This is a genomic window from Natrinema hispanicum (assembly GCF_900111485.1).
In the GTDB taxonomy this organism is placed as follows: domain Archaea; phylum Halobacteriota; class Halobacteria; order Halobacteriales; family Natrialbaceae; genus Natrinema; species Natrinema hispanicum_A.
Window position 1 is genome coordinate 1 of the sequence record NZ_FOIC01000003.1, and the last position, 112,203, is coordinate 112,203.

A 112,203-nucleotide genomic window follows, 5' to 3' on the forward strand; every position below is an offset into this window, starting at 1 on the left:
CACTCCCGATCTTTTGGTTTTGTCGATGGTGAACAGGAGTGGAGTCGCCCGCGTATATGATAGAACCGGTCAACTGGATTCTTGGACAGGCTCTCTAGCCGGAACTATTAAGTTGAAGTAATACATTTGGTAACAATGAACATGGCAGCCAGTGAACCCCGCCGCCGATCAGTACAACTCGAACGTGTCGACGTCCGACTCGAGCGTGTCGAATCGGTCGCGCCGGATGCAACCGTTCGCCACGTCGACCAACTCGATTCGGACACGCTGGAGGCCGTGTACGCGGCTCTGTCGGCGGATCGATCCGTTCCGGCTGCGGGGACTGCGCTCGAGCCCGGCGAGGTGATCGTTTTCACGGACTACTTCCGCGTCGAGCGCGCCTGATACTGCCGGACAGAACTATTTGAAGATCGCTCGTTCATATTCGGCCGTCACCGCCGGCAACAGGCGGTTTTCGCGAGCGCCTTCTCACTGACTGCTGTCCGACAGTATGAACGGCGCTGGGAGACCGTGCGATGAGAGCGCCAGCATCTCGGTGTGAGTGTGCGGTATCGAAGTCGTTTTCCCACGTGCGCGCGTTCGGTGGCACATGAACGGCGATAGCGACATGACGCTGGCGTTCGAACTCGAGGCGCTGAAGGCACTCGCCTCGCCCGAGCGCGTATTCGAAGACGCCAGAGGGTGGACCGAGTACATCGGCGTCGTCTCGGAGAAGCCGACCTACGTCGTGACGAACTTCACGCGGAAGAACCGCGTCCGACAGGACTTCTTCTCCGGCCCCCGCGGGAAAGAAGAGAGCCTCGAGGGTGTCAAAGACCAGTTCGACACCGATCGGTACGTCTACATCGGTGCCAGCGAGGAAGACGAGGCACTCGCCGATGCGGTCGACTGGGAGTATCTTGCCGTCGAGGACGCCGCCGAAGCAGCCGACTGGATCCTGGCGACCCACGCCGACGAGGAGGGAGACGAGGACGAGCAGGTTCGCGATGACTGGCCCTAAGTAGTCGACGAGCACGCAGGGCCGGCCATCGATCACGTTGTGGACTGTTATCTCGAGGTGTACTCACTGTTTGTCGCCGCAATAGACTTCCCCAGCTATGACTGCCGGAGACGAGATGCGCATCGATCAGGACGTCATTGACGGGATTAGTACACTCGGCAACCGAACGCGCCTCGATCCTCGTTCGTAAGCTGTTGTCAATATGTAATAATTACGACAATACTTATGCCGTTTGTGGAGTACGAGTGAGTATGCAGACCGTCTCATTGACAGTGTGTGACGCGACGCCGACTCGGAGGATCGAGCATGGCGGCGATTGAACTCGAGGGGCTGACCAAACGGTTCGGTGACGTCGTCGCTGTCGACGGGCTCGATCTCACCGTCGAAGAAGGTGAGATCTTCGGCTTTCTGGGGCCGAACGGGGCAGGGAAGTCGACGACGATCGACATCCTGCTCGATTTCATCCGACCGACCGGCGGGACCGCGACCGTCCTCGGCTACGACGCCCAGTCAGAGGGGCTGGCCGTTCGAAACCGGATCGGCGTACTTCCGGACGCCTACCACGTCTACGATCGGCTGACCGGTCGCCAACACGTCGAGTTCGCCATCGAGATGAAAGGCGTCGACGAGGATCCCGACGCGCTCCTCGAGCGGGTCCGGGTCGCCGACGCCGCCGACCGGAAAGCCGGCGGCTACTCGAAGGGGATGCGCCAGCGGCTGATACTCGCCATGGCGCTGGTCGGCGATCCGGAGCTGCTCATCTTAGACGAGCCCTCGACCGGCCTCGATCCCAACGGTGCCCGCGAGATGCGCGAGATCATCCGCGCAGAGAACGACCGCGGCACCACCGTCTTCTTCTCGAGTCACATCATGGAGCAAGTCGAGGCGGTCTGCGATCGCGTGGCGATCATCGACGACGGCCACCTCGTCGCCGTCGACACGATCGACGGGCTCCGCGATGCGACGGAAGTCGGCGAGACGCTGTACGTCTACGTGTCGGCACTCGACGACAGCGTCCTCGAGCGCGTTCGAACACTCGAGGGCGTCGGGACGGCGGCGATCGACGACGGACGGCTACGGGTGACTGTCGACGGCGTCTCGAAGTTCGCCGTTTTACACGCTATCGACGAGATAACCGCCGTCCAGGACTTCTCGGTCGTCGAATCGTCGCTCGAAGACCTGTTCGTCCGCTACACGAACGACAGGCAGGAGGTCGAGGCATGACCTGGACCGCCGTTGCGAAGAAGGACTTCCGCGACGCCGTTCAGTCGCGGGCGCTGTGGGCGCTCGTCGGCGTCTTCGTGGTGCTGTCAGTCCTCTCGACGTACGCGTACGTCGAGGCTCCCGCACTGCTGGGCGCTGCAACGGAGGCGACGTTCGGTGGACTGATCTTCTTCACCATCGGCTTGGTCGGACTGTTCGTCCCGCTGTCTGCGATCGTCGTCTGTTACAAATCACTCGCGGGCGAGCGCGAACTCGGGAGCATCAAGCTGTTGCTCTCCTTGCCGACCACGCGCGGACAGGTCTTCGTCGGCAAAGTCGTCGGGCGGGCTACCGTCCTCGCCTTTGGCCTCGGCGTTGGTCTCGTCGTCGGCCTCGGCGTGGGTGCCGCGTTGATCGGCGATCTCGAGGCCGTCGCGCTCGTCGTCTTCGTCCTCGCCACGCTTTCGTTCGTGGCCGTCTACGCGACGATCGTGGTGGGGCTCTCGGCGACGACAGGGTCGACATCGCGCGCGACGACGCTCGCGCTTGGCTTTTTCGTCGTCTTCGAACTGCTCTGGGACGCGATCCCGATGGGGATCCTCTACGTCCTCGAGGGATTTTCGATCCCGTCAACGATGCCCGACTGGCTGTACCCCCTGTTACAGCTGTCGCCCTCTGCGGCGTACTTCTCGTCCGTCGTTGCGCTCTTGCCCAACCTCGCGGACGCGGCCAATGCTGAGTCGGGCCAGTCAGGGGCCGGCGCGCAGGCGGCAGCCGACGCGGCCGACCCCTTCTATACGAGTCCCGAGATCGGCATCGCCATCTTGCTCCTGTGGCTGCTCGTGCCGCTGGCCGTCGGTTACTACCGGTTCGACGCGTCCGATCTCTGAGACCGGCTGCCGTTCACTGAGTCCCGGCGCACGCCGACGATATCGCGTCGTTCGACGCCCCGAGTCGTCGCCCTTATCCCCTGTCCATCCGAAAAACGAGCAATGACACCACCCCCCGTTCCGGGTTCCGACGGTAGCGACGACCTCGAGCTTCCCTGCGGGGAGACCGTCGACCCTCACGCGATCGACTTGGGCATGCGCGAGTACCACTGTTCCTGTGGTGACGTCCACGCCGTCGTGACCGACGTGCATCCGCCCTCGCGCTTTTTCCCGGAGTCACTCGTGGCTATCCTCCAGGAGACGATCGACACCGACGACGAGTTCGAGGAGTTCGGCACGCCACACCTGATGGGCGTCGTCCTCGAGGAGTTCCCCGAGGACATCGCGGTCCACGACGCGGCCGACGACGGGGCCGTCGGCTACACCCTGCTGTGGATCGCCGACTTCGAGGCCCGGCGACTCCACGAGATCATCGTCGAGCTCGTCGTCGAACTCATGGAACACGCGATCAGCCACGCCGACGACGACGCCGCGATCACCGACTTCGAGTCCCAGATGCTCGAGTTCGACGTTGCCGAGTTCGTCGACCAGTACCGAACGCAACGCGAGTTCGAAAGCGAGTACGACCAGCCGATCTGATCGGCTTGGAGCCACGACGCGACGAGCGAGAACGGATTGTGTGTCGCCGATGGTCCGTCACGACGAGCCTCGAGTAGCGCTCAATAGTGTGTATGTGGATTACACTCTATCGATAGAACCGGCCGCTGGTTGGACACTCGGTACGTTTCGGGATTGGCGTTCTCTCGAGTTCGAATTTCGAAAAGCCATTTCGAGATTCGTACTGTATCGTGGGGCTTATTACGATGTACGAACTTCGATTCGACAGGACAAATGAGTACGGACACCGCCGTAGACGGCGAGACGGGGGACGGACGCACGATCCTGTTGATTGGGAGTGGCCCGATCCAGATCGGACAGGCAGCCGAGTTCGACTACTCCGGTGCACAGGCCTGCCGGGCGCTTCAGGAAGAAGGTGCTCGCGTCGTGCTCGTCAACTCGAACCCTGCGACGATCATGACCGACCCGGAGATGGCCGACCGGGTCTATATCGAGCCGATCACGACCGACGCCATCGCGGAGATCATCCGCGAGGAAAACCCCGACGGCGTCATCGCCGGCCTCGGCGGCCAGACTGGGCTGAACGTCACCGCCGAGCTCGCTGAGGAAGGCGTTCTCGAGGAACACGACGTCGAGATCATGGGGACGCCCCTGGACACGATCTACGCGACGGAAGACCGCGACCTCTTCCGCCAGCGCATGGAGAAGATCGGCCAGCCGGTCCCGAAGTCGACGACGATCGCACTCGACGAGGGCGAGGAAGTCTCGGAACTGACCGAAGACGACCTCGAGGAGCGCGTCCAAGACGCCGTCGACGAAGTCGGCGGCCTGCCGGTCATCGCCCGCACCACGTACACGCTGGGTGGCTCCGGCTCGGGCGTCGTCCACGAGATGGACGAACTCCTTCGTCGCGTCCGCAAGGGGCTGCGCCTCTCGCGCAACAGCGAGGTCCTCATTACGGAATCGATCGCCGGCTGGGTCGAGTACGAGTACGAAGTGATGCGCGACGCCGACGACTCGTGTATCATCATCTGCAACATGGAGAACATCGACCCGATGGGGATCCACACCGGCGAGTCGACGGTCGTCACGCCGTCCCAGATCGTCCCCGACGAGGGTCACCAGGAGATGCGCACGGCCGCACTCGAGGTCATCCGCGAACTCGGCATTCAGGGCGGCTGTAACATCCAGTTCGCCTGGCACGACGACGGCACGCCTGGCGGCGAGTACCGCGTTGTCGAGGTCAACCCGCGTGTCTCGCGCTCGTCGGCGCTGGCCTCGAAGGCGACCGGCTACCCGATCGCCCGCGTGACCGCGAAGGTCGCACTCGGCAAGCGCCTCCACGAGATCGAAAACGAGATCACCGGCGAGACGACCGCGGCGTTCGAGCCCGCGATCGACTACGTCGTCACCAAGGTGCCACGCTGGCCCAAAGACAAGTTCGACGACGTCGACTTCGAGCTGACGACGGCGATGAAGTCGACCGGCGAGGCGATGGCCATCGGCCGCACCTTCGAGGAGTCGCTGTTGAAGGCGCTTCGCTCGAGCGAGTACGAACCCGACGTCGACTGGGACGAGGTAAGCGACGAGGACCTCGAGGAACGCTACCTCGAGCGTCCGTCGCCGGACCGTCCGTACGCCATGTTCGAGGCGTTCGACCGCGGCTACACGGTCGATGAAGTCGTCGACCTGACCGGGATCTTCGAGTGGTATACCGAGCGCTACGCGAATATCGCCGACTCGACGGTCGCCGCCCAGGAGGGCGACTTCACCGAAGCCGCGATCACCGGCCACACCAACGCCAGCATCGCCGCGGCCGCCGGCTCGGATGTCGAGACCGTCGAGACCGAAGTCCCCGGCCGCACCTACAAACAGGTCGACACCTGTGCGGGTGAGTTCAAAGCCGAGACGCCGTACTACTACTCCTCGCGCAAAAACGAGTTCGAGAAAGGCCCGCTCGTCGGAGAGGCGGCCTCGGGCGAACTCGAGGTCGACCGTGACATCGAGAGCGTGATCGTCGTCGGCGGTGGCCCGATCCGTATCGGACAGGGTGTCGAGTTCGACTACTGTTCGGTCCACGCGGTTCGCGCACTGCGCGAACTGGGCATCGACGCCTACGTCGTCAACAACAACCCCGAGACCGTCTCGACGGACTACGACACCTCCGACGGCCTGTTCTTCGAGCCGATTACGGCCGAAGAGGTCGCCGACGTCGCCGAAGCGACCGGTGCCGACGGCGTGATGGTCCAGTTCGGCGGCCAGACGTCGGTCAACATCGGCGAACCCCTCGAGGACGAGCTCCAGCGCCGTGACCTCGACTGTGAGGTCATGGGGACCTCGGTCGAAGCGATGGACTTAGCCGAGGACCGCGACCGTTTCAACCTCCTGATGGAGGAAATGGGTATTTCCCAGCCCGACGGTGGCACCGCCTTCTCGAAGGAGGAGGCCCTCGAGCTGGCCCACGACATCGGCTACCCCGTCCTCGTCCGCCCCTCCTACGTGCTGGGCGGCCGCGCGATGGACGTCGTCTACAACGACGAGGAACTCGAGACCTACATCGAGGAAGCCGTTCGCGTCAGCCCCGAGAAACCGATCCTCGTCGACGACTTCCTCGAGAACGCGGTCGAACTCGACGTGGACGCGGTCTCGGACGGCCGCAACATCATCATCGGCGGCATCATGGAACACGTCGAAACCGCCGGCGTCCACTCCGGCGACTCTGCGTGTATGATCCCGCCGCGCTCGCTCGACGAGGACACCCTGGAACGCGTCCGCGAGGTCACCGAGGACATCGCCGAGGCACTCAAAACGAAGGGCCTGCTGAACGTCCAGCTGGCCGTCCGCGACGGCGAGGTCTACGTCTTGGAGGCCAACCCGCGTTCCTCGCGTACCGTCCCGTTCGTCTCGAAGGCGACCGGTGTCCCGATCGCCAAACTCGCCGCGAAGGTCATGGCCGGCGAGACGCTCGAGAGTCTCGAGGTCGACGAACAGATCCCCGAGCACACCTCGATCAAGGAGGTCGTTCTGCCGTTCGACCGCCTGCCGGGTTCGGACCCACGTCTCGGCCCGGAGATGAAATCCACTGGCGAGGTCATGGGCACGGCGAGCGACTTCGGCACGGCCTACTGGAAGTCCCAGCAGGCGGCTGACAACGCCGTCAGCGAGGGCACCGCCGTGGTCGATCTCGACGTCGACGGCTTCGAGCAGTTCTTCGACGTCGCGGAGTTCGACGACGTGCCACAGGCGATCCGCGAAAACGAGGTCGACTTCATCGTCAGCCGCGACCGCGACAGCCTCGAGATGGCCGTCGAGGAGGAAATCCCCTACCTGTCGACGGTGGCCAGCGCTGAGGCCTACGTCGAAGCCCTCGAGAGCTTCGACGGTGACCTCGAGGTCGCCGCCGTGACGGACCGTCCGAAGAACGTCGCCGAGTGGGGCAGTTCGGAGTAAGCGCATCGAGCTGGCCGTCCGCCCGCTCGAGTCTCAGCAGTTCTTTCTTGCCCGTCACGGGGTCAGGGAGTCACTAGCATCTTAGCGACCAAACCGAATATCGACGGTCGTCCCGTCGGTTTCCGTTTCTTCGATCCGTACCGTCGGGAGGAGTGTGCGCACCTGCGTCGGCACGAGGTTGCCGAGTCCCGTGCTGATCGCCGCGAGCCGCTTCCGACACAGCGTGTAGAGTCCTGCGAGCGCGACCAGCCAGAACAGGGTGACATCGGCGGCTGCCGGTGTCACGGCCGACGAGACCGCGACGGTCGCAAACGCCAGACAAACGAGGAAATCCTCCGGCGCGCCCGAGTAGCGGACGTATCGCCGCGGTCGGTGCCAGCGGCCGAGAACGTGGTTATAGACGCCGGTGTCCATAGTGGGGTTCCAGGGCTCGCGCTCGGCGCTGCCACCGAGCACGTCGGAAACGGCGTGCAGTGCTGCGGCCCCTACGGCGACCGTCAGGAGCAAGAGCGCCGACCACCCGGTGAGGGAGAACGCGGCGAACAGCAAGAGTGCGACGGCCGAAAAGCCGACCGGATAGTGAAGCGTCTTCCGATGGCTCGCAAGCAGGTCTGCGTCCGGTGCGAGGCCGCCGAGAAACGCCGCGAGCAAAAGCGGGCCACCGACGTGGTCGCCGATGACCGGAAGGACGACCACAGCCACCGCGAGACTCGCAAAGCCGTGCGTAAGCGCCATCATAGCGATACTGATCAGTATGTAGTTCTCAATACTGATAAACTGACGGCTTGTCACACAGGTTCACTCTGGAACTCGCTCTGAGTCGTCGAGCAAGAACGGGTCGCGATTCGGTTTAGGAACGCCGGCCACGAGCGCGACCGGGTGCGAGCCAGCCGGTCCTGCCACGCAGGTCCCTTCGATGGCGGCTCAGAGCAACGACGGTGTCTTTCGTTTTGCGTTCCCGATAACTTTGGTCAGGTACTGCCAGGTCGTCGTGCGCCGTCCGACGGCTGCAGTCCGACCGGCGCGCATCGACTCGAGGATCGCGTCAGCCGTCGGGGTGGCGGCTGCGGGAAGCCGGACTTCGGTGACGGCACGACCGACGTTTCCGGGTCGGTGAGCGTCGCTGCCACCGAACTGGGGATAGTCATGGCCCGTCGCGAACCGCTCTGCCTGTCGGTTACGGACGTTCGTGACGGCGTGGGCGTTGTAGACTTCGACGCCGTCGACATCGTCGATCGCTGCCCCGCGGGCCCCGTGTCGAGACCGCTGGAAGGGGTGGGGGACGACCGCGACGCCGCCAGCTGCCCGGACGGTGCGTGCCGTCTCGGCGAGAGGGCGGCCGGGGGCTGGAGCAGCGTCGACACCTATCGCGAGCAGATGGCCGTCGGCTGTCGAGACTTCGCATCCGACGATGACAGTGAGATCACGATCGGCTGCGAGTTCCGCGACGCGGACGGCTCCGTCGACCGTATCGTGATCCGTGACGACGACGCCGTCGAGTCCGACGGCTCGTGCCTGTTCGAGCAGCTCTTCGGGGGCCGTCACGCCGTCGTAGGACGCCGACGTATGAACGTGTGGGTCAATGCGGAGCGTTAGCGGTTGTCGGTCGCCGACAGCGTGGCCCGTCATAGGTAGCCGAACTCGAGGGCGAGCGCGAGTCCGGCAGCGACGACCGCGGCGAGGCCGGCCAGTGCGTGGCTGACATCGGTCTTGTAGGCCTTGTAGTCCGAGACCATCAGCGGGCAGGCGGCACAGATCAGCAGGCCTGCCAGCCAGCCGTTCCAGCCACCGACGAAGGTCGCGACGAAGTAGTTCGCGACGACGACGAGGTTCGTGTGGACGACGGTCGTTCCGTGATAGTAGCTGGCACCATCGTCGGAGCCAAACCCGTCGTTATTGTGTCGAACCAGCCGGAGCCCCCCAAAGGCGAGGACGAGAAAGCCCACGATGAGGCTAGCGAACACGCTCGGTGCGAGGACGAAGTGATACAGCAGTACCGCAGGAACGAGATACGCGAAAATATCGATAAACGAATCCACCTGTCGACCGAACGGCGACGACGTTCCCGTCCGACGGGCATACCAGCCGTCAGCTTTGTCGAGACAGAACGCGCCGAACATAGCCAGTAACGCCCAGTTTGGCTCCCCGCGAACGAACAACAGCGCGCTCGCCCACCCGACGAACAGCGCGCCGAGACTGATGTAGTCCGCACCCGTGAGCTGTCTGAATACGTTCGTTCTGTCGGTGGTGTTGACGACCCGCCGATCGGCGAGTTTGACCCGGTCTCGAACCCCTCGGATTGCCTCGCGAAGTTCACTCGTCATCCGTTCGGCTGGAGACAGTGCAGCAATCAGTATAAATCTGCCCCGTGAACTATTTACTTAGAAGTATTCTATATAGCTATTGTCGGCTACGTTCTCCTTGGTAGCGGTCGGCAGGCAGTGGAAGACTGCGTCCCCAGCGCGTTCGATCAGCCGAAAACTACACCGCTCGAGCCGCTCGATGCGAGAGCGGGCCGACCCTGACGTAGCGCCGACGCCGCCGTGTTTCGAAGCCGTGGCGTTCGAATAGCGCACGCGATGGACTGTTATCGAGAGCGACGAGTGCGGTGGCACGGCTGGCACCCTCTGCCCGTGCGTGTCGGCAGGCCTCGGCGACGATCGCCGTCGCGATACCGCGATTTCGGTGGTTGGGGTCGACGAAGACGCGTCTGATGTAGGCCCCCTCAAACGCCAGCGTCCGCTCTAGCGGCTTGATCTCGTGGGCGGCATCGAGCGATACAAAACAGTACCCGAGAGGGCGGCCGTCCTCGAGCGCCGCGACGATCCGTTCGTCGGGGCCCAGTTCGTCGACAGGTGCGTCGAGCGACGCTACCTGCGCTGGCAGACAGGTTTCGACCGTATACGAGCCGTCGCTGGTCGCATCGAACGCGGTTTCCTCCTCGAGCCTTGTGACGTATTCGTCCATCACCGTCGCCGTAATCCCGGCCCGTACGAGCGCGTCGTAGGCGGCGCGGCCGTACCGGTTGCGTGTCAGCCGCCACAGTTGTGGCATCGGTCGGCGGGTTTCGCCGCTGACGAAATAAAGGATCGGGTCGGTAGAGTCGCGTGACTCGAGCGGGACGGCGTCCGGACGTCGCCTCATCTATATAGATTCTCCCTCGACTCCTGTTCGGTCGAGCATCCGACGGTGCGTGATCACGCTGCTGGAGCAGTGGACCAGGTATGCCCGACCTGACAGCCGATTCACTCGAAGTCGTACCAGTCGAATCGCTCGACGGCGTACAGATAGGAGACGATCGGCGCGATCAGGCCGCCGATCAGGACGGTCCAGGCACCGATCGTGATCGTGTGGGCGGAAATCGAGATTGACGGCAGTGGCGACCACGCAGACACCGATGCGATCAAGCCGGCGATCAACTCGGGGGCCTCGAGATAGAGGACGGCGGCGGCACCCGACGGCAGTGCGATTGCGAGCGTATAGATGAAAAAGGCGGTCTTGCTCGGCATCACCGCCTCGCGGTTGTTGGTGACGTTGACGCTCCCAAAGCGAGGAAACGCCGAGCCGATCCCGGTTGCGAGCGCCGGCGTCGCAATTGCTCCGGCGACGGTCGTGACGGTCAGGGCGGCGCTTTGCTCGAGCTCGAGCGGGCTCGCGATCCCAAAGCCAAGCGAGACGATGAACGCGAGCGGGACGCCGACGAGCGCGCCGGCAAGTATCCGGCCGCGAATCGCCTGCCTGCCAGTCAGCGTCGACGTGACGACGGCGGGCAGGGCCGGCCCGAGATCGCCCAGCGGATTGAGCGTAAAGAGGACGCCAGCAGCCCAGACGGCGTACAGACAGAAGAGGACGGCCAGAAACGCCGGTACCGTCCCGAGTTCGACGATCTGCTGGATGAACCCGAGCGCGCCCAACAGCGGGTAGCCGGCGTAGGCCAACCGGATCGGGGCGCGTTTCGTCCGGCGGATCGCCGTCACCGTCACGGTTCGAACCGGCCGCGAGACGCGCCCTGCGAGGAGCGCAGTGAGCCGATCGGACGACGATCCCTCGTCGACCGGGTCGTCGTCGGTACGAGCCGGATCCGCGAACCAGTGGCGGTCTGCGGCGGGGACGGCGGCCGCAAGGGCGACGCTCGTAAGACAGACAGTGCCGACGATGGCCCCAGCGATCGCGGGTAGTGAAGGCTCGAGGCCGGGGATTCCGATCACCAGCAGGTGACCGGGCCAGCCCAGCGGGCTTGCCTGTAACGCGGTAAACAGCGTCCCCATGACCGCGTTGAGGCCACCGGTCGCGATCGCACCGAAGTAGGCGAGCCAGAACGCGGCGAACAGCAGCGTTCGATAGCGGGCGATCGGCTCGTAGACGGTGATCAGGTGCCGTACCCAGATGCCAACGAGGAAGCCGACCGGAACGGCGGTGACGACGACGAGCGCAACCGAGAGCGTCGCGGTGACGACGGGAATCGGCGTTCCCGCACCGGCCGCGAACGCGCCGGCGAAGAGTGCAGTGAGCGGGAGCACGACGACAGCGTAGCGCGCGACTTCGGCGGCGACGATGCCGACGACAGCGTTGCGAACTGCCGTCGACAACAGGAGGAACGCGGGCTCGTCGACGGCAGCGACTGCCGTGACGGTTCGCATGACCGTCATCACGGCCAGGAGCACCCACAGCACCGCGATCCCGCCTGTCACGTACTCGAGTACCGTCGTGGCGGTGTCGGTCGTGAGCGAGGCGGTGACGGCCTGCTCGCCCAGCGTCGGCAAGAGGGACACACCGAGGACCGTGATCGGGCCGAGCGCGACCACTGCGACTACGGCCATCAGGAGTAACTTCGTCCGGTCACCGGCGATCGAGCGAACGGTCCGGCGGAAATCGAGATCAGCGACAGTCAGCACAGCGTGTGCCATCACGAAACACCTCGAGTCGGTCGGCAGGAGGAGAGCAATTCCGGGCTCATAGTCGTGTTCGGGGTGTGCTGGCAGTAAACCCTTTGGATATCTGTCATTCGACCGCCCAAACATGACACACTTTTAATTAGACACCGTCAAACGAACGCGTATGCGCCCTGCCGATGCCCCCGCAATCGAAACCGACGGACTGACGAAGCGGTACGGCGAGACGACCGCCGTCTCGGAGCTGACGATGACCGTCGAACGCGGTACCGTCTATGGGTTTCTCGGACCCAACGGGGCGGGGAAGACGACCACGATGCGGATACTGACGACGCTGACGAGACCGACCGCAGGGACGGCCCGCGTCGCCGGCCATTCGATCACGGATCGCGAGTCGATTACCCCACACATCGGTTATCTGCCAGAAGAGCCGCCAGTCTACGACGAACTCACTGGCCGGGAACAACTCGAGTACGCTGCCGGCCTCCGAGACATCCCCGAGACCGAGGCAAGCGAGCGCATCGACGCGTTGCTCGAGCGCTTCGACCTGCTCGAGGACGCCCACAAGCGCATCGAGGATTACTCGAAGGGAATGCGCCAGAAGGTCGGCGTCATCCAGGCAGTCCTGCACGAACCGGCCGTGGCCTTCCTCGACGAACCGACCAGCGGGCTCGATCCCCGCGCGGCCCGGACGATGCGCGAGACCATCGCCGACCTCGCCGACCACGAAATGACGATCTTCCTCTCGACGCACATCCTCCCAGTCGTCGACGAACTGGCCGACGAGATCGGCGTCCTCCACAACGGGACGCTCGTCGCTGAGGACGACCCCGAACGGCTCAAGACCCGCGCCGAGACCGGCGACGCACGCAGTCTCGAGGACGTATTCCTCGAGATCACTCGCGAGCCGACGGACGAAGGACACACACGGGAGCACACGTTGGACTGACTTCTCGGCGACAGAGAGCCACTTAAATGGCGTCTCGTCCCCTCTCGAGGAGTTATGTCCACTACGTTTTAGTGGCAAGACATCGTACAGTCGTACGGAGGTGAGAATCGATGGTGACGAGAGACATCACTGGTATCGTCGACCGCTCTCGAATCGATGATCAGCCGTTGACGATCGACCGGTACGATCTCCTGTTGGGACTGATCCCGACAGCGTTCGTGGTTGCGTTTCTCGCTAGTCGATTACTCAGTCTTCCCTTCGAAGCGGCCGTTCTCGGCGGCGCAGCTATCGCGGCGCTCGCGCTGTTCGATGGCGTTTTCTTCCGGCCGCCAACGGGGCTTCGAGGGACGTGACACCGTCGCCTGTGGCTCGACAGCCGACGTTTGTGATCGACGGGACACCGCCCCTTGTCCGGTCCGACAGTATCAAAAACGACCGGGCTCTCGGTCACTGTATGGAGTATTACGAGGCGGCGGATTTCTTATTCGATCTCCGACGGTTCCGCCCGAAGCCGGGCACCGAGTCGACGGCCCGGTTGCTGTCTCACCTTGAGCACCCTCATGCCGACGTCGATTTCGTGCAGATCGCCGGCTCCAACGGGAAAGGGAGCACGGCCCGCATGCTCGAGCGAACCTTGCGGGAGGCTGGCTACTCCGTCGGCCTTTACACCTCGCCACATCTCGAGGACCTCCGCGAGCGGGTCCGCGTCGACGGCCGGAAGATTCCCCGGTCGGCCGTCTGTGAGTACGTTGAAGCGATCCGCGAGTACGTTACAACGCAGGCCGCCGACGGCGAGTCGCCCACCTTCTTCGAGGCGATGACGGCGATGGCGCTGTGGCAGTTCGGCCGCGAGGACGTCGACGTCGCCATCCTCGAGGTCGGCATCGGCGGCAAATACGACGCGACGAGCGTCGTCGATCCCGTCGCCAGTGCAGTGACGAGTGTCACGTTAGAGCATACGGGCATCCTCGGCGACACCGAAGCGGAGATCGCCCGCGACAAGGCCCACGTCGCACCCGCCGACGCGCCGCTGGTCACGGGCGTGACCGGCGAGCCACTCGAGGCGGTTCGTGACGTCGCCGGTGACGTGGTGACTGTCGGAACGGACACACAGCCCGACGTCTGCGTCACCTACGAGGGGCGGGCAAACCACATCGAAGCAACCGTCTCGATCGACGGCGACGACTGGGACCTCGAGACGCGGATCCCGCTGCTGGGCGAACATCAGGCGGTCAACGCCGGAATCGCGACAGTTCTCGCTCGGCAGTTCGCAGACGTCTCAGCGTCGGCCCTCGCCCGCGGGCTGCGAAGTGCCCACTGGCCGGGTCGGTTCGAAGTGATCGACACCGAGCCGCTGACCGTCCTCGACGGGGCGCACAATCCCGGTGCCTGCGAGCGACTCGGCGAGACGCTCACGACCTACGACTACGACGACCTCCACATCGTCTTCGGTGCGATGCACGAGAAAGAACACCGTGCGATGGCCGCCGCGTTGCCGACGCCCGAGCGTGTCGTGACGACCGAGCCGACGCTCGATCGCGCCGAAGATCCTGCCGTCCTCGCCGAGGCGTTCGCCGACACTGGTGTTGACACGGTCCGGACTGAAGCCACCGTTCAAGACGGGCTCGCACGCGCACTCGAGGCGGCCGACGGCGACGACTGCGTGCTCGTCACTGGCTCGCTGTTCGTCGTCGCGGAGGCACGCTCTCGCTGGACCCGAACTGACGTTCCAAAGCGTGTCCGCGACCTCGCCGATGCCCGCGACACACTCGAGGGGGCAAACGTCGCCGCAGGCGACATCGAGCGGCTGGACGGCGACGCCGTCCACCGGGTCGTCAGGACGGCGCTGCGGGACCGACAGGCGAGCGTCCTGAAAGAAGAGTTGCTGCGAGTGGGCGGGGAATGTGCCCTGTCGGGCATCGAGCGCGACGACGAGGCCGTCGACGCCGTATTGATGGGCACGCTCACCCAGTTCGAGTCGCTCGTCGAGGCGCTCGAGAGCCGATCGCGTCCCCACGGAGTGGCAGATGTCGCCCGGGAACTGCGAGATACCCTCGCGCTCGGGGCCGGCGCTGACGCCGCGGATCGACCGACACCGGCAGCGGGTCACACCGCGGGACGGTCCCGGTCGGCGTCCCCTTCTGCAGACGAGCCGCCCAGATCGGACACTCCCTGGATGGATCAGACGGCCGTCATGGGCATCTTGAACGTCACGCCCGACAGCTTCCACGACGGCGGCCAATACAACGCACTCGAGGACGCGGTAGCCCGCGCCGAAGCGATGGTCGACGCCGGGGCCGACGTGATCGACGTCGGTGGCGAATCTACTCGGCCAGGCTCCGATCCTGTCTCAGTCGACGAAGAACTGGATCGGGTCCTGCCCGTGATCGAGGAGCTCGCCGATCTCGACGCCATGCTCTCGGTCGACACCCGCCGAGCCGCCGTCGCCGACGCGACGCTCGCGGCCGGCGCGGACATCATCAACGACGTCTCGGGGCTCGAGGATCCCGAGATGCGCTTTGTCGTCGCCGACCACGACGCGAACTTGGTTGTGATGCATAGCATCGACGCGCCGGTCGTCCCCGACCGCGACGTCGCGTACGACGATGTCGTCGCGGACGTCCTCGATCAGCTCTCCGAACGCGTGTTACTCGCAGAGAAGGCTGGCCTCGATCGCGAGCAGATCATCGTCGACCCCGGTATCGGCTTCGGCAAGACCGCAGCGGAGAACTTCGAACTCCTCGAGCGGATCGACGAGTTCCACGCACTCGGCTGTCCCGTCCTGTTTGGCCACTCCCACAAGTCCATGTTCGAACACGTCGGTCGCGAGCCGGGCGACCGCCTCGAGGCAACCGTCGCTGCGACGGCACTTGCGGCCGATCGCGGGGCCGACATCGTGCGTATCCACGACGTCGCAGAGAACGTCGCCGCGGTTCGGACGGCGCTTGCAGCGCGCGATCCAACGCGGTTTCACTGGCAGTCGTAATCCACCGCTTCCCTGTCCGGTTCCCCTCCGTTCGAACGGCCGTTCTCGTCAGTAATAGCCACTCGCAACACGTATTGGTTATCATATAGGTTTAGTGTCTCGGTTCCTTACCACGACACGAGGATGAGGAAGCTATCCGACAACTGTAGAGAACACCTCGAGCAAGCGTTACAAACCGACGATCCGAGCGAGAAGGATTTTCACATTCGGCAGGTGATGCAGGTGTGCGGTGTCGATCACCTTCCGGACGAGTCCGACGCGGAGTAACGAACCGTTCTCGATCCGTCGAGCCAAATCGATAGCTGCTGCTCAGTCGATCGTCTCCGCACGACCGGGAGCGTGCTCGTCCGGCCCGCAGCCAAGCGACCGATGCGGACAGCGTCGGCAGTGCTCGCCCGGTGTCGTCTCGTGAAACGACGGCTCGTCGACTGCCGCGAGCGTCTCGCGGACCGCGTCCCACGACGGGAGCGCGTCGCGCTCGAACAGGTCGACACGAGGGCCGTCGACGTCACCGACGTAGACGTAGCCGGCTGCCGAGATCGGGTCGTCGAACCGGTCCGCACAGGCACGTAGGTAGAGCGCAATCTGGACGGCGTCGTCGGGCGCGATCCGTTCTGTGGTCGCCTTGTAGTCGAGGAGCGCCAGCCCACCGTCGGGACGTCGCCGGATCGAGTCGACGTACCCGACCACGTCCCCCGTCACGCCGACGACATCCTCGAGCGAGAAAGGAAGCTCAGCAGCCAGTGGCTCCCAGTCGGCGACCGGGCGATCGATATCGGGTGCGCTCGCCTCGAAGTAGCGGTCGATACAGGCGAGGACGGCCTCGCGGTGAGTGAGCAAATCGCGTGCGGTGAGTTGTCGAATCGCGGCCTCGCGCCACGCCTCGCGAGTGTGGTACTCGCGATGGAAGGCCTCTTCGGCGACGTCGTGGAAGACGGTGCCGACGATTCGTGACGCTGGGTCGTCGGTCGCTGGGACCGGTCCGCCGTTCGTCTCGGTCACTTCGCTGCCGGCCGCCGATGTGGGATGTGGATCGTCGATCGCCCGAACGACGTGATCCAGGTAGTGTTTCCGCGGACAGGTCTCATGGGTGTCGATCGCGGAGTAGCTGTGGCGCATCGCGACCGGGAGTTCCGTCGTGGACGCGAGCGTCTCGACCGGGAAGCGGACGGTCTCGGTCGTCAACGCAGAGAGTTGCCGGCTGCCCGGAACCTGAATCTCGCCCCCCGGACCAGCACTGTCGCGGCCGTCCACGGGCCGACCGTAGCTCGCCGCGTCGGCCGCCGGCAACAACTGTCCGTCCCGGAGCAATCGTCCCAGCCGGTGGACGGTCTCGATCGCCTCGCGCGTCTCGAGGGGTTCGACGGGCCGGTCACCGTAGTCAGCATAGTAGGTGATCGTCCCCGGACTCTCACTGGCCGAGGCGGCGATCTCGTCGGTTCGATCGACGACCGTCTCGGGGTAGATCTCCCGCACTCGCTCGAAGCTCTCGGTCAGCGACGCCCACAGATCCATCCGCCGGCCGGCCACCGACCACTCGATGTCGCTTGCCAGACAGGCGTCGGCAGTCGACACCGCGAGTTCGGTCTCGTCGCCGTCGTAGGCATACTCCGAGCCGAACAGGAACAGGTGGTTCTCGGCGCGGGTAAGCGCGACGTGGAGCACCCGCCACTCCTCACCGACCGTCTCGGCTGCCAGATCCGCACAGAGCGGGGAGTCAACGTCGTCATCGAGCGCGGCGGTCAACAGCCGGTGGCGGGCCCGCTCGACGTAATCGCCGTCGACACACCACTCCTCATCCGAGAGGTACGGAACCAAGACCGTATCGAACTCGAGACCCTTGGCCTGATGGACCGTCATCACGTCGACGCTGTCGGCGGATTGCGTTCCGCGGGTTCGATCGCTGTCGCCGCCCTGAAGTGTCTCGGCAAGCGCGTCGACGAATTCAGTCGATAGCGACTGGATGACCCCGTCGGTGTCGTAGACCTCGACGAACCGCTCGATGCGATCGAACTCGGCTCGCTCCTCGCTCGTACAGAACCACTCGATTCGGGTCAGATCACGGAACCGGCGCAGAAAGCCCGCCAGCGGGTAGACGTCCCGAAATCGCTCGAGTTGCTCAAGATGATCGCGAACCCGCTCGAGCCGATCGGGCTGTGTGAGCCGCTCGGCGTCGATGGCCATCACGGCGTCGTGCAGCGATCCCGGCTGTCCGTGCAGCGTCGCAAGATCGTCTTCCGTGAACCGGTAGCGGGCGAGCAACACGCGCCGGAGGTGGGCATCGGCATCCAGGTCGACGAGGACCCGGAGATACGACAGCACCGTTTGCAGTCCGGGCGAAACGTCGCCACGGGGCGAGCCGGAGATTTCGTAGGGGAGCTGTTGGTCACGGAGGGCGTCCGCGATCGCCTGGGCGTGGCGATTCGTCCGGACGATAACCGCGATATCGCCCAGCTCGCGCTGTGGGACGTTCGCGGCCGCACCATTGAGCAGCCGCGAGACCGTCGTCGCGACCCCCGCAGCCGTCGATCCTGGGATCGCGTCGCTTTCGACCTTGACGACGCGGTCCGGCGGATCAGCTTCGGCGTAGGTGCCTCGCGTTCGGCCGTCCTCGCGCAGCGTCTTCGATGACTGCGGCCCATAGTCACAGGCGTTCGTCAGATCGAGTATCTCCTGTCGCGATCGGAAGTTACGCTCGAGCTCGATCGCCTCGTGGTCGTCGTAAGCGTCAGCCAGTCGATCGAGTCCCTCGCGGTCGGTGCCACGCCAGCCGTAGATCGCCTGGTCCTTGTCGCCGATCGCGAGCAGGTCCGGCCGATCGGGGCCGTCCGTGAGTGCAGTGAGCAGGGAAAACTGCGTCTCGTCGGTGTCCTGAAACTCGTCGCAGTAGACCTGCGTCCACTGGTCCGTGATCTCGTCCGTGATCGCCGTGTCATCGAGCAGGCAAGTTGCCGTCCGAACGAGCTCGTCGAAATCGAGCGCGTCCTCTGCGTCGAGAGCGTCGTGGTAGTCCGCATAGACATCGGTATAGTGACGAGCCAGCCGAAGGAACTCGACGTAGTGTTTCAGCCGCCCGAACGGCGTCTGTTCGATTCGACTCGTCGCTGTCCCCCAGATCTGGTTGCCGAACAACGCCCGCGGCAGGTGTTTCGTAGTGGGGTCGTCGAGCGAGAGCGTCTCGATCGCGTTCGTCACGCACTGCTGGAGCACCCGGAGATACCGATCGACATCACGAACCAGCTCGGCCTCGCGGAAGGCCGCCGGCGCTTCCGCGATCTTCTCGCGACAGTACGAGACGAGTTTCCCGTAGTCGATCAGCGACTCGCGGGCCTGCTCGACGTGTTCCTCCCGGTTGAAATACCGCAGCGCTTCGTTGTCGAACGACAGGGTCTCGTCGGCGCGCCGCTCGAGCCAAAGGACGAACTCGTGACAGAGCTCGAGGGTCCGCACCGGCGGCAGCGCCGCCTGCAGCGCATCGGGCGTGACGTTCTCCTGACTCATCGTCCCGATGAACTGGTCGACCGCAGCCGTGAGATCGGCCGGTGAACCGTCGTGTTTCGACGCAGCTGCGAAGCCGTAGTCGTTGTCCGCAAGCAGGCGGCCAACGAGCCGTCGCCGTTTGCGCTCGGTGACGACCTCGAACTCGGGCGAGTAGCCCAGATAGTAGGCGTACTCTCGGACGAGCCGATAACAGAACGAGTGGTAGGTGTAGACGTCGATCGCCGCCGCTGCGTCGGGGTCGAGCCGTTCGGCGACCGCCGCGCGGATGCTCGCAGCGGCCTCGTTCGCGAAGGTCAACACGAGCACGTCGTCGGGCTCGACGTCACCTCGCTCGATGGCGCGCTCGAGCCGAACGAGCATCGTCGTCGTCTTCCCGGTTCCGGCACCGGCGTCGACGGACGTACAGGCTGTGCGGCTCTCGATGACTGCGTTCTGGTTGCCCTTCGGCTCGATCTCGTCCGCGGGTGCGAGCGTGTCGCGCTCGCGGTCGGTTCGGCGCGGTCTCTCAGCCATCAAAGCTCACCTCCGTTGCGATGTGGTCCTGACAGCAGACCGTATACTCACAGTCAGGACAGGCGTGCTCTGCGATCCGATCCCAGCTGTCGGCTGGATCGAACGATCCCGAACACAGGTCCGCAACGACCGCCGCCAGCCGGCTATCGACCGTCTCGTTTCGGTGCTCGTGGGTCATGCCGAACGTGTGGTGGTCGACGTAGACCTCGGTCAGATCGGCGACCTCGAGACCCGTCTCGACCGCGTCCCGAACCCAGTTGACCGTCAGTCCCGACCTGTCGGCAAGCGGGATCTGGAGGTATCGACAGGTTCGATCCTCGAGTCCGAGCCGATCACGAAGCCCGCGAAGGCCGTCAAGGACGACGGCAGTCTCGAGGAGCGCACCGACGGGACCGGGCTCGAACACGTCCGACTCGTCGTCGAAGTGGTCGGTAAAGCGGTCGGCAACGTCGCCCTCCCAGTCGGATCGATAGCGAAGCCAGCCAAGCGACGCAAGCGTCGGGACGAACCGGACGCCGACGAGCGACGAGCCGTCGCCGGAGACGTAGTCGACCGTCGCATCGATCGTTACCGCGTCCGCATCGCCTGCAGCGTTCAGTTCCGGAAGCGAAACCGTCCTCGAGAGCGCCAATTCAGGCCCGATCAGTTCGTCGCGGGCCGCCGTGGCGTCGAGCTGTGAGATCCCCGCGGCGTGGTCCGTTCCAACCTTCGTGACGTAGGCAGCGAGCGTCGCCTCAAGGACCCGCCGTTCGTGGCGGCGCTGGGCGACAGAGTGAAAGCGCTCGTCGTACTCGTCCCAGCGCGTCGCAAGCCGGTCACGGGCGACCTGCTCGAGTGCGTCAGGGTCTGTCTCCCCATGTCGGAGCGCATCACAGATCGCGGCTCTGAGGAGCGCGATCCGGTCGCCGACCGTGTCATCGTCGCCCATCTCGAGGTCGTGGCGGTGGGCGAACTCGTACCGGCGCGGACAGTGAAGATAGGTTCGGAGACCGTCGACGGTGAGCGAATCGCCTCGGGTCGCCGTGTCAGTCATCGCGGACCACCTCACCCGCGGCGAACTCGAACTGCGACCGGACCGCATCAGCGAGGTCGGCGTCGACATCACCCTCCTCGAGGACGACCGCGATCTCCTCGAACAGCGCTTCTGTCTCGCCGAGATCGGCCTCGCCGCCGGTACTGGCCTTCCGGAGCACCCGCTCGAGTTCGCCCCGTGGCTGGGCGAGCAGTGCCTCGAGGGCGTTCGTCTCACCGTGGATCGCCACACCGGCGCTCGCGTCGACGTCCGCAAGCGTGAGTCCGGGCGTCGCGTCGATCAGTTGCAGATAGCGGGATTCGTCGTAGCTCCGGCGCAGACCACCGGCACCGCGTTCGTAGGAACAACAGTAGAGGGCCCGCTCGGCAGCGCGGGCACCGAGTGCAAGCTGGCGGCGGGAGCGCTGGGCATGGTACGTCTCGAAGGGGTCGCCGACATCGGCGGTGTCGACTGTCGCGAAGGTGTCGGTGATCGCCTCGAGGGAGGGATCGGTGACAGCCGGATAGGCAGTCATCTGCCGAAGCCACGCCTGCGGGAACAGTTGCGTAAGAAACTGCTCGCCAGGATAGGTCTCGTCGATCAGATCGAGCAGGAACACCGCGTTCCGTGAGTCGTATTTCAGGTCGTCGATGGCACAGACGGTGACGCCACCGGTCGGCGGCCGCGTCTCGACTGCGTGGACGTAGGGTGCGTCGTACCGGATCGTCCGTCGAAGCATCCGGCGCAATCCCTGCCAGTCCGGCCCGACGAGGTCGGTCTCCTCGACGAAGTCGGCGATTTCGAGTACCCGACGGATGCCCTCGTACTGCTCGCGGGCGTCGACCCATTCCTCCTCGCGGGCGATCCGGTCTTTCAGGTCGGTGCGGCGGATCCAGCGCTCGAGCGAGCGCCGAACGCTCGCGCCGGCAGTGTCCGCGAGCAGGGCGGGCGAAAAGTCGGGGACACGAGCCCGAAGGCGGTCGATCGACGCGGCTCGCGGATCGCTCGCGCCTTGCGTCGTGGCAGATGCGAGTCGCTCGAGGGAGTCTCCGTCACGGTCCCGTTCGCACTGGCACGTGACGACAGCGTAGAGTTCGTTTACAGCGGGGTCTTCGGCCAGTGAGGGGGTCCCGATCGTGGCGGTCGGAACGCCGGCGTCACGGAGTCGCCGTCTGATCTCGGGAACTCGTTCGATCCGCGGGGCGGCGACGGCGAACGCGTCGTAGGACCAGCCGTGGCGGTCGCGAAGCGACTGGATCTCGGTGGCGACCGCCCGGACCTGTTCGCGGGCGGTTTCGGTGCGGATGCGTCGTGCACATCCCCTTGGATCGCTGTCGGCGGTTGTGGGTTGCTCCGGCGGCTCACCGGTCGCCAGAAACCGCACGATCGACTGGTGTGGCGGCCTGGCATCCGTTGTGCGCACTGTCTCGGGCTCGAGCGACTCGACTGTAAGCCCCGCGGCAGCTGCGATTTCGTCGACCGAACCGGGTTCGACGCGCGTCCGCTCGACGCTGACGTGGCGTTCGCCGAGACAGACCAGCTCGGCGTCGCGCGTGAGCGCAGCGAGGTACCGGCGGTCGAGCTGACGGTATTCCTCGAACTCGACGGCGAGGATGGCATCGAAGGAGGCTGTCACGCGCGTCCGAAGGCCATCGGCGTCAGCCTCGAGCAAGTCGACTGCCTGCGGGATCACGTCTGCCCGCTCGACGTAGCCCCGATCGTCGAGTTCCGCGTGGAAGCGGTCGTTCATCGCGTACAGAAAGGCCAGGCAGTCGTGGGGATCGTCGAGGTCGTCGAGGCGGAGCCGTTGACGGGTCGCCGCGAGCAGCAGTTGCCCCACGTCGCGCGTAAAGCTCTCGTGGGCGGCCGCCCGCTCGAGATAGTCCGGAACCGAACGGCTCGCCCCGTCGATCACAAGCGAAATGAGTTCGATCCGTTCCTCGTACTCGAGGCGGTCCAGCGTTGGATCGTACTCCTCGATTGTCTTCGAGGCGTGTTCCGGCAGCGACTCGATACGGGGCGAGCGAGGCCCCCCGTCGGCCCGCGCGAGATCAGCGTCGGCCAGCGCCTCGGTCAGCGACTCGAGGCCCGTCGGGTGCCGTTTCAAGACTAACACGTTGCGCGGGCCATACTCGTCGGCGAGCGCAGCGTACTCGGAAGCGACGGCCGCGAAGACGTCGCTCCCGGGTGCAGGCGCGGGGAGGAGCTTGCAGGTACCTTCGAGCGTGGGCGGCATAGTCATCGATCGTACGTCACCGAGTATGACCGATTTCCTATTTAAATGTAGGCACACTCGAGTACTGGTGCTATAGTAGCCACTGAAAGTCAATGCACACCCGATCGCACGACTGCTGTGCGATCGGTGTAAATCGTTTCAGTTGTTACTATAGTCGCGCATCCAATCGCTCGCCTGTGGCTCGTGTGGGTCCGTCGGCACCGCGAGCACCACCGGTTCGTCGGCGTCGATCGCGGCTGCGAGCCGCGACTGAATCTCGGCGGGTGTTGCCGCACGTTCAGCGCGCAGCCCGAGGCTTTCGGCGAGCGCCACGAAATCGATCGGGGCGTCCGGCCAGCCATATTCGCCTGCTTCGAGGCCGTAATTCCGGTCGGCATCGTCGCTGATAATCGCATAATCCTCGTTGACGAAGACGACGACGGTTAGGGGCACGTCCTCGGCGACAGCAGTGTGAAGTTCGTGGACACACATCATGAGCCCACCATCGCCGGTGAGCACGACCACGTCGTCGTCGGGGTTGGCAAACTGCGCGCCGATGCCCGACGGCAGGCCGGTCCCCATCGTCGCCCACGACCCCGGATTGACGTAAGAGCGTGGCCCCGCCGCCTCGAAGACGGTGAGTCCCCAGACGCGAAAGCCGCCGGCGTCGACGGTGACGATCGCCTCTCGTGGCACTGCCTCGCGGACGGCCTCGAGCGCGCTGACTGAGGGAAGCGGCGGCGAGGACGTGCGCAACTCCGCGACCCGATCACTGGTTGCCTGCCGAACCGCGCTCGCGCGCTCCACGGCATCGTCACCGGCCGCGACCGCGCGGTCGTCGAGGGCTGTCTCGAGGGCAGACAGTGCCACGGTGGCGTCGGCGACGATCCCGACGGTCGGCTCGTAGCCGGTCCCGAGGTCGTCAGGCTCGAGTGTGACGTGGACCAGCGAGTCGGGAACATCGACCGACCAGTCGCGGGTGGCGACTGCGTCGAAATCCGTCCCGACGGCCAGCGCCGCATCGGCGTCCGCGAGGCACGCGAGCAACTCGGGGGCGGCACTGCCGGCAAGCGTTCCGGCGACGTAACCGTCGGGACCGTCCGGAAGCACTCCTTTGCCTTTGTAGGTGGTGACGGCGGGCGCACCGAGTCGGTCGGCGATGCGGCGCAGTTCGTCGCTCGCGGCGGCGGCGCGAACACCGCCACCGGCGACGATCACTGGCTGTTCGGCGGCAGCCAGAACCTCGGCGGCGGCCGTGACATCGGCGTCGGCAACGCCTACGACGGACTCGCGGCTGTACGTCGCCGGCGTCGCAAGGGGGACGTCCATCGTCAAGAAATTCTTCGGGATGCCGACTCTGACCGGCCCCTTCGGCGGCGTCTCGGCGGTCGCAATAGCTTCCTCGAGGACGACAGCCGTGCTTTCAGGACGCTCGACGAGGACGTTTGTTTTGACGACGGTGTCGTAGGTATCGGGTGGCGTCTCGTGGATACCGTCGCCGCCGCGGATCTCGGGCTCGGTCTCGACTGCGAGGTGGAGTAGCGGCGTGCAGTCGTTGAACGCGTTCTTCAGCCCGTTCATCGCGTTCATGTCGCCCGGACCGGGCACGACGACTGTCGCCGCAGGCCGCCCGCTGGTTTCCGCATATCCCCACGCCTGATGGGTGACAGCCGTCTCGTGGCGGGCCATGACGAACCGGATGTCGTCCCGCGTCTCGATGGCCTCGTTCAGCGGTAGCGTCTGTGTGCCAGGCACGCCGAAGACGGTATCGACCTCGTTTTCGACCAGCCGTTCGATGACTCCTCGGCTGACGTCCATACGGTCATCTCGTCGACCGGACACTTATCTCCACACCCGACCGGGGGCGCGGGCAGTCGATTCGATCAGGCTCGAGCGCCGCCACAGAGAGACGCTATCGATCTCGTCGCGAGCAGTGCGACAGCGACCCGAGACGTCCATATCCGTCTTCGAGAAGGACATTCACCAACAATCATTATAATGTGGGGCGTGTATCGGACAGTATGGAAGACATTTTCGTCGCCAGGGTGATGTCCACGTCGATACACACGGTCACGCCGGACACGCTCGTCGAAGACGCCGCACAGGAGATGCTCGAGAACGGAATCGGGTCGGTCATCGTCGTCGACGAGGAGAACCATCTCGAGGGTATCCTGACGACGACGGACTTCGTCGAGATCGTCGCCGAACAGAAGCCGAAAGACCAGACGCCGGTCTCGAAGTACATGACGACGGCTGTCGTCACGACCACGGCCCAGGAGAGCATCCGCGACGTGGCGGACGCCATGATCGAACACGGCTTCCACCACACCCCAGTCGTCGACGAGGACGAGGGTGTAATCGGGATGATCACGACCTCGGATCTGGCAGGCTACATCTCGCGCGTGCAATCGCCAAGCCCCGCCGAATAAGCACGAGCGATCGGATCGCCACGCCGTTTTGGGTGACGGGTCATCTATCTGCGCCCGCGTTAGTCAGCGGTCGGCGTCGTCGTCATCTTCGGTCATCCAGCGCACCGTTTCGTCGAGATACTCCCGAAGCATGCGGGCCTCTGCTGGCGTCAACGCGATATCGGCGTGGCCCGTCCCGTGATCACCGACCATCGCGTCGATGCTCACGATCACGCGGTGGTCCGTCTCCGACTCCGGTCGAACCGAGACGTCGGCCCGATCGGGATAGTCACGCGGCGGGCCGATCTCGAGGTCGGTTTCACCCCGTGTCACGCCGATCTCGACGCGCTCGGATAACTCGAGATCGAACGAATCCGTCCGTTTTTCCTCGATCGGCGTCGGCTCTTCGTCGCGAGTGTCATCATCTGCCATACATAGTGATTGGCCGGCAACGGCCTTGGCTGTACTGCCGATTGCGTGTTCAGAGGACTCGAGTGACGCCCACCAAGCATCACGGCCTCACTCGACGGCGAACATCGCATCGTCGAGGTGCCAGCCGCCGCGCCAGCACTCGAGGGCGAACCAGGCGAGATAGCCAAGCACGAACAGTGTCACGAAGCCAGTGAGCAGCCACATCGTGCTCCCGACGGCGAACTGGCCCAGTCTCGAGAGCCCGAACGCACTCGAGCCGATAGCGAGGACACTGATACCGATCGCGGCAACGCGGGGCCAGCCGAGGGTTCGGCCGCCGACGGTGAGGTGCTCCCGGCGGCCGGCCAGCAGCAACGACAGGCCGACGACGGCGAGCCAGCCAGCCAACAGCAGTGTCGTCGGCTCCGTTCCGCTACCGACAGCAAAGAGAGCGGCCAGCAGCAGCGTCGCGGCCCCGCCGCCGGCGAATCCACGGCGAACGACGGTCTTCAGTCCGGTCATCTGGCAGCGGGTTGGTCGGGTTCGCAGTTAGCCGTTCTGATACGGTCACCCGATCAATCGTCGTCCGTCGGTGCCGTCACGGGCTCGACCCGTTCGCCACGCGGCCCCTCGAGATCGACCTTCGGCAGCAGATCGCGCAGGTAGCGGCCGGTGTGAGAATCCTCGCGGCGCGCGACCGTCTCCGGCGTGCCGGTGGCAACGACCTCACCGCCGTGCTCGCCGCCCTCGGGGCCGAGGTCGATGATGTGGTCGGCGTTTTTCACGAGGTCGAGTTCGTGTTCGATGACGACGACGGTGTTGCCGTTGTCGGTCAGCCGGTGGAGCACGTCGATGAGTTTGCGCTCGTCGGCCGAGTGCAGGCCCGTGGTGGGCTCGTCGAGCAGGTAGAGCGTCTCGCCCGAATCCTTCTTGCCCAGTTCCTCGGCGAGTTTGATCCGCTGGGCCTCACCGCCCGAGAGCGTCGTCGAGGGCTGGCCGAGTTTCATGTAATCGAGGCCGACGTCTTTCAGCAACTGGAGTCGGCGACGGATCTGGCTCGAGGACTCGAAGAAGTCGTACGCCTCCTCGACGGACATCTCGAGGACATCGGCGATGGTCTTGCTCTTGTAGGTGACATCGAGCGTGGCGTCGTTGTAGCGAGCGCCGCCACACTCCTCACAGGGGACGTACACGTCGGAGAGGAAGTTCATGTCGATCTTGACGGTCCCCTGGCCACCGCACTCCTCACAGCGCCCGCCCTTGACGTTAAACGAGAAGCGCCCCTTCTCGTAGCCGCGCTGTTTCGCGAGTTTGGTCTCGGCGAACAGTTCGCGGACGTAGTCGAAGACGTTGGTGTAGGTCGCGGGGTTTGACCGGGGCGTGCGGCCGATCGGCGACTGGTCGATCAGGCGGACGGTTTCGATCTCCGCGAGTCCCTCGAGATCGTCGTGGTCGCCCGGGATCACGCTCGTGTTGTCGTTCATCTCACGAGCGAGGCCCTTGTAGAGCACTTCGTGCATGAGGGTGGATTTCCCGGAGCCCGAGACACCCGTAATGGCGGTAAAGCAGCCAAGCGGGATGTCCACGTTGAGATCAGCCAGGTTGTGCTGGCGCGCGCCGCGGATCGTCAGCGCGCCGTCGGGATCGCGCCGTTCGTCAGGGACGGGAATCTGCTTGCGCCCGGAGAGGTAGTCACCGGTGATCGACTCCTCGGTTGCCTTGACCTCCTCGACGGGGCCGTTGGCGACGACCTCGCCGCCGCGCTTGCCCGGACCGGGCCCCATGTCGATGACGTTGTCCGCGCGGCGCATCGTCTCCTCGTCGTGTTCGACGACCAGCAGGGTATTCCCGAGGTCGCGCAGTTCACAGAGCGTATCGAGCAGGCGGTCGTTATCCCGCTGGTGGAGCCCGATCGAGGGCTCGTCGAGCACATAGAGGACGCCGACCAGCCCGGAGCCGATCTGGGTCGCGAGCCGGATGCGCTGGCTCTCGCCACCAGAGAGCGTCGAGGCCTCGCGATCGAGCGTGAGGTACTCGAGGCCGACCTCGGTCATGAAACCGAGTCGCGCGCGGATCTCTTTCAGGATCTCCTCGGCGATCACCTTCTCGCGCTCGGTAAGGTCGGCTTCCATCGCTTCGAAGTGCGCCAAGGCGTCGCCGATGCTCATCGCGTTGATCTCCGTGATCGCCGTGTCGTCGACCAGCACCGCCCGACTCGCGGGTTTCAGGCGCGTGCCGTCACAGGCCGGACACTCCGTGACCGACATGTAGCCCTCGATGTGTTCGCGCGTCGAGTCCGAGTCAGTCTCGATGTACCGGCGCTCCAAGTTCGGAATAACGCCCTCGAAGCGCTTTTTCTTCCGGCGGGTCCCGTTTTTCGTCTGTCGCTTGAACAGCACCTGCTCGTCGGTGCCGTAGAGAAATGCCTGCTGAATCTCGTCGTCGAGTTCCGCAAAGGGCGTCTCGAGCGAGACATCGAAGTGTGCGGCGACGGCGTCAAGCCGAGTCCGATAGTACGACCGGTTGTAGCTCCACGGCTCGAAGACGTGTTTCAGGGGCTTGGACTCGTCTTGGATGACGAGGTCCTCGTCGACTTCCTTGGTCTCACCCAGTCCTTCACACTCGGGACAGGCACCGTGGGGCGAGTTAAAAGAGAACGAGCGGGTCTCGATCTCGGGTACGTCGATCCCGCAGTGGGTACAGGCGAGATCCTTCGAGAACTCGACGACGAAGCGGTCGTCTTCCTCGACCTCGTCCCCGAGCGCGCCCGTCCGGCGGGCTTCTGCGCCGAGATCTTCGGCGACTTCCTCGGAAGCATCAGGAAGAATGACCTTCAAGACGCCGTCGGCCTCGTCGAGTGCCGTCTCGACGCTGTCGATGATCCGCGGGCGATCCTCGACCGAGACCTTCACGCGGTCGACGATCACGTCGATCGTGTGATCGAAGTTCTCGTCCAAATCCGGGTCCTCGAGCGTCAGATCGTGTTCCTCGCCGTCGATCTCGACGCGGGCATATCCTTCTGAGACGAGTTCCGCGAACAGGTCCTCGAAGGCTCCTTTCTGGTCGCGGACCACGGGTGCCGCGAGTTTGGCCTTGGTTCCCTCGGGGAGCTCGAGGATGCGCTCGACCATGTTCTGGGCCGATTGCTCGCCGACCTCGCGACCACACTCGGGGCAGTGGGGTGTGCCGACGCGAGCGTAGAGCAAGCGCAGGTAGTCGTGCAGTTCGGTGACCGTCCCGACGGTCGAGCGGGGATTGTTCGCGGCGTTTTTCTGGTCGATCGAGATCGCCGGCGAGAGGCCCTCGACAGTCTCGACCTGCGGTTTGTCCATCTGTCCGAGGAAGTTCCGCGCATACGCCGAGAGGCTCTCGATGTACCGGCGCTGCCCTTCGGCATAGACCGTCTCGAACGCCAGCGAGGACTTGCCCGACCCCGAGAGGCCAGTGACGACAGTGAACTCCTCGCGTGGGATCGTCACGTCGATGTCCTTGAGGTTGTGTTCCTCCGCCCCGCGAACGTCGATGGTGTCCTTGCTCATCGTTCGCTCACGATCGTAGACTGTCTCTCGTGTCGATACGGGTCCAGATTCATTGTATCCGAATCAGTGGCCGGACGGACTTAACGAGTCTGAAAGGCAAATAGCGTGGCCCGTGTTGGCAACTAGCGCTCGAGTTCAGCCATCTAGCAGCTGCTCGTGTGGCTCCGACTCGGAGGGGTCGGCGGTTCGTCCCTGCCACCACTGACCGATGATCGCGCCGGTTGCGAGGGCGACGACGAAGACGGCGATGGCGAGATTGAGCAGCGGCACCAGATACAGGATCTGGACGGCGAGTGCCCCGACGACGAGCGCGAGCCACGGGTTCGGCTCCGGCTCGTCACGGAGTCGGCGGAGCACGATCAGGCCAGCCACGATCATCCCGATCGTGTTGATGACGGTCAGTCCGACGGAGATACCGATCCCCACGAGTGTGGGGACAGCCTCGAGGGCTGCAGGCGCGCCGGCGTCGACGAGCAGCGCCACGACGGCTCCCAGAGCGGCGAACACGACGAACCCACCAACGAGCACGCCCAGTCCGATCACACCCACACTCACCGGATCATCGCTGAGCCGCGCTTCGATCGACCGCACGTACGAGCGATCGATGGTCAGGACGATCGCACCGATGACGAGCGTGGCGGCGACGTAGACGCCGAACGCGAGCGCTATTTCCTCGGGAGTTGTGGGACTCGCGAGGGTGTCTCTGAAACCGCGCTGTGCGGCGGCCGGCATGGGAACGAACGCCAGGAGAGCGATCGCTGCTGCAAGCGCATGACGACGGATCATGGGGACATCTCGTGCGTGCCCATTCCTAATACTGCCGGACACCAGTCCGTGACCAGCCGCTCGCGGCCGGACCAAAGTGACTTCGGCCGGCAGTCCCAAGGGACCCTATGAGCGACGACGCCGCGGACACATTCGCGGTCGACGAGGTTATCGAGTACTGCCGGACACAGGCTGGCTTGCTTTCGGGCCGCGTCGAACAGATGGGTGCAGAGGCCGACGAGCTCTTAGACGAAATCGACCAGGAGATGGCCGAACTCCGATCACGCCTCGAGGCACTGCCCGACGAGGTACCCGGGACCGAAACCCCCTCGACTGCGGAGCTCCCGGCCACCAGCGAGAGCGACGTTGCGGCGATCGAGGAGCGACAAGAAACGCTCGAGGAGAAGCAACTCCTCGTCGAGGCGAAACAGGCCCGAATGCAGGCCTTTCAGGAGTTAGCCGCCGACTACACCGACCTCGCAGAAGACCTCGCGGCGGAGACAGAAGACGGACAGGAAGCATTGACTCAGGTCCTCGAGTTCGAGGCCGACGCCGACGCGCCGGCGTACTTCGACGAGCGCGAGACACTGCTCGAAACGGCAGTTGCGTCGACGGAGACCGAGTAAGCGGACTTCCCGACCGGCTGCAACAGGGGTGTATACTTATCCGGGCCCGGCGGCCACGCTCCACCTATGGTGCTCGCTCCGAGTTCGTCGATCACGTTCGATGCCAGTGATCCGGCCACGACGGTCGCGATCGGGCGGCTGTTCGCGTACCTCGCGATGGGCGTTGCAGCAGTCGTCTTGCTCTATTATGCGCTCATCTATCTCCGTGAGGTCCTCGCGATCGAGGCAACGACCGAGCAGTGGTACCTGCTGGCCGGGATCGGCGCGGCGATCGTCTACGCCGTCGCCGGCGTCGCCTCGATACTGCTCGAGCCAGCCTGGATCGGCCGGTTCGTCGACGGCGCGATCCTCTTTTTCATCCTCTTTCTCGCGCTGTCGATCCGCGCGGTGTACTACGACCAGCCGGCCGCGGGCGATCGCTCCCCGTTGCTGCCCGCGTGGGCCGACTTCGTCGTCATCGGCAGTTTCGTCGCCGCGTGGTGGGGTTCGTTCCTGATCGAGACCGCTGCGACGCGGCTGGTCGTCGCGGTCGGCTGGGTTGTCACCTCCGCGTGGGCGGTGCTCTACGGCGTTCGCGCCGTCCGCGTCCACGAGGGGACGACCTTCGCCGCGCTGACCCGCCACCTGCTACCGGCGATCGTCTGTGTTACTGCCGTCGTGTTCGTCGACCTGCTGACGAACGTCCTGCCCGGCTACGAGGCACTCGCCGACGCCATCTGGCTCGTCGGGACGACGCTCGTCGCCGCGTTCCTCTTTACTACCGCCGTGGCGATCCGCCAGCAGGGGGGCGAACTCGAGCGCCTCTACGACTGGACGACCTGGCGCGAACAGTCGTTCGAGGAGGGGTCGCTCGAGTAGCCGACCGCGTGCACGTGCCACCCGCCAACGGCTATGTGTGTGGCCCCCGTCTATTTGGCGACGGACACCGATACGTTGACCGACGCGGGTACACCGCGGCCGATAATCCATGACACAGACACTCGAGATCAGCGACGACCTGATGGATCGACTCGAAAGCCACTGTGAGGAGGGTGAGACACCCGAAGAACTCGTCGAGGAACTCGTCGCGATGTACGAGACCGAAGGTGCGTTCCTGCAAGAAGGCTACTCCGAATAGACGGATGGGGATCGCAGATCCCATCTTCCTCGTCAACTACAAGACCTACGCCGGGACGAGCGGCGACGCCGCGCTCGCGTTCGCGGAGACCATCGAGCGGGTCCGCGACGAAACCGGCAGTCGCTTCGCCGTCGCCCCTCAGTTGCCCGACCTCCGACTCGTCGCCGAGCGGACGGCCCTGCCGATCGTCGCACAGACAGGCGTCCCACGAGCCGAAAGCGGGATGGGCGATGTCACCCTCGAGGCGGTCGCAAACGCTGGTGCTGACGCAGTCTTCGTCTCGCATCCCGAACACGAAGCGGCACTGACTGCCGTCGATCGGGCCGTCGACCGGTGTGCTGAACTCGGCCTCGAGTCGATCGTCGCCGTCGAGAGCCTGACGACGGCCCGGATGGCGCTGGCCGCCGGCCCGGATTGGCTGCTCTTCGAGCGACCGGCCGATATCGCCACCGAGGAGGGGATGGTCCGAACGCATCCCGAGCGCATCGAGGCGTTCGTCGAAGCGGTTGCCAACGAGGCTCCGGAGACGCGGACGTTCGTCGGCGGTGGTGTCCGAACCGCCGACGACGTCACCCGCGCGTTCGACTGTGGCGTCGACGCGACGGGGGCGGCCTCCGCGGCCGTCGAGGCAGACGACCGCGAGGCGTGGCTCCGGTCGATCGCGACCGCCGTCCCGTCGGCCGACTCGAGTCGCTGCGGATCGGATGTGAATGGCTGACACTCAAGTAACTGGTCCTCGTACGAATCAGTATGCACTTACTAGTCGCCCTCGAGGACTCGGACCCGGGGTGGGCGGCACTCGAGTTCGCGTGTGCGGAACACGCCGACGACGACATGACGGCCCTCCACGCCATCGACCCGACGAACAGCAGCTACGGCGAAGTCGCACACCTCGGGCCGTCGGAACTGCTCGAGCACAGACGCGAGGATGCAGAAGAACTGCTCGCCGATGCCGAAGCCAGAGCAGCGGATGAGGGGTGTTCGATCGAGACGGCAGTGGCCGTCGGCCAGCCGGCGGACGCCATCGTCGACTACGCGACAGAAAACGCGATCGATCTAATCGTCGTGGGCAGCCACGGTCGATCGGGATTCTCGCGGGTCTTACTTGGCAGCGTCGCCGAACGGGTGGCTCGACAGGCACCCGTGCCAGTGACGATCGTACGGTAACGGGCCACACAGTCGGCCGGTCGGCGCAACAGGACAAACTCATTAGGGACCACCACAGTCCCGATTACATGAACGACCGCTACGACGTAGTCATCGCCGGTGCCGGTCCCGCCGGCGCGCAATGTGCCCGCGATCTCGCCGCCCGAGGGTACGACGTCGTCGTCCTCGAGACCGAGTCTGAATCGGAGTTCCCCCGCCAGAGCAACAAGTCGACTGCGGGGACGTTCCACTCCATGATGGCCGCGTTTGGCATCCCCGACGACGTGGTGATGCAGTATACCGACAGCGTCGTCCTCGAGTCCCCCAGAGAACACTACGTCCGCGATCAGACCGGCGCAGTGCTCGAATTTGCGGATTTCAAACGCTTCCTCGTCAGCGATAGCCACGAAAAGGGTGCCGAATACCGGTTCGACGCCCGCGTCACCGCCCCGATCATGGAGGGCGGCGAAATCGTCGGTGTCACGTACAACGGCGACGAGGAGGTCTACGGCGACATCGTCATCGATGCGACGGGACCGGCCGCACCGCTCGCAAAGAAACTCGGCATCGTCGACCTCAAACGCGAGAACCACGCCATCGGGATCGAATACGAGTTCGAAGGGATCGACATCGACCGCCCTGGCTTTGCGGACCTCCACGACGCCATGATGTTGCGACTCGACCACGAAATCGCACCCGGCGGCTACTCCTGGATCTTCCACACGGGAGAAGACACCGCAAAGGTCGGTCTCTGTTACATCCAGAACGACAGCCACGAGCGCTACAACCGGAGCAATTTCACTATCGACGACTACCTCGACCACTGGCTCGAGACGGACCCGCGATTCCGGGACGCCACGCGACTCGAGGGCAAACAGCACCGCGGCTCGGCCCACATTCAGTCACCAGGAACGATGCACACCGATCGGTTCATGGCGATCGGCGACACCGTTCCGAGCCTCGATCCGCTCTGGGGCGAAGGCATCAACAAGTGTATGCAGTCCGGTCGCGCGGCCGCCGCCACTGCCGACAGTTGTCTCAAACACGACGGCGTCGAGCCGACTGCCGAGAACCTCGAAGTCTACGAGACTCTCTGGCATCGCGACGTCGCGCCGAGCGCGAAAACGCGGTTGCTGATGACGCAACTCCTCTATCTCGCACCGAACGAGCGCTATGACAAGCTCATGCGGGACCTTCAGCGACTCGACAGCGATACGCTGGCCAAGGCAAACAGTGGCAGTCCCGTTGCCATCGCGCAATTGCTCGATGTCGATGACGCACCGTTGCTCGCCCGGTTCGCGAAACAGCAGTTGAATCTCGATCTCAGCTCCCTTCTGTAGGCCGTCGACGCTGTCGGTCTCGTTCACGCGAGAAACTGCGCTTCGAATGATCGAACGCTGTCATCCGTTCCCGCGAGGATCACCTCGTCGTCGGCGTCGAAGACGAACCCTGCCGGATCGAACTCGGTGATCGTTTCATCGTCTCTGCGTACGGCGAGGACGGTACAGCCCGTCCGGGTCCGAACAGCCGCGTCGACGAGCGTCTGCCCCGCTAGCCGGCCAACGGGAAGCTTCACAACATCGATCTGCCTGTCGACGGCCAGGACCTCCTCGTCTTCGAACACGGTCGAAGCGAGCATCCGGCCGCTGACCGTCGCCAGCGACTGGACGTAGTCGGCACCGGCACGGTACAACTTCTGGACGTTCTCCGTGTCGTTCGCTCGAACGACGATCGTGACCGACGGGTTCATGTCCCGCGCGACGAGCGTCGCGAAGATAGCGGTCGTATCGTCGTCGAGGGTCACGATTATCGTCGACGCGTTGTCGATCCCCGCCTCGCGGACCGTCGTCGGGTCGCGAGCGTCGCCAACCACGTCGACCCCCTCCATCTCGTCGATATCGAGGACGGTCACGTTCGTGTTCGTCGCCGCGAGTGCAGCACCCGCTGCCGCCCCGGACTCGCCATAGCCGGCGATGATGGCGCGTTTGACTGCGAACGGCAGCACCGTCGACGTCGCCTCCGCCCGGAGTTCGTCGATCCGCTCGGGTTCCCCCGCGACGAGCAATCGCGTCTCGGTGTCGAGTTCCCGGTCGTTCGGGATCGGACTCTCGAAGGTCCCGTCGAACCACGCTCCGATCCCGTCCACACCGAACTGTTCTCGAAGCCTGATCTCGCCAGCAGTCTGTCCAGCCAGCTCGCTCCCCTCGGCGATCGACAGCTCGACCAGTTCCAGATCGTTCCCGATCTCGACCCCATCGTCGACCGCAGTCGTCACCGCCGTCGGCACCCGATGGGCGAGACTCTCACCGAGCATCTGACGGGGCGAGAGCACTTCATCTGCGCCAGCAATCCGATGATACTCGCCGAGACGCTGCTCTTCGACCAGCGTCACGATCCGCACGTCGGGATTTGCCTCCCGTGCCGAGAGAACGATACTCGCGTTCGTGTCGTCGGCCGAATCGGCTACGACCGCCGTCGCTCGCTCGATACCCGCGTTCTCGAGCACCGCCGTCGACTCCGGGTCGCCGTGGACGACCCGGTGATCGCTCTCGTGGAGTTCCGTCGCCGTCTCCTCGTCGGGTTCGACGACGACGTACTCCCGCCCGCGTGACTCGAGCTCTTCGATGAACGCCTCACCGCGAGGCGTGTACTCACAGATGATGACGTGGTCCTCGACGTCGGGGGCAGTCGTCGGAGCCGTCGTCTCGAGCGCGCGTCGGAGCCACGGGACGGCAAAGATATCGACACCGGTGAGGATCAGCCCGATTCCGGTGAGCTGGAGCACGATCACCAGCAGGTTCATCTGGAGTGTCTCCCACCCTGCGTCCTCGCCGTAGCCGGTCGTCGTGTACGTCTGGAAGACGACCTCGAGCGACCGGTACAGCGGTTGTGGACGGTTCTCGAGCGTCGCCATCCCGTAGTTGTAGAGCAGCGTGGCGACGACGGTTGTCACGGCTACCAGCAGGATGTAGTAGCCGGTTCGACGTGAGCGCCACAGTGACATACACATCCATTCGACGGCTGGCTGTTGATGGTATCGGTCGCCGACGGGTTGGCTGGAGCCGATGGCTGGCACTCGCGGCCCCGTCGCTGGATTCGTTCAGCGAGCCCGACACGAACGCCGCGACCGCCGTCGATTTATACGTTGGCACTAATCGTTTGGCAGATGCCACTGCTGGAGAACCTCGTGTTCGTCTTCGTTGCCGGCTTCATCACGGCGTTGGCGACCGGGCTCGGCGCACTCCCGTTTTTCTTCTTCGACGACATCAGCGACCGATACAACGTGGTTCTCTGGGGTGTCTCCTCTGGGATCATGCTCTCGGCGTCGACGTTCGGGCTCATCGATGAGGGGCTGGCCGAAGGGACGCCCCTCGAGATCGGGATCGGCATGGTCGCCGGCGTCGCGCTGGTCGTCGTCGCCCACGACGTCCTGATGGACGCCGAGATCGACCCGCGACAGTACGAGGAGGCCGACTTCAAGAAGCTCGTGCTCATCCTCGGGGTGTTGACCGTCCACAGCTTCCCCGAAGGCATCGCCGTCGGCGTCTCCTTTGCCGACCTCGGACTCGAGGGCGGAGCCGAGGTCCTCGGGTTTACCGTGCCACTTTTGGCGGTGTTCATGACGATCGCGATTTCGATCCACAACATCCCGGAGGGAACGGCGATTTCGATCCCGCTCCAGTCGATGAACGTCTCCGAGTGGAAGATGGTCTGGTGGGCCGTCTTCTCGAGTCTCCCTCAGCCGCTCGGGGCCGTCATCGCGTTCGGCTTCGTCAGCTACGCTCGCGAGTTCCTTCCCTACGGGTTTGGTTTCGCCGCCGGCGCGATGATCTACCTCGTTCTCACGGAGTTCATCCCGGAGGCGCTCGATATCGGTGCGCGGCTTCCAAGCGGCGGCAAGCCGGAACTCGCCGGCGGCATCGTCGTCGGCGTTCTCGTTATGGTGCCGCTGGCGTTCATCTGAGCGCTCACGACTCGCCAGGCTCGTCAGTCGTGCTGAACGAATCGGTTCGTCCGATAGTCTCCCGTTCCGGCAGGAATTTTACGCGTCTCGCCGTATGGATGGGTAGTGTTCGAGACGATTCTGATTCCGACCGACGGCAGCGACCACGCCGAGGCCGCCGCCGAGACCGGTATCGAACTCGCGACCGTCCACGACGCGACGGTCCACGTTGCCTGCGTCGCCGACACCGGCCCGCTTGGTGACCTTCGGCTCCCCGGTGACGCCACAAGTGCCGAGGACGCGATGCGCAGCCGGGCCCAAGAGCACGTCGACGCGATCGTCGACCGCGCCGAGTCGGCCGGGCTCGCGGTCACTGGCACGGTCCTCGAGGGCCCGCCGGAGGACGAACTACTCGAGTACGCCCGGGAGATCGACGCCGACGTGATCGTCATGGGCACACGCGGTCGTGGCGGCGTCCACCGGCTGGCGATGGGCAGCGTCACCGATCACGTCGTTCGGTTCGGCGAGATCCCGGTGCTGGTGGCGAACTCGGGATCGGAAGGGCATCCCGACGAGGACGCGCCGTAAGCGGTGTGTCCGACCGGCCCTACCGGGCGATCTCGTTGATCGCTTCCGTTCGGCGGCCGATCGACCAGCCGATCAGCGCGAGGCCGACGTAGATGCCGAGCGCGGGCAGGGCGTAGACACTGACGAGTCCCTCGAGCGGGACGCCGACCGCGTCGAAGGCCAACAAGAGCAGCAGCGAGACGAGCAGGACCGCGATTCCGAGGTCCGCAAAGCGCATATTGGGAAACTCCTGTCCGGCGGGCACAGCGACCACCCGTCCGAGTGCGTAGAACACGAGCGTGTACGTTGCCCAGCCAGCGCCGAGCGTCAGCACGGTCAACAGCACGTCATCGGGCAGATAGCGCGGCACGAACGACAGGTGGAGAACACCCGTCACGAGCACCGCGCTGCCCAGCAACACGACCAACAGCGGCCTGCGATCGTTACTCATTATATAAAACGACAGTCTCCCGATCCATTACTATTGTGTCATACAGCCTGCTGTACCGGGTCTCCGGTGGGACCGCAGGCCGGTGGCGGTTGCACGGAACTGACTCCAGTAGTCCGTATCACAGACGGGACAGGCAGCGATTCCGACGGGACCTTACTCGAGTACCCGCCCGTGTTCGTCGATTTCGCCGTTGACGATCCGCGTCGAGGAAATCCGTTCACCGTCGTCGGCGTAGACGTAGGGCGCGACGATCCCCGACAGCGGCTCGAGGCCGTGCGCACGCCGCTGGTCGTTGATGTCCTCGAGTTCGGGGGCCGTCTCGGGGGAGACAACCAGCGCGTCGATCGCAGGATCGGTGGCCGCGATCCCGGGTTCGGTCTCGAGTCGTCGGATTTCGACGTCGCGATCCCACTTGTCGAGGTCGCTGATCGCGTCCGTCACGGCAGCCACTCGCTCGTCGAACGATGGGATCGGTCGTGGTTCGTGGCGCGTCTCGGTCGCGAGATCGTCGCTGGTCAGCGCGACGACGACACCGTCCGCGCCGAACCGAAGCGCGTGTTCGAACAGGAACCGGTGGCCGTCGTGGAGCGGCCCGAACGTGCCGGCGACGACGACTCGCATACAGGGTTCTGCCACGAGCAGATCCATAAGCGCACTGCGACCTGCGGATCGATAGCGGTGGATCGCGATCGACAGATCAGGACTCGAGGAGCGCGGCGGTCGTCGCGATCTCAGCGAACTCGCCTGCGAGCTGGGCGAGCGCGGTGCGGTGGACCGTCTCCGCATCGAAGGTTTCGCCGTCGAGTGAGCGCTCGAATGTCGCGGTCGCGTCGCGAACGACAACGGGATCGAACCCGAGGTTCTCGGCCATCCGGGTGCTCGTCGAGACGCAATGGTCCGTCGTGAGCCCGGCAATGACAACCGTCTCGAGGCCCTGCTCGCACAGCCAGGCTTCGAGGTCCGTCCCGATGAAGGCGCTGTTGACCGATTTCGCCATCGTCGGCTCGCCCTCGATGGGAGCCGTCTCGGGTTTGAACGCGAAGCCAGGCCGGTCGCCCCGAAGCGGCGAGTCGGGTTCCGTCGAGTCGTGGCGGACGTGGACGATTGGTCGGTCAGTCTCGCGCCAGTGCTCGAGGAGCCGCGCCGCGTTCGTTTCTGCGTCGGGGTTGTTGCGCTCCCCCCAGACGGGGTCGTCGAAGCCCTGCTGGAGGTCGATCAGGACGAGGGCGGCGTTTGCGAGTCCGTCGGCCCCGCCCTCATCGTCGGTCATGGTAACTTCGCACCGGGTTTCGGATGCGTGCGGGTAATCGTGATCGGACACGTCGACGGTGCTTGCTCCTCGTCCTCCGAGAGCATATACTGGGGCCACTCGCGGTCGCCTTCGACACCCCAGTCACCGAGATCGGCGTGAGGACAGACTCCATCGTAGCCCTCGAGGCGATCCTGAATCACGTCGCGAGCGTGCTGGCCGGCCTCGGTGTCGGCTGTCACGTCGAGGTTCTCGAACAGCGCGCGGGGCTGGAACGTGATCTCGAGGCCGATCGGACAGTACCGGCTCTTGCGTGTCTCATAGAATGGGGCCCGACAGGTCGGGAACATGGGCTCACCGCCGAGACAGAACTCCCAGTAGGGATCGTCGGGATCAGTTGGGATGTCCTCGGGCCACGGCTCAGGATCGTGGCAGTGCAGCGTCTGGAGGATGTGCCACAGCGTCTCGTGATACTCCGCCTCCGAGAGCGGTTCTTCGGGCGGTTTGAAGAAGGTAACCAGCGAGGCGCGCTCCGAGTGATCCTCGAAGATCTCGAGGTACTCGAGGATGCGATCGCGCAGGCCCAAGAGCGCATCCGCGTCGCTCATCGAGGGGACCGCAGTGTAGATCGGCTCGCCGTTCTGGACGGATTCAGCGCCGAAAAAGCAGGGGAACGGCGTCTCGTTTCGCTCGCCGAGCAGTCCGTCGCGAAACGAGTGCCAGTGATCAGCGACCCACTCCGGCGTTTCTCCGGCCTGCACGCGCTGATCGAGCGTTTCCTGGTCCATCAGCGACTGGATGCCCGGTTCGTTCATCGTGTCTCTCTCTTCGACCTCACGAAAATGTAGTTTCTGCTTCCGCCGGTCGGAGTAGCAACGAATACTTCTGATTTCCCGTTCTCGCAGCTCGGAACACGATGTCTTTTCTCCGATTAGACGCGGGGAAACGGGACAAATAGCGACCGTCATGGTGCTTGTTCGCTCGCGCGCGCTACGACGAGCTTGTGGTCGTCTCCTTCGACGCGCCGGTTGCAAGCGTGCTCCGTCGCGCCGCGGCCGGAACGCACCGGCGTCGGGAACCGTCGATTCGACGACGGGTATCAGCGCTGGGTCGTTCCACGCCGGGCGACACGCTCGATACTGTCGCCCTCCGTCACGACGCCGTCCTCGAGGAGCCGCGCTCGAAGCCCACCCCGATGAACCAGCGCCTCGCGGATCCCCTCTTTTTCGAGGTGGCGCTCGAGGTACGAACACGGCTCGCAGAGTTCGATCCCTTCGCAGACAACCTCGCCGACCCGAAACCGCTCGCCGACCAGATGGTTGAGAGCGATCCCCGCAGTTGTGAGATTCCGACGATGAACGCCGGACTCGAGGTCGATCCCGTAGTCGCGTTCGACCGCCGCGAGCGCTTCAGCCTCGATGAGCGTGAGGTCGCTGCCCTCGCGGTCGGCGAACGTCCCCTCGGTGGCGTAGTAGCGATCGCCCTCGAGCCCTCGCTGGGCAACTGCAGTCACTTGCTCGACGCGTTCCATCGGTGCGCCCTGTTCCGACGCGATGTGGATCGCCCGGATCGTTCCCGTCGCTGTCATGGGTTGGACGAGGGCCGCGACCGAGGAATATCGATCGCTCTCCTGTCGCCCGGTTCATACGGACTCCTGTCAGTCAGTGCCGGTGGGCCCGCGACCCGCACTGCGGGCCCACCGGGACATCGGGACAGCAGACCGTCTCACTCCCAGCGACGATTTCGCGACGAGGTGATGTCGACGCCACGACTGTAGTAACAGACTGGCGAGCCGGCGGGCCGGTCGAACCCGTTGGCCGCGAACAGCGTGTTCGTCTCGATGGAGACCGTCGCCGGCCGCAGCGTCCACGGCTCGTGGTCGATGTCGGCGTAGCGAAGGGTGCCGTCTCGAGCCGTCGTGTAGTATCGGTAGTGTTCGGTGAGAAACGCCGCCAGCGAGCCGGGTTCGGGGACGAACGAGTCACCGACCGGCTCGTAGGTGCCCGCGAACGTCGCCGGCGAAGCGCCCGGATGGCGTCGCTCGCTCGTAAACGCGATGCCACGGTCGGTCCCCGCCAACTCGATGTCAGCGTAGTAGTAGGGCAGCCGGTGAAAGAGACGGGCGGCGACGACGCCGAGAGCACCCTCCGCGTCGAGACTGAAGAAGTAGACGCCGGGCTCGCCGTCCCGGCTGACGTAGGTCCGGAGATTGAGTTCGGGAAGAGCGACGCCCGCCGCTGCGGGAAGCCCGCGCGGGCGAACGTCGACGTTCAGATACGGCACGACCGACAGCCACGCCCGGCCGTCGTAGGTTTCGACATCGAGGCCATCCGGAAGCTGAGCCGCGACGATGTCGGGATCGACCGGCCAGTTAGCAAAGAGCAGGTGTCGCCAGCCCATCGCGATCGGGAGACTCATACTGAAATTCGGTGGCACTGGGATGAAAAGCTGTAGCCAAACGTCGTCAAACGACTGTCCCCGCGTGGACGATCGGACGCTGTCGGCCGTCGATCGCTCGACCGTCTTAGGTTGTGTCAGTGGCGTCCGCTGAATCGGTCTCGTCGGCCGTCCTGATCCGACTCCAGCCGCCAGCACCGAGCAACACGACGACGAGGATGTATCCATAGAGGAGGAGATGCACTGGACTCTCCGGCGACATACTGAGACTGATAAGCGCCATTCCGACCGCGTACGCCACGAGACCACCGATAGCAAGGTTCGACGGTCGAATGCCACTGAGCGCCGTCGCTGCGATTCCGACAGCCCCCGCCAGAACCGTCAGCAGGACGAGCACGAGTGATTCGGTCTGTGCGGCCTCCGGAAGTACCGTCCACCACTGCCAGAACAGCTCGTCAGGTGGCCAGAGAACGAAGCCGGCAGCGAACACCACGATCGCACCGATACCGATTTCGCGCAGCCGACTACTCATACCGCCAATAATTCGCCGATGGCACAAAAGCGTCGGGACCCGTCCGGTACCCGTTACACATACTCGGGCACCCAGCCTCCGTCGACCTCGCTGTTCTCTACCCACCTTTTTACTTCGTCGGGGGCTCTCGCTGTGCTCGAGCCCCGCTTCTCACAAAAATCCGGCCCAAAAACGTCCCGCGACACACAGCGCCGCGGTCCGATCGCTTACACAGTCTCAGGCAACCAGCCGCCGTCGACCTCGATATTTTCCCCGCTGACGTACGCACTGTCCGGATCGAGGAAGAAATACAACGGCGCGATCAGATCCTCGAAGCTTGCGGGCCGATCGCGTGGCAACTCGTCAGGGAACTCGTCGGAGTTCTCAACGACGTACGGCGAGATGGCGTTGACCGTGATCCCGTCGTCCTGGGTGTCCGCCGCGAGCATACGCGTAAACATCAACACGCCCTTCTTCGCGACAAAGTAGGGGAAGTTCTTCGGGCTGACAAGTCCCTGCTCGCTCGAGGCGTAGCCGATGTTTACGATTCGGCCAGCCCCGGCCTCGCGCATCCCGGGTAGCGCCCGCTTCGAGCAGAGATAGGTACCAGTGAGGTTCGTCTCGAGGACGCGGGTCCACTCCTCGAACGCGAGGTCGTCCCAGCGGGCAGGTGCGAAGTCGCCGACGTTGTTGACCAACACGTCGACGTCGCCGAGGTCGGCCTCGATAGCTGCGAAGAGGCCGTCGACGCTGTCGGGATCGGTAACATCGGCTTGGACCGTCATCGCCGCTGATGCGCCACGCTCGCGGGCCTGATCGGCCACCTCGCGGGCCGCATCGGCGCTGGTGTGGTAGTGGACCGCCGTCGCCGCGCCGCAGTCGGCCGTCGCCAACAGCAGTTCGCGACCGACGCCCCGTCCACTACCCGTCACGAGTACCGTTTTCCCGTCGAGATCGGGTCCGTCCATGCGTCGATACTCGGCGACAGCGCTGAAAACGATGACGGCGTGGGAGTGCCGGCTGTCCGGGGTTCCGTCGACAATGATCCCGTCGCCATCCTGCCGCGGCTTTACGATGCTGTGGATCGATTCACTACCCATGTTAGACACGGTGTTACTCGCGGTCGGTCCCGGCGACGAAGACCGCAGCGAGCGACTGGCCGAGGCAGTCCTCGCGGTCGCACAGCCCGCCGACGCCACCGTCGTCCTCGTCCACGTCTTTACGAGCACCGAGTACGACGAGGTCCTCGAGCGCCTCGAGTTCGACCGCACCCTCGAGGAGATCGATCCCGACGTGGTCGCAACACGCCACTCGACGATTCGCGAGTTACAAACCATCTTCGACGAGCACGACATCGACTACGAGATCCGTGGCGTTGTCGGGGATCACGGCCAGTCGATCGTCGACCTCGCAGCGAGTACCGATGCCGACCGCGTCGTCGTCGGCGGGCGGCGGCGATCGCCGACCGGGAAAGCCGTCTTCGGCTCGACGGCACAGGAAGTGCTCCTGTCGGCACCGTGTCCCGTCACCTTCGTCCGCAGTGATGACTCGACTCCTGGCCGCTAGCTATCAAACCAGTGTCAGGATGGCGACGGCACAGGCCCAGCACTGGCACCAGTAAAACGGTTGCGGTCAGTGCTAGACCCCTCCACCGACGAGAATACTTATGCAGGTGGCCCAACCACTGTGGGGACATGGCAATCGATACGGTACTCCTTGCAGTCGGACCGATGGACACAGTACGCGCGCCGGAACTCGCCGAGACCGTGCTCGAGATCGCCGAGCCACTCGACGCGAAAGTCGTGATCGGACACGCGTTCACTGAAGACGAGTACGAGGACATCCACGAGGATATCGGCTTCGATGCCCGCGCCGACGATGTCGATCCCGACGAGGTCGCCGCCGAGCGCGCGCCGGTGCCGGAACTCGCCGAACGGTTCGAGGAGGCAGGTGTCGAGTACGAGATCAAAGGTGCACTCGGCGAAGTCAGTACCAAAGTCGTCGACATGGCAGTCGATGTCGACGCCGATCGGATGGTCGTCGGCGGCCGCCGCCGCTCCCCAGCCGAAAAGGCCGTTCTCGGCTCCGTCTCGCAAGAGATCATCCTCTCGGCTCCCTGTCCGGTCACCTACTTCCGCGACCTCGACGTCATGGAGTAACGCGACGGACCTGACGCTGTCGGACGGATCGATCCCGCTTTTCGCCCTCTCTTTGTAGTCCACCAGACGCCGGTCCCGGCTCCGTTCGACGACGATGTCGGCTGGCAGTGCGCACTGATGATCGACTTCGGCTCATACGGCCTGCTGTCACGATTTCCCGGTGGGACCGCAGGGCGGTCGCAGCCGGCCGGCACTGACTGACGGGCGTCCGTATCAGTGGTCGCTCCCTGCCTGTCGTTTCCACTCCCGTTCCTGTCTCCGCTCGCGGACGTGGCGCTTCCCGTCGGCCAGTTCCCGTCGGACCCGCTGCTCGAGTGCTCGCGTTTCGGCCAGCAGGCTCTCCTGGAAGTGCTCGAGGATGTCGTAGGACCAGCGGTCCTCGTCGACGACGCCGTGGGGAAGGAGGTCATCCCGAATCGCGTCGGCAAGGTCGTCGTGGCCGGCCGCTCTGAGCTGTGCTTCAGCCCGACAGAGGTGATCCATCCCGTGGCCCGTCGCGTGGTGGAACTCGAGCAGACAGCCCTGGGCGCGCTGAGCCCACTCGAGGCCCAGTTCGACCTCGTGGAGGGCCTCGAGTTCCGTCTCGGACAGCGCCGTCGCCGGCTCTGACTCGGCGTCCGTATCAGCGCGTGAGTCATCGGTGGCCATACAATACGTATGCTACGTAGTGACATACATATGTCGCCGGCCACCCGAGACGACGGGAGGCTACCTTGTCTGCCTCGAACGTATCGAAATCGATACTCGTCGTCGAGTACAATCTGGGTAGTTAAGTACGGTCGCGGTCGTCTCTAGAGTAGCATGGTCTACTATGCGGGCGTCGATCTCGGCGCGACCAACGTCCGGGCTGTCGTCGCCGAGGCGGACGGGACGAGGATCGGTGTGAGCCGCCGATCGACGCCGCGTGGGCCGACGGGTATCGACGTGACGGAAGGAGTCTTGCGAACGCTTCGCAATGCCTGTGACGAGGCCGGGGTCGATCCCAAACGAATCACTGCCGCTGGGATCGGCTCGATCGGACCGTTCGACCTCGCTGAAGGGGCGGTGATCGATCCCGCGAACCTGCCCGACTCGATCGACCGCATCCCGCTGACCGGCCCGATCTCGAAGCTGATCGACAGCGACGACGTCTACCTCCACAACGATACGACCGCAGGCGTCATCGGCGAGCGATTTCACGCCGCCAGCAACCCCGACGACATGGTCTACATCACCATCTCCTCGGGGATCGGTGCCGGCGTCTGCTCCGACGGCCGCATCGTCAGTGGCTGGGACGGCAACGCCGGCGAGGTCGGCCACTACGTCGTCGACCCCCATGGCCGGCTGACCTGTGGCTGCGGCCACGACGGCCACTGGGAGGCCTACTGTTCGGGCAACGCCATTCCCGATTTCGCCCGACTGCTTGCTGACGACGACCCGACGATTGCGACCGACCTCCCGCTCGAGGGACCGGAGTTCACGGCGAAGGATGTCTTCGATCTCGCCGGCGAGGACGAACTGGCTGACTACGTCATCGACCAACTCGCCCACTGGAACGCGATCGGCGTTACGAACGTGATCCACGCATTCGCGCCGATCGTCGTCTCCTTCGGCGGCGCAGTCGCATTGCACAACGAGGAACTGGTCGTCGATCCCATCCGCGAGCGCGTCTCGGAGATGGTGATGACGAACGTGCCGGAGATTCACGTCACCGAACTGGGCGACGACGTCGTCGTCGAAGGAGCACTCGCCAGCGCGCTGACCGAGGGAACCGGGGATCGGCGTCGGCTCCGCGGCTGACTCGTTCGCACGGCTCGGTCGCGGTGTCCGTCGCCGAGTCCACCGCCTTCTATGTAGCTGTGTCCGCTGTTCTAACTATGAAGCGGAGAGCGTTCCTCACGAAAGGCGGTGTCGCTGGGCTCGGTCTGTCCCTGCCGTCTGCGGCCGTGACATCCCGATCGACTGCCGCGAGATCCCAGCAACAGGAACCATACGAGCCGCTTGGACAGACCGCTCTCACCGGCGCTGCCGAAGCCGTCGTCGGCGACAACGAGCTCGTGTACGTCGCCGCAACCACCGGATTCGAAATCGTCGATGTGAGCGATCCCGCCGAGCCGACGGTCCTCACCGAGGAGCGCGACATCGAGATCGACGACGCGCCGCTGACGCAGATCCTCGATCTGACCGTCGACGGCGACCGGCTGATCGTCGCCGGCCCGGCCGAAACCGCCGGCGCAAGCGACCTGTTTCTTGGCTTTCGGCGGTACGACGTGAGCGATCCTGCCGAGCCTGCCCCGACCGGTGCCTTCGAAACAGGATTCCACATTCACAACTGCTTTCTTGAGGGTGACCGGCTGTTCGTCGTCGAGAACATGCGCAATGAAAACCGACTCGTGATCTTCGACGTCGGCGGCGACGAGATCACACGGCTTGGAGACTGGTCGCTGCTGGACCACGAGCCTGGCTGGCGCGATATCCACTGGCTCGGGCGCTATCTCCACGACGTCTACGTCCAAGATGAGACGGCCTACCTCCCCTGCTGGAACGCCGGAACCTACCTCCTCGACGTCAGCGAGTCGGCCGATCCCTCGGTTATCTCCCACGTCGCGGACACGACACTCGAGGCCCAACGCGAGCTCGATGGCTTTCGAGATGGCGTCTACGGGTTGCCTGGGAACGATCACTACGCGGCGGTCGACGACGACGGCGACCTGATGGCGGTCGGCCGGGAGGCGTGGGCGACTGGCGGGGCCGAACCCGACCATCCAGGCGGGATTGACCTCTACGACGTAAGCGATCCGACCGAGCCAGTCCACCGGGGATCGATCGACGCCCCGCGGACGGCCGACGAATCCTATCGCGGCGGGACCTGGACGACCTCGCACAACTTCGAGCTACGCGGCGGCCGACTCTACTCGGCATGGTACCGCGCCGGTGTCCAAATCCACGACGTGTCCGATCCCACTGCCCCCGAGCGGCTCGCCTGGTGGCGCAACCCGGCCGAAACGGGGTTCTGGACCGCACAGGTCGTCGAACCGGGCGAGACGTTCATCGCCTCGAGCACGGCGGCGATTCCGAACACGTCGCTCGAGGGTGCACTCTACACCTTCCCGGCCGAGGCCGGGACGCAGGCCGATCCGCCGTCACTGCAACCACCCGCCGAGTGGCTTGGGGACAACGACGCGAACGAAACGAGCGGAAACGAATCTGACGATGACACTGATTCGAGCCCGGGTTTCACCGGCGTCGCCGGGGTCGTCGGTGGCAGCGTTGCACTCGAGTGGCTGCGCCGACGCCACGGAAACGTTCAGGATTAATTCGCGTGATTTCGGCCGCGTGACCGAACTTATTCCCCGTTCGAGCACTTAGGCTGAGCCATGAGTGACTCCGAGACCGAGCCGTCGCTGCGAGAGCGTGTCGAAAAGTGGCTGACACGCGAGATGCCGATCATTCAGATGCACGGCGGGACCAGCGCGGTGCGTGCAGCCGATCCGGAGACCGGCGAGGTCATCATCGAACTCGGTGGCGGCTGCAAGGGCTGTTCGGTCAGCAACGTGACGACGGGCAACATCGAGGCCGAACTGCTCACCTGGCCCGAGATCGACGAGGTGACGGTTCGCGTCCCCGACGCCCGCGACAGCCTCGGTGGCCCCGACCAGCCCGAGTCGATCATGGGGATCGACAGAACCGAAGGCGGCCGCGGCGACTGGGGGTCATCGAACCCAGGAAAGGACCATCTCTAAGCGCGCACTTTTCGATGCCGGTGATCGTTGACCGGTGATCTCGAGCGGGTGGCGGCCCCTCGAAGAGGACGAGTTATCCCCGGTGACGAGGCCTGATACGGACTACTGGAAGTCATTTCCGGCGTACCCGCGATCCGTCCTGCGGATACGCCGGTAAATCGTTACAGCAGACCGGATGACACCCGTGATGTGCCTGCTGTCACTGCGTCCTGGGATCGGGGCTGCGCCGGAAACAACTGTCAGTAGCCCGTACAAGCGACAATCGAGAGTGCCAGCCGTATACGGCTGGATTCGTGGCGGTACGTGGGCTGCGCGCGAGCGAGTTTTGTCATAGATAGAGGCAAATATCACCTAGCTGAGCGCGGGCCTCAGCGACGATAAGTTATAGAAATCCCATGCGACGTGATAATGAACCCATGCGTATTCTATCTTGCGCGATCTCCACAAGGCTATTAAACCAGGATCGGATGAGACGTCGCTATCGATGCAACCGACACGCGACTGCGATAGCAGAGTGATCGAACAATGATGGGGCTCGAATCGATGGGCGCGACTGGACAGGCCATCACAGGCGTCGGTGCTGTCCTCGTCGAAGCAATGGTGCTGTACGTCGTGTATGGTGCGCTCACGACGGCGCTGAGTGAGCCGCTCAAAAGCGCTCTCGGGGGGAACTAATCATGGCAATGGAACTGTTCGGGATCGCAGCAGGGCAACTCGGCCTGTTCGTCACTTTCGGGCTGCTCATCGGAACCCTGTTCGGGTTCTTCGGGATGGGCGGGTCGTTCCTAGTCACGCCCGCACTGCTTGTGATGGGGTACGATTCGACGACTGCGGTCGGGAGCGGCCTCGCGTTCGTCTTCGGGACCTCGGTGATCGCGGCGCTTCGCCACCGCGACCACGGACAGGTCGACTACAAGCTCGGCCTGATGTTCATCGTGGGGATGACCGCCGGCATCGAAGTCGGAAAGGGGGTCGTCTACTACCTGAAAGCACTCGGCTTCGCTGACCTCGTGGTGAGTATTTCGTATATCGGCTTGCTGGCGATCGTCGGGCTGCTCATGTTGCGAGACGCCCGCACGGAGAGCTCGGACGACGACGACGAGGAGTCCGCCCTCGCCGAGAAATTCCAGTCGATCGAGATTCCGCCGATGATCTCGATCAAAGGCGGAACCAAAGTGTCGCTGTGGGTGACGCTCGCGATGGCGTTTGCCATCGGCATCCTCTCGGGCTTCCTCGGCGTCGGCGGCGGCTTCCTGCTGATGCCCGCGATGATGTACGGACTGGGCGTTCCCGCTGCGGTCGCAGTCGGGACCGACGTGTTCCAGATCACGGCCTCCGGTGCGTTCGGCGCGTTCACCTACGCCCAGTCCGGTGCGCTTGACCTGACGATCGTCCTGCCCCTGCTTGCGGGGAGTGCGATGGGCGCTCGCATCGGTGCTGGCGCAACGGCGCTCGTTGACGAAGACGACATCACCGAGTACTTCGCCGCGATGTTGCTCGCGGGATCGGCCGCGGTGGCCAGCCGGAACCTCGGAAACGCCTACGACATGGGGATTTTCAACCAGTTGAGTCAGGTGCTCATCTTCGGCTCGGCCCTGCTGGTCAGCGGCGCGGTCATCTGGGCGAGTATCCAGAGTATCCGCGAAGACGAACCTGCCGAATCGGTCCACGCTGCAGACTGAGACGGGCTGCTGTCAGTGGGTTCCGGTGTCCCGGAAACTCGTGACGCAATCCGTCCGAGCGCGGGAGCAGGCTATGTCCCTCGTTGACAGGCGGTGAGCGTTGGGAAGTCCTATATCCTTTTATGCGCCCGTTACGGACTCGTACACCATGATGAGTAACCGTCCGCAGGTAGGAGGTGACGACGATGGGTAACGTACCCGCGTCCGGCGACGAGGACGACCCCGACGCCGAGACCGACGGTGGCGTCCGCGCCTATACCGTCCGGCTCGAGCTCGTCGACGAACCCGGCGAGTTACTGAGCGCGCTCGCCCCAATCGCCGACAACGGCGGCAATCTGCTGAGTATCCACCACGAACGCGGCAACATCACGCCTCGCGGCCACATCCCCGTCGAGGTCGACATGGAGTGTCCCCCCGACCGGTTCGACGGCATCGTCGAGGCGCTTCGTGATGCCGGTATCAACGTCATTCAGGCCGGCGAAGAACACTACGGCGAGGAAATCAGTGTCGTGCTCATCGGCCACTTAGTCGAGACCGACCTCTCGAATACGCTCTCGCGAATCGAAGACGAGGCCGATGCCATCGTGCAAGATCTCTCGCTGACATCGCCCGAGGGAACCGACGGCGTCGCGAGCGCCCGCGCGCGACTCGCGATCAATTCCGGGCGCTCCACGGAGGCACTGGAGACCATCCGCGCGATCGGGACGGACAAAGAGCTGACTGTCGTCGAACCACTGCTCGCAGGTGATGCTGCATGAAACTCGCCATTCTCGGTGCCGGTGACGTCGGCCGCTCGGTCGCCGATCTCGCCGGCGAATACGGCCACGATGTCGTCGCGCTCGCCGACTCGAGTCACGCCGCGGTCGATCCGGACGGGATCGCCGTCGAATCTGCACTCGAGCGCAAGGTCGGCGGCGAAGCCGTCGGCACTGCCGATCCCGAGGACGTCTTCGACACTGACTACGACGTGCTGGTCGAGGCGACCCCGACGACGCTCGGCGACGCCGAACCCGGCTTCTCCCACGTCCAGCGTGCACTCGAGGCCGACCGCCACGCCGTGCTCGCGAACAAGGGGCCGGTCGCCGAACGCTACGAGGAACTGCGCGCGCTCGAGGCCGAGAGCGCAGGGTCGATTCGGTTCGAGGCGACCGTCGGCGGTGCGATTCCGATCCTCTCGACGATCGAAGACAGTACGCCGGAAGCCGTCACCGCGGTTCGAGGCGTCTTGAACGGGACCGCGAACTTCATCCTCACGCGGATGGCCGCCGAGGGGCTCGACTACGAGCACGTCCTCGCCGAAGCTCAGGATCTCGGCGTCGCCGAGGCCGACCCCACCTTCGACGTCGACGGCACCGACGCCGCCCTGAAGTTCGTCATCCTCGCGAACGTGCTCTCCGACGGCGGCTTTTCGCTCGAGGATGCGACGGTCGAGGGCATTCAGAACATTCCGGGCAGCGCACTCGATCTCGCCGCCGAGGACGGCCGCACGATCCGGCTCATCGGCGAGGCGACCCGCGACGGCGTCCGCGTCGGCCCGCGGCTCGTCCCCGAAAACGGTGCGCTCGCAGTGACGGGAACGCGAAACATCGTCCAGATCGAGACGCGACACGCCGGCTCGCTCCACACGAGCGGTCGCGGGGCTGGCGGCCCGGAGACGGCGACGGCGGTGCTCTCCGACGTCGGTCGACTCCCACCGCTGTAACGCGGTCACGACGTACCCTTTCTGCTGGTGGCTCCCTCGCTTCACTACCAGTTGTTACCAGTCGGATGAGACGCGTTGTGCCGATCGCACGACAGCCCTGTATCGGTGTGGCACGCGTTTCATACGGACGCCTGTCAGTCAGTGCCGGCGCACCCGCGACCCGTCATGCGGGTGTGCCGGGACAGCGGGACAGCAGACCGTCTCAGTCGGGACGATAGCGACACCCTGTCGTCGACGATCGAACGTTCAGTGGCGTGTGAATGCTAGCCAAACCGCAAGACGGCGGCGGGATCGGCTGAATACGCTTTCGAAATGGTTTTAACCGCAACGGGCGAAAGAGACCGATATAAGCGCCTCTGCGCGTGAGCTACAACAATGAGCGAACAACACCAGAATCTGGCTATCATCGGCCACGTTGACCACGGGAAGAGTACGCTCGTGGGACGACTCCTCTACGAGACGGGGAGCGTACCAGAGCACGTCATCGAACAGCACCGCGAAGAAGCAGAAGAGAAGGGCAAAGGTGGCTTCGAGTTCGCCTACGTCATGGACAACCTCGCTGAGGAGCGAGAGCGTGGTGTCACCATCGACATCGCACACCAGGAGTTCTCGACGGACGCCTACGACTTCACCATCGTCGACTGTCCCGGCCACCGTGACTTCGTGAAGAACATGATCACGGGCGCATCCCAGGCGGACAACGCCGTCCTCGTCGTCGCCGCTGACGACGGTGTCGCGCCCCAGACCCAGGAGCACGTCTTCCTGGCTCGTACCCTCGGTATCGACGAACTCATCATCGGCATCAACAAGATGGACGTCGTCGACTACAAAGAGTCGACCTACGACGATGTCGTCGACGAAGTCAACCAGCTGCTCAAGCAGGTCCAGTTCAACACCGAGGACGCCTCGTTCATCCCGATCTCGGCGTTCGAGGGCGACAACATCGCCGAGGAGTCCGACAACACGCCGTGGTACGACGGCGAAATCCTCCTCGAGGCACTCAACGACCTGCCAGAGCCGGAGCCACCGACAGACGCGCCGCTCCGACTCCCCATCCAGGACGTTTACACGATCTCCGGTATCGGTACCGTCCCAGTCGGACGTATCGAGACCGGTATCATGAACGTCGGCGACAACGTCTCCTTCCAGCCCTCTGACGTGGGCGGCGAAGTGAAGACGATCGAGATGCACCACGAAGAGGTGCCCAAGGCCGAACCCGGTGACAACGTTGGATTCAACGTCCGCGGCATCGGCAAGGACGACATCCGCCGTGGTGACGTCTGTGGTCCTGCAGACGAGCCGCCAAGCGTCGCCGAGACGTTCCAGGCACAGGTCGTCGTCATGCAGCACCCCTCGGTCATCACCGCCGGCTACACGCCGGTCTTCCACGCCCACACCGCACAGGTCGCGTGTACGATCGAGTCCATCGACAAGAAAATGGACCCCTCGAGCGGCGAGGTCGCCGAGGAGAACCCCGACTTCATCCAGGCGGGTGACGCTGCTGTGGTCACCATCCGACCGCAAAAGCCCCTCAGCATCGAGCCGTCCAGCGAGATCCCAGAACTCGGGAGCTTCGCCATCCGCGACATGGGTCAGACCATCGCGGCCGGCAAGGTCCTCGACGTCAACGAGAAATAAATGCAGCAGGCACGCGTTCGACTCGCGGGCACGAGTCCAGACGACCTCGATGATATCTGTGACGACGTCCGCGAGATCGCGAACAACACCGGCGTCAACCTGAGCGGACCCATCCCGCTGCCGACGAAAACGCTCGAGGTGCCGACCCGGAAATCGCCTGATGGCGAAGGCACTGCGACGTGGGAGCACTGGGAGATGCGCGTCCACAAGCGCCTGATCGATCTGGACGCCGACGAACGCGCACTCCGCCAGCTCATGCGCATTCAGGTGCCAAACGACGTCTCGATCGAGATCGTCCTCGAAGACTAAGGACCGATCGCGACTCGAGTTCGAGTGCTTTCCGTTTTTGCGGTGTCAGCTGCTTGTTGATCACCAGTTCGGCGGTCGTTCCATAGTACGTCGTATCCTGATCACATGTCCATCGGGACCGAATCAGCAGTTATAATCGAATCCCTCGACGTGGACTGGCAGAAGAAACCAATCATCGTTACTACCAACAGTCAAGTCCGTTCCGTGCGTATCGGTGACTGATGGCACATGCCGTCGAATCACCGGCCGATACCGACCTCGAGTTTACAACGAGCGAACTTACGGGTGCGCTAGGTGATTCGGTTACGGTACTGCCGCTGTTGGTTGCACTGGGAGCGACGACCAACGTCTCGCTTCCCCACGTTTTGATCGGCTTCGGTCTCTTCCAGATCGTCTGGGGAGTCTACTACGGCCTGCCGCTTTCCGTCGAGCCGATGAAAGCACTGATCGGGCTGGCGATCGTCGGGACGCTCACTTACGCCGAACTCGCCGCCGCCGGATTACTCGCCGGCGGCGTCTTATTCACCGTGGGACAGTTCGGGCTCGTCGGTCGACTCCAACAGGTCGTCGGCGAGCCCGTCATCCGCGGCGTCCAACTCGCCGTGGCCCTGCTCTTGCTCGAGGCGGCCGTCGACCTCTCGCTTGGTAACCTGCCGGTCGCGGCGGCCGGGCTGGTCGTCATTGGCCTCCTCGCGCTCGTGGGCTACCGTGAAGCGAGCGTGCTGGTCGTCCTCGGAATCGGCGGCGTCGTCGCCGTCGCGACGGCCGGCGTTCCGACGCCGACAGTGCCGACGCTCGCCGTCTTTCCCGCCGGCCCGCCGTCGATCAGTGCGGCCGCACTCGAGGGAACCGTCGCGCAACTCGGCATGACGATCGGCAACGCCGCGATCGCGACGGCCCTGCTCTGTGGCGACCTCTACGACCGGGAGATTTCAGCGGATACGCTTTCGACGAGTATGGGCATTACCTGCCTTGCGGCGGTTCCGTTCGGCGGCGTCCCGATGTGTCACGGCAGCGGCGGACTCGCCGGCAAGTACGCCTTCGGCGCGCGAACCGGCGGCGCGAACGTCCTGTTGGGGGTCGGCTATCTCGCGCTCGCGCTCGTCGCCGCCGGGGCCGTCCTCGCCGCGTTCCCGATGGCGATTCTGGGCGTATTGCTCGTCGTCGTGGCCCTCGAGCTCGCTCGCGCGGCGTTCAAGCCTGTTTCCGACGCCCAATCGCTCGCAGTCGTTGTGGCAGTCGGCGTCGTCGGCCTGCTGGTGAACGTCGGCGTCGCGTTCGCCCTCGGAACCGCCGTGTTCTGGCTGCTCTCGCGACGGTCATAGGCGATCAAAGCCGGAGAGCTTTCAGCCTCCGGCTCCAATCGCCGCTGATGTCATCGAGCTGGGCCGAGCTGTTCGATCGCGGGGCGGAGTACGACGGCGACCTCGAGGCCGTACGAGCTGAACTCGAGACGCTGCGGGAGGACGAGGATGTCTGAGCAGCCGAACCCGGCCCGCATCGTCGCGGACGCCGACGTGCTCGCAGCGGATCTGCTCGTCGGCGGCGACGCCCGCGAGGCGCTGGATCACGTCCGCCGTCATTCGTGGGTCGAACTGGTCGCGAGCGATCCGCTGCTCGACCAGACCGAACGCCTCGTCACGCAGCTGGCCGACGCCGACCTCGCAGCCGATCACCGCGAACGGCTCGAGGCCGAACGCGTTGCGGTCGACCAGCCCGACGGCGACCATCCCGGGCTGGCGTCGGCCTATCAGGGGAACGCGGCACATCTCCTCTCGTACGACGAGCGGCTTCGATCGGCGAAAGCAGGACTGACTCTCCAGCCCCGTATTTCTGTCAGCGTCCGACCACCGGACGCGTTCGCACGACTATTCGACCCCGAGAGCCTCTACGACGTCGTCGAAGGTGGCGTGTATCCGGGCCCCGATCGGGATCCGCGAGCGTAGTCGCAGTTCCGGGCGAGAAACGGCAGTCGCATCCCTTGAGAAACCGGCGAGACCCTTATGCGACAGGACCCCTAATCCGGAGGGGGTCATGAACGATCTTCGCACCGGGTTGAGTTACGGTGACGTGCTTCTCGTCCCGAAGCGCTCGCCAGTCGAGAGTCGCCGCGACGTGGATCTCTCGACGTCGTTTACGTCAAGTATCGAACTCGAGACGCCGCTGATTTCTGCTGCGATGGACACCGTCACGGAAGCCGAGCTGGCGATTGCCCTCTCGCGTGCCGGCGGCCTCGGCGTCCTCCATCGCTTTCTCACGCCGGACGAACAGGCCAGTCAGGTCGAGCAGGTGGTCAACGCTGGCGAACGCGTCGCCGCAGCCGTCGGTATCAACGAGGACTACGTCGCACGGAGCGACGCTCTCGTCACGGCCGGCGTCGACGCGCTCGTGGTCGACGTTGCACACGGCCACCTCGAGGGCGCACTCGAGGCCGTCGAACGGCTTCGGTCGGCATTTCCGGAGACCGATCTCGTCGCTGGCAACGTCGCGACGCCGGAGGGTGTCGAAGACCTTGCAGCGGTGGGAGCCGACTGCGTGAAAGTCGGCATCGGGCCGGGCTCGCACTGTACCACCCGAAAGGTTGCCGGTGCGGGCGTCCCACAACTGACTGCCGTCGACGACTGTGCAGACGCGGCCGAGGAGCTCGGCGTGACGATCTGTGCCGACGGCGGGATCCGTACCTCCGGCGATGCGGTGAAGGCCCTGATGGCGGGAGCCGACACCGTGATGGTCGGCAGTCTCCTCGCCGGCACCGAGGAATCGCCCGGCGCAGTCGTCGAGGTCGACGGCACACGATACAAGCGCTCGCGGGGGATGGCAACGACAATTGCTGCCGAAAAGCGCGACGACAAAGACGTCGACGTGCGCGCCGACGAAGGTGTCGAAGCACTGACGCCGTACAAGGGACCGCTCGAGGACGTCATCACGGAGTTTCGTGCCGGCATTCAGTCGGGGCTTTCCTACTGTGGTGGGGCAACGATCCCTGCGGCCCGGGAGAACGCGGAGTTCATCCGTGTTGCCCCGAGCGCGAAAGCACGCGAGGGCTATCACGCAGATCACGACTGGGAGGGCGTCAGCGTCGACAGCATGGGTCGGGCCGTCGACAGCGAGACGACCGAGTCAGAGGGGGCAGCCGTTGCTGACGCATCGGCGGAAGACGACTGAGACTGGCAAAGCGAAAAGCGGTGAGACACCGACACAGTGCCGTCGCCTTCCCATCACGGGGCGGAATCCTCAAGCGATTTGCCGTTGGCGTCCGACGGATCACGTATGACAACGACAGTTCTGGTTGCGTTCGACGAATCACCACAAGCGACCGCCGCACTACATCACGCGCTCTCGAATGCCGATGACGCAGAGATCCACGTTCTCCACGTCAACGATCCACGGGAGTGGGCCGGCTCTGCCGGCGTCGATGGGGTCTTCTACGCGGACGACGCCTTCGAGCGATCGAAGGACGCTGCCGAAGCCGTCCTCGAGAAGGCAGCGGAGATCGCCAGCGAGTATGACACCGAGATCACGACGGTGACCGAAGTCGGGATCGTCTCCGATACGGTCGTCTCCTACGCGGAGGATCACGACGTCGATCAGATCGTCCTCGGGAGCCACGGACGACGTGGTCTCTCGCGGTTCCTGCTTGGTAGCGTCGCCGAACGGGTCGTTCGCCGTGCCCCCGGGACGGTGACGGTCGTTCGCGACGAGCGTCCGACGGACGACTCGTAAGCGGACGTTTCAAGAGCGCGTCACGATCAACATTGGCACGTCGACCGACCGGAGCACGGCCGAAGAGACGCTCCCGAGCAGTTGTCGCCGGAGGTTCGACCGGCCATGCGATCCCATAACGACGAGATCGATGTCGTGGGCCCCGATGTACTCACGGATTTCGGCCGCAACGCCATCGAGCGACGTTTTGGTGACGGCAGTCTCGACCTCGACGTCGCCCGCCGCGTCGATTTCGGCCGCGAGTTCGTCGACGATCGTCTCGCCTTCGTCTTCGAGGCGGTCGACAAGCGATTTCTCGAGGCCGCCCGCGCTAAACGCACCGCCGGCAGCCTGCAAGTCGATGACGCTCAGGACGTTCGCGGTCGCCCCGCACTGCCGTGCGACGGCACGGGCGTGGGGGGCAGCACGGGTAGCGTTTTCGCTCCCGTCGGTCGGCACGAGCAATCGGTCGTAGTCAAACGAGTCGCCGGTCGATCGGTCGCCGGTCGGCACGACGAGGACGGGCACGTCGCTCCGATGGAGAACCCCCTCAGTGACGCCGCCGAGAAGCCGTTTTCCCAGGCCCGTGATCCCCTGTCGCCCGATAACGATCAGTCCCGTCTCGTAATCGGCCGCGAGTCTGGCGATCCGTGCCGCGGGCGAGCCGTCGGTTACCGTCGTCGTCACAGGCTGATCGAGGTCCGCGGCAAGGGACTCGATTTCAGCGACGATTTCTTCCCCGCGCTCTCGGAGCTGTGCCTGCTCGTCGCTCGTCCGGGTGCTCGAGCGCCGGTCGATGACGTGGAGGATGTCGACAGCCGCGTCGAACCGCCGGGCGAGATCGAGGCCGCGGCGTGCGGCCCGTGTGGCCTCGTCGCTGCCGTCGACGGGGATCAGAATGCGGTCGTACATTGGTTCGTCCTTCGACGGACGGCTCCTTCAGTATACTGTCAGTTACCAGTCAGTGACCACAGCACTCCGCGTCAGCGGTCCTGCCCGACCGCTTCCGTACGGAGTTCGTCCTCGCTTTGCCACGTCCGGTTTCGCATCGCGACGAACACCGCGAGCAGATAGAACGCGACGACCGCCGCGGTGACCGCCAGCCCAGGAATGCTGCCGACGGCGGCGCTTTCGGGCCACGGCCGGGTGGAAAAGGCCGCGATTCGGATGACCCACGCACTCAGCGTGATCGAAAACAACACCAGATAGATCCGGCGCAATCGATGCGCGATCGCTTCCTCGAAGGAGATCTTGATCACTGGCTGTCGGTAATCCCGGCTCAACTGCTCGCGCCAGTTGGGATCCTCGAGCCCGACCGAGGGGTCGAGGCCGTACGCGAAGACGTTCTTCTGGAGCGTCCGGACGCGCCCGCGCCAGATGTCGTAGCCGCGGAAGCGACGCGCCTCGATCACCAGGAACGCGGTCAGCGCCGCCGTCCCCAGCAGCAGGATGTAGTGAGGGTTGTTCCGGCTCGAGAACGTCCACGTCAGGATGGCGCTCATGATGACGATCGCCCAGTAGGTCGTCTGATCGAGTCGCTCACGCCAGAACTTCATCCGGTGGATTTCGCCCCGGTAGAGGTGGGCCAGACTCGAGCTTGGCCCCATCTCCTCCTCTAGTAATCCGCGTCCGATCTCGCGGTGTTCGGCGTCGGTCGGATCGACGTCTTTTGTTGACTCACGGTCCATCGTGGGAGACCGTACTCAATCGACAGCGAAAGAAGGCGTGGATTTCGTCATGCCGTGGGACTGCTACCCCGCGGTATGAATCGGCGACGCCGGCGCTCTCGGAATCAGGTCACTGCGTGTGAACAGGGGTTTATGGCCGTGATCGTGGTCGGATGGGAACGAGGATGAACTTCGACGAGTTTACCGGCCAGATCCAGCACCGACTCGAACTCCCAGGCACTGGCGAGACCGTGCGGGCGATCCGGGCGACGCTCATGACGCTCGGACAGCGCATTCCGGCGGGTGCAGCCGAGGATCTCGCCGCGTCGCTCCCGATGGAGATCCGCTGGTATATGACCGGTGCCGTCGCCGATCACGGCCAGCGATTCGACTGGAGCGAGTTCGTCTCGCGAGTCAGCGAGATCGAGGAGACCGATCCGTCGACCGCGGCCTATCACGCCCGCGTGATCGTTGATCTCGTCGAGACCCTGGTGGCACCCTCTGATTTCGAGCAGCTCCGAAATCAGCTCCCCGAGGACCAGCACGACGAGAACTGGGGGAAGCTATTCGAAGTGATCGACGCCGGTGGCTGGGGTGAGGCCGAGGAAGCACAGACCGGCGGCGGGCCGCAACCAGAACCGGAGGAAACCGGCGCGGACGAGCCGGACGCCTGAACCGAACGCGCTCAGCCGGTCGGCCTTGTCGCTGCACAGCCCGCCATCAGTCGGGACGGGACCAGTTGCCGGATTCCTCGATCCGAACCTCGATTTCGTTGGTCCGCATAAACGGCGGCGTCCACGGATCGTTGTACTGGAGCACCACTGGCTGGCCACGCGTCTCGATCTCCCGTCGTTCGAGCGTCTCGAGCAACCGGTTCCGCTGGCGGTCGCTGCGGTCGGCCGTCGCATACCACGAGAACCGCCGGACAGCGACCGTTCGTTCCGGTTCGACGACGAGTCGAACGTCGGCGTCGGTTGGGATCGGTGCAGTCTCGGACGTGTACGTCTCCGGGAGATAGAACGCCATCGTTACGCCGCCGCCGTCGGCGTCGGTTCGGACGGGCGTAGTCATCGAAATCGATTCGCGCTGGGTCGCCACCGGTGTGGTCATCGCAACGTCTTCATCTCGTGCGTTCGCACCCGAAATGTAGCGAAAGAGCCGCCGGAACGCCGTTCGGTTGTTCGGCGCTGTCGTTTCGACAAGCACCGATCGCGGATACCGCCGAATCTCGACGCCGTCGAATCGAGCCAGCGTCTCCGAGGAGATGCGTTCGGTCGTCCGGCTGACGTAGACGCCCCAGCCGACCCACGCGGCGAGCAGACCGCCAAGCGCGAGCACGAGCCGCCGTATCGATCGCATACAGTGGCGACCACCACGCGTACACCGATAGTGCTAGTGACTGTTCTCAAGACGTGCTCGGAACCGGCCGGCCTCGAGAAGTGGGCACTGGCCCACAACGTTACTATCGTCCCCGCCATTGCTGTCGGTATGACGTTCGTCGTCCCGTTCGATGGATCGGAACTGGCCGAAACGGCGCTTGCACGGGCCGTCGAGTACGGCCGTGCCCTCGAGGAGCCGGTCGCAGCCATCAGCGTCGTCCCAGAACGGAAAGGCTACGCACGCGAGAAGGGCTGGATCGGTCCCGACGAGGCGTTCGATGTCGACGCAGTCGTCGAGACCCTTCGCGAGCAGGTCGCGTCGATCGCGCCCGACGCCACGTTCGAGTACGAACGGATTCGCGAGTTTCCACCCGAACAGCGACTGGCTGGCCGAATCGAGCGTCTGGCACAGCAGTACGATCCAACAGTCATGTTCCTCGGCAGCGACAACGTCGGCCGCGTCGTGACGCCGCTGGCGAGCGTCGGCGTCCACGTCGCCGCCGACAACACCTACGACGTCCACATCGTCCGCCAGACATCGCCGCCACGGCTCGCGGCCCTCGAGCCACATCCCGATTTCTATCCTGACTCGGAATCAGAATCGGAGTAACGTCGCTCATACGGTCTGCTGTACCGATGTACCGGTGCAACCGCAGGACGGGTCTCGGTTGCACCGGAAATGACTTACAGCAGACCGTATCAGGGCTCGAGCAATGACGATGGCTGTTCGAATGCTGCTGTGACGCGTATGTCACATCAGGCAGTCAACACTGGTCGGTCGGCCGATCGGACGACGCGTTCGGCGACGCTCCCGATCTTGCCGCCACGAGAGTGACTCTGGCCCTGGTAGCCGATTACGATGAGGTCCGCGTCGACGGTATCGGCCCGCGTGAGGATTTCCTCCCAGGGACGGCCATGGCAGAGACACGTCGAGACCTCTGCCCCGTAGTTGTCGGCGCGCTCGGCGAGTTCATTGAGCAGCGCCTGGCCGCGTTCCTCGAGGTCGTTGAGCACGATTTCGGCGCTGCTGAGTGCGGGTTCGCCGTATCGGTAGGTCTCGACGCAGTAGAGGGCGTCGACGTGCGAATCGTATTGTTCGGCCAGCGCCAGTGCGTGTTCGACGGCGCGGTTTGCCGGGTCGCTGCCGTCGGTTGGAACGAGGATCGTATCGTACATCGTCGCAGTACGGTCCACGCGAAACCGGGAGAAATAGCTCACACGCAGTCGCGTGATACATCTTTGTAGCTGAGTGTCAGGCCGTAATGACCGGCCGATCCCCGTACCGAACGACGCGTTCGGCGTTGCTCCCGATCGTCCCCCCGATGCCGCCGAGTCCGCGGTTGCCGAGGACGATCAGGTCGGCGTCGATCTCGTCTGCGTACGCCATGATCTCCGACGAGGGGCGGCCGTCGATGATCTCGATCGTGGCCTGCACATGATCCGCGTCGGCCCGCTCTTCGAGTTCCGCGAGGACCTCACGGCCCCGTTCCTCGAGTTCCTCGAGGACGTCTTCGGTCCCGAGCGCTTGCTTGCCATAGCGCTGGGTATCCACGACGTAGAGTCCGTAGAGGTCGGCACCGAACGTGTCAGCGAGGCTCACTGCATGTTCGGTCGCCCGGTTCGCCGCGTCGCTGCCGTCGGTCGGAACAAGGATCGTATCGTACATGCCGGCGCGTCTCGTCTCACCACCGACTGACGCTTATAGGTTTCAGGCCAGCGGTTGGGTCGATCACGCCTCACGGTCGGCATACCACTCTGCGAACGCCGCGAGCGCGCGCCCGCGGTGAGAGATTGCGTTCTTCTCCTCGGTACTCATCTCGGCCATCGTCTGCCCGTTGTACTCGAAGATTGGATCGTAGCCGAACCCGCCCTCGCCGCGGGGGGCGACGAGCGTGCCGGCGACCGAGCCCGAAAACGTCTCCGTCCCGTCGGCGTCCGCGTAGGCGAGGACAGTTCGGAAGCGTGCACGGCGGTTCTCCTCGGTCTTCGCCAGTCGCCACAGCCGCTCGACGCCGACGGTGTCCTCGACGTACGCCGAGTACGGCCCCGGAAAGCCCCCCAGCGCGTCGACGAACAGCCCGGCGTCGTCGACCAGTACTGGCTCGTCACTTCCCAACTCCTCGAACGCCTCGCGGGCCCCGTGAGCCGCGATTTCGGCGAGCGAGTCGCTTTGGACCTCGGTGTAGTCGTACTCGATCTGTTCGACGGGTTCGATCCCCTCGAGATACTCGCGTGCCTCGCGGACTTTCCCCTCGTTGCCGGTGACAAATTGAATGGCCATATGCGAGCGACGGTGCGTCGGCGGCAAAGCGTCATCGGTTGCGCGGCGGCTCCGCATACGGGCCGCTGTGTGGCGAGTCGCAAACGCGGTCGCGAGAAAGAACAGTCTCGCGCTCAGTCGTCGGTCTCGTCGACGATGACTTCGACTGGCTCGTCCGCTCGCTCCTCACTGTCGTCGCTCGAGCCCTGCTCCTGTTGCCACAGGAGGCCGCCGGCGATGAGGACGACGATCCACGACCGCCAGTTAGCGAGATTCAGCGTGTAGCCGACGCCAAAGGGTTTCTCGACGAGCATGCCTTCGCCGGGCTGCCAGTACGCCGAGAGCATGCGGCCGATGCTCGGTCGTTCGAAATTGTACGGAATCCCAAGAATCTCACCGGAAGTCGGCTTGTCTGCCATGGACGGTGATACGTCGTCCCCCGATAAAGATATTGTGTGCTGCGACGAGCGCTGCGAGTCGCCAACAGCAGTCCACCGATATGGGTCCGCTTATGTGTCTGACTGATAGCGGCCACGTCCCTCTACGTCGTGTAGGCGCTCGAGCACCCGTTCGTCACCAACGTCGCGATACCCATCACGGGCCGCCTCACGAAGTGGCTCGGGGTCGTCGGCAGTGCCGACGAGGCTCTGATCGAAGACGTGTAGGTCCATCGCGTAGTCCTCGACGTGGTCGGTGTGGTAGCCGAGGCCGAAATCGATGAGATACGCCTTCTCGCCGTCAACACGAACATTTCGCGTCGTCGGGTCGCCGTGGACGAACCCGGCCTGGTGGAGTCGTGCGAGGTGGCGGCCGACGTCACGGACGCGGTCGGACGACAGCGCCGCTTGTAAGTCGCGCTCGCCAACGTACTCGAGTTCGAGTCGCGCCTCGGTCTGATCGACGTCCGACAGGACCGGCGTCGGAACCCCCTCACGGCGGGCCAGACTGGTCAGGCGGGCCTCGAGCGTCGTTCGCTCTTTACGGAGGCGCTCGTCGAGAGCGGGATGGCGGTAGGTCTTGGCCCGACGACGCTTCGTGACGCGGCCGCCAGTGGGCTCGAGATCGACCAGCGCCTCGGCCCCACGGACCTGACTGTCGTCGGCCGCATCCACGCCACGACCGGCCGCGAGCTCGGGCTCGGCGGCTCGCTCGCGGTTCCTCGCGTCACCGCTCGCGTTGTCGAGGTCCTCGCTTCGCTCGGACCTCCCACGCCACGTCACCGGCACCTGATCGGGCCGGAAATTGGGGTCGACATGTGACTCCTCGAGTGCGAGCGTATCGCCCGCGGCGTACATCTTCGCACCGAGTACGGCGATCATCCCGGCGTTGTCACCCAGGAATCGGGGTTCGGGCGCGTGGAACTCGGCCCCGCGCTGGGCACACATCTCGGCGAGCATCTCGCGCAGGCGGGCGTTGTGCCCAACGCCACCACCGAGGACGAGTTCGTCGCTGCCGGTCAGCGACAGGGCGCGTTCCGAGACTTCGGTCAACATGCTGAAAATATTCTCCTGGAGCGAGTAACAGACGTCCTCGACCGGGACGCCCTCGTCGTAGCGCTGCTTGGCAGCGCTCATGATCCCCGAAAACGAGAAGTCCATCCCCTTGACGACGTAGGGCAGGTCGACGTACTCGCCGTCTTTGGCCGCTTGCTCGACCTTCGGTCCGCCGGGATGTGACCAGCCGACGTGGCGGGTGAACTTGTCGATCGAGTTGCCGACGCCCGTGTCCATCGTCTCCCCGAGGACGCGATAGCGGCCGTTGCGGTAGGCCAGCAGGTGGGCGTTTGCCCCACTCGCGTTGAGACAGACCGGTGAGTCGAATCCCGAAGTGTGGCGACCGATCTCGAGGTGGGCGACCATGTGATTGACGCCGACCAGTGGTACCTCGAGGACCTGACTCAGCGCCCGGGCGGCGGTCCCAACGACGCGCAGACAGGGTCCGAGCCCGGGGCCACGGGAAAAGGCGACGGCATCAACGGGCGGTTCCGACACCGGGCCGTCGTGGGTCTCGCGGGCGTGCTCGAGGATCCGCCCGACAACGTCCGGGATGGCGTCGTGCATGTGTTCGGACGCCTCGCGGGGGTGAATGCCGCCGCTTTCGGGCTGGTAGGCGTCGGTTTCGATGACTACGTCGTCAGTCTCGGCGTCGAAAAGCGCTGCGCTGGCAGCCCAGGCAGTGCCTTCGATCCCGAGGATACGGATGGAATTACTCACGGGTGAAAACGGGTAAGAAGCGACGTGCCAGCGCTGTCCGCGGCACGTCGGCCATCACTCAGAGGTTATTCCCACTCGGTGTAGCCGCACTTCCCGCAGTGTTTGCGGTCGCCGTGGTCGGCGAGGAAGACGTCGCCACAGCGCGGGCAGAGTTCGCCGCTGGTGGTGCCGTCGTCGTTGTAGAGGTCGTAGCGCGCCATCTTAGGCCTCCTCCGCTTCGGCGTCAGCGTCTTCCTCAGCGCCGATCTTGTTGCGCTCGAGCATGTGGTCTTGCTCGACGTCGCGGGCGTCGTCGGCCGTGTCGTAGACCTTCGCCTGACCGACCGTCTTGCGCATCCCGAACTTGGTGTCGAGCTTGCGGATGACGACCTCGTCGGCGTCCTTGTTCAGCTTCGCGGCGAGGCTGTCCCGAACCTGCAGGCGCTCGGGGGTGGCGTCCTCGTGGGACAGTTCGAAAGTCACGTCCGTTCGATGCAACATGGGGTTCTCCTCCTCGGAGATGATGTCGACGTCCATGATATCACTCAGTTACTCTACTATCCCCGTGTAGCGCCTAAAAGGATTTCGAACCACCCACCCGTGTTTCGGCGCTCGATTGCGACGTGTTCTGTTCGTTTCTCCCGTCTCGAACGAAAACGCACTCGGTGGACGGTTTCGCCGCCATGTAATCTCCGAGTGATATATAAATTCATAAATGTATTTCAATTAGAACTCAACTAGGTCGAATCGAATGCCCTCCAGACGACAGACACTCGCCGGTATCGGACTCGCCGCGGCTGGCCTCGTCGGTGGCTACGCCACGACGGCTGCACAGTCCGCGTCGGCGACGCTCGGCTGGCCGATGGCCCGGTACGACGCCGCTGGCACCGGCTACAACCCCGACGCGTCGGGGCCGAAAGACGATCCGCGAGTCGCGTGGGCCGGAGACCTCGAGCGGACCGGCGGGCTCGAACCCGATCCACCGGTGGTCGTCGACGGGACGGTCTACGCCGGCACCGAGAACCTGTTCGCACTCGATGCCGCCACGGGTGACGTCCTGTTTTCCTACGGCAACTACGGCGTCTCCCACTCGAGTCCCGCATGTGCCGCGACATCGATTTATCGAACGAAGACGCTGGCGATCAGTTCACCCGGAGGGACCGTCGGGTTGAACGCCGGCGGCGGGATGGCGCTGTTCGGCGTTCATGTTGGCAAACAACGGTGGCGAGGGCCAGGTACCGAGCCGGAACCGTCCGTTTTCGGCCCCTCGAAGGCACCGCCACCAGTCACGGTCGACGAGACAGTGTATGCTGTGGCACCCACCACAAGCGATATCGTCGCGCTTGAGGCGGACAACGGCCGCAAGCGATGGCGGCGACGATTTCCCGGGGGCGACATCAGTGGCACCGCCTTCCGGCCCGCAGTAAGCGGTGACACCGTGTACGCGACCGGCTGGCCCAGTGACGTGGCGGCGTTCGACGCTGAAACCGGCTCCAAGCAGTGGGCTGAGTCACTCGACGATGCCGATGTCAACCGGCCGCCAACGGCCACTGAAAACGGCGTCGTCGTCCCGACTCGACGTGGCGTAACACTGTACGAGGACAGCGGTGACGCTCGCTGGACGCGAAATCTAGACGGGAACGCGACCGAAGGGGCTGTCGCCGTTGCCGAGGGGCGCGTGTTCGTCAGCGACGGCGACGAGTCGCTGTATGCGCTCGACCTCGAGACGGGTGCCGACGTGTGGTCAGTCGCGTTTAGTCACGAAGCGACACCGGTCGTCGCCGACGGCGTCGTCTATATGACGAGCGGTGCCGAACTCATCGCGTTCGATGCAGCGACCGGCGAACGACGCTTTACTCGTGAATCGGGGTGGTACTTCTCCCCGCCAGCGGTTGGTGACGGCGTGCTCTACGTCGTCGACGGCGATCAGGTGCTTGCGCTGGAGGACGAACCATGACTGAGGAACCGTTCGATCCAACACCGGGTGGAAGCGATCGCGCCGGCGTCGGCCATCCGGTCTCGCCGTTCTCGCTGACGCTCGATCGACTCCGGCGCGACCCCGTTCTTTTCGTGCCGTTCGTCGTCGCCGGCGTGTGCCTCTGGCTCCTCGACTGGATTCGACGCCACGACCCGCTCCCAACGATTCCGGCAGAGCAAACCGACGCGACGGTGACCGTCGCGTACACTGGCTACCCGACCGGTGTGACGGAGACAGCACGAGCGCTGTCGTCCCTGATCGATCTGAAACTTCCCTATCTCGTCTGGGGAATCACACTCGAGGTCGTCGCCGTCTTCGTTATTGCGGCCGCTGGCACCGTGACGATCGCTCGCGGGCTGTCGGCCGACAGCGGCGGGACGCCGCTGCGGCGACTGCTCGCGTACGTCGGCCTCGTCGCGTCGTTCGACGTGGCGTTTCGCATCCTTACCGCGCTCGTCGGAGATGCTGTCGGGCTGATCGCCGGACTCATCTTGCTCGTTCCCCTCTTCGCCGTCTTCGTTCGCGTCTTCGCTGCGCCAGCGTTCATCGTCAGCGGATCGGGACCGGTCACTGCACTCCAGCAGAGCGGACGCGCAACTCGCGGTCGTGGCTGGTCGATTCTTGCGCTCGTCGTCGCATTTGGCCTCGCAGCGTGGCTTCTCGGACTCGTTCCATGGGTCGGCACGATTCTGAGTACCGCCCTCGTCGGCTCCGTTCACGCCGTCACGGTGGCCGTCGTTCGGGAGACAGCCACCGACGGTCACGGCGGTCGCTGACGGCTCAGGGAAGCGCGACCAGCCCGCGCGGCGTCTCCTCCTTGAGTCCCTCAGACCAGTCGATGTCGACCTGCGTCCACGAGTCACCGAAATCCCGCGTCAGAAACAGCCCGCGGTTGTTGACCGCGACGACTACACCCGGCTCGCCGCTCGTCGCAAGCACCGTTCGGACGACGCCCTCGCCGGTCCGCAGGCCACGTCCCTCGAGGCGCTCCCACGACTCCGTCTCACCCGCACGCCGATAGACGAACGAGTTCGCCCTGCGCGGGGTGTGTGCCGTCCTCGCGCCGCGTGCACTCGAGATCATGACACAGTCCGGGTCACCGGGATCGGGGGCGATCGACCAGCAATATCGATGTGCGAGTCCGTCCTGTGGATGTCGCCACGAGTCTCCGAAGTCGTCGCTCTCGGCGTAGCCGTCGCCAGCCGCGGCGTAGAGCCGTCCCTCGCGGTCGGGATGGGTCACGAGGCTGTGATTGTCCCGGCGCGAGCCGGGCGGCCGCTCGTGCCACGTCTCGCCGCCGTCGGACGTGGTGACGAACGCACCGGCCTCGATCCCGACGGCGAGCCGGTCGCGGTTGAACGGATCGACCGCGAGTGTGCGGACGTGATGGGTGTGTGGCCGCGGCGGAAACGACCATTCGTCGGCCGAGGAAAGGGCGGCAAGCCCCTCGAGATGCGTCCAGGAGTCACCGCCGTCGCGTGAGCGATAGAGCCTGCTAGGTTCGGTGCCGGCGTAGACGACTGCCGGATCGTGCGGGCTGACGGTTACGGCCATCACGCGGTCGCCCTCGCTGGCGGTCGATGCTGCATCGGTTTGCGCGACCGCCTGTCCGCCAGCCGCATCCTCGGCCACGAACTGCGTCTCGAAGCGGTCGAACGAGTCCCCGCCATCGACGGAACGGACCAGTCCAGTGCGAGTGCCGACGAACACCTGCTCGGGCGTGCTCGGATGTGCGCCGACACACTCGAGCGCGCGTCCCTCGAGTCGCGACGCCGTCGTCCAGCCGTCCGGCTCGAGCCCGTCGCTCGTACAGACGAGCAATCGATCTCGAACAGCCACGAGCACTGTTCCCATATCTGTCTGCACGGGAGCGGGACGTATGAGTCGTGCCCCGGCTTGGTCGTCACGAGCGAGACGAGCAGGAATTGCTGTTACGTCTCGTCGCGCTCCCCGCGAACGGTCAGTACCGGAACCGGCGACATCCGAACGAGCTGTTCAGTGACGCTACCGAGCAGATATCGGTCGAATCCCGTACGGCCGTGCGTGCCGACGACGACGAGGTCGATGTCGTGGTCGTCGATGTACGTCCGGATCGTCTGGGGGATCGACGAGCCGAACTCGACCGCTTCGGCGGCCGGCTCGACGCCAGTCTCGGTCGCGAACGCCGACGCATCGTCGAGGATCTGGGTCGCGCTCTCCTCGAGCATCGACAGCTGGATCTCGTTTCGAACGTCGACGCCAAGCGTCGCGGTCGTGACGACCGAGAGGAGATGCAACGCAGCCCCCTCGGTGGTCGCGATGTCGGCTCCGATGGCGAGTGCATCCTGTGCGCCTTCGCTGCCGTCCGTTGGGACGAGTACGTTCCGGTAGGGGTACTCGATCGTATCGGTATCCGGTCGAATCGTCAAGACCGGCGTCTCGGCTTGCCTGATGACGCGTTCGCTCGTACTGCCGAGTAGGAATCGGCGAAGCCCCTGCCGTCCGTGGGTTGGCATGACGACGAGATCGACATCGTGTGACGCTGCGTAGTCGACGATCGTACTGTATGGGACGCCCTGCCGGACCTCGGTGACCGTCTCGATCCCCCGCTGCTTGGCTCGATCGTCGGCATCGTCGACGATCGTCTCGCCCTCCTGGACGAGCGTATCGACGACCTCGCCTTGTCGGCGGAGCACGCTGTCTTGTGTCGTATCTGCCACATTGAGGATGTGAACCGTCGAGTCGTGGCTGTCGGCGATCTCGAGGACGTGATCGAACGCGGCTGCCGATCCCTCGCTACCGTCAGTTGGAAAGAGGATTTGGGTATACATCTGTCTCTGTCAGCCTGCATCACTCACGAATATCGAGCGTACCCTCGTCTGCAGTGTGGGCCTCACGCCACCAGACGAGTTCGAATTCGATACTCTGCTTTGCCTCCGTGTCGCCCTCGGACCAGTCCGACTCGCCTTCCAATTTGAACGTGATCGGCTCCGACGGCGTCATCGCGACGGTGGTCTCACCGAGTTCGAGAGTTACGTCGCCGTCACCGTCGAGTTGATCGGCCACCTCGCGGAGAGACGCTGCAACCTCCGACCGAGATTTCTGTGCTTCAGTCTCGAGTTCACCCATGTGCGTCGGCACATCAAGGACTGGGATAAACACGCAGGGGAGCTCTCAGCAGGGTAGAATTCCATTCTCTTGGTACATTTCACGTCCCGAACCGACCTCGTACTCGAAGCCGGTGACGACTCGAGGCGCACTGAGACCGGCTGCTGTCCCGCTGTCCCGGCCCGACCGCAGTGCGGGGCGCGGCCAGCCGGCACTGACTGACAGGAGTCCGTCTAACTCACGTCACACGAGTCGAATCACGACACGCCTTGCGCCCCACCGTGACCAGCGGTGCGGGATACCAAGCGTCGGTCGTCTTGGCCGCCACTGGTACTTTCCGTCTGCGGCCCCTTGTGACTAACTCACAATGAGCCGATTTCGATGACCCCCTCTGACGAACGCAAAGAGAAAGCGCCCGGCGTCTGCAGCACCTGTGGCGAGTTGCTGACGGTCTGGATTACTCCAGACGGAACGATCCACCCCATCAGCCCGCACAATACCTGTTCGTGTGATGATCCATCACTTCGAATCGTCGAGGCAGACGACGTCTTCGAGGAGGACGTTCGCTGAGAGCGGTCACTCGAGGACGGAAGGCCGTGCTCGTCTGCGCTCTGTCACCGTGACGTGCAAACGGGCGTCCCAGCGAAAGTTTGTATTCCACTGTTTGACACTCCCCCTCCGAGGCCAGTCACCGACGTCCTCGAGCTGGACCTGCAGACACAGCACTAAAGCACGAGGCACATCCTGTCGGACAGCACGACGTGAAGATCAGTCACTCTGCTGGGGCCGTCACCAGTGGAGACGGCCGCGAATTCCGACCGCCTTCGGCTTGACTGCTGGCCGACAGTATCAGGAGTGACGCACCGTCTCCGCACCACATTCCTCACAGATGGCAACGAGAGCGTCGCGGTCAGCGGTCGGTTCGATACGGACCAACTGCCGCTCGCCACAGTCAGGACACAGCCGGCGAATGTCTGTCTCGCCGGTCTCGGCAGGTGCACCGAGTGCGAGCGCCACGACCCGTTCGTCAGTCTCGTTGCGGCCGAGTTGCCATTCGCCGGGCGCAAAGCGGATCGCTTCCTCCGCGCTGACGGTCACATCACCCTCCTCCGTCTCGAACGTCGCCGTCCCCTCGAGGACGTAGAAGAGTTCTTCCTGGTCAGCGTGGCGATGATAGCCGAATCCGAAGCTCTCGCCGGGCTCGAGGATGTAGTGATTTACTGCGAGGTGTTCGGCTCCGAGTGCGTTCGAAAGTGAGCGCTTGCTCTGTGCTGGACTCATCCACCGGTCGACCTCGTTGAGACTAACCCGCTCCATAGGACGCAGTCACACGATGAGGGTAAAGAGACTAGTGGCCAGAAATCAATGATGGGAGACACCTTTCCCTCGAAGATTGGATTCGCAGACAGCAAATCTATATAGAACACACATGATGTCACTTACACTGGATCTGAAATCAACATCTGTCTGACTGCTGTCGCTATTTTTTAAAGCCGCCTGTCCGACCCTGTTCTCCTTCTCAGACACAGCACGTGCGGTAAGTCGATGTGGGTTGCCAGCACCTAGAGTGTGATCTGTTTATTACCAATATTTAACCAGTAAACAGTGGAAGTTGCTTCTATGATTCGGCGAAACTATCTCGCTGCCAGTGGGTTACTGACAGTCGGCATTGCGGGGTGTACGAGGGTGAGAGGGGAGACACAACTCACGGCTGACGATGTAGTTGCTGACGATTCGAGCGCCACGCTGCCATTTGAGACCGATGGCGAAGACGTACTGAGTATTCAGCTCCAGAAACAGTTCCTCGACGGCGAGAAGCGCGAATACTATCCATTCTACGTTTCTTCGTGGCAACGAGACGGAGTCCGGTTAGACTCGCTCCGACTCGAATTTCGCTCTCCGCCGTACACGAGTGGCTTCTCACCGGCCGGGATCTCCCTTCAAGCAGACGCCCACGCACACAAAGCGACGCTCTCTCGAGATGAAGACGATCCATCGACAACCATCTTAAACGTCCTCGAGACGACCGACATCGGCCATGGGAGCGTGGTCGTTCAGTTGCTCCTGTCTGCAGATCACACACAAGACCCACAAAAACTCTGGATCGGGGCCGAAGCCACACTCTCATCCGACAGTCTTCTTGGAGCCGACTACCGTGCGACTGGTGACGTTACTGTCGAATTTCCCTGACAGGCGACAGATTATTCATCCGCGTCTACCGTCGCTCTTAGACACCGCGTTCGCGGTAACTACGGATGCGAACCCACGGCTCATTTTGGCCCAACCATTTACTGTATGGATATTGGCTGCAAATCTGTGAACCAGTCAACTGATTGGGAGACCATGATGACTGTCCTCGCCGACCGGAGCCGTCGTCGTTTATTAATGAACCTAATCGAACACAATCCACAAGAAGAGAGGGTGAATATCCCAGAGGGCGTTCAGATTGGTGAAGAGGAATTAGAAGTCTTACAAACAGAGTTTGTCCATAACCATCTTCCAAAATTGGAGGAAGAGGGGTATATTAGGTGGAAAAGAGACTCGCACGAAGTAGTCAAAGGTCCCAAATTTGACGAGATTCGGCCCTTACTTGAATTAATCTCTAACCACCGGAATGAACTTCCAGACGGGTGGATTTGACCGTGATTAGATCTAGCCAATAACACCCACTCTTATTTTCAACCGATAATATCCAATCCGATACGCTTGCTCTTCTGGTGCGAACCTACGATGAGTACACCTGTATACTAACGTCCCGTATTCATATAAAATAGTATACCTTACGCAACTTCTGTTGAAATATGACCTTTGTAACGGCTCTGTTGAATCGCTGTAAGGCGGTGGGTTTCACTGTTTGATGGCACGCTTGATGTTGTAGACGACACACATCAGGGTGGCTTCACGGAACTCTCGATACCAGGTACGCGCTCGCACGGCGTAGCCGAGCGAGCGCTTGACGGCTGAGTTGACGGTTTCGGTCATTGACCGCTGAGCATACCGATCTTCATCAATACGAGCGTTGTGCGCGTGATCGTACGGCGCGAAGATCCGGTGTTTGATCAGCGGTCGAATGTCGAGTTCACGGAGTCGTTCTCGGAGTTGTTGCTTGTCATAGCCTTTGTCAGCAGCAAGCGACCGCAGATCGCCCGCATTCCGGCGGGCGATCTGCTCACAAAGATCCGCGTCACTGCCTTCTAATGTCGTCGAACAGTGAAGGTCGAGTACAGCCTGCGTTGCTGTATCGACGAGCTTTGTGACTTTGAGCGTCTGGACGCGATAATTCGTTCGCTGGCAGTAGTGGCGGCTCGCACGATCTCGTTCGTAGAATGTTGCGTCGATAGCAGCGTGTTCGGATGGATCGTGTAGCTGCGCCGACTGGCGCAGCAACACTCGACAGACGCTCATGCTGATCCGATCGAACGCCTTACACAACGTGGATGGCGAGGGGAGATCGGCCGCGCTGAGGCCGATCTCCCCGGTTATTTGTGGCATCTCCTTGAGCAGGTCAATCGTCATTCGGTAGGACGCATCGAGGTAAATCCGCAGACAGTGCAGGGAAACAAGGGCATAGTCGGCGAATCCGCCGCCACCTTCCGGGGCGGCGGATTCGTCTCCATCGCCAGTAACGTTTTGAGCAATCGGCACAACTGCCTCAATGAAGCGGGAGATTTGGGTCATGGACAACTCGACTCTTCCGCTTCAACTCCTTTGATTTAGCGACCTATCCCGACGCCGTCTAGTGATTCAACACAGCCTTTGTAACACAGTGTGTGAATGAGCACTGCGTTTATCATGCGAGTCGTTGCTTCTGCTACTGTGAGAATATGGCGTTGCCCATAATTGGCCGGATCATAGATTTCTTTACTAAGTCAGAGTCATCGGTGGAGAGTCAAAAGCCGAATTCTGACAAGAGTTCCTCTACTGACCTCTATACGTGCTCAGACTGTAAGATCACATACATTAAGAATGACATGGTCGTGTGTCCGAAATGCGGTGAAACCGTTGAACAGACCCCATCATTCGCTGATTTAGGTATCGATCCCAAGAGAAAACCGAAATCTCAGTAAAGAAGTAACCGCCACGGCAGCTACTTGCTCTGTACTTACTGCTAACCCGAGATCGCCAGTCCGATCCTCTCCGATTTCTCGGACACCGCGCTCGTGGTAACGACAGCTGCGTACTATCCGAACAGGATATGAAATGTTGAATTTCATAAGGGATTTAATATTGAGTGACAACAACGGAATATGGGTGTTGCCACCCTCCAAGAAAAGACTCCACGGGCGACTGTCCCCATAATTATCGTGCTTTTTGTTAGCAGCCTCTTGTACGCCGTACTCACATCGACAGCGCTGTTTGCATTGCTCGTCTTTTGGGGTGGGCTATTCTCGATCGGAATCGGGCTCGTTGCTGTCTCTCTGCTTTACCGGCTTGTACTGGCAGTCGAACGTATCGCGGACAGTCAATAAAATACCTAAAAACGCTCCTTCAACCGATACTTCGGATCAAAATGAACTTATCCCTGTCTTAATCGAAGACCCAAGAAAAGCTGATAAGTGTGTGTTTTCCCATGAAATGCAACAGGTGGTGAGCTACATACAAAGTTGGTCCTTGCTCTCGAGGATTCTTACGTCCATCCAGGAGACGCTCAATAACTCGCTTGTACTTATTGCTAACTCGAAATTATCTGTCCGATCCTATGCGAGTTCTTGAATATCTATCTCCGATCCGTGAGTAGCTCTCGAACATAGACATTCACCGTGAATACCAACTGAGGACTGTCAGACTTACCAACATTGCCAAAGAAGGCGAACAGACGATGCCAATTGCAGTCGATAGATAGACCATGTTACTCGCGACGTTTCAGCTGGAAACAAGCGCCATTTCTCTCGAGGAGACCTTCGAACGGTTACCAAACCTTGAAATTGAGGCCGAGCAGATCGCTGCTCACAGCACCAAATGGACGATGCCCTGTCTCTGGATGACCAATGTCGAGCAGTCACGCATCAATAATGCACTGATGAAGGATCCGTCAGTCGATTCCATCGTTGAGGATAAGGGATTCGAAGACGAGTGCTTTTATCAGGTTCAGTGGAGCGACAATGTGGAAGACCGAATTGATGCCTATCTTGGGACAGGAGGAACGATTCTTCACGCAGAAGCTACCGCTGATGGATGGCGAGTGCGGATTCGGTTTGGGACTCGCGATCAGTTCGACGTATTTCGCGAGAGAATGGCTGATCGAGGGTGTGAATACACACTGATAGGATTGAGCCAACCAAATGAGCCTCGTCATATGGGCGGACAGTTGACTGCAGCCCAGCGCGAGGCCCTCAGCGCAGCCAAAGAACATGGCTACTACGAGGTTCCGCGCAAGGTCTCGACTCGAGACCTCGCAGACGAACTTGATATGTCCCATCAAAACCTCTCAGAGTTGCTTCGACGAGCGACCAGTAAACTCATCGACGAAACACTCACTATATCAGCCGGTAGGAAGGAGTAGACATCCAACTCACCGATCCCTATTTAAAAAGGTGCCAGGGAAAGCCCTACCCTCATCATCCTAACCTGTCTATAAAACAGTAATGAACACGGATGCTGACCAAATCACGATTGACGCCACGTCAAGCCCCAGCGAATCGATTGTTATGGAAATCGCCAAGCGAGATAATACAAGTCCATTTGAGATGCAGCCGCTGTATGAGGTGATTGATCCAGAGGCGCTTGATACACTCTTCAAAAGAGGAATGAAAGGAGATGTGATGTTTGAATACGCTGGATATGAGGTAACTGTCACCGGGAGTACCTCTAATGAGATACTACTGTCTGGAGCAGATGGCGAATGAGTGAGACAAGCGGAGCACAGCTACGCTGTGAGGTTTGTGGGTGGAAAATATCGATTGACGAGGATACCGACTCAACAGACGCAAGTTGTTTGGCTATCGACCATTTTCTGAAAACAGATCATACACCCATTAGAAAACAGAATTTGACTGTAGTATAGGGCCCAATTCGTGACTACAACGCTCAGTTTGTTCCGGTTTCTCACGTCTCAGCTTCCCGAAAGTCATTTGGGTTGATTACGGACACCCCCCCACGTCCCCGTATCCATCCGTGTCACCCGCACTGGCTGATCCTTCACGTTGCCCTCGTCGTCGACCAATCCAAGCGCCCGAAGCTCGCTTTTCGGGAGCACAACACCGCCCGACGTACGACCAACCTGTGTCAACTGATGGATCAGCATGGCTACGTTTTCAACTGATGCTGAATCTGTTTAACCAGTGGTCTCACCAGTACGAGACGGTGATATTCCCGAACACAATCACTTGCTCGAGCGACCCATCTGAGCATGGGTGCAGACAACCTGATACCGATTGACAAGAAGCTTCCCGACGAGGTCTACCATGACCGGAATCTCCTCGCGATCACCTTCGCGAGGGCAATGTGACTGAGCGGAGAGCTCGAACTGTCAAAACAGAGGCATGGACTCGCCGGGACTGAGCAAACGCGAAGCGATTGCGATGTACGGCGAGTCCACGACTGAACGAGCGAAGTGACGCGAAGAAGTGGACTCGCCGGGATTTGAACCCGGGGCCTCTTCCTTGCGAAGGAAGCGATCTGCCACTGATCTACGAGCCCTCGCACGTTCCTATCCGTGGTTTCTATTTGAGGCTTGTGTTTCGGAGCCGACTCGAGACAGCGAACCATGGTGGCCACTCAAGACAATTGCACATCGCAGTGCGCCGCGAGTGGTTACGAACCGACGGCAAGCACGCGAGCGCGGCCGGCGAGTGCACCGACCAGAAAGCCGGCGAAGTGAGCGAGCACGGCGACGCCGGGTGAGGCGGTCGCAAGCGTGAGCGCGACTGCGAGCCCGACGAACACGAGCGCCGACAGCCAGTTCGGGACGTCGACGAGCGAGGCGAGGCCGCTCGAGAGCCGGTTCGACGCGACGAGATAGCCCAGGAGTGCGAAGACGGCACCGCTGGCACCGAGGACGCCGGCTGTTGGCGCGACGGGGACGATTGGGAGCGCGGCAAGCGTCCCCGTCAGAACGAGCTGGGCGACGCCGGCGATCGCGCCGGCGATCGCAAAGAAGACGTGAAAGCGAAGCCGCGTGGTCGCCCGCGCGACCGGCCAGCCGAAGACGAGCAAGGCGAGGCTGTTCGAGAGCAGGTGGCCGAAACCGCTGTGGGCGTAGACGCTCGTGACGATCGTCCACGGGTTGGTCGCCAGCGGCGGCGCGAGGACGAACAGCGTGCCCATCACGCCTGCAAAGGCCGTGAGTCCCTGGACGACGAAAACGAGCACGAAGACGACGAGGAGCTCGAGGATCGGACTCGGGCTCCCCGCCGCAGCGGGTGGCTGCTCGCCAGCGCTGGGAGTGGACCGGCGGGGAGTCGAGGACTGCGTTCGGGACCGCGAGCGCCGTACCATACGAACGAATACATCCCGAGCGCCAAAAGGCTCCGTCCTTGCCGAGAGGGGGACCATCATGGCTTAGTACAACCGCGGAATACGATATCGTATGCGAACACCAGCACCCGAGAGCCGGCCGGTCGCGCTGACGATCGCCGGCAGCGACTCCGGTGGCGGCGCGGGCATCCAGGCTGATCTCGCGACGATGGCCGCCCACGGTGTTTTCGGGACATCGGCGATCACCGCCGTCACGGCCCAGAACACCCGCGGCGTCGCGTCCTCGCACGTCCTGCCGGTCGACGAAGTCGACGCACAACTCGAGGCGGTCACCGACGACTTCGCAGTCGGCGCGGCGAAGACGGGGATGCTCGCGACGACCGAGGTCATCGAGACCGTCGCCGACCACGCACAGAGCTTCGACTTCCCGCTGGTGGTCGACCCCGTCATGGTCGCGACCTCCGGCGACCGACTGCTCGAGCCCGAAGCCGAGCGCGCCTACGAGGACCTGCTGAGCGCGGCGACGGTGGCGACGCCCAACGCCGACGAGGCCGAGGTGCTGACCGACGTCGCCGTCACCGACGAAGAGACTGCCCACGAGGCCGGCGAAGCCATCCTCGAGACGGGCGTCGACGCGGTCCTGATCAAGGGTGGCCACGTCCCTGGCGAGCAGGTACGGGATACGCTCGTCACTGCCGACACCGTCCGGACGTTCGAACACCCACGCGTCGCCACCGATGCGACGCATGGCTCCGGCTGTACGCTCGCCGCGGCGATCGCGGCCCGCCTGGCGAAGGGAGAAGCCCTCGAGCCCGCGGTCGGCGGTGCGACGGACTTCCTCGCGCGTGCGGTACGCTACTACTACGACGTGGGCAAGGGCCACGGCGCGGTCAACCACATGGCCGCGCTGCGAAACGAAGCGGCCCGGGAACCCACTGCCGAGATGGTTCAGGCGGTCGTCGATCGGTTCGTCGACGCCGACGTGTCGGCGCTGGTTCCCGAGGTGGGCATGAACGTCGTCGGCGCGACGCCGTATGCCGACTCCGTCGCCGAGACGGCCGCCGTCGAGGGCCGGATCACCCGCACCCTCTCGGGGGTCCACCCTAACCGCGGTGTCCGATTCGGGGCCTCGAGCCACGTCGCTCGCTTCCTCCTCTCTGCGCGGGAGTTCTTCCCGGATCTCCGCTTTGCGGTCAACTGCCGGTTCGACGCGGACGTCGAGGCAGCACTCGAGACCCTCGGATGGCCGGTCGCCGAGTACGATCGGAGCCAACAGCCCGACGCAGTCGCGGAGATCGAGGACAGCACGATGGGCTGGGGTGCCCGACAGGCCTTCGAGGACCGTGACGAGCCGCCTGCTGCCATCATCGACCGCGGGGAGATCGGCAAGGAGGCGATCGTGAAACTCGTCGCTGCCGACCCCGAGACGCTCGCCGAGCAGGTGCTGGCACTCGACGAGGCGGTCTCCGAATGAGCGCGACCGACCTCGACGTCGGCGTCATTCTGCCCCAATACGGAACCGACGCCGACACGGTTCGAGAGACGGCACTCGAGGCCGAACGGCTGGGCTACAACGCGGTCTGGCTCGAGGACCACTTCCAGTCGTGGATCGGCGACCCGCGGCGGGCAACCCAGGAGTGTTGGACGACCCTGAGTGCCGTCGCCGAGGCGACCGACCGGATCCGGCTGGGAACCCTCGTGACGAGCCAATCCTATCGCCATCCGGCCCTGCTTGCGAAGATGGCAGCGACGGTCGATCAGATCAGTGACGGGCGGCTCGACCTCGGTCTGGGCGGCGGCTGGTACGAGGACGAGTACGACCGCTTTGGCTACGAGTTCCGCGAGCCGCCGGCCGAACGCCTGCGCCGGCTCGCCGAAACCGTCGAGATCCTCCAGGGGCTGTGGACCAACGACACCTACAGCCACGAGGGCACACATCTCGACGTCGATCTCGAGGCGGCCTTCTGTGAACCCCAACCCGTCCAAGACCCTCATCCACCGATCTGGATCGGTGGCGGCGGCGAGCAGTTCACGCTACGATACACCGCCGAACTGGCCGACGGCTGGAACTTCGGAACCCTCGAGCCCGACGGCTTCGCCGAGAAACTCGACGTGCTCCGGGACCACTGCGAAAGCGAGACCCGGTACGACGAAATCCGTAAATCCGCCGAGTTGTTCGTCTTCGTCGGCGAGACGACCGCCGCGGCCGAACGAAAGCGCGAGCAGTTCCAACAGGCGGTCCTCGCTGGTGAGCCCAGCGAGCCCCGTGAGTTTTTCCTCGCGGGCTATCTCGAGACGGCACCTACGGGAACGCCAGCGGCGGTCCGCGACCGGCTCGCAGACTACGCCGACGTCGGCATCGAGGAAGTCATGCTCGCGGTTCCGGACGCGGCCGCCGATGAAGACGAGAGCCTCGAGTTGCTGGCCAACGAGCTCGCCGACTAAGAACCGATCCGGATCGGGTGAGACCGACATGCCGTGTTCAGATGCCCGCACTTGACAGCAGAGCTATACGGCAGGCGTGAGACGCCCCTGATATGAGTGATCAATCGTCGGTCGGTGGGACCAACGTCGAGGGAGAGTCACCACAGATCGAGCCGACGATCGAGACCGACGAGGCGACGATCACCGACGACGCCGAACTCGAGCGGACGCTCGGGTTGACTGGCGGCCTCGCCATCGGGATCGGGACGATGATCGGCGCGGGAATCTTCGTGTTCCCGGGACTGGCGGCTGGCCGGGCCGGCCCCGCCGCGGCGGGATCGTTTGCGATCGGCGCGCTGGTTGCCCTACTGGTCGCACTGCCGGCTTCCGAACTCGCGACGGCGATGCCCAAAAGCGGCGGTGGGTACTACTATATTTCGCGTGGGCTGGGGACGCTGCCCGGTGCCGTTGTCGGGCTGTCGCTGTGGTTTGGTCTGGTGTTCGCGACGGCGTTTTATCTCGTCGGCTTCGGCTACTACGCCGTCGACACGCTCGCGGAACTCGGTGTCACGGTCGGTGACGGACTCGTTATCCCGCTGGCGCTGCTGTTCGGGGCGGGCTTTACGGTGTTGAACATCACCGGAACGGAAAACGCGGCGAAACTTCAGAACGGGATCGTCGCGTTGTTGCTCTCGATACTGGCCGTCTTCCTCGGGTACGGCGGCCTCGACGCGGTGGGACTCATCGGTGATCCGTCCACGCCCGAACAGTTTGCCCCGTTCGGGGCGATGCCGGTGTTGACGACCGCGGCGCTCGTGTTCACCTCGTATCTGGGCTTCGCGCAGGTGGCGACCGTCGCCGGCGAGATGCGCGATCCGGGGCGGAACCTGCCGCTGGCGATGGTCGGCTCCGTGCTCATCGTCGGCGTCCTCTACGTTGCGGCGATCTTCGTCTCGACCAGCGCGTTCGGCAGCGAGCGGCTCGCGACGTTCGGCGAGACGGCGATGGTCGAGGTGGGCCGCCACTACTTCGGCTCGATCGGCGCGGTCGCGATCGTCTTCGGCGGCCTGCTCGCGACGATGTCAAGTGCCAACGCGTCGGTACTCAGCACGTCGCGAGCGATCTACGCGGTCTCGAAAGACGCCCTGTTGCCGCGGCGAGCGAGTCATATCAATCTCCGGTACGGCACCCCACACGTCGCGCTGGGGATGGCCGGCGGGCCGATCCTCGCCCTGGTCGCGACCGGGCGCGTGGAACTGCTCGCGGAGGTCGCGTCGTTTCTCCACCTGATCACGTACGGACTGCTCTGCGTGGCGTTGCTCGCACTACGGCGCGCCGACCCGGCATGGTACGACCCCGACTTCCGTGTCCCCGGCTATCCCATCGTCCCGGTACTCGGCGCGCTCGCCAGTTTCGCCCTTCTCGCGTTCATGCAACCAGTGTCACAGCTCGTCGGCATTGCCATTATGCTCGTAACCGCCGGCTGGTACGCCTACTACGGCCGTGACGTGAGGCTCAAGGGGGCGATCGAATGACGCGCGTCCTCGTTCCCCTGGCGATCCTCGAGGGCGAATCGGTCTCGACCGGCCTCCCGACGCTGCTTGCGACGATGGACGTAACCGTGCTTGGCTATCACGTCCTGCCAGAACAGACGCCGCCGGATCAGGCACGACTGCAGTACGAGGACAGAGCGACTGGGGCGCTTGTCGATCTCGAGGCGGCGTTCGACGCCGCTGGCGGGAGCGCCGACCACCGCCTCGTGTTCACCCACGATCGCGACCGAACGGTCGAGCGGATCGCCGACGACACGGCCGCCGATGCCTACGCCATCACCGGCACGACCGGGCCAGTCGATCGTCTGCTCGTGACGCTGACCGGCGACGTCGCCGTCGACCGGCTCACCAGCTTCGTCACGGAACTGATCGGCGACCGTGAAATCGGCGTCACACTCCTGCTCGCGACTGACGACGAACCCCGCGGGCGGACTGTCCTCGAGCGGGCTGTCGCCTCCCTCGCCGAGCACGGCATCGACATCGAACCCGAGCTTGCGGTCGACGAGCCGCCACTCGAGGCGCTGCTTGCGGCCGCAGCCGGCCACGACGCGATCGTCATGGGCGAGCAGGCACCGTCGCTACGGTCGTTCCTCCTCGGTGAAGACGCCGAACGGATCGCAGCCGAGTCTGTCGGGCCGGTCCTCGTCGTCCGCGAGCACCGCAACGAGACCGAAGTCGAGTGAGGGCAGCGGGCAGTCGTCGCCTGCGTGTTAGCTGTCGGTCGGGAGTTCGACGACGAACACAGCGCCACGAGGCTCGTTGTCCTCGACGTGGACGCTGCCGCCGTAGGTGTCGACGAGCGTCTCGACGAGATAAAGCCCGAGTCCCGTCCCGGCACTCTCCCCGCCTTTCGTTCCTTTGGCGAAGATCTCGTCTTTCTGCTCGTCTGAGACACCTGGCCCGTTGTCGGCGACGCGAACGACGACAGTTTCGTCGCGCTCGCTCGCGGAGACTGTCACGGTGGGTACCTCCCGGTCGTTGTGTTGGACGGCGTTAGTCAGCAGGTTCCGAAAGATCGAGTGGAGCATGTCGTCGGCGACGACCGTCGTCTGCGGAATCGTCCCGTCGACGGTGACTGCGGCGTTTGCATACTCCGAGCGTACCCGCTCGAGTTCGCTCTCGAGGGTGTGTCGAAGGTCGACGCGGGTCCGGTTTTCGTCCGTCGAGAGCATCACGTCGGACATGTCGCGTGCCGTCTGGGTCAACTCGACGGCATGATCGGCGCTCTCGTGGATCGTCTCGAGGTAGTCGCGTCCCGCGTCGTCGACGTGGTCGCGGAGGAAGTCCGCGTAGGCGGTGACGAGTTGGAGGTCGTTGCGGATATCGTGGCGCAGCATTTGGTTCAGCACGTCGAGGTCGTCGCGCTGTTCTTTCAGCCGCTGTTCGTACTGCTTGCGCTCCGTGATATCCTGGATCACGCCGTCGAAGACGGTCGTGCCGTCGACCTCCCGGGCGATCGCCGTGACGGCACCCCAGAGTGGCTCGTCATGAAGCGTCGTCAACTCGAGTTCCGCTTCCGTCACGACGCCTCGCTCGCACAGACGCTCGCTAAAGGCGGCACGTTCGTCGGGATCGGCGTACAGCTCACAGACGGGCTGCTCGCGAAGGTGGGCCGTCGAGTCCGCATCGAAGATGTCTGCCATCGCGTCGTTGACGAGGCGAAACCGACCTTCGGAGCCGGGCGTGTTCTGATAGACGCCAATTGGGAGGTTCTCGACGAGGCGCTCGTAGCGCTCGAGTCGCCGTTCGCGTGCTTTGCGCTCGGTGATGTCCTGGACGACCTTGTGGACGTGTTCGGAACCCGACTCGTCGACCGTGAGAGAAGCCGTAATCACCACGTCGATCGGGTCACCCGCAACCGGCTCGAGTGTCACTTCGTGTGTGACGGCGTCGTCGGCGGCGGTCCGAAGTGATTCGACGAGATCCATCCGCGCGTCCGGATTCGCGTAGAAGTCAGCGACACGACGATCCTGCAGTTGGTCGGGGGAGTCGACGCCCAAAAGCGACGCAAGGGCCGGGTTGGCATACTCGAAGGTCCCATCGGGCGAGGGCTCGGTCCGAAACACGCCGCTGGGGACGGTCTCTAACAGGTGATCGGCGAGCTCGAGCGCCTGTCTGCTCTGTTTTCGTTCCGTGATGTCCTCCTGGAACCCGATGTAGTGTGTGACCGTCCCATCGTCGTCGCGAACCGGGGCGATCGTGACGCGATTCCAAAACGGCGTGCCGTCCTTACGATAGTTTTTGAGTTCGACCGTGACCGGTTCGGCGGCTGCGATCGCCCCACGCATCTCGGCGACCGGCTCGGTTCGTGTCTCCGGCCCCTGTAAGAACCGACAGTTTCGCCCGACGGCCTCGGAAGCCGAATACCCGGTGAGTTCCTCGAACATCTCGTTGGTATAGATCATCGGGTTGTCCGGCTGGCTGGGATCGCTGATCGTAATCCCGATCGGTGCGGCGTCGATCGCCCGCGATTTCAACTCGCGGTCGACCGCATCATCAGACCGGTCAGCCTCGTCTGTGGCCGCCGTGAGCCGGGCGAGGATGTAGCGCTCGCCGTCGATCGAAACCGGTGACAGCTGGACATCGAACGGAGCCACCGTCTGCTGGCCGGTTCGGAGCACCCACGTCCGAGTGGCGTCGTCGTCTCGCTCGAGCGGCGGCACCGGCTCGTCCCCCGGTCCCTGAACCCCGTCTATGAGCGCCGTTACGTCGCGGTCGAGGAGGTCCGCGCGCTCATGGCCGACTATCTCACAGGCCCGAGCGTTGCACTCGCGGATCCGATTCGTTTCTGGATCGACGATCACGAGCGCGTCAGGGGCTTCGTCGAACACCGTCTCGTATGCCGACGCCGACAGACGCATGCCGAGGGCCATGGACGCACCCGAGTTAACCGTTGTGCGTCTCGCCCCCGGCCGGGAATCGACCGGCTGCTGGTGGCGCGCCGCTGCTCTGTTAGCCGTCCTCGGTGGGTGCTGTCGCCTCGTCGGCTTCGGGCTCGAGGTACTCGCCGCGAATCACGACCACTGGATCGACCGTCCGCCGCGCCAGCCGTTTCGCTCGATCCCGAAAGATCGCCCGACGGATCGACGGCCGACTTTCGCCGGCGACGAGGAGGTCGTGGTCGGCCGACGCCTCGACGATCGCCGCCGTCGGCGAGTCGTCGACGACGACTGTGCTGTCGATCCGATCGTCGTCGACGCCTGCAGCGACCAGCTCCGATCGAGCCGTCTCGAGCAGGGCCGTTCCTGCCGCTTTCTGCACGTCGTCGGGCGCGACGTGAAAGAGCGTCAGCTCGAGGGTCGTGTCGGCGAGGATCGTCGCGAGCAGCCGGGCGATGTGATCGACGTTGACATCGCCCCGGAGTGCGACGAGTACCGTCTCGAGGATGGGTGCTGGATTGAGTATCAACACGGCGTCGCAGGCGTCCTCGACGGCGACACGCTCGAACGTTTGCAACCGGTCGTGGGTAAACACCAGTCGCGAGGTGACGTCACAGCCGGCGTCCTCGAAAACCGTCCGTAGTTCCTCGAGGTCGGCTCGTGCGCGATCGCCGTACTCGTCGCGTGCCTGCTCCGGGCTGGTCTGGTCCGGGATTTCGCGATAGCCAAGCAAGACAACCGGAATTGACGCGAACGCGTCGACGATCGTTTCCGGAACGGACTCACCCTCGAGAACGTCGACCGGAATGAGAACGCGGTGATCGCGAGGCGCGGACATGAAATGTTGTCTACTACCCTACCACGGTAAGCGATATATACCCCCTGTCGACCGTCGTCTCTCGAGAAGTGATCGCGATCGTACCAATCGAACCGATTGATACACTGACGCAGAACTGGCGTGCGATCAGGTGTGCACTCAGTTTGTCGGCGTCAAGCTCGAGGGCGGCGACGTGATCGACGCCAACCCGTTCTCGGAACCGGCATGTGGTGGGGTGACACCATTTTCACTATCACGAGTCCGTTCAAGCGGCTTAACAACCTAATAAGTATACTGAGCCACCGCGAACGAACGACGTGGCGAGGCGGACCGGATTCGGTCGTTCCCCCCTACCGAACCCGTCCGATCATCCGAGACATCGCCGAACCCTCGCCACCGATCGGGGCACGTCCCAACGTCTAGTGACACCCTCACGCTCCGATCGCCCATCCACCGCACACGGACCCGGCAGGGGGTGTTCGGGTCCGTGTCGGTTTCGGCAACTGGTTTCGAAACGCATGTTCGACCCGAAGCTGACTCCCTGCGAACGCCGTTGCGATCGATCCGATCCAGCGTCACCGCGATCACTTTCACCGCGGATCCCGCAGGGTTTTTGAGATGGAACGATACGCATCCAGTATGACTGAGGCGACGGGGATCGTCGGAGAGTTTTTCTCCCTCAAAGAGGGGACCGACGCCGATCTACTGGCGATGCAGTGTGGTGACTTCTACGAGTTCTTCGGCGAGGACGCCGAACGTGTTAGCGAGGAACTCGATCTCAAGGTCTCCCAGAAGTCCTCCCATGGATCATCGTATCCGATGGCCGGCGTGCCGATCGACGACCTCACGCCCTACCTCAAGGCCCTCGTCGAACGTGGCTACCGGGTCGCCGTCGCCGACCAGTACGAGACCGACTCCGGCCACGCTCGCGAGATCGTCCGCGTCGTGACGCCTGGGACTTTGCTCGAGACCAGCGATGCCGATGCCCAGTACCTCGCGGCGGTCGTCGACGGCAACGGTGCCAGTGGCTCGAGCGGGAGCGGAGACGGGTACGGCCTTGCCTTTGCGGACGTGACGACCGGCCGGTTTCTCGTCGCCGAGGCCGACGACGCCGACGACGCACTGACGGAACTCTACCGGTTCGATCCGGTCGAGGTCCTGCCGGGGCCGGACGTGCGAACCGACGACGACCTCCTCGGGCGGGTACGCGAACGCAGCGATGCAACCCTCACACTCCACGAGACGGAGGCGTTCGCGCCCAAGCGTGCAGCCCATCAGGTGCGCGAACAGTTCGGCACCGAAACCGTCGACCGACTGGCCGTCGACGAACCAGCCATCGCCGCCGCCGGGGCCGTCCTTGCGTACGTCGCGGACACCGGTGCGGGCGTGCTGGCCTCGATGACCCGCATCCAGGCCCACCACGGCGACGATCACGTCACGCTGGATGCGACCACCCAGCGCAACCTCGAGTTGACCGAGACGATGCAAGGCGAGCGCGACGGCTCGTTGTTCGCGACGATCGATCACACCGAGACCAGTGCCGGCGGTCGCCTGCTGAAAGAGTGGCTTCAGCGTCCCCGTCGGTCGCTCACGACCTTAGAGCAACGTCAGGAATCCGTGGCCGCGCTGTCGACGGCGGCGCTGGCTCGCGACGAGCTACAGGATGCGCTCGGCGAGGCCTACGATCTGGCGCGACTCGCCTCGAAGGCGACCCACGGTAGCGCCGACGCACGGGATCTGCTTGCGGTCCAGGAGACGCTCGCGGTCCTGCCTGCGCTGGCCGAAATCGTCGCATCGAACCCAGATCTGGCCGACTCCCCGCTCTCCGAGATCGTCGCCCGACCGGATCGTGCGGCCGCTGCCGAGCTTCGAGAGACGCTCGAGGAAGCCATCGCCGAGGATCCGCCGTCGACGGTCACGCAAGGCGAACTCCTCCAGCAGGGATACGACGACGACCTCGACGAGGTCATCGAGCGCCACGACGCCGTCAAAGAGTGGCTCGACACGCTCGCCGACCGCGAGAAAGCCCAGCACGGCCTCTCGCACGTCACTGTCGACCGGAACAAGACCGACGGCTACTACATCCAGGTCGGCAAGTCCGCCGCCGATGGCGTCCCGGATCACTACGAGCAGATCAAGACGCTGAAAAACTCCAAACGGTTTACAACCGACGAACTCGAGGCAAAAGAGCGCGAAATCCTCAGACTCGAGGAACAACGCGGCGAACTCGAGTACGAGCTGTTCTGCGAGCTTCGCGAGTCGGTCGCTTCCCATGCCGAACTGCTCCAGGATGTCGGCCGGGCGCTGGCGACCGTCGACGCACTCGCAAGTCTGGCAACCCACGCTGCCGAGAACCGCTGGGTCCAGCCCGACCTCCACCAGGGCGATCGCCTCGAGATCGATCAAGGACGCCACCCAGTCGTCGAGCAGACGACTGAGTTCGTCCCCAACGACGTGCGACTCGACGAGGATCGGGGCTTTCTGGTCGTCACCGGCCCTAACATGTCGGGCAAGTCGACGTACATGCGCCAGGTCGCGTGTATCGTCTTGCTCGCCCAGATCGGCAGTTTCGTCCCGGCAAAGGAGGCTGAAATCGGGCTGGTCGACGGCATCTTCACCCGTGTCGGTGCGCTGGACGAACTCGCACAGGGGCGCTCGACGTTCATGGTCGAGATGAGCGAACTCTCGAACATTCTCCATACCGCGACCGAGGAGTCGCTGGTCATCCTCGATGAGGTCGGCCGCGGGACCGCGACCTACGACGGAATCTCGATCGCGTGGGCCGCGACAGAGTACCTGCACAACGAGGTCCAGGCCAAGACCCTCTTTGCGACCCACTACCACGAGCTGACTGGGCTGGCGGAGAACCTCCCGCGCGTCGCCAACGTCCACGTCGCAGCCGACGAACGCGACGGCGATGTGACGTTCCTCCGAACGGTTCGGGACGGCCCCACGGACCGCAGCTACGGGATCCACGTCGCCGACCTCGCAGGGGTGCCCGATCCCGTCGTCGACCGCGCTCGAGACGTCTTAGAGCGTCTGCGCGAGGAGAAAGCCATCGAAGCCAAAGGTGGCGGCTCGAGCGAACCAGTCCAGGCGGTTTTCGATCTGGGCAGCGGAACCATGCAGACACAGGGGCAGGCTGCATCGACCGACGGCGGGCCGACGGAGGCAGACGTTGGAGGGGCGCTCGATCCCGACACCGAGGCCGTTCTCGAAGACCTTGAGTCGATCGACGTGAATACGACACCGCCGATCGAACTCGTCTCGAAGGTCCAAGAGTTACAAGAGCGACTCGAGGACTGACTGGCGTTAGACGCGGCGCTCGAGTGCGTCGAAAACAGCCGTGTACGTCCACAGATACGAGAACACCAGCGCCAGCACAAGAAGTGGAAGTGTATAGAGCAGTTGCGTGTACGGATCAGGTGGTGAGACGAGTCCCGCTATGAGGTTCGCAACGGCGCTCGAGACGATCAGCGTCACCAAAAATCGCCCCAGCGTATGCAAATCCATAGCGAAACTACTTAGAAAAGATTTATATCCGTTGTGATCCGTCTCCTCGAGCGTTGGGCAGTACTCTGCTGTCGGGACAGTCGATCCAGCCGGGACGTAAGACCTAACCAGCCGCCATCTGTAGAGCCATCAAGCACATCAGGCGCGTCTCCCCCGTCGCGTGCCGACGCTGTCTATCATGAGTGAGGAGCCTCTTCCATCGGACGGCGAGACCGAGATCCACCAGCTAGACGAAGACACCGTCGCCCGCATTGCCGCCGGCGAGGTCGTCGAACGGCCCGCCAGCGCGGTCAAAGAACTCGTCGAGAACAGTCTTGACGCCGGCGCCTCGAGCGTCGACGTCACCGTCGATGGCGGCGGCACCGAACTAATCCGGGTCGCCGACGACGGCCACGGGATGGGCGAGGCCGATCTCCGCGCGGCCGTCCGCGAGCACACGACGAGCAAGATCGACGGCCTCGAGGACTTAGAGTCGGGCGTTGCCACGCTGGGCTTTCGTGGCGAGGCCCTGCACACGATCGGGTCGGTGTCACGGCTGACGATCCGCTCGCGCCCGCGCGACGGCGAGGGCGCGGGAACGGAACTCGTCTACGAGGGCGGCGACGTGACGAGTGTCGAGCCGACGGGCTGTCCGGCAGGGACGACGGTCGAGGTCGAAGACCTCTTTTATAACACGCCCGCCCGCCGGAAGTTCCTGAAGACGACGGCGACGGAGTTCGCCCACGTCAACCGCGTCGTCACGCGCTATGCGCTCGCAAACCCCGACGTGGCCGTCTCGCTGACCCACGACGGCCGCGAGGTGTTCGCGACGACCGGGCAAGGCGACCTCCAGGCTGCCGTGTTGGCGGTCTACGGCCGCGAGGTCGCCTCGGCGATGATCCCCGTCGAGGCTGACGGCGACGAACTTCCGCCGGGCCCGCTCGAGTCCGTCTCCGGGCTCGTCTCACATCCCGAAACGAACCGTTCGAGTCGGGACTATCTCGCAACCTACGTCAACGGCCGGGCCGTGACTGCCGATGCCGTCCGCGAGGGAATTATGGGTGCCTACGGCACGCAACTTGGCGGCGACCGCTATCCCTTCGTGACGCTCTTTCTGTCGGTTCCCGGCGACGCGGTCGACGTGAACGTCCACCCGCGCAAGCGAGAGGTGCGCTTCGACGACGACGATGCGGTCCGCCGGCAAGTCGACGCTGCCGTGGAGTCGGCGCTGCTCGAGCACGGCCTGCTGCGCTCGCGTGCACCACGGGGCCGGTCAGCACCGAGCGAGGCGCGGGTCGAGCCCGGAGTCGAGACTGGGACGCCCGACTACGAGTCGGCGACGCTCGAGGAGAGCACTGGCGATGTGACACCGACCAGCGGCGCAGATGGTAACGAAAGCGATCCGGCAGCCACGGCCGACGACGGGACGGACGACGTGCCATCGACCGCTGACCCTGAGCCGGCGAGTACCGATACAGGCGTCGCCTCACGTGGGGGCGATGCCAGCACCGAGCGCACATTGCGGCCGACGGCGACCACGAGCGAACCGGACGAGTCGTCGACGACCGCGGCGGAGCCGAACACTGATCCAGCGCGCGGAACGGGCAGCGAGGCGACGGCCGATTCGACGGCGACGGCAGCCAGTTCGAGTCAGCCGGATTCGAATCCGAGTCACGGCTCGAGCAGCGAGCGCGACATCGGTTCTGGCGAAGAGCGCACGTTCAGTGCCGCCACCGAACAGCGGACGCTGACCGGCGACGCTGCGACGGGCGACGAAATCGAGTTCGACTCGCTGCCGTCATTGCGCATACTGGGCCAACTCCACGATACCTATCTGGTCTGTGAGACGCCCGCTGGACTCGTCTTAATCGACCAGCACGCCGCCGACGAACGGGTCAACTACGAGCGCCTGCAGGACGCGTTCGCCGACGATCCGACCGCACAGGCGCTCGCCGAACCCGTCGAACTCGAGTTGACCGCCGCGGAGGCGGAAGCCTTCACCCACTACCGCGAGGCGCTCTCGCGGCTTGGGTTCTATGCTGACCGAGTCGACGATCGAACGGTCGCGGTGACGACCGTCCCCGCGGTGCTCGAGGAGACGCTCGAGCCGGATCGACTGCGGGACGTGCTCACTGCCTTTGTCGACGGCGATGACGAGGCGGGGGCCGAGACGATCGATGCGCTGGCTGACCAGTTTCTCGGCGATCTGGCCTGCTATCCCTCGATCACGGGGAACACGTCGCTGACCGAGGGATCGGTGATCGACCTGCTCGAGGCGTTAGACGACTGTGAAAACCCCTATTCCTGTCCGCACGGGCGACCGGTACTCGTCGAGTTCGACGAAGCCGAGCTCGAAGCGCGGTTCGAGCGGGATTATCCAGGTCACGGCAGCTAGGTTCCTCGAGCTGTGCGGCAGGCCGTGCGCTCGTGTCGATAGAGCCAGATCGCACAGCAAAACGAGATCGCGCCGGCGGCGGTAGCAATAGCGAACGCGATCCGATAGCCAAGCGGCGTATAGACGCGCACGCCGCCGGTGAGGTCGCCGGTCCAGTAGGTATCGAGCGCCCAGCCCATCACCGTTGGCAAGATCGCAGCCCCAACGAACGCACCGAAGTTGACCGTCCCGGTCGAGATGCCGCTCGCGTTGCTGGGGTGGCGATCCTTCACGACAGCGTAGCCAAGCAAGAACGCGCCCTGCAGGAAGCCGGTCAGGAAAAAGACCGCGCCGACGACGACGAGCGGCGACGATCCAACGGCTGCGATCACGGCGAGACAGGCCGTAAAACAGCCGGCTCCGGCGACGATCAGTTCCATCCGGCGCTCGAGGCGGTCCGAGAGCCAGCCGATCGCCGGCGGCCCGGTCATGATCCCGACGCTGCCGAGCAAGGTAATCGTCGACGCCGTCGTGACGGAGACGTCGTACATCTGGACGACGTACGGGACGCCCCAGAGCCCGAAGAGGGTGAGATTCACGCCAGTTATACAGAAGAGCATGATCGAGACGACCCAGACCAACGGGTCGCAGAGTACGGCTGTGAGCGACGAGCGAAGCTGCGCGTTCGTGACCGTCTCCCGTTGGGGGACGCCCTCGAGCGGCTCGAATCCCGCCTTGGCTGGCGTGTCTCGGACGAGGGCGAACACAGCCACGGCGGCGACGAATCCAGCCACACCGACTGAGCCGATCGAGACTCGCCAGCCGACGGCACCGACGGCGATCGCAAGCGGGGTCGTCGCGAGGACGCCGCCGAACCCGGAGAGCGTAAACGTCAGGCCGCTCATCGTCGCGAACTCATCGGCGCGAAACCAGGTCGCACAGAATCGGAGAATACAGACGAAAATAACGCTGCCGCCGAGGCCGACGAGGCCGCGGGCGAGCACGGCCACGAGATACGAGTCGGCGATGGCGAATCCGATCGTGCCGACGCTCATCACCGCCGCGCCGATCGTCGCCGTACGCCGCGGGCCGACGTGGTCGGCCAGCAAGCCGGTTGGGATCTGCATCACAGCATACACCCAGAAGAAGACGGCGTGAAGCGTCCCCAACTGTGTGCCCGTCGTTTCGAACGCGGCCATGAGATTTGCTGCGAGTACCGCAGTCGAGAGCCGATTGGTGTTGACGAGCAGAAAGGCGATACCCATCGTCGCCCAGAGAACCCACCGCCACCGAACGGGATCACGCCAGCGTCGCATGTCCCACCCTCTCCATCCCGCAGTGCCGAAAAGATTCACCATCCGGATACTTCCAGACGAGCGCATCGGCGACCGCGGGACAAACGAGTTGGGTCGTATCCACAGGACCCGTAACCGACTCCGTCGTTCTGTCGTCTGTTTGTCAACTGTCGGAAGGATAGAAACCGTCAGTCCTCGCCATCCGGAACATATTATCAGCTAGTTTTGGTATTAGGTATCATATACGTTAGATATGTCTCGAGCGGCCAGCGAAATACAAATCGATAGATTCATCATTATTATTTTATTAAGTTCACAACGGAGGTGGAGTCAGTGACCGCGACTCCTGCATGCGAATTTCGTTTGTGTCATATATTACCGCGGCAAAGAATACCTATATTGTGTGTCACTATCAGACATGCTCGGTGGCGGTCTATGAGCCTAGCTAGCGCATCATACTACTGAAGTCTGTCACCATTTTTGTCCAAACATCATGCTTTATAACCCGGTATTCACTATGATGTTTTGATGCCTGCAAATACCAACACCGGAAACCCGGGTCCCCTTGGCCTGGCTGCGTTCAGCCTCACGACGATTTTGCTGAGCCTCGTTAATTCCGGACTCTTCGGTCTCGAACTCGAAATGGCGCTGATTCCGATGGCACTCGGCTTTGGCGGCTTTGTCCAGTTGCTCGTCGGGATGTTGGAGTACAACGAAGGCAACACCTTCGGACTGACCGCCTTTACCAGCTACGGTGCGTTCTGGATCTGGTTTGGCCTCCTCATCACGATGACTCACAACGGGATTCTCCCGTCGGTTGGCGCACAGGCGATCGGTGTGGTGCTCCTCGTCTGGGGGCTGTTCACCGTTGGAATGTGGATCAGCACGTTCAAGCTCAACTGGGCGCTCTGGAGCGTCTTCCTCGTGCTCTCGATCACGTTCTTCCTGCTCGCCTTCGGCGACATCCTCGGGATCGCGTCGCTGGTCACCCTCGGTGGCTACCTCGGACTCGTCACCGGCGCGGGTGCACTCTACATCAGCGTCGCGGAAGTGACCAACTGGAGCTTCGACGCCGAAGTCCTCCCGCTGGGCGGCCAGCCGCTCAAGTCGAAACCGACCAGCCAGGACTCGATGAGCGTCGCTGACGACTGATCGGCACCCACAGGTAGCTGACTGTCGTATCCAGTGCGCCCTCCACCAGACCGCCGCGCTGGGGACGATTCCTTTCTGCTGTCGACACACCGTCCAAAACACCCGAGTCGTCACTGTCGGTGTCCAACAGTATAGGATTCTCGAGCCCGTAGCACCGCCTATGACTTCCCCTCGCGTCCTCGACGGGGCGAGCGCCGGCGGCCAGTTTCTCCGGACCGCGCTCGCGCTGTCGGTCCTCGAGAACGAACCGGTTCGCCTCGAGAACGTCCGCGGTGATCGGCCGAATCCGGGACTGGCCCACCAGCATCTGGCGGCCCTCGAGACGATCGCCGACGTGTGTGACGCCGACGTGTCGGGCGACGAACTCGGTGCGGAGACGATCGAATTCGAGCCGATGCTCGAGCCGGCCGCTGATCGAACGGTCCGTGGCCGACTCGCAGGCGGCGAGTACACGGTCGACATCGGAACTGCGGGCAGCGCCACGCTGCTGTTCGATACCCTCCTGCCGCTCGCGACGATCCTCGAGTCGCCGCTGTCGGTGACCGTGACCGGGGGGACGGACGTAGCGTGGTCGCCGCCGCTGGATTACGTTCGGTACGTGAAACTGCCCCTGCTTCGCCGATTCGGCCTTGCGGCTGCCTGCGAGGTCGACCGCCGAGGGTTCTACCCCGCTGGCGGCGGCCGAGCGACGCTGCACCTCGCGCCCTCGACGCTCGAGCGAATCGAACTCGTCGATCGTGGCCCGATCGAGCGCCTCCGGATCTATTCGACCGAATCGGCATCGCTGGCCGACCGCGACGTGGCACACCGCCAAGCTGCGGGGGCGCTCGAGCGGCTGGCTCACGACGCCACACCCGACCTCGAAGAACGCTGCGAGACGACTGCTGAAAGCGCCTGTCCGGGCTCCGCGCTGGTGCTCCGAATCGATCACGGGACCGGCATCGCCGGCGTGTCGGCCCTCGGCGAGCGCGGCACGCCAGCCGAACGCGTCGGCGAAGACGCCGCCGACGCCGCGATCCGATTTCTCGAGGGGAGCGCCCCTGTCGACCGTCATATGGCCGACCAGTTGCTGGTCGTCCTCGCAGTCGCTGGCGGACGGGTTCGTATCCCGGCCGTCACCGATCACGTCGAGACCGGCTGTGCGCTGCTCGAAGATGTCGGGATCGACGTCGACCGTGAACCCGACGGTGAGACGACGGTCGTGTCGGTCACGTCGCCGCTGACCGAGAACCGGTAGCTCGAGACCGACTGCAGCTGTCTTCGGCTCTGGACACCCAATCCGCAGCCGGTCGCCAGCGGGCGATTCGGTGGTTCGTTCGTCGACTGACCGCCATAACTTATATCGGTGCCGTCCGTTGACAGAACTATGACCGGCGGACAGACTGCCGTTTGCGCCCTCGCGACCCGGGTGGTCACTCCGTGAGCGATATCGTTACGTTCGGCGAGACGATGCTCCGACTGTCGCCACCGGGCTCCGAGCGTCTCGAGAACGCCGACGAGCTCGAGGTTCGTGCCGGCGGTGCAGAGAGCAACGTCGCCATCGCGGCGAGTCGGCTGGGCGCGTCGGCGACCTGGCTGTCGAAGGTCCCCGAGACGCCGCTTGGCCGCCGCGTCGTCGGCGAACTCCAGGGCCACGGCATCGAGACAGACGTCGTCTGGAGCCACCACGGGCGACAAGGGACCTACTATCTCGAGCATGCAGGCGAGCCACGCGGGACGAACGTGATCTACGACCGGGAAAACACCGCCATCTCGACCGCGGAGGCACGCGAGTTCGACATCGACCTGATTCAGAACGCGCAGGTGTTCTTTACGACCGGGATCACGCCCGCACTCTCGACGACGCTTCGGGACACGACGCTAAACCTGCTCAAAGCAGCCCGCAAGGGCGGCACATCGGCCGCCTTCGATTTCAACTATCGGCGCAAGCTCTGGTCGCCCGACGAGGCCAGAGAGACGCTGACGAAACTGTTTCCGGGGATCGACATCCTCGTCATCGCCGCCCGCGACGCCCGCACCGTCCTCGGATTCGAAGGCGACCCGCGCCAGCTCGCGCACAAACTCGGCTCCCAGTACGACTTCACGACTGTCGTCGTCACTCGCGGCGAGGAGGGCGCGGTCGGCTGGCACGACAGCGTCGTCCACGATCATGCGGCCTACGAGACCGACACCGTCGATCCGATCGGCACCGGCGACGCCTTTACCGGCGCGTTCATCGCCCGCCGACTCGACGGCGACGACGTCCCGACCGCCCTCGAGTACGCCGCAGCGACGGCCGCGCTCAAGCGGACGATTCCCGGCGACGCAGCCCTCGTTACCGCCGACGAGGTCGACGCCGTCGTCAAAGACAGTAGCAAGGGTATCTCTCGGTAGTCCGGTTGCCCGAACGATCCATCCTGTTTGCAGCTGTTGGCTCCCGCTCGGATCGATTTCTCGCACACTGCGACGGTAAAGGATCGGTGGCAGTTGCCCGCCGCTTTTTACCGGCTGCCGTGATAGCCACCCCCGTGACTCGAGTCGTCCGGCAGGCGACGGTCGACGATATCTGGGCCGTCCACGAAATCGCACGCGAGAGCTGGCATGCCGTCTACGACGACGTCCTCGGCTCCGAAACAGTCGACGACGTCGTCGACGACTGGTATGCGATCGGTGATCTCGAGTCAGCGATGACCACCACCGAAAGCCGCGACGACGCCGCGTTTCTCGTCGCTGAGACGGCATCGAACGCCGCCTCTGCCCACGGGGCCGGCTGCCGAACAGCCCCCGAACTCGATGGCTTCGCGCACGTCGTTCCGTGGCCCGAGGACACCGCAGTCGCATTTCTCGCGTGCCTGTACGTCCGGCCCGCCGTCTGGAACGAGGGGACCGGCACGGTGTTGCTCGAGACCCTCGAGACGGGTCTCGCTCCTGGATTCGACCGCGTTCGGCTGCCCATCCTCACAGACAACGCGGTCGGGATCTCGTTTTCCGAATCGCGGGGCTTCGATCGCGTCGAGACGCGGTCGTCCGGGCTGGCGGCCGGGCTCGAAGAGCACGTCTACGAGAAGGAGTTGTGATGCGTCGTTACAGCGTCTTCTCTGCTTCTTCCTCATCGACGACCTCGATGCCGCGGTTGTTGACCGCCATCGGGTCGAGGCCGACTTCCTGAAGGAAGGTCTTGTACTCGCGTTCACACTGCTCGGCGTCTTTTTGCTTGTCGCTTGCGCGATCGCAGAGTTCGACGAGGTTCTCCGGCACGTCGTTTTGGTAGACGATCCAGTGGTTGATCAGGTCTGACAGCCGGCGGATGGGACTCGTGAAGTGGCCGTAGATCTCGAAGTTCAGCGCGTGGTGGCCGCCAAAGGGATCGTTCATGTAGCGGGCCCGGGGCATCACCTTCATCACGGCCCACTGGATCTTGTCGAGCTGGCGGCCGGGTGCCTCCTCGAGCGTCGCGTTGACCGCCTTTCGCGGGTCGTCCCAGGTGCTGCCGGGGATCGAGACGCCATCTAAGTCCTGAATCTCCTGGAGGGCTTCGGACCACTCGTCGGGGCTGGGCTGGGGATGAACCCGGTACATGGCCGAGACACCGCGATTCCACATGAGTTCGTGCGTGACGGCCTTGTTGGCCTTCAACATGCACTCCTCGATGATGGTGTGGGCGCGGTCGCGGCTCGGATTGAGGACGAGCGAACCGTCTTCCTTGCGCTGTTCGTGCATCCGGTCGGCGAGGTCGTAGACCAGTTTGTTCTCTTCGTGTAGGGGTGCGTCAGGGTCATCGAGGCGGTTCTCGGCTTGGGCGTAGGTGAGTCGCTCGTCGGACTCGATGACCGATTTGTAGATGTCGATGGTCTCGTAGGTCAGATTCTCCTTATCGAGGTGCATCTCGACAGTGTGGGCCAGTCGTTCCTCGTTTGGCACCAGCGAACAGACCGTTTCGGCGAGCACCGGCGGCAGCATATGGACCGTGTAGCCGGGCAGATAGACCGTGTTGCTGCGGTCGACGGCTTCGTCCCACATCGCTGTCTCGGGGGTGACGTAGTGGGTCACGTCGGCGATGTGCACCCAGAGGACGTACTCGTCGTCGCGTTCTTCGATCGACAGCGCGTCGTCGAAGTCCTGGGCGTCGATCGGGTCGGTAGTCCACGTCGTCAGCTCACGCAGGTCTTTTCGCTCCTCGATCTCGTCGCTGATCTCCTGTGTTACGCCTTCCGTCCGAGCCTCTGCCTCCTCGAGAACCTCCGGCGGGAACTCGTAGGGAATCTCGAACTTCTCGAACAATTCCTCGCGCTTGTTCTCGAGATGGCGCGCGAGATCCTCCGAGACCTCCACGGGGCCTTGGCCGTCGACCGTGCCGGCCTCGGCCTGTGCGTCGTCACTCATGGCGACGGCTACGGACGTGAAGGTGAAAGTCGTGTCGGGACGCGGGCCAGGCGTTCGACACCCCACGATAAGACGAATGCGGTGTTACCGCTCGTGTTCCTCGAGCGTGCCGTATCGCTCTTCGACAGCCGCGAGATACCGCGCGAGAAACGCTTCCTGGCTCTGCGTGTCGGCGTCGAGCTCGACTAACAGTGCCTCGAGTTCGGTGCGCGGATGGTGACACAGCTCGCGGTGACAGGGCTTACAGAGATACTCGAACGTCTTGTCCTCGCGATCCCAGCGATCGCCGTGCTTGTCGTACTCGCGGGCCTCATCGCGCGGTCGCTCGGTACCACAGGCGACGCACGTGACCGTTCTCACCCGGTTCCGAGAGGGCCACATACGCAGGCCAACGGCATGAGAGTACTTAGCGATTGGCACAGGTTACGGTCGCCGTGACGGTCAGGCCGGGCGAGCGACCGCGACCGGTGTCGCTGGCTGGTGGCCCAACGCTGGTCTGGCTCGGCACTGCTGGCAGGGGGCTCGGTCGCCGAGACAGGACGCGAATCTTATCTATTAAATGCGTACGGGCGGTAGCACGGGTATGCAGGTTAAATCACGACACCACCTCCGTAGCGACGCCGTCTCGGAACTCGAGACCGCGCTCGAGGAACACCTCGGCGTCTCGCCCGAGGGAGACACCTACGAACTCGTTGAGTTCGAGGACACCGACTGGGAGGTCGTCCTCATCGACGACGAACCACAAGTCGCATACTTCGACGAGGAACCGTTCCCGACGGTTCGTGGAGCCAACGCCTACGAGCCCGACAAGCGGCTGGTCACCGTCGACGCGGGGGCCGTTTCGTTCGTCAGCGACGGGGCAGACGTGATGCGGCCCGGGATCACGGCGGCCACCGACGATATCTCACCGGACGATCTGGTCGTCATTGCCGAGGAATCCCACGGGAAGGTGCTCGCGGTCGGCCGCGCCCGCGTCGACGGGGCGGATATGGTCGGCGACGAAGGGAAGGTCGTCGACTCGCTACACCACGTCGGCGACGAACTCTACGAGTTTACCGGCTAGTCAGACAGCCACTATCGATCGACCACCGGCTCGGGTCCCGTACAGAAACTGTTGCTCCGCCCCCAAATGTCTCTTCTACGACAGTAGTAAAAGACACTTGTCAATATATTCGGAATTTAGGTGTAAGTATGACTAGTAATACTAGTTCCTAGAAGACGTATGCCCACCGAACTTAAATATTGGTACGTGGTAGCACGGGCTAGAGATGATCGAACTGACAGTCGACGCCGTTCGCCTCCATTCGCCGCGGACGATCACCACCGGCACACCCATGTCCGAGGCAGCCACGTCTCTCCGACGTGCTGACGTGTCCGCACTCCCCGTTGTCGTTGACGGGTCGATCGTCGGCATCGTCACCCAATCGGATATCGTCGCCCTGGTCGCGGAAACGGACGACAGGCCGGCCGTTCGGATGGTTATGTCGTCACCAGTGACCACGATTTCGCCGACCGCGACGCTATCTGAAGCCGCCGAAACGATGCGAACTGCCGGCGTCAAACATCTCCCCGTCGTCGACGACGGCAACTACTGTGGCCTGCTTTCGGTCCGGACGCTTGCGCCGTACCTCTCGCGACACCGCCTCGAGATCAAGCCACACGACGAATCGATGCACATTGACTCGGCCGACAGTCACGAACTCACAGTGGGAGATTGAGACGGACCGCTGTCAGTCAGTTCCGGCGAAACCGCGCCCCATGGCCGGTGCATCGTTACAGCATACCGTATGAGCGCCTCGAGCAGCCAGAGATTCGTTCACGACATGTGAACGGTCACGTCTGACGTAAGAACTATGGACACAGCGACGGACTCTCTCGCCTATGGGATTGATGAGCAAAATTCTCGGTGGGAACCAGTCGCGAACTGTCGAGGACTACGCCGAACTGAATCTCGAAGACGTCTCTGCGAGTTCAGCCGAGGCAACAATGCAGGTACGCATCGCGGAAGTCGCTGGGCAAGCCGATGCGATCGATATCAAAGACGCCATCTACGACGGCGACATCGTCATCGCGGATATTACGCGCTTGCGAACCGAAGACAGCACCGTCGAACACATCGTCGACGAACTCCGACAGGTCGCCCAGGAGGTCGACGGCGACATCGTCCGGAAAGGCGACGACCAGATGATCATCACGCCGACCGATATCCGAATCAGTCGCGAAAAACTGTAGTCGCCGCCGAGACTGCCGATCAAGCAGGTTCAGACACGATCGGACACCGGCGATGCCATCCTGTCGGACGGGACGCTGAATTTTCATCCGGCGGGAATTGCCTGTGCTGATTATGCCATGTGCATCCGTTCGAGCCGATATGACGGGCTTTCGTGCAACGGTCGTGGTCAACGAGCCAATGGACTGTCCGCTCGCCGATGTCTCGGCGTCTGCCGGCGAACAGATCGATAGCGTCTCCCGATCGTCACAGCCAACAGCCAATGGGATGATCGTCGAGGAGTTCGGCGTCGCGGCGGACGCATCGATTGCCGGCGATCACGGCGTCGAAATGACGCCAGTCCAAGCCAACGATCGCGAAGCGATCTACCGATTCGAGCGTGACAGCAATACTAACTGTGCGTGTGAAATAATCGAACAGACTGGAACGCCGGTTTCGTCCGTCCGTGCTCAGAACGGCTCGTTGTACCTGTCCTTTCGGACGCTCGAGCTCGATACGATCACCGAAATCGTCGAGCAGTTGCGCGCGTCCTTCGATGGGATCATCGTCGAAGAACTCTCGCAGGATCACGGGGACGTCACCGCCGATCCGGTCGTCGTCGATCGAAATCAACTCACGACTCGTCAACGGGAGATCGTCGAGACCGCCCACGAGATGGGCTATTTCGAATATCCCAAGGGCGCGAACGCGACCGACGTTGCCGAAGACCTCGGCGTTGCACGGTCGACGTTTACCGAACACTTAGCGGCGGCCCAGACGAAGCTCATGGACGCCCTTCTCGAGGCAGAGCGGCCCCAGCAGTGACGGCGACACGCCAGTAACACTTTGACCGTCGACCGTTTGCTCACGATATGGACGTCATTCATACTGCGCTGTGGGTCTCGGACATCGAACGGACGCGTGAGTTCTACGTCGACACACTCGGTCTGACCGAAAACTGGTCGTTCACCAGTGACGACGGCGTCGAAAACGTCTACATCGGTGGCGACAACGCGGAGTTTCAGTTCAAGTACGATCCCGTGGGCAGTCCCGACATCGATTCGGGGACGATGGCACACGTCGCCGTCGGCGTCGAAAACACCGACGAAACCGTCGAGCGACTGGTCGAGCGCGTCGATCCGCCAATCCAGCGACCACCGACGACGATGGACGACCTCGGCCTCCGCGTCGCGTTCGTCGAGGATCCCGACGGCTACGTCGTCGAACTCGTCGAAGAACTCGAGTAAGACGGAGCCTGCTGGCGGTCGGCGGCGCTCGAGGGCGACTACTCGGACGTGTCGGCCGCAGCGGGGGCCGCGACCGACGGTGGCGTCCGGACGACATAGACGAGGAGCACGGCTGCGATCGCCACGACAGCGGCCAAAAACAGCCAGCCAGTTCGATACCCGACGGTGTCGGCGAGCGAGCCGAACGCGGGCGGCGCGACGAGCGCCCCACTTGTGAGCGCGAGCTGGCCGCCCGCGGTCGCACCGCCCATCTCGTCGGCCCGGACGAGCGTCGCCATGACGGAGTAGTAGACGCCGGTGTACCCGAGGACGAAAAAGCCGAGGGCGGAAAACGCGATCGCGGCACCGCGTTCGGCCGTCGTCGCCGCGACCACGACGAACATAGCCGCACTGCCGAGCGACTGGGCGATGAGCACCAGTCCGATCCTGACGCGTGGCTCGCCGGGCAGCACGTCGCTCAGCCAGCCGGTCAGCACGCGGCCGACGCTGCCAAACAGCTGAACGAGCGCGAGTATGACGCCGCCGAAGGCGACGGACGCCCCGATCGATTCCTCGACGTACAGGATCGTGTACCCGGTGGTGGTAAACAGTGCTGCGCCAAGAAAGAAGCCAGCAGCCGTCAACGCGACGTACGATCGGTTCGAAAGCAGCGCCCGAAAGTCGGGATACCCGTCCGCACTGCCACTGCTATCGCTCGAGTAGGTCAGAGAGAAGCCGACGGCGACGACGGAACCGACACCAGCGGCGACGAGAAACCCGACCTGCCAGAACAGGACACCGGCGAGGCCGGTGATCAGGAGCGCGCTACTACCGCTGCCGCCGGTGACGCCGACTTGCTTGATGCCCATCGCGAGGTTCTGGTGGTTCGGGTCGACGGTGTCGAAGACAGCCTTGTTCGTGCCGGGCATCGCAGTTCCGTACATCGATCCCAGAACGAACACCGCTGCAAGCAACAGCGCGTACGTCGGCGCACCAGCGACCAGTACCGCCCCCGCTGCGAGCCCGAAGAGACCGAATGTCAGCGTCACCCGTTCGCCAAACCGGTCCGTCAGCGCGCCGAGTGGCATCAAGAAGACGGCGTAGCCGAGGGTGAGCGTGGTGACGACGAGTCCAACCGAAAACCGGGAGAGTCCGAATGCGTCCCGGAAAAACGGCGTTGCAGCGAACACGGTGTAATAACAGATACTCGCGGCGATCTGCCACGTCGTAACGAGTACCACCGTCTGCCAGTCTGATCGGTCCATCAGCCGGTGATGCTTGGCAAACGGGTTCAAAAAACGTACTGCTCTCGAGGGCCTGCCGGCGGCGACAGCGCTCGCGTCTCACTCGCGGTTACTGACGACCGATCCGAATCGCTTATTCGAAGTCCGAAAGCGTCGGCCGCTCGAGGTCGCCCGGGAACGCGTCGACCGAGACCTGCGTCTGGTCGCCGGATTCCATGTCCTTGATCGTCACCTCGTCGTTTTCGAGGTCCTGTTCGCCGGCGATGACGACGGTCTCGGCGTTGATCGAATCCGCGTAGTTCAGTTGCGCACCGAAGGAGCGACCGGCGACGTCGGTCTCGACGACGTGGCCACGGTTGCGAAGGTCGCGAACGATTCGAGCCGCTTCAGCCCGCGTGTCGCCAATCTGGAGGACGTAGTAGTCGGTCGTCACTTCCTCCTCGGGCCAGACGCCGGCCCGCTGGAGCAACAGCGACAACGTCGCGTGGCCGGGTGCGACGCCGACTGCGGGCGTCGGCTGGCCGCCGAAGCTCTCGATCAGGTCGTCGTAGCGGCCGCCGCCGAAGATCGACCGGGAGACCTCGCCCGTGGAGTCGAAACACTCGAAGACGACGCCAGTATAGTAGTCCAGCCCGCGAGCGGTCTCGAGCGAGATCGTACAGTACTCGCGTGCGCCGAAGTCTTCGGCAGCGTCGAGGACGTTCTGGAGGTTCTCGACAGCAGCGGTCACGCGCTCGGTGTCGGCGAAGGCCTTGACGGCCTCGAGGTCCCCTTCGGCGATGAGGTCGGCGAACTCGGCGGCCTGGTCGGCCGAGAGCCCGGCATCGATCAACAGGTCGTGGTACTCGACCTGGGAGATCTTGTCGGACTTGTCGACCGCGCGGATCGCCGCCTCGGTGTCGATGTCGACGTCGTAGCTCTCGAGGACGCCCCCGAGAATGTCGCGATGGGAGATGCGGAACTCGAAGTGCTCGCCGGTGAGCCCGAGGCCGGTCATCGCGTCGGCAGCCCACGCGAGGATCTCGGCGTCGGCTTCGGGTTCCGAGGAGCCAAAGATGTCGACGTTAGTCTGGTAGAACTCCCGATAGCGGCCCTGTTGGACCTGCTCGTAGCGCCAGAACGGTCGCGTCGAGACCCACTTGATCGGCTTCGACAGTTCCTGTTGTTTCGCGACGACCATCCGGGCGACTGTCGGCGTCAGTTCCGGCGTCAGCGTGACGTGGCGGCCGCTTTGGTCCTCGAAAGAGTAGAGTTCGTCGACGATCTCGTCGCCACTCTTGTCCGTCCACATCTCGGCACGCTCTACGGCCGGCGTCCCGATCTCGCGGAAGCCGTACTCGCGGGCCGTCTCCTCTAATACGTCGGTCGTCGCCCGCCGTGACGACATCTCGCCGGGATAGAAGTCACGAAATCCCTTGATCCGGTCGTACATGACCACTCGTTGGGCGACGACGACCTTCTATTCTTTCGTTCGGCGACGGCTGGTGACCGTCACCGAACGTTCGTCACGGACGTCTGATCGTGATCGGGGAAGTACTCCGCGATCGCTTCCGGGGCCTCTTCGGCGGCGATGAGTGCCCGGAGTTCGGCCTCGTAATCGGCCCTGTCGATCTCCTCGCTGGGGCCGGCGGTCACGTCCAGTCGTGTTTCGACCAACCGATCGACGGCGGACCGGCCGAACCCTGACAGCGGCGCGATATAGTCGATATCGTGGCGGTCCTCTAAGCTCTGGGCCTGGGCCCGCGAGACCGTCGGGACGCGGTCGTCGCGGCGGGTGCCGTCAGCGATCGCATCGAACTCCCGGGCCGCGAGTCGCTCGAGGGCGTGTTCATGGACCAGTTGAATACCGTTGCGAGGAAAGCCATCCTCGCGGATCAGATCGACGGCCTCGTGGGCGACGTCGGGATCGCACTCGAGTCGGTCGAACGGGAAGCCGACCGTCTCGGCCGTCTCGTGGGCGTGTTTCCAGTCGTCGCTGATACCGAAATGTGCGGTCACGAGCGTCACGTCGTAGAACTCCTCGAGCAAGAGCGCCGCGAGCGTCGAATCCTTGCCGCCGCTGTAGAGCAATCCGAGCTCCATCACCGGCGCTGGATGTCGAAGCTCTTGGAGTCGGGTTGCAGCTCTTTCAGGAGCTGTTTCATCTTGTCGTCGTCGATTTTCCCCTGAATGCGGCCGCTGCGGGCGAGGGTGACGACCTGTCGTTCGACTTGCTCGCCGAACTGGGGTTTGCTCATCTTGACCGTGTTGAGCCGCTTGCGGGCGTCGTCGGTCAGATACTGTCGGAGCAGGGCGTTCTTCTGGGCTTCAGCCTGTTGCTGGGCCGCTTCTTGGGCCTCGTCTCCCTGACCGCCCTCGGCGCGGTCCTGCAGCTGCTCCATTTTTTTCTGTCGGAGCTCCTCGAGTCGTTCGTCGTCGGGTGAGCCACTCATAGCTGTGATTCACTTGTTTCGCAGGCGGGAAAATGATTACGGACGCCAGAGAGCGATGGCTCTCGGCGGTGAAACCGGCACGAAAACGATCCCGGGAATTACGCGTAGCGCTCGAGTTCCGGACGGTCGAGGTCTTCGAGGACTGCACCGGCGGTGTCGTCGAGCAGGCTCTGTCCGTCGGCCGTAACGCGACGGCCCTCACCTTCGGCGGTCTCGACGAGGTCTTCCTCCTCGAGCTGCTGGAGGATGGTCCGAATCAGGTTCTTCGAGCCATCGGCACGTTTGTCGGGGGCGACCTGATAGCGGTTGGAGCCGTCTTTCGCGCCGCCGTACTCCGTCGAGAGTCGTTCGACGCCGACGGGACCGCGGTCGGCGACCTTGCGCAGCAGGCTTGCAGCGCGAGTTGCCCAGAAGTCCTCCTGTTCGGGTGGGAGTTCATTGTCGACGCCGGTCTTGGCGAACTTGGCCCAGTCCGGTTCCTCGAGTCGATCCGCGAGATCGTCGGCGAGCGCCTCGATGAGGTCGTCCGCCGGAACGTCGTACATCGTAGCCATTGGCGTGTGGTTCCCGTCGGCGGCATTTAAGAGCATCGTATCTCGGCAGCGCCGCGTCGGCCCGGACCGTTTTTCGCGCTCGAGTCGAAACGGGAGGTATGGACGAACGAGCCGCTCTGGCGCTGCTCGATGGGGAACTCGAGGCTGCCGGGGACGATGCCGCCGTCGTCGACGGACTGGTCGTCACGACGGATATGCTCCACGAGCGGACGGACTTTCCGAATGGAACGACACGCTACACGGCCGGCTGGCGCGCTGTCGGCGCGTCCGTATCGGATGTCGCCGCAATGGGTGCCAAGCCGACTGCTGCGGTTGCTGCCTACGCCGCCCCCGAGTTCGACCGTGACGAACTGCTCGCGTTCGTCCGCGGCGCGAGCGACGTCTGCGAACTGGTTGGCACCGAGTATGTCGGTGGCGACTTAGACGGTCACGACGAGTTCACCGTTTCGACGACCGTGATCGGCCGTACCGACGATCCCGTTCGGAGACGCGGCGCACAGCCCGGCGACGTCGTCTGCGTGACCGGCACGCTCGGTCGGAGCGCGGCTGCACTCGAGTTCTTCGATCGTGCGATCGATGACGACGATGCCTTCCTCGAGCGGGCGAACGACCTGTTTCGGTTTCCGCCGCGGATTGCCGCTGGCCGAGCGCTCGCCCCCCACGCGACCGCGATGATGGACTCGAGCGACGGGCTCGCTCGCTCGCTCCACCAGCTCGCCGAAGCCAGCGACTGTGGGTTTGCGATCGAGGCCGATCGGCTCCCGATCGACAACGCCGTTTACGACGTCACGGACGATGAAGACGAGGCGCTCGAGCTCGCGACGACCTTCGGCGAGGACTTCGAACTCGTCGCGACGCTTCCCGAAGCTGCACTGTCAGCGGTCCGAGCGGCGACTGACGTCCCGCTGTCGGTGATCGGCTCGGTCCGCGAAGCCGACGACGGCCTCACCATGGATGGCGAACCGCTCGCGGATCGCGGCTACACGCACGGCTGAGTTAGCCGATGATCATGACCGGCACCGGCATGAAACAGAGCAATCCGAGTCCGAACGTGACGGTCCCAAGGACGAATCGCCCCCGACCGAGTCGCTCATCTTGAACCGGCGTGGCCGGTCCCTTCGAGGCGAGAAACGCCGTCAACAACCCCCAGAGGATCCAGACGAACACCGTGTTCACGCTGTAGCCGTCGACGTAGTAGAGGTACGCGGCGAGCGCGAACAGCACGCCCGGAACCAGCGCCGCGATCGTCTCCTGGAACTCGCCGGCCATCGCCCGGAGGATATGACCACCGTCGAGTTGGCCCACTGGAATGAGGTTGAGGAAGGTGACGAACATCCCGACCCACGCGCCAATGACGACCGGATTCACCCCGGTCGCCGGATCGTTCCGGTACAGCGGCTGGTCGAACCCCGCCGCGAGTAACTCGAGCAAGGGCGGATAGCCGAGTTCGATCCGGATCGAATTGGGATCCTGGACGACCGCTTCGGGGACAGTCACGGGCGGCAGATGCAGGCCGATCACCGTCACGACGAGCGTCGCGATGAGTCCGGCCAGCGGCCCGGCAACGCCGATGTCGAACAGCGCTTTCCGGTCGGGCATCCTGCCTTTCAGCGTGATGACTGCCCCCATCGTCCCGATCAGCGTCGGGACCGGGATGAAATACGGCAGCGAGGCGTTGACCTGATGATAGCGGCTCATGACGTAGTGGCCCATCTCGTGGATGCCGAGCACGCCCAGAATCGCTGCGGTAAACGGCCAGGCCTGCCAGATCACGGTCGGGTCAGCGACCGGATCGAGCTGATACCAGAACGAGCCCGCAAACAGCGTCGAACACACCGTTAACAGGAGCAACACGATGTTCGTCCACGGAATCCCGTCGACGCCGAGGGTCGTCGGCTCGGCGACGAGCGCGTACTCGCCGTGGCGACGCTCGAGCGTCGCATCGTAACCGCGCTCACGAAACGCCGGCCAGAGTTCCCGCATCACCCGCTCGGGGTGGGCCAATGGATCACCGTAGTAGACGAGCTGTCCATCCTCGCGGCGAACCTCGTAGACTGCAAACACTGACTCGATTCGGTCGATCGGCGGCCCATCCTCGAGCGAGTGAGTCCCTCGCCCTGCCGTGTCGAATCCGGGCCGGTCGACGTCGTCCATCATATGTGGTTCATTCTCGCCGAGTATAAATCGACTGCCGTCGGCAGGGGTCTCCGTTTCCCTGAAGCGGGTTTGATACGGCTGCTGTCAGTCAGTGCCGGTGGGACCGCAGGATAGTCGCGGGTGCATCGGGAACCTGTGACTCGCAAGCGGTCACAGCCCATGACCACGACGAACACGGCCGCGAGACGCATGTCTCGCTCACACCGAGGGAAATGGAGAACGAGCGGGGGCAGTCAATCGAGCGGTCCGATCTCACCAGCCAAATGCGTGTTAGGCGGGTGCGACGCGCCACGTCGTCGCACTCGTGTACGACCACTTCTCGATCTCGAGGTCGGCAACGGAGCCGGAGAGCTTGGCCATCAGCGCGCCGATCTCTTTGGGCGACATGCCGACGTCGTCTGCGATGAACTTACCTTTGAAGTACAGCTCACCGTCGTCTTCGGCACGTTCGCGTAGATAGCGTTTCAGGCGGCTTTCCTTGCTTTCCGTGGAGGGGTGGGCAGTCGTACTCATCGACGTTCACTCCTTGTGGCCGATAGCTGTTATAAAGGAAGGATGATTCGCGACGTTTCGATTGTGTTCAGTTATCTGGGGGGTAAGCGGCGTTTCAGACTTCGATAAAGAACGATTAATAAACGGACGAGAGAGCTCGAGACATTTTAAAACAGCTGCTAATATATTATCTCGGTTGTTACGATCACGAGTTAGACACTGTTCCCCTTTCGATACTGTTTCGATATTTCAGCCACTTCGATAAACGAACATAACAGTCAGGATCGTTCGTGGACCCAGAACTCGTCCTCGACGGTGACCTCCTTTTTGAACAGCGGCACCTCGTCTTTCAGACGGTTGATCCCGTCTTCGACGGTCCGGAACGCCTCCTCTCGGTGGCCGGCCAGCACCACCACGAAGACGATGTCTTCGCCGTCCTCGACGACCCCCGTCCGATGATAGAGTTCGACGTCGAAGATGCCGTCTCGCGCCTCGAGGTCGGTTGCGAGGGCAGCCATCCGTTCGTCGGCGACGCCGTCGTACTTCTCGAACTCGAGATACTGTGTGCGCGCGTCGTCGGCGCTGTCTTTCGCACGGACCCGTCCGGTGAACGTCGCGATCGCCCCGGCCCGGTCGGCTCGCGGCGATCGTTTGATCCGCGTCACCAGCGACTCGAGGGTCTCGTGGGGCTCGGCCGACTCGAGGGCTGTCACGAGGGCATCGAATTCGAGGTCGCCGGGCCCGTCGACGCTCGCGATCGTCTTGTCGTCGGTCTCGTCGGCAGCGCTGGCCGATCCGACGACGACCGAGGGGTACCGCAGCGCAGACACACCGACGACGACGGCGTAGTCACAGTCGGTCGCGAGGCTATCGAGTGCGTCACCGACGGACATCCCCGTTCCCGAGGCGGTCCAGTCGCCGTCGACGCCGAGGTCGTAGGTCACGTCGCCACCGACCGTGGTGATGTCCTCGTCGAACGTGAGCGATTCGCGTGCATGGGTTCCGTCAGCGATCGTCGCATCGTATCTGACGACGCCGACCCGCCCGCGTTCGGAGAGCCGATCGACGATCCGATCGACGACCGCCTCGAGCGTGTCGTGGTTGGCTCCCGCCTCCCGGACACCGAGTACGTGCATGTCCGAGACATGGTCGGCTCAGGGTTTGTAGCTATCGCCGGTCGCGGGAGCCGGCAGTCGATGGCGAGTGTGAGATCTTTGCACACAGCGCCCGTCAATACGGCTATGGTCCTTCGAATCGGCTTTACGGGCGACGTCATGCTCGGACGGGTCGTCGACGATCGCCAGCGTCGCCGCTCCGTCGACGCGGTGTGGGGATCGACCCTCGAGCGCCTACGCAGCCTTGACGGGCTGGTGATCAACCTCGAGTGTTGTCTCTCGACGCGCGGCCAGCAGTGGCAACGCACCTACCGGCCGTTTCACTTCCGGGCCGACCCCGACTGGGCGATTCCCGCACTCGAGCACGCCGGGGTCGACGTCTGTACACTGGCGAACAACCACATCCTCGACTACGAGGAAGTAGCGTTGCGAGATACCTTCGCGGCGCTCGACGACGCCGGCATCGCGCGTGCCGGTGCCGGCGAGACGATCGACGAGGCCCTCGAACCGGCAGTTCGAACGATCAGCGGTTCGAACGCGGACAGCGACGACACGCTCGAGGTCGCCGTGATCTCGCTGACCGATAACACGCCGGAGTACGCCGCCAGTGAGGATTCGCCGGGAACGGCCTGGATCGATATTGCTGTTGACGACACGGAGACGCGACAGCGCGTGGCAGCGGCCCTCGAGCGCGCACGCGAGACGAATCCGGATCTGGTCGTCGCCTCGCTACATTGGGGGCCGAACATGGTCACGACGCCGCCCGACTCGTTCCGCGAGTTCGGCCGCTGGCTGGTCGAAGAAGGCGTCGACGTCGTGCACGGCCACAGCGCCCACGTCTTCCAGGCGATCGAGGTTCACGAAGGGTGTCCAATCATCTACGATGCCGGGGATTTCGTCGACGATTACCGGGTCGACCCCGAGTTGCGAAACGACCGGAGCTTCCTATTCGTCCTCTCGGTGACTGCCGACGGCGACCCGGTCGAGCTCCGATTGCACCCGACCGAGATCGACGACTGTGCGGTCCACGAGGCGAGTTCGGGGACGGCCGAGTGGTCCCGTAACCGGATGCGGAACCTCTCGGAACCGTTCGAGACCTCCTTCGACCGGGACGGCGACGCACTCGTCCTCTCGCTCGAGGCGTAGCTGGCTTGGATCGGCGAGACGGGCTCGATACCGATTCGCGGCTCGAGGGGTGTGTCACCATGCCGTCCGGGCAGTTGGCAACCCTTAAGATAGCAACTCCGCTACACCGGGGTAGTATGAAAGTGGTCGTCTCTATCGGCGGAAGCGTCCTCGTGCCCGAACCCGGCGCAGACCGGGTGGCCGAGCACGCGGCCGTCATCGAAGACCTCATCGACGAGGGCTGTCGAATCGGTGCCGTCATCGGGGGTGGCGGTGTCGCTCGTGAATACATCTCTGCTGCACGGAATCTCGGGGCCAACGAGATCGAACTCGACCAGCTCGGGATCGATGTCACTCGACTCAACGCCCGGCTGCTCATCGCTGCGCTGAGCGAGGAGTCCGTGACCGCGCCCGCGCTGGATTACGAGGAGGCAAGCGAAGCACTCCGCAGAGACGATATCTGCGTCATGGGCGGTGTCGCGCCGGCCCAGACCACCGACGCCGTCGGGGCCGCGCTGGCGGAGTATATCGACGCCGACCTGCTCGTCTACGCGACGAGCGTTCCCGGCGTCTACAGCGCCGACCCGAACGAAGACGACGACGCAACGAAGTACGACGAACTCTCCGCGACGGAACTGGTCGACGCCATCGCCGGCCTCGAGATGAACGCCGGAGCCTCCGCGCCCGTCGACCTGCTGGCGGCGAAGATCATCCAGCGCTCGGGGATGCGGACGATCGTCCTCGATGGAACGGACCCCGACCGGATCGCCCGCGCGGTCCGACACGGCGAACACGGCGGCACTGACATCGTCCCCGAGGGTGTCGGTGCGGAACCGACCTACTGGGCAAGCGACGAGCAATGAGCGACGACGGCGACGCAGACGACACGCCGGAGTCGGAGGCGATCAGCCCCTACACGCTCCAGCGTGAGGAAGCCAGCGAGACGCGGCATGCGTTCTGGGCCGACACCGTTGCGGATCGAATCGAAGCGCGCGAACCGGACGAGCCGATCGTCATCAAAGGCGGCATCTCGCCCTCGGGCGTGCCCCATCTGGGCAACGTCAACGAGATCATGCGCGGTTACTACGTCGCCGAAGTCCTTCGCGACCGCGGCTACGAGGTCCGACAGGTCTTCACCGCCGACGACCGCGATCCACTCCGAGGGCTGCCCCGGACGCTCTGTGACTTAGAGGGCAACCTCGTCGATCTCGGCGAGGTCGACGCCGGCGCACTCGGCCGAAATCTTGGCGCACCCTACACCGACATTCCGGACCCATTCGGCTGCTGTGACTCCTATGGCGACCACTTCTCGACCATTATCCAGAACAGCGCCGACGCCGTCGACGTGCCGATCGAGCTGGTCTCGAACACCGAACTCTACGAATCCGGCGACTTAGAGGACATCACCCGCTTCGTCCTCGAGCATCAGGATCGCGCCCGCGAAGTCCTCGCACAGTACCAGGACAAAGTCGACGAGGACTACGTTCCCTTCAACCCGATCTGCGAGGAGTGTGGCAAGATCACGGAGACGGTGACGAGCGTCGACGCCGACGCCGGAACCGTCGACTACCGCTGTACCGACATGGACGCCGGCGATCAGACGATCGACGGCTGTGGCCACGAGGGCACGGCGACGCTGCGTGAGGGCAAACTCCCCTGGCGCTTCGAGTGGCCCGCCCAGTGGCAACTGTTCGGCGTCGACTTCGAGCCCTTCGGCAAGGACCACGCCGAGGGCTCCTGGCCCAGCGGCCAGGACGTCGCGCGGAACGTCTTCGAGATTCAGCCACCAGTGCCGATGGTCTACGAGTGGTTCACCCTCGAGGGCGAGCCCTTCTCCTCCTCTGCGGGCAACGTCATCCTCGTCTCGGACGTGCTCGAACTCTTAGAGCCCGAAGTCCTGCGCTATTTCTTCGCGAAGGACCCCTCGAAAGCGCGGGACTTCAGCATCGAACGGCTCGATCAGCTCGTCGACGAGTTCGACCGGCTCGAGGCGATCTACTTCGGGGAGATCGACGCCGACGAAGACGAGCAGGCCTTCGCCGAACGCGT

The 112,203-nt window shown here is 63.8% G+C and carries 115 protein-coding genes and 1 tRNA gene (1 of these 116 only partly in view); 62 read left to right on the forward strand and 54 right to left on the reverse strand.

The window, feature by feature from the left end:
• The first annotated feature begins 135 nt into the window (after positions 1-135).
• From BSG09_RS03435 to carB, 6 genes are all read left to right on the forward strand, one after another.
• Entirely contained in the window at positions 136-384 is a 249-nt protein-coding gene (locus tag BSG09_RS03435; protein ID WP_092930170.1) for a hypothetical protein, read from the forward strand.
• Between the two features lie 205 nt (positions 385-589).
• Entirely contained in the window at positions 590-1,000 is a 411-nt protein-coding gene (locus tag BSG09_RS03440) for a DUF7124 domain-containing protein (RefSeq protein ID WP_008011092.1), read from the forward strand.
• Between the two features lie 306 nt (positions 1,001-1,306).
• Positions 1,307-2,224, forward strand: coding sequence for an ABC transporter ATP-binding protein (locus BSG09_RS03445; protein WP_092930173.1), 918 nt, complete (start codon positions 1,307-1,309; stop codon positions 2,222-2,224).
• Positions 2,221-3,093, forward strand: a complete 873-nt coding sequence (locus tag BSG09_RS03450; protein ID WP_092930176.1) for an ABC transporter permease subunit — start codon at positions 2,221-2,223, stop codon at positions 3,091-3,093. The genes BSG09_RS03445 and BSG09_RS03450 overlap by 4 nt, the downstream gene beginning before the upstream one ends.
• A 102-nt stretch (positions 3,094-3,195) precedes the next feature.
• Complete coding sequence (locus BSG09_RS03455) at positions 3,196-3,732, forward strand: DUF5815 family protein (protein ID WP_092930179.1); 537 nt, start codon at positions 3,196-3,198, stop codon at positions 3,730-3,732.
• Positions 3,733-3,984: 252 nt separating this feature from the next.
• The gene (carB, locus tag BSG09_RS03460) at positions 3,985-7,161 is read left to right on the forward strand and encodes a carbamoyl-phosphate synthase large subunit (protein WP_092930182.1); all 3,177 of its coding nucleotides are present in this window, start codon (positions 3,985-3,987) and stop codon (positions 7,159-7,161) included.
• An 81-nt stretch (positions 7,162-7,242) separates the two neighbouring features.
• Here the strand turns inward: carB and BSG09_RS03465 are convergent, their stop codons facing one another.
• The 5 genes from BSG09_RS03465 to BSG09_RS03485 form a co-directional block, all read right to left on the reverse strand.
• On the reverse strand, positions 7,243-7,899 hold the full coding sequence (locus BSG09_RS03465) for a hypothetical protein (protein WP_092930184.1): 657 nt from the start codon (positions 7,897-7,899) through the stop codon (positions 7,243-7,245).
• Between the two features lie 186 nt (positions 7,900-8,085).
• A complete protein-coding gene (locus BSG09_RS03470) occupies positions 8,086-8,790 on the reverse strand; it encodes a CehA/McbA family metallohydrolase (protein WP_092930187.1) in 705 nt (234 codons plus the stop codon).
• Positions 8,787-9,485, reverse strand: a complete 699-nt coding sequence (locus BSG09_RS03475; RefSeq protein ID WP_092930190.1) for a CDP-alcohol phosphatidyltransferase family protein — start codon at positions 9,483-9,485, stop codon at positions 8,787-8,789. The genes BSG09_RS03470 and BSG09_RS03475 overlap by 4 nt, the downstream gene beginning before the upstream one ends.
• A gap of 157 nt (positions 9,486-9,642) precedes the next feature.
• Positions 9,643-10,305, reverse strand: a complete 663-nt coding sequence (locus BSG09_RS03480; RefSeq protein ID WP_223174733.1) for a GNAT family N-acetyltransferase — start codon at positions 10,303-10,305, stop codon at positions 9,643-9,645.
• A 101-nt stretch (positions 10,306-10,406) separates the two neighbouring features.
• Positions 10,407-12,068 carry a hypothetical protein gene (locus BSG09_RS03485; protein ID WP_092930193.1) on the reverse strand — a complete coding sequence of 554 codons (1,662 nt, stop codon included), beginning with the start codon at positions 12,066-12,068 and terminating at the stop codon, positions 10,407-10,409.
• Positions 12,069-12,219: 151 nt separating this feature from the next.
• Here BSG09_RS03485 and BSG09_RS03490 point away from each other — a divergent pair, with 151 nt between their 5' ends.
• The 4 genes from BSG09_RS03490 (at position 12,220) to BSG09_RS20625 (ending at position 16,255) form a co-directional block, all read left to right on the forward strand.
• Positions 12,220-13,002, forward strand: a complete 783-nt coding sequence (locus tag BSG09_RS03490; RefSeq protein ID WP_092930196.1) for an ABC transporter ATP-binding protein — start codon at positions 12,220-12,222, stop codon at positions 13,000-13,002.
• A 110-nt stretch (positions 13,003-13,112) separates the two neighbouring features.
• The gene (locus BSG09_RS03495) at positions 13,113-13,355 is read left to right on the forward strand and encodes a hypothetical protein (RefSeq protein ID WP_092930199.1); all 243 of its coding nucleotides are present in this window, start codon (positions 13,113-13,115) and stop codon (positions 13,353-13,355) included.
• A gap of 101 nt (positions 13,356-13,456) precedes the next feature.
• Complete coding sequence (folP, locus tag BSG09_RS03500) at positions 13,457-15,988, forward strand: dihydropteroate synthase (protein ID WP_092930202.1); 2,532 nt, start codon at positions 13,457-13,459, stop codon at positions 15,986-15,988.
• Positions 15,989-16,111: 123 nt separating this feature from the next.
• Complete coding sequence (locus BSG09_RS20625; protein WP_175542133.1) at positions 16,112-16,255, forward strand: hypothetical protein; 144 nt, start codon at positions 16,112-16,114, stop codon at positions 16,253-16,255.
• A 42-nt stretch (positions 16,256-16,297) separates the two neighbouring features.
• Here BSG09_RS20625 and BSG09_RS03505 read toward each other — a convergent pair whose 3' ends face one another.
• The 4 genes from BSG09_RS03505 to BSG09_RS03520 all read right to left on the reverse strand — a co-directional run bounded on the left by BSG09_RS03505 (position 16,298) and on the right by BSG09_RS03520 (position 25,047).
• On the reverse strand, positions 16,298-20,002 hold the full coding sequence (locus BSG09_RS03505; protein WP_092930205.1) for a UvrD-helicase domain-containing protein: 3,705 nt from the start codon (positions 20,000-20,002) through the stop codon (positions 16,298-16,300).
• Positions 19,995-21,035: a PD-(D/E)XK nuclease family protein gene (locus BSG09_RS03510; protein WP_092930208.1), complete on the reverse strand. Its 1,041-nt coding sequence runs from the start codon at positions 21,033-21,035 to the stop codon at positions 19,995-19,997. Before BSG09_RS03510 ends, BSG09_RS03505 begins: the two co-directional genes overlap by 8 nt.
• Positions 21,028-23,256, reverse strand: coding sequence for a PD-(D/E)XK nuclease family protein (locus BSG09_RS03515; protein WP_092930210.1), 2,229 nt, complete (start codon positions 23,254-23,256; stop codon positions 21,028-21,030). Before BSG09_RS03515 ends, BSG09_RS03510 begins: the two co-directional genes overlap by 8 nt.
• Positions 23,257-23,388: 132 nt before the next feature.
• Positions 23,389-25,047, reverse strand: a complete 1,659-nt coding sequence (locus tag BSG09_RS03520; protein WP_092930213.1) for a thiamine pyrophosphate-binding protein — start codon at positions 25,045-25,047, stop codon at positions 23,389-23,391.
• Positions 25,048-25,250: 203 nt separating this feature from the next.
• Here BSG09_RS03520 and BSG09_RS03525 point away from each other — a divergent pair, with 203 nt between their 5' ends.
• Positions 25,251-25,658: a CBS domain-containing protein gene (locus BSG09_RS03525; protein ID WP_092930216.1), complete on the forward strand. Its 408-nt coding sequence runs from the start codon at positions 25,251-25,253 to the stop codon at positions 25,656-25,658.
• Positions 25,659-25,721: 63 nt separating this feature from the next.
• Here the strand turns inward: BSG09_RS03525 and BSG09_RS03530 are convergent, their stop codons facing one another.
• The 4 genes from BSG09_RS03530 to BSG09_RS03545 all read right to left on the reverse strand — a co-directional run bounded on the left by BSG09_RS03530 (position 25,722) and on the right by BSG09_RS03545 (position 30,373).
• The gene (locus tag BSG09_RS03530; protein WP_092930219.1) at positions 25,722-26,069 is read right to left on the reverse strand and encodes a hypothetical protein; all 348 of its coding nucleotides are present in this window, start codon (positions 26,067-26,069) and stop codon (positions 25,722-25,724) included.
• A gap of 87 nt (positions 26,070-26,156) precedes the next feature.
• Complete coding sequence (locus BSG09_RS03535) at positions 26,157-26,570, reverse strand: hypothetical protein (RefSeq protein ID WP_092930222.1); 414 nt, start codon at positions 26,568-26,570, stop codon at positions 26,157-26,159.
• Positions 26,571-26,623: 53 nt separating this feature from the next.
• On the reverse strand, positions 26,624-29,587 hold the full coding sequence (gene uvrA / locus BSG09_RS03540; protein ID WP_092930225.1) for an excinuclease ABC subunit UvrA: 2,964 nt from the start codon (positions 29,585-29,587) through the stop codon (positions 26,624-26,626).
• A gap of 135 nt (positions 29,588-29,722) precedes the next feature.
• The gene (locus BSG09_RS03545; protein ID WP_092930228.1) at positions 29,723-30,373 is read right to left on the reverse strand and encodes a hypothetical protein; all 651 of its coding nucleotides are present in this window, start codon (positions 30,371-30,373) and stop codon (positions 29,723-29,725) included.
• A gap of 107 nt (positions 30,374-30,480) precedes the next feature.
• On the opposite strand from BSG09_RS03545, the gene BSG09_RS03550 reads away from it, so the two are divergent.
• The 6 genes from BSG09_RS03550 to BSG09_RS03570 all read left to right on the forward strand — a co-directional run bounded on the left by BSG09_RS03550 (position 30,481) and on the right by BSG09_RS03570 (position 34,581).
• Positions 30,481-30,978, forward strand: coding sequence for a hypothetical protein (locus BSG09_RS03550; RefSeq protein ID WP_092930231.1), 498 nt, complete (start codon positions 30,481-30,483; stop codon positions 30,976-30,978).
• Between the two features lie 66 nt (positions 30,979-31,044).
• Positions 31,045-31,836, forward strand: a complete 792-nt coding sequence (locus BSG09_RS03555) for a hypothetical protein (protein WP_092930233.1) — start codon at positions 31,045-31,047, stop codon at positions 31,834-31,836.
• Between the two features lie 109 nt (positions 31,837-31,945).
• Positions 31,946-32,095, forward strand: coding sequence for a DUF7557 family protein (locus BSG09_RS20630; RefSeq protein ID WP_165396894.1), 150 nt, complete (start codon positions 31,946-31,948; stop codon positions 32,093-32,095).
• Positions 32,096-32,099: 4 nt separating this feature from the next.
• Positions 32,100-32,813, forward strand: a complete 714-nt coding sequence (locus tag BSG09_RS03560) for a triose-phosphate isomerase (protein ID WP_092930237.1) — start codon at positions 32,100-32,102, stop codon at positions 32,811-32,813.
• 32 nt (positions 32,814-32,845) lie between these two features.
• Complete coding sequence (locus BSG09_RS03565; protein WP_092930240.1) at positions 32,846-33,262, forward strand: universal stress protein; 417 nt, start codon at positions 32,846-32,848, stop codon at positions 33,260-33,262.
• Positions 33,263-33,330: 68 nt separating this feature from the next.
• Positions 33,331-34,581: a digeranylgeranylglycerophospholipid reductase gene (locus BSG09_RS03570; RefSeq protein ID WP_092930243.1), complete on the forward strand. Its 1,251-nt coding sequence runs from the start codon at positions 33,331-33,333 to the stop codon at positions 34,579-34,581.
• A gap of 23 nt (positions 34,582-34,604) precedes the next feature.
• Here the strand turns inward: BSG09_RS03570 and BSG09_RS03575 are convergent, their stop codons facing one another.
• Positions 34,605-36,245 carry a potassium channel family protein gene (locus tag BSG09_RS03575; protein WP_092930732.1) on the reverse strand — a complete coding sequence of 547 codons (1,641 nt, stop codon included), beginning with the start codon at positions 36,243-36,245 and terminating at the stop codon, positions 34,605-34,607.
• A 162-nt stretch (positions 36,246-36,407) separates the two neighbouring features.
• Here BSG09_RS03575 and BSG09_RS03580 point away from each other — a divergent pair, with 162 nt between their 5' ends.
• Both BSG09_RS03580 and BSG09_RS03585 read left to right on the forward strand, forming a co-directional pair.
• On the forward strand, positions 36,408-37,205 hold the full coding sequence (locus tag BSG09_RS03580; RefSeq protein WP_092930247.1) for a ZIP family metal transporter: 798 nt from the start codon (positions 36,408-36,410) through the stop codon (positions 37,203-37,205).
• 105 nt (positions 37,206-37,310) lie between these two features.
• A complete protein-coding gene (locus BSG09_RS03585) occupies positions 37,311-37,772 on the forward strand; it encodes a universal stress protein (protein ID WP_092930250.1) in 462 nt (153 codons plus the stop codon).
• Between the two features lie 19 nt (positions 37,773-37,791).
• Here the strand turns inward: BSG09_RS03585 and BSG09_RS03590 are convergent, their stop codons facing one another.
• The 8 genes from BSG09_RS03590 to BSG09_RS03625 form a co-directional block, all read right to left on the reverse strand.
• A complete protein-coding gene (locus BSG09_RS03590) occupies positions 37,792-38,202 on the reverse strand; it encodes a hypothetical protein (RefSeq protein WP_092930253.1) in 411 nt (136 codons plus the stop codon).
• Between the two features lie 153 nt (positions 38,203-38,355).
• Complete coding sequence (locus BSG09_RS03595; RefSeq protein WP_092930734.1) at positions 38,356-38,823, reverse strand: phosphopantetheine adenylyltransferase; 468 nt, start codon at positions 38,821-38,823, stop codon at positions 38,356-38,358.
• 76 nt (positions 38,824-38,899) lie between these two features.
• A complete protein-coding gene (locus BSG09_RS03600; RefSeq protein ID WP_092930256.1) occupies positions 38,900-39,472 on the reverse strand; it encodes a cysteine hydrolase family protein in 573 nt (190 codons plus the stop codon).
• Complete coding sequence (locus BSG09_RS03605) at positions 39,469-40,266, reverse strand: YqcI/YcgG family protein (protein WP_092930259.1); 798 nt, start codon at positions 40,264-40,266, stop codon at positions 39,469-39,471. Before BSG09_RS03605 ends, BSG09_RS03600 begins: the two co-directional genes overlap by 4 nt.
• A gap of 284 nt (positions 40,267-40,550) precedes the next feature.
• Positions 40,551-41,039: an MOSC domain-containing protein gene (locus BSG09_RS03610; protein ID WP_092930262.1), complete on the reverse strand. Its 489-nt coding sequence runs from the start codon at positions 41,037-41,039 to the stop codon at positions 40,551-40,553.
• Positions 41,040-41,176: 137 nt separating this feature from the next.
• Positions 41,177-41,869, reverse strand: coding sequence for a YqjF family protein (locus BSG09_RS03615; protein ID WP_092930264.1), 693 nt, complete (start codon positions 41,867-41,869; stop codon positions 41,177-41,179).
• A 106-nt stretch (positions 41,870-41,975) separates the two neighbouring features.
• Positions 41,976-42,380: a hypothetical protein gene (locus BSG09_RS03620; protein ID WP_092930267.1), complete on the reverse strand. Its 405-nt coding sequence runs from the start codon at positions 42,378-42,380 to the stop codon at positions 41,976-41,978.
• Between the two features lie 206 nt (positions 42,381-42,586).
• Positions 42,587-43,327, reverse strand: a complete 741-nt coding sequence (locus BSG09_RS03625) for an SDR family oxidoreductase (RefSeq protein WP_092930736.1) — start codon at positions 43,325-43,327, stop codon at positions 42,587-42,589.
• 130 nt (positions 43,328-43,457) lie between these two features.
• Here BSG09_RS03625 and BSG09_RS03630 point away from each other — a divergent pair, with 130 nt between their 5' ends.
• Together BSG09_RS03630 and BSG09_RS03635 are read left to right on the forward strand one after the other, a co-directional pair.
• Positions 43,458-43,925, forward strand: coding sequence for a universal stress protein (locus tag BSG09_RS03630; protein WP_092930270.1), 468 nt, complete (start codon positions 43,458-43,460; stop codon positions 43,923-43,925).
• 128 nt (positions 43,926-44,053) lie between these two features.
• Positions 44,054-44,518: a universal stress protein gene (locus BSG09_RS03635; protein WP_092930273.1), complete on the forward strand. Its 465-nt coding sequence runs from the start codon at positions 44,054-44,056 to the stop codon at positions 44,516-44,518.
• 213 nt (positions 44,519-44,731) lie between these two features.
• Here the strand turns inward: BSG09_RS03635 and BSG09_RS03640 are convergent, their stop codons facing one another.
• Positions 44,732-45,166 carry a hypothetical protein gene (locus BSG09_RS03640; protein WP_092930276.1) on the reverse strand — a complete coding sequence of 145 codons (435 nt, stop codon included), beginning with the start codon at positions 45,164-45,166 and terminating at the stop codon, positions 44,732-44,734.
• Positions 45,167-45,319: 153 nt separating this feature from the next.
• Here BSG09_RS03640 and BSG09_RS03645 point away from each other — a divergent pair, with 153 nt between their 5' ends.
• The 13 genes from BSG09_RS03645 to BSG09_RS03700 all read left to right on the forward strand — a co-directional run bounded on the left by BSG09_RS03645 (position 45,320) and on the right by BSG09_RS03700 (position 57,294).
• A complete protein-coding gene (locus BSG09_RS03645) occupies positions 45,320-46,297 on the forward strand; it encodes an ROK family protein (protein WP_092930279.1) in 978 nt (325 codons plus the stop codon).
• A 77-nt stretch (positions 46,298-46,374) separates the two neighbouring features.
• On the forward strand, positions 46,375-47,814 hold the full coding sequence (locus BSG09_RS03650) for an LVIVD repeat-containing protein (protein ID WP_092930282.1): 1,440 nt from the start codon (positions 46,375-46,377) through the stop codon (positions 47,812-47,814).
• 60 nt (positions 47,815-47,874) lie between these two features.
• Positions 47,875-48,240 carry a NifU family protein gene (locus BSG09_RS03655; protein WP_092930285.1) on the forward strand — a complete coding sequence of 122 codons (366 nt, stop codon included), beginning with the start codon at positions 47,875-47,877 and terminating at the stop codon, positions 48,238-48,240.
• A 525-nt stretch (positions 48,241-48,765) separates the two neighbouring features.
• A complete protein-coding gene (locus BSG09_RS20635) occupies positions 48,766-48,915 on the forward strand; it encodes a DUF7512 family protein (RefSeq protein WP_463508175.1) in 150 nt (49 codons plus the stop codon).
• Between the two features lie 8 nt (positions 48,916-48,923).
• A complete protein-coding gene (locus BSG09_RS03660; RefSeq protein WP_092930288.1) occupies positions 48,924-49,922 on the forward strand; it encodes a sulfite exporter TauE/SafE family protein in 999 nt (332 codons plus the stop codon).
• 185 nt (positions 49,923-50,107) lie between these two features.
• Complete coding sequence (locus BSG09_RS03665; RefSeq protein WP_092930738.1) at positions 50,108-50,680, forward strand: amino acid-binding protein; 573 nt, start codon at positions 50,108-50,110, stop codon at positions 50,678-50,680.
• Positions 50,677-51,624, forward strand: a complete 948-nt coding sequence (locus BSG09_RS03670) for a homoserine dehydrogenase (RefSeq protein ID WP_092930291.1) — start codon at positions 50,677-50,679, stop codon at positions 51,622-51,624. The genes BSG09_RS03665 and BSG09_RS03670 overlap by 4 nt, the downstream gene beginning before the upstream one ends.
• Positions 51,625-51,999: 375 nt before the next feature.
• Positions 52,000-53,262 (forward strand): translation elongation factor EF-1 subunit alpha, encoded by a 1,263-nt coding sequence (tuf, locus tag BSG09_RS03675; RefSeq protein WP_092930295.1) that lies wholly within the window; start codon positions 52,000-52,002, stop codon positions 53,260-53,262.
• Positions 53,263-53,571, forward strand: a complete 309-nt coding sequence (gene rpsJ / locus BSG09_RS03680; RefSeq protein WP_004215311.1) for a 30S ribosomal protein S10 — start codon at positions 53,263-53,265, stop codon at positions 53,569-53,571.
• A gap of 221 nt (positions 53,572-53,792) precedes the next feature.
• On the forward strand, positions 53,793-54,896 hold the full coding sequence (locus tag BSG09_RS03685; protein ID WP_092930299.1) for a putative sulfate/molybdate transporter: 1,104 nt from the start codon (positions 53,793-53,795) through the stop codon (positions 54,894-54,896).
• 147 nt (positions 54,897-55,043) lie between these two features.
• Positions 55,044-55,517 carry a DUF7384 family protein gene (locus BSG09_RS03690; RefSeq protein WP_092930302.1) on the forward strand — a complete coding sequence of 158 codons (474 nt, stop codon included), beginning with the start codon at positions 55,044-55,046 and terminating at the stop codon, positions 55,515-55,517.
• Between the two features lie 88 nt (positions 55,518-55,605).
• Positions 55,606-56,736 carry a guanosine monophosphate reductase gene (locus BSG09_RS03695; RefSeq protein ID WP_092930305.1) on the forward strand — a complete coding sequence of 377 codons (1,131 nt, stop codon included), beginning with the start codon at positions 55,606-55,608 and terminating at the stop codon, positions 56,734-56,736.
• Between the two features lie 105 nt (positions 56,737-56,841).
• Positions 56,842-57,294, forward strand: a complete 453-nt coding sequence (locus tag BSG09_RS03700; RefSeq protein WP_092930308.1) for a universal stress protein — start codon at positions 56,842-56,844, stop codon at positions 57,292-57,294.
• A 9-nt stretch (positions 57,295-57,303) separates the two neighbouring features.
• Here the strand turns inward: BSG09_RS03700 and BSG09_RS03705 are convergent, their stop codons facing one another.
• Positions 57,304-58,185 (reverse strand): universal stress protein, encoded by an 882-nt coding sequence (locus tag BSG09_RS03705; protein ID WP_092930311.1) that lies wholly within the window; start codon positions 58,183-58,185, stop codon positions 57,304-57,306.
• A 71-nt stretch (positions 58,186-58,256) separates the two neighbouring features.
• Positions 58,257-58,961, reverse strand: coding sequence for a DUF2270 domain-containing protein (locus tag BSG09_RS03710; RefSeq protein ID WP_092930313.1), 705 nt, complete (start codon positions 58,959-58,961; stop codon positions 58,257-58,259).
• Positions 58,962-59,125: 164 nt separating this feature from the next.
• On the opposite strand from BSG09_RS03710, the gene BSG09_RS03715 reads away from it, so the two are divergent.
• Positions 59,126-59,614, forward strand: coding sequence for a DUF2267 domain-containing protein (locus BSG09_RS03715; RefSeq protein ID WP_092930315.1), 489 nt, complete (start codon positions 59,126-59,128; stop codon positions 59,612-59,614).
• Positions 59,615-59,660: 46 nt separating this feature from the next.
• Here BSG09_RS03715 and BSG09_RS03720 read toward each other — a convergent pair whose 3' ends face one another.
• Positions 59,661-60,299, reverse strand: a complete 639-nt coding sequence (locus tag BSG09_RS03720) for an SOUL family heme-binding protein (RefSeq protein WP_092930317.1) — start codon at positions 60,297-60,299, stop codon at positions 59,661-59,663.
• A gap of 129 nt (positions 60,300-60,428) precedes the next feature.
• Between BSG09_RS03720 and BSG09_RS03725 the strand changes: the two genes are divergently transcribed.
• Complete coding sequence (locus BSG09_RS03725) at positions 60,429-60,929, forward strand: universal stress protein (RefSeq protein ID WP_092930740.1); 501 nt, start codon at positions 60,429-60,431, stop codon at positions 60,927-60,929.
• 146 nt (positions 60,930-61,075) lie between these two features.
• On the opposite strand, the gene BSG09_RS03730 is transcribed toward BSG09_RS03725, so the two are convergent.
• The 7 genes from BSG09_RS03730 to BSG09_RS03760 form a co-directional block, all read right to left on the reverse strand.
• Entirely contained in the window at positions 61,076-61,495 is a 420-nt protein-coding gene (locus BSG09_RS03730; RefSeq protein ID WP_092930319.1) for a universal stress protein, read from the reverse strand.
• A 76-nt stretch (positions 61,496-61,571) separates the two neighbouring features.
• Positions 61,572-61,985 carry a universal stress protein gene (locus tag BSG09_RS03735; protein ID WP_092930321.1) on the reverse strand — a complete coding sequence of 138 codons (414 nt, stop codon included), beginning with the start codon at positions 61,983-61,985 and terminating at the stop codon, positions 61,572-61,574.
• A gap of 63 nt (positions 61,986-62,048) precedes the next feature.
• The gene (locus tag BSG09_RS03740; protein WP_092930323.1) at positions 62,049-62,600 is read right to left on the reverse strand and encodes an XTP/dITP diphosphatase; all 552 of its coding nucleotides are present in this window, start codon (positions 62,598-62,600) and stop codon (positions 62,049-62,051) included.
• Between the two features lie 113 nt (positions 62,601-62,713).
• Positions 62,714-62,998, reverse strand: coding sequence for a DUF5808 domain-containing protein (locus BSG09_RS03745; RefSeq protein ID WP_092930325.1), 285 nt, complete (start codon positions 62,996-62,998; stop codon positions 62,714-62,716).
• Positions 62,999-63,088: 90 nt separating this feature from the next.
• Complete coding sequence (locus BSG09_RS03750; RefSeq protein WP_092930327.1) at positions 63,089-64,792, reverse strand: bifunctional N(6)-L-threonylcarbamoyladenine synthase/serine/threonine protein kinase; 1,704 nt, start codon at positions 64,790-64,792, stop codon at positions 63,089-63,091.
• 65 nt (positions 64,793-64,857) lie between these two features.
• On the reverse strand, positions 64,858-64,992 hold the full coding sequence (locus BSG09_RS03755; protein ID WP_008010935.1) for a 30S ribosomal protein S27ae: 135 nt from the start codon (positions 64,990-64,992) through the stop codon (positions 64,858-64,860).
• 1 nt (position 64,993) lies between these two features.
• Positions 64,994-65,308 (reverse strand): 30S ribosomal protein S24e, encoded by a 315-nt coding sequence (locus tag BSG09_RS03760; protein WP_092930329.1) that lies wholly within the window; start codon positions 65,306-65,308, stop codon positions 64,994-64,996.
• Between the two features lie 214 nt (positions 65,309-65,522).
• Between BSG09_RS03760 and BSG09_RS03765 the strand changes: the two genes are divergently transcribed.
• Entirely contained in the window at positions 65,523-66,728 is a 1,206-nt protein-coding gene (locus BSG09_RS03765; RefSeq protein ID WP_092930331.1) for an outer membrane protein assembly factor BamB family protein, read from the forward strand.
• Positions 66,725-67,525, forward strand: a complete 801-nt coding sequence (locus tag BSG09_RS03770) for a hypothetical protein (RefSeq protein ID WP_092930333.1) — start codon at positions 66,725-66,727, stop codon at positions 67,523-67,525. Before BSG09_RS03765 ends, BSG09_RS03770 begins: the two co-directional genes overlap by 4 nt.
• 4 nt (positions 67,526-67,529) lie before the next feature.
• Here BSG09_RS03770 and BSG09_RS03775 read toward each other — a convergent pair whose 3' ends face one another.
• The 3 genes from BSG09_RS03775 to BSG09_RS03785 all read right to left on the reverse strand — a co-directional run bounded on the left by BSG09_RS03775 (position 67,530) and on the right by BSG09_RS03785 (position 69,857).
• Positions 67,530-68,603: a WD40/YVTN/BNR-like repeat-containing protein gene (locus BSG09_RS03775; RefSeq protein WP_092930335.1), complete on the reverse strand. Its 1,074-nt coding sequence runs from the start codon at positions 68,601-68,603 to the stop codon at positions 67,530-67,532.
• A 77-nt stretch (positions 68,604-68,680) separates the two neighbouring features.
• Complete coding sequence (locus tag BSG09_RS03780; protein WP_092930337.1) at positions 68,681-69,559, reverse strand: universal stress protein; 879 nt, start codon at positions 69,557-69,559, stop codon at positions 68,681-68,683.
• 19 nt (positions 69,560-69,578) lie between these two features.
• Positions 69,579-69,857 (reverse strand): amphi-Trp domain-containing protein, encoded by a 279-nt coding sequence (locus tag BSG09_RS03785; protein ID WP_092930339.1) that lies wholly within the window; start codon positions 69,855-69,857, stop codon positions 69,579-69,581.
• A gap of 360 nt (positions 69,858-70,217) precedes the next feature.
• Here BSG09_RS03785 and BSG09_RS03790 point away from each other — a divergent pair, with 360 nt between their 5' ends.
• On the forward strand, positions 70,218-70,406 hold the full coding sequence (locus BSG09_RS03790; protein ID WP_092930341.1) for a hypothetical protein: 189 nt from the start codon (positions 70,218-70,220) through the stop codon (positions 70,404-70,406).
• Between the two features lie 279 nt (positions 70,407-70,685).
• Here BSG09_RS03790 and BSG09_RS03795 read toward each other — a convergent pair whose 3' ends face one another.
• Positions 70,686-71,153, reverse strand: coding sequence for a cupin domain-containing protein (locus tag BSG09_RS03795; protein ID WP_092930343.1), 468 nt, complete (start codon positions 71,151-71,153; stop codon positions 70,686-70,688).
• 303 nt (positions 71,154-71,456) lie between these two features.
• On the opposite strand from BSG09_RS03795, the gene BSG09_RS03800 reads away from it, so the two are divergent.
• Together BSG09_RS03800 and BSG09_RS03805 are read left to right on the forward strand one after the other, a co-directional pair.
• Positions 71,457-72,026 carry a hypothetical protein gene (locus BSG09_RS03800; protein ID WP_139246181.1) on the forward strand — a complete coding sequence of 190 codons (570 nt, stop codon included), beginning with the start codon at positions 71,457-71,459 and terminating at the stop codon, positions 72,024-72,026.
• A 195-nt stretch (positions 72,027-72,221) separates the two neighbouring features.
• Complete coding sequence (locus tag BSG09_RS03805; RefSeq protein ID WP_223174682.1) at positions 72,222-72,476, forward strand: transcriptional regulator; 255 nt, start codon at positions 72,222-72,224, stop codon at positions 72,474-72,476.
• Positions 72,477-72,683: 207 nt separating this feature from the next.
• Here the strand turns inward: BSG09_RS03805 and BSG09_RS03810 are convergent, their stop codons facing one another.
• Positions 72,684-73,514, reverse strand: coding sequence for an IS5 family transposase (locus BSG09_RS03810; protein ID WP_092930347.1), 831 nt, complete (start codon positions 73,512-73,514; stop codon positions 72,684-72,686).
• Positions 73,515-74,682: 1,168 nt separating this feature from the next.
• On the opposite strand from BSG09_RS03810, the gene BSG09_RS03820 reads away from it, so the two are divergent.
• Both BSG09_RS03820 and BSG09_RS03825 read left to right on the forward strand, forming a co-directional pair.
• On the forward strand, positions 74,683-75,339 hold the full coding sequence (locus BSG09_RS03820; protein WP_092930350.1) for a helix-turn-helix domain-containing protein: 657 nt from the start codon (positions 74,683-74,685) through the stop codon (positions 75,337-75,339).
• Positions 75,340-75,421: 82 nt separating this feature from the next.
• Positions 75,422-75,682: a HalOD1 output domain-containing protein gene (locus tag BSG09_RS03825; protein ID WP_092930352.1), complete on the forward strand. Its 261-nt coding sequence runs from the start codon at positions 75,422-75,424 to the stop codon at positions 75,680-75,682.
• Between the two features lie 721 nt (positions 75,683-76,403).
• On the opposite strand, the gene BSG09_RS03835 is transcribed toward BSG09_RS03825, so the two are convergent.
• Positions 76,404-76,475: transfer RNA gene (locus BSG09_RS03835), tRNA-Ala, on the reverse strand.
• A gap of 114 nt (positions 76,476-76,589) precedes the next feature.
• Positions 76,590-77,273 (reverse strand): rhomboid family intramembrane serine protease, encoded by a 684-nt coding sequence (locus BSG09_RS03840; protein ID WP_092930354.1) that lies wholly within the window; start codon positions 77,271-77,273, stop codon positions 76,590-76,592.
• A 91-nt stretch (positions 77,274-77,364) separates the two neighbouring features.
• Here BSG09_RS03840 and thiD point away from each other — a divergent pair, with 91 nt between their 5' ends.
• From thiD to BSG09_RS03860, 4 genes are all read left to right on the forward strand, one after another.
• The gene (gene thiD, locus BSG09_RS03845) at positions 77,365-78,726 is read left to right on the forward strand and encodes a bifunctional hydroxymethylpyrimidine kinase/phosphomethylpyrimidine kinase (RefSeq protein WP_092930356.1); all 1,362 of its coding nucleotides are present in this window, start codon (positions 77,365-77,367) and stop codon (positions 78,724-78,726) included.
• Positions 78,723-79,697, forward strand: coding sequence for a TIGR03560 family F420-dependent LLM class oxidoreductase (locus tag BSG09_RS03850; RefSeq protein WP_092930358.1), 975 nt, complete (start codon positions 78,723-78,725; stop codon positions 79,695-79,697). The genes thiD and BSG09_RS03850 overlap by 4 nt, the downstream gene beginning before the upstream one ends.
• Before the next feature lie 92 nt (positions 79,698-79,789).
• Positions 79,790-81,211 carry an APC family permease gene (locus tag BSG09_RS03855; protein WP_092930361.1) on the forward strand — a complete coding sequence of 474 codons (1,422 nt, stop codon included), beginning with the start codon at positions 79,790-79,792 and terminating at the stop codon, positions 81,209-81,211.
• Entirely contained in the window at positions 81,208-81,912 is a 705-nt protein-coding gene (locus tag BSG09_RS03860; protein WP_092930363.1) for a universal stress protein, read from the forward strand. The genes BSG09_RS03855 and BSG09_RS03860 overlap by 4 nt, the downstream gene beginning before the upstream one ends.
• Before the next feature lie 27 nt (positions 81,913-81,939).
• Here BSG09_RS03860 and BSG09_RS03865 read toward each other — a convergent pair whose 3' ends face one another.
• Together BSG09_RS03865 and BSG09_RS03870 are read right to left on the reverse strand one after the other, a co-directional pair.
• Positions 81,940-84,090: a PAS domain-containing protein gene (locus BSG09_RS03865; protein WP_175542134.1), complete on the reverse strand. Its 2,151-nt coding sequence runs from the start codon at positions 84,088-84,090 to the stop codon at positions 81,940-81,942.
• A 91-nt stretch (positions 84,091-84,181) separates the two neighbouring features.
• Positions 84,182-84,946 carry a universal stress protein gene (locus BSG09_RS03870; RefSeq protein ID WP_092930367.1) on the reverse strand — a complete coding sequence of 255 codons (765 nt, stop codon included), beginning with the start codon at positions 84,944-84,946 and terminating at the stop codon, positions 84,182-84,184.
• 618 nt (positions 84,947-85,564) lie between these two features.
• Between BSG09_RS03870 and mutS the strand changes: the two genes are divergently transcribed.
• A complete protein-coding gene (mutS, locus tag BSG09_RS03875; RefSeq protein WP_092930369.1) occupies positions 85,565-88,231 on the forward strand; it encodes a DNA mismatch repair protein MutS in 2,667 nt (888 codons plus the stop codon).
• 6 nt (positions 88,232-88,237) lie between these two features.
• Here the strand turns inward: mutS and BSG09_RS03880 are convergent, their stop codons facing one another.
• Complete coding sequence (locus BSG09_RS03880; protein WP_092930371.1) at positions 88,238-88,438, reverse strand: DUF7534 family protein; 201 nt, start codon at positions 88,436-88,438, stop codon at positions 88,238-88,240.
• Between the two features lie 178 nt (positions 88,439-88,616).
• Between BSG09_RS03880 and mutL the strand changes: the two genes are divergently transcribed.
• On the forward strand, positions 88,617-90,812 hold the full coding sequence (gene mutL / locus BSG09_RS03885; RefSeq protein WP_092930373.1) for a DNA mismatch repair endonuclease MutL: 2,196 nt from the start codon (positions 88,617-88,619) through the stop codon (positions 90,810-90,812).
• Here the strand turns inward: mutL and BSG09_RS03890 are convergent.
• Complete coding sequence (locus BSG09_RS03890) at positions 90,809-92,107, reverse strand: MFS transporter (RefSeq protein WP_092930375.1); 1,299 nt, start codon at positions 92,105-92,107, stop codon at positions 90,809-90,811. The two genes, mutL and BSG09_RS03890, sit on opposite strands and share 4 nt — an antisense overlap.
• Before the next feature lie 507 nt (positions 92,108-92,614).
• On the opposite strand from BSG09_RS03890, the gene BSG09_RS03895 reads away from it, so the two are divergent.
• The 4 genes from BSG09_RS03895 (at position 92,615) to BSG09_RS03910 (ending at position 96,294) form a co-directional block, all read left to right on the forward strand.
• Complete coding sequence (locus tag BSG09_RS03895) at positions 92,615-93,238, forward strand: acetate uptake transporter (protein WP_092930377.1); 624 nt, start codon at positions 92,615-92,617, stop codon at positions 93,236-93,238.
• Between the two features lie 160 nt (positions 93,239-93,398).
• Positions 93,399-94,475, forward strand: coding sequence for an RNA 3'-terminal phosphate cyclase (gene rtcA / locus BSG09_RS03900; RefSeq protein ID WP_092930379.1), 1,077 nt, complete (start codon positions 93,399-93,401; stop codon positions 94,473-94,475).
• Between the two features lie 182 nt (positions 94,476-94,657).
• On the forward strand, positions 94,658-95,611 hold the full coding sequence (kdgK1, locus tag BSG09_RS03905; protein ID WP_092930381.1) for a bifunctional 2-dehydro-3-deoxygluconokinase/2-dehydro-3-deoxygalactonokinase: 954 nt from the start codon (positions 94,658-94,660) through the stop codon (positions 95,609-95,611).
• Between the two features lie 134 nt (positions 95,612-95,745).
• Positions 95,746-96,294, forward strand: a complete 549-nt coding sequence (locus BSG09_RS03910; RefSeq protein ID WP_092930383.1) for a GNAT family N-acetyltransferase — start codon at positions 95,746-95,748, stop codon at positions 96,292-96,294.
• Between the two features lie 7 nt (positions 96,295-96,301).
• Here the strand turns inward: BSG09_RS03910 and BSG09_RS03915 are convergent, their stop codons facing one another.
• Both BSG09_RS03915 and BSG09_RS03920 read right to left on the reverse strand, forming a co-directional pair.
• Positions 96,302-97,600, reverse strand: coding sequence for an RNB domain-containing ribonuclease (locus tag BSG09_RS03915; protein ID WP_092930385.1), 1,299 nt, complete (start codon positions 97,598-97,600; stop codon positions 96,302-96,304).
• 84 nt (positions 97,601-97,684) lie between these two features.
• The gene (locus tag BSG09_RS03920) at positions 97,685-97,981 is read right to left on the reverse strand and encodes a DUF7562 family protein (RefSeq protein ID WP_092930387.1); all 297 of its coding nucleotides are present in this window, start codon (positions 97,979-97,981) and stop codon (positions 97,685-97,687) included.
• A gap of 202 nt (positions 97,982-98,183) precedes the next feature.
• Here BSG09_RS03920 and BSG09_RS03925 point away from each other — a divergent pair, with 202 nt between their 5' ends.
• The 5 genes from BSG09_RS03925 (at position 98,184) to BSG09_RS03945 (ending at position 101,056) form a co-directional block, all read left to right on the forward strand.
• On the forward strand, positions 98,184-98,663 hold the full coding sequence (locus tag BSG09_RS03925) for an RNA-binding protein (RefSeq protein WP_092930389.1): 480 nt from the start codon (positions 98,184-98,186) through the stop codon (positions 98,661-98,663).
• Positions 98,664-98,868: 205 nt separating this feature from the next.
• The gene (locus BSG09_RS03930; protein WP_092930391.1) at positions 98,869-99,318 is read left to right on the forward strand and encodes a CBS domain-containing protein; all 450 of its coding nucleotides are present in this window, start codon (positions 98,869-98,871) and stop codon (positions 99,316-99,318) included.
• 163 nt (positions 99,319-99,481) lie between these two features.
• Complete coding sequence (locus tag BSG09_RS03935) at positions 99,482-99,832, forward strand: cell division protein SepF (RefSeq protein ID WP_092930393.1); 351 nt, start codon at positions 99,482-99,484, stop codon at positions 99,830-99,832.
• 139 nt (positions 99,833-99,971) lie between these two features.
• Positions 99,972-100,634: a helix-turn-helix domain-containing protein gene (locus BSG09_RS03940; RefSeq protein WP_092930395.1), complete on the forward strand. Its 663-nt coding sequence runs from the start codon at positions 99,972-99,974 to the stop codon at positions 100,632-100,634.
• A gap of 47 nt (positions 100,635-100,681) precedes the next feature.
• Complete coding sequence (locus BSG09_RS03945) at positions 100,682-101,056, forward strand: VOC family protein (protein WP_092930397.1); 375 nt, start codon at positions 100,682-100,684, stop codon at positions 101,054-101,056.
• Positions 101,057-101,094: 38 nt separating this feature from the next.
• On the opposite strand, the gene BSG09_RS03950 is transcribed toward BSG09_RS03945, so the two are convergent.
• The 5 genes from BSG09_RS03950 to BSG09_RS03970 all read right to left on the reverse strand — a co-directional run bounded on the left by BSG09_RS03950 (position 101,095) and on the right by BSG09_RS03970 (position 105,265).
• Positions 101,095-102,300, reverse strand: a complete 1,206-nt coding sequence (locus BSG09_RS03950; protein ID WP_092930399.1) for an MFS transporter — start codon at positions 102,298-102,300, stop codon at positions 101,095-101,097.
• A 112-nt stretch (positions 102,301-102,412) separates the two neighbouring features.
• Complete coding sequence (gene hisS / locus BSG09_RS03955) at positions 102,413-103,711, reverse strand: histidine--tRNA ligase (protein ID WP_092930401.1); 1,299 nt, start codon at positions 103,709-103,711, stop codon at positions 102,413-102,415.
• 59 nt (positions 103,712-103,770) lie between these two features.
• Positions 103,771-104,361, reverse strand: coding sequence for a DUF7411 family protein (locus BSG09_RS03960; protein ID WP_092930403.1), 591 nt, complete (start codon positions 104,359-104,361; stop codon positions 103,771-103,773).
• On the reverse strand, positions 104,361-104,711 hold the full coding sequence (locus BSG09_RS03965) for a DNA-binding protein (RefSeq protein WP_092930405.1): 351 nt from the start codon (positions 104,709-104,711) through the stop codon (positions 104,361-104,363). Before BSG09_RS03965 ends, BSG09_RS03960 begins: the two co-directional genes overlap by 1 nt.
• Positions 104,712-104,809: 98 nt before the next feature.
• Complete coding sequence (locus BSG09_RS03970; protein WP_092930744.1) at positions 104,810-105,265, reverse strand: 30S ribosomal protein S19e; 456 nt, start codon at positions 105,263-105,265, stop codon at positions 104,810-104,812.
• 98 nt (positions 105,266-105,363) lie between these two features.
• Here BSG09_RS03970 and thiL point away from each other — a divergent pair, with 98 nt between their 5' ends.
• Positions 105,364-106,260, forward strand: a complete 897-nt coding sequence (gene thiL, locus BSG09_RS03975) for a thiamine-phosphate kinase (RefSeq protein WP_092930407.1) — start codon at positions 105,364-105,366, stop codon at positions 106,258-106,260.
• Between the two features lies 1 nt (position 106,261).
• Here the strand turns inward: thiL and BSG09_RS03980 are convergent, their stop codons facing one another.
• From BSG09_RS03980 to BSG09_RS03990, 3 genes are all read right to left on the reverse strand, one after another.
• Positions 106,262-107,419 carry a site-2 protease family protein gene (locus tag BSG09_RS03980; RefSeq protein WP_092930409.1) on the reverse strand — a complete coding sequence of 386 codons (1,158 nt, stop codon included), beginning with the start codon at positions 107,417-107,419 and terminating at the stop codon, positions 106,262-106,264.
• Between the two features lie 273 nt (positions 107,420-107,692).
• A complete protein-coding gene (locus tag BSG09_RS03985) occupies positions 107,693-107,935 on the reverse strand; it encodes a DUF7123 family protein (RefSeq protein WP_092930411.1) in 243 nt (80 codons plus the stop codon).
• A 257-nt stretch (positions 107,936-108,192) separates the two neighbouring features.
• Positions 108,193-109,050, reverse strand: a complete 858-nt coding sequence (locus tag BSG09_RS03990; protein ID WP_092930413.1) for a molybdopterin synthase — start codon at positions 109,048-109,050, stop codon at positions 108,193-108,195.
• A gap of 105 nt (positions 109,051-109,155) precedes the next feature.
• Between BSG09_RS03990 and BSG09_RS03995 the strand changes: the two genes are divergently transcribed.
• From BSG09_RS03995 to lysS, 3 genes are all read left to right on the forward strand, one after another.
• Positions 109,156-110,175 carry a CapA family protein gene (locus BSG09_RS03995; RefSeq protein WP_092930415.1) on the forward strand — a complete coding sequence of 340 codons (1,020 nt, stop codon included), beginning with the start codon at positions 109,156-109,158 and terminating at the stop codon, positions 110,173-110,175.
• 116 nt (positions 110,176-110,291) lie between these two features.
• Positions 110,292-111,017, forward strand: coding sequence for a UMP kinase (pyrH, locus tag BSG09_RS04000; RefSeq protein WP_092930417.1), 726 nt, complete (start codon positions 110,292-110,294; stop codon positions 111,015-111,017).
• A protein-coding gene (gene lysS, locus BSG09_RS04005) for a lysine--tRNA ligase (protein ID WP_092930419.1) crosses the window boundary here: on the forward strand, positions 111,014-112,203 show its 5' portion. It continues 499 nt past the right edge of the window; the window shows 1,190 of its 1,689 coding nt (coding positions 1-1,190); the start codon lies at positions 111,014-111,016; its stop codon lies off the right edge, out of view. The genes pyrH and lysS overlap by 4 nt, the downstream gene beginning before the upstream one ends.

Bases quoted from the DNA above. Each gene is read 5' to 3' on its own strand.
- BSG09_RS03435 (WP_092930170.1), top strand. From the start codon at position 136: ATGAACATGGCAGCCAGTGAACCCCGCCGCCGATCAGTACAACTCGAA.
- BSG09_RS03440 (WP_008011092.1), top strand. From the start codon at position 590: ATGAACGGCGATAGCGACATGACGCTGGCGTTCGAACTCGAGGCGCTG.
- BSG09_RS03445 (WP_092930173.1), top strand. From the start codon at position 1,307: ATGGCGGCGATTGAACTCGAGGGGCTGACCAAACGGTTCGGTGACGTC.
- BSG09_RS03450 (WP_092930176.1), top strand. From the start codon at position 2,221: ATGACCTGGACCGCCGTTGCGAAGAAGGACTTCCGCGACGCCGTTCAG.
- BSG09_RS03455 (WP_092930179.1), top strand. From the start codon at position 3,196: ATGACACCACCCCCCGTTCCGGGTTCCGACGGTAGCGACGACCTCGAG.
- carB (WP_092930182.1), top strand. From the start codon at position 3,985: ATGAGTACGGACACCGCCGTAGACGGCGAGACGGGGGACGGACGCACG.
- BSG09_RS03465 (WP_092930184.1), bottom strand. From the start codon at position 7,899: ATGATGGCGCTTACGCACGGCTTTGCGAGTCTCGCGGTGGCTGTGGTC.
- BSG09_RS03470 (WP_092930187.1), bottom strand. From the start codon at position 8,790: ATGACGGGCCACGCTGTCGGCGACCGACAACCGCTAACGCTCCGCATT.
- BSG09_RS03475 (WP_092930190.1), bottom strand. From the start codon at position 9,485: ATGACGAGTGAACTTCGCGAGGCAATCCGAGGGGTTCGAGACCGGGTC.
- BSG09_RS03480 (WP_223174733.1), bottom strand. From the start codon at position 10,305: ATGAGGCGACGTCCGGACGCCGTCCCGCTCGAGTCACGCGACTCTACC.
- BSG09_RS03485 (WP_092930193.1), bottom strand. From the start codon at position 12,068: ATGGCACACGCTGTGCTGACTGTCGCTGATCTCGATTTCCGCCGGACC.
- BSG09_RS03490 (WP_092930196.1), top strand. From the start codon at position 12,220: ATGCGCCCTGCCGATGCCCCCGCAATCGAAACCGACGGACTGACGAAG.
- BSG09_RS03495 (WP_092930199.1), top strand. From the start codon at position 13,113: ATGGTGACGAGAGACATCACTGGTATCGTCGACCGCTCTCGAATCGAT.
- folP (WP_092930202.1), top strand. From the start codon at position 13,457: ATGGAGTATTACGAGGCGGCGGATTTCTTATTCGATCTCCGACGGTTC.
- BSG09_RS20625 (WP_175542133.1), top strand. From the start codon at position 16,112: ATGAGGAAGCTATCCGACAACTGTAGAGAACACCTCGAGCAAGCGTTA.
- BSG09_RS03505 (WP_092930205.1), bottom strand. From the start codon at position 20,002: ATGGCTGAGAGACCGCGCCGAACCGACCGCGAGCGCGACACGCTCGCA.
- BSG09_RS03510 (WP_092930208.1), bottom strand. From the start codon at position 21,035: ATGACTGACACGGCGACCCGAGGCGATTCGCTCACCGTCGACGGTCTC.
- BSG09_RS03515 (WP_092930210.1), bottom strand. From the start codon at position 23,256: ATGACTATGCCGCCCACGCTCGAAGGTACCTGCAAGCTCCTCCCCGCG.
- BSG09_RS03520 (WP_092930213.1), bottom strand. From the start codon at position 25,047: ATGGACGTCAGCCGAGGAGTCATCGAACGGCTGGTCGAAAACGAGGTC.
- BSG09_RS03525 (WP_092930216.1), top strand. From the start codon at position 25,251: ATGGAAGACATTTTCGTCGCCAGGGTGATGTCCACGTCGATACACACG.
- BSG09_RS03530 (WP_092930219.1), bottom strand. From the start codon at position 26,069: ATGGCAGATGATGACACTCGCGACGAAGAGCCGACGCCGATCGAGGAA.
- BSG09_RS03535 (WP_092930222.1), bottom strand. From the start codon at position 26,570: ATGACCGGACTGAAGACCGTCGTTCGCCGTGGATTCGCCGGCGGCGGG.
- uvrA (WP_092930225.1), bottom strand. From the start codon at position 29,587: ATGAGCAAGGACACCATCGACGTTCGCGGGGCGGAGGAACACAACCTC.
- BSG09_RS03545 (WP_092930228.1), bottom strand. From the start codon at position 30,373: ATGATCCGTCGTCATGCGCTTGCAGCAGCGATCGCTCTCCTGGCGTTC.
- BSG09_RS03550 (WP_092930231.1), top strand. From the start codon at position 30,481: ATGAGCGACGACGCCGCGGACACATTCGCGGTCGACGAGGTTATCGAG.
- BSG09_RS03555 (WP_092930233.1), top strand. From the start codon at position 31,045: ATGGTGCTCGCTCCGAGTTCGTCGATCACGTTCGATGCCAGTGATCCG.
- BSG09_RS20630 (WP_165396894.1), top strand. From the start codon at position 31,946: ATGACACAGACACTCGAGATCAGCGACGACCTGATGGATCGACTCGAA.
- BSG09_RS03560 (WP_092930237.1), top strand. From the start codon at position 32,100: ATGGGGATCGCAGATCCCATCTTCCTCGTCAACTACAAGACCTACGCC.
- BSG09_RS03565 (WP_092930240.1), top strand. From the start codon at position 32,846: ATGCACTTACTAGTCGCCCTCGAGGACTCGGACCCGGGGTGGGCGGCA.
- BSG09_RS03570 (WP_092930243.1), top strand. From the start codon at position 33,331: ATGAACGACCGCTACGACGTAGTCATCGCCGGTGCCGGTCCCGCCGGC.
- BSG09_RS03575 (WP_092930732.1), bottom strand. From the start codon at position 36,245: ATGTCACTGTGGCGCTCACGTCGAACCGGCTACTACATCCTGCTGGTA.
- BSG09_RS03580 (WP_092930247.1), top strand. From the start codon at position 36,408: ATGCCACTGCTGGAGAACCTCGTGTTCGTCTTCGTTGCCGGCTTCATC.
- BSG09_RS03590 (WP_092930253.1), bottom strand. From the start codon at position 38,202: ATGAGTAACGATCGCAGGCCGCTGTTGGTCGTGTTGCTGGGCAGCGCG.
- BSG09_RS03595 (WP_092930734.1), bottom strand. From the start codon at position 38,823: ATGCGAGTCGTCGTCGCCGGCACGTTCGGGCCGCTCCACGACGGCCAC.
- BSG09_RS03600 (WP_092930256.1), bottom strand. From the start codon at position 39,472: ATGACCGACGATGAGGGCGGGGCCGACGGACTCGCAAACGCCGCCCTC.
- BSG09_RS03605 (WP_092930259.1), bottom strand. From the start codon at position 40,266: ATGAACGAACCGGGCATCCAGTCGCTGATGGACCAGGAAACGCTCGAT.
- BSG09_RS03610 (WP_092930262.1), bottom strand. From the start codon at position 41,039: ATGACAGCGACGGGAACGATCCGGGCGATCCACATCGCGTCGGAACAG.
- BSG09_RS03615 (WP_092930264.1), bottom strand. From the start codon at position 41,869: ATGAGTCTCCCGATCGCGATGGGCTGGCGACACCTGCTCTTTGCTAAC.
- BSG09_RS03620 (WP_092930267.1), bottom strand. From the start codon at position 42,380: ATGAGTAGTCGGCTGCGCGAAATCGGTATCGGTGCGATCGTGGTGTTC.
- BSG09_RS03625 (WP_092930736.1), bottom strand. From the start codon at position 43,327: ATGGACGGACCCGATCTCGACGGGAAAACGGTACTCGTGACGGGTAGT.
- BSG09_RS03630 (WP_092930270.1), top strand. From the start codon at position 43,458: ATGTTAGACACGGTGTTACTCGCGGTCGGTCCCGGCGACGAAGACCGC.
- BSG09_RS03635 (WP_092930273.1), top strand. From the start codon at position 44,054: ATGGCAATCGATACGGTACTCCTTGCAGTCGGACCGATGGACACAGTA.
- BSG09_RS03640 (WP_092930276.1), bottom strand. From the start codon at position 45,166: ATGGCCACCGATGACTCACGCGCTGATACGGACGCCGAGTCAGAGCCG.
- BSG09_RS03645 (WP_092930279.1), top strand. From the start codon at position 45,320: ATGGTCTACTATGCGGGCGTCGATCTCGGCGCGACCAACGTCCGGGCT.
- BSG09_RS03650 (WP_092930282.1), top strand. From the start codon at position 46,375: ATGAAGCGGAGAGCGTTCCTCACGAAAGGCGGTGTCGCTGGGCTCGGT.
- BSG09_RS03655 (WP_092930285.1), top strand. From the start codon at position 47,875: ATGAGTGACTCCGAGACCGAGCCGTCGCTGCGAGAGCGTGTCGAAAAG.
- BSG09_RS20635 (WP_463508175.1), top strand. From the start codon at position 48,766: ATGATGGGGCTCGAATCGATGGGCGCGACTGGACAGGCCATCACAGGC.
- BSG09_RS03660 (WP_092930288.1), top strand. From the start codon at position 48,924: ATGGAACTGTTCGGGATCGCAGCAGGGCAACTCGGCCTGTTCGTCACT.
- BSG09_RS03665 (WP_092930738.1), top strand. From the start codon at position 50,108: ATGGGTAACGTACCCGCGTCCGGCGACGAGGACGACCCCGACGCCGAG.
- BSG09_RS03670 (WP_092930291.1), top strand. From the start codon at position 50,677: ATGAAACTCGCCATTCTCGGTGCCGGTGACGTCGGCCGCTCGGTCGCC.
- tuf (WP_092930295.1), top strand. From the start codon at position 52,000: ATGAGCGAACAACACCAGAATCTGGCTATCATCGGCCACGTTGACCAC.
- rpsJ (WP_004215311.1), top strand. From the start codon at position 53,263: ATGCAGCAGGCACGCGTTCGACTCGCGGGCACGAGTCCAGACGACCTC.
- BSG09_RS03685 (WP_092930299.1), top strand. From the start codon at position 53,793: ATGGCACATGCCGTCGAATCACCGGCCGATACCGACCTCGAGTTTACA.
- BSG09_RS03690 (WP_092930302.1), top strand. From the start codon at position 55,044: ATGTCTGAGCAGCCGAACCCGGCCCGCATCGTCGCGGACGCCGACGTG.
- BSG09_RS03695 (WP_092930305.1), top strand. From the start codon at position 55,606: ATGAACGATCTTCGCACCGGGTTGAGTTACGGTGACGTGCTTCTCGTC.
- BSG09_RS03700 (WP_092930308.1), top strand. From the start codon at position 56,842: ATGACAACGACAGTTCTGGTTGCGTTCGACGAATCACCACAAGCGACC.
- BSG09_RS03705 (WP_092930311.1), bottom strand. From the start codon at position 58,185: ATGTACGACCGCATTCTGATCCCCGTCGACGGCAGCGACGAGGCCACA.
- BSG09_RS03710 (WP_092930313.1), bottom strand. From the start codon at position 58,961: ATGGACCGTGAGTCAACAAAAGACGTCGATCCGACCGACGCCGAACAC.
- BSG09_RS03715 (WP_092930315.1), top strand. From the start codon at position 59,126: ATGAACTTCGACGAGTTTACCGGCCAGATCCAGCACCGACTCGAACTC.
- BSG09_RS03720 (WP_092930317.1), bottom strand. From the start codon at position 60,299: ATGCGATCGATACGGCGGCTCGTGCTCGCGCTTGGCGGTCTGCTCGCC.
- BSG09_RS03725 (WP_092930740.1), top strand. From the start codon at position 60,429: ATGACGTTCGTCGTCCCGTTCGATGGATCGGAACTGGCCGAAACGGCG.
- BSG09_RS03730 (WP_092930319.1), bottom strand. From the start codon at position 61,495: ATGTACGATACGATCCTCGTTCCAACCGACGGCAGCGACCCGGCAAAC.
- BSG09_RS03735 (WP_092930321.1), bottom strand. From the start codon at position 61,985: ATGTACGATACGATCCTTGTTCCGACCGACGGCAGCGACGCGGCGAAC.
- BSG09_RS03740 (WP_092930323.1), bottom strand. From the start codon at position 62,600: ATGGCCATTCAATTTGTCACCGGCAACGAGGGGAAAGTCCGCGAGGCA.
- BSG09_RS03745 (WP_092930325.1), bottom strand. From the start codon at position 62,998: ATGGCAGACAAGCCGACTTCCGGTGAGATTCTTGGGATTCCGTACAAT.
- BSG09_RS03755 (WP_008010935.1), bottom strand. From the start codon at position 64,992: ATGGCGCGCTACGACCTCTACAACGACGACGGCACCACCAGCGGCGAA.
- BSG09_RS03760 (WP_092930329.1), bottom strand. From the start codon at position 65,308: ATGGACGTCGACATCATCTCCGAGGAGGAGAACCCCATGTTGCATCGA.
- BSG09_RS03765 (WP_092930331.1), top strand. From the start codon at position 65,523: ATGCCCTCCAGACGACAGACACTCGCCGGTATCGGACTCGCCGCGGCT.
- BSG09_RS03770 (WP_092930333.1), top strand. From the start codon at position 66,725: ATGACTGAGGAACCGTTCGATCCAACACCGGGTGGAAGCGATCGCGCC.
- BSG09_RS03775 (WP_092930335.1), bottom strand. From the start codon at position 68,603: ATGGGAACAGTGCTCGTGGCTGTTCGAGATCGATTGCTCGTCTGTACG.
- BSG09_RS03780 (WP_092930337.1), bottom strand. From the start codon at position 69,559: ATGTATACCCAAATCCTCTTTCCAACTGACGGTAGCGAGGGATCGGCA.
- BSG09_RS03785 (WP_092930339.1), bottom strand. From the start codon at position 69,857: ATGGGTGAACTCGAGACTGAAGCACAGAAATCTCGGTCGGAGGTTGCA.
- BSG09_RS03790 (WP_092930341.1), top strand. From the start codon at position 70,218: ATGACCCCCTCTGACGAACGCAAAGAGAAAGCGCCCGGCGTCTGCAGC.
- BSG09_RS03795 (WP_092930343.1), bottom strand. From the start codon at position 71,153: ATGGAGCGGGTTAGTCTCAACGAGGTCGACCGGTGGATGAGTCCAGCA.
- BSG09_RS03800 (WP_139246181.1), top strand. From the start codon at position 71,457: ATGATTCGGCGAAACTATCTCGCTGCCAGTGGGTTACTGACAGTCGGC.
- BSG09_RS03805 (WP_223174682.1), top strand. From the start codon at position 72,222: ATGAACCTAATCGAACACAATCCACAAGAAGAGAGGGTGAATATCCCA.
- BSG09_RS03810 (WP_092930347.1), bottom strand. From the start codon at position 73,514: ATGACCCAAATCTCCCGCTTCATTGAGGCAGTTGTGCCGATTGCTCAA.
- BSG09_RS03820 (WP_092930350.1), top strand. From the start codon at position 74,683: ATGTTACTCGCGACGTTTCAGCTGGAAACAAGCGCCATTTCTCTCGAG.
- BSG09_RS03825 (WP_092930352.1), top strand. From the start codon at position 75,422: ATGAACACGGATGCTGACCAAATCACGATTGACGCCACGTCAAGCCCC.
- BSG09_RS03840 (WP_092930354.1), bottom strand. From the start codon at position 77,273: ATGGTACGGCGCTCGCGGTCCCGAACGCAGTCCTCGACTCCCCGCCGG.
- thiD (WP_092930356.1), top strand. From the start codon at position 77,365: ATGCGAACACCAGCACCCGAGAGCCGGCCGGTCGCGCTGACGATCGCC.
- BSG09_RS03850 (WP_092930358.1), top strand. From the start codon at position 78,723: ATGAGCGCGACCGACCTCGACGTCGGCGTCATTCTGCCCCAATACGGA.
- BSG09_RS03855 (WP_092930361.1), top strand. From the start codon at position 79,790: ATGAGTGATCAATCGTCGGTCGGTGGGACCAACGTCGAGGGAGAGTCA.
- BSG09_RS03860 (WP_092930363.1), top strand. From the start codon at position 81,208: ATGACGCGCGTCCTCGTTCCCCTGGCGATCCTCGAGGGCGAATCGGTC.
- BSG09_RS03865 (WP_175542134.1), bottom strand. From the start codon at position 84,090: ATGCGTCTGTCGGCGTCGGCATACGAGACGGTGTTCGACGAAGCCCCT.
- BSG09_RS03870 (WP_092930367.1), bottom strand. From the start codon at position 84,946: ATGTCCGCGCCTCGCGATCACCGCGTTCTCATTCCGGTCGACGTTCTC.
- mutS (WP_092930369.1), top strand. From the start codon at position 85,565: ATGACTGAGGCGACGGGGATCGTCGGAGAGTTTTTCTCCCTCAAAGAG.
- BSG09_RS03880 (WP_092930371.1), bottom strand. From the start codon at position 88,438: ATGGATTTGCATACGCTGGGGCGATTTTTGGTGACGCTGATCGTCTCG.
- mutL (WP_092930373.1), top strand. From the start codon at position 88,617: ATGAGTGAGGAGCCTCTTCCATCGGACGGCGAGACCGAGATCCACCAG.
- BSG09_RS03890 (WP_092930375.1), bottom strand. From the start codon at position 92,107: ATGCGACGCTGGCGTGATCCCGTTCGGTGGCGGTGGGTTCTCTGGGCG.
- BSG09_RS03895 (WP_092930377.1), top strand. From the start codon at position 92,615: ATGCCTGCAAATACCAACACCGGAAACCCGGGTCCCCTTGGCCTGGCT.
- rtcA (WP_092930379.1), top strand. From the start codon at position 93,399: ATGACTTCCCCTCGCGTCCTCGACGGGGCGAGCGCCGGCGGCCAGTTT.
- BSG09_RS03915 (WP_092930385.1), bottom strand. From the start codon at position 97,600: ATGAGTGACGACGCACAGGCCGAGGCCGGCACGGTCGACGGCCAAGGC.
- BSG09_RS03920 (WP_092930387.1), bottom strand. From the start codon at position 97,981: ATGTGGCCCTCTCGGAACCGGGTGAGAACGGTCACGTGCGTCGCCTGT.
- BSG09_RS03925 (WP_092930389.1), top strand. From the start codon at position 98,184: ATGCAGGTTAAATCACGACACCACCTCCGTAGCGACGCCGTCTCGGAA.
- BSG09_RS03930 (WP_092930391.1), top strand. From the start codon at position 98,869: ATGATCGAACTGACAGTCGACGCCGTTCGCCTCCATTCGCCGCGGACG.
- BSG09_RS03935 (WP_092930393.1), top strand. From the start codon at position 99,482: ATGGGATTGATGAGCAAAATTCTCGGTGGGAACCAGTCGCGAACTGTC.
- BSG09_RS03940 (WP_092930395.1), top strand. From the start codon at position 99,972: ATGACGGGCTTTCGTGCAACGGTCGTGGTCAACGAGCCAATGGACTGT.
- BSG09_RS03945 (WP_092930397.1), top strand. From the start codon at position 100,682: ATGGACGTCATTCATACTGCGCTGTGGGTCTCGGACATCGAACGGACG.
- BSG09_RS03950 (WP_092930399.1), bottom strand. From the start codon at position 102,300: ATGGACCGATCAGACTGGCAGACGGTGGTACTCGTTACGACGTGGCAG.
- hisS (WP_092930401.1), bottom strand. From the start codon at position 103,711: ATGTACGACCGGATCAAGGGATTTCGTGACTTCTATCCCGGCGAGATG.
- BSG09_RS03960 (WP_092930403.1), bottom strand. From the start codon at position 104,361: ATGGAGCTCGGATTGCTCTACAGCGGCGGCAAGGATTCGACGCTCGCG.
- BSG09_RS03965 (WP_092930405.1), bottom strand. From the start codon at position 104,711: ATGAGTGGCTCACCCGACGACGAACGACTCGAGGAGCTCCGACAGAAA.
- BSG09_RS03970 (WP_092930744.1), bottom strand. From the start codon at position 105,265: ATGGCTACGATGTACGACGTTCCGGCGGACGACCTCATCGAGGCGCTC.
- thiL (WP_092930407.1), top strand. From the start codon at position 105,364: ATGGACGAACGAGCCGCTCTGGCGCTGCTCGATGGGGAACTCGAGGCT.
- BSG09_RS03980 (WP_092930409.1), bottom strand. From the start codon at position 107,419: ATGGACGACGTCGACCGGCCCGGATTCGACACGGCAGGGCGAGGGACT.
- BSG09_RS03985 (WP_092930411.1), bottom strand. From the start codon at position 107,935: ATGAGTACGACTGCCCACCCCTCCACGGAAAGCAAGGAAAGCCGCCTG.
- BSG09_RS03990 (WP_092930413.1), bottom strand. From the start codon at position 109,050: ATGCACGTACTCGGTGTCCGGGAGGCGGGAGCCAACCACGACACGCTC.
- BSG09_RS03995 (WP_092930415.1), top strand. From the start codon at position 109,156: ATGGTCCTTCGAATCGGCTTTACGGGCGACGTCATGCTCGGACGGGTC.
- pyrH (WP_092930417.1), top strand. From the start codon at position 110,292: ATGAAAGTGGTCGTCTCTATCGGCGGAAGCGTCCTCGTGCCCGAACCC.